Genomic DNA, 112,913 nt, shown 5'->3' on the forward strand with positions numbered 1-112,913 from the left:
GTAAGCATCCGCTGAACCCCATACCTATTTTTTAATTTTGGTCGGGTTGCCACCGGTGTGGCAGTAATTCTTCAATTTGGGTCACTTTGTGTGTCGGTAGCCTTTTCAGCACATCACTTAAATAGGCATACGGATCCAAGCCATTGAGCTTTGCTGACTGGATTAAAGTCATGATATTGGCAGCTCGTTGGCCACTGCGCAGCGAGCCAGCAAACAGCCAGTTCTTGCGTCCTAAGGCCCAAGGTCGCATCTGATTCTCTACCCAATTATTGCAAATCGGTAGATTGCCATCATCCAGATAGCGGCTTAAAGCTGGCCAACGCTTCAGCGTGTAATTGATGGCCTTGGCGGTGGGAGAACTCGATGGCACCGTCAGTTGATGTTGGTTGAGCCATTCATACAGTTGTTGCATCACCGGTTGACTATGCTGTTGTCGGTATTCGCGGCGCTGTTCTGCTGTACCATCGGTCTTTTTTCTGAGTTCTGCTTCTATGGCATACAGTTTCTGAATCAGCACTAATGCCTGTTCAGCGACCTGACTTTTTTTGGTCACATGCAGTTCATGGAATTTACGACGCGCATGCGCCATACAGCCCACCTCAACGACCTGGCCTGATTTAAAGCGTGCTTTATAACCACTGTAATCATCACAAACCAGATGACCCTGCCAGTTTTTCAGGAACGCTTCAGCATGCTGACCTGAACGACTATCCTGAAAGTCATAGATCACGGCTTGAACCGGATTGTACTGTGTGGTGGCATAGGCCCAGACATAACCTTTCTTCGGTTTTTTCTCATCATCACCCATCCGCATGATGGTGACTGGTGTTTCATCTGCATGCAGCACCCGCTGTTGCAGCACCACCTGTTTTAAGGCATTGGCCAGAGGTTCCAGTTCTACACCGCAGCGACCTATCCAGTCAGATAAAGTGGATCTGGACAGATCAATGCCAGCCCGCTGATAGATCAGGCGCTGACGGTACAGCGGTAAATGATCGGCATACTTCGATACCAGCACATGGCTGAGCAGTTCAGGACTGGCAATACCTTTATCAATCACATAGGCGGGCATCGCTTGCTGAGTCAGGGTATCACACTGATCACAGACCCATTTGCCACGGACATGCTGTTCCTTGTAGAACTGTGCCGGTCTGAAATGCAGTTTTTCACTGATATCTTCGCCGATACGACGTAACTGGCAGCCACAACTGCATTGGGTTGATGCAGGTTCATGCTCAATACGGATGGTGTGTAGATGATCTGGCAGCAGTCGACGTTTAGGTTTGTTGACTGTGGCTTTCTGTGTCGCTGCATCGGTTTTATCTGCATTTAATCGTTCTAATTCCAGATCAACGGCTGCGATATCTTCTTCGACCGCTTCGTCCCATAGATGGATTTGTTTTGCGGTGAGATGTTCGTTTTTACTGCCGAATTTATGCTTTTTAAACAGCGCCAGTTCATGCTCGTATTTTTGATTGAGAATAGAAAGATGCTGAACTTTGGCATCCAATTGCTGGTTTGATTTTTCTAATTCTTGATTTGATTGTGCCAGAGACTGATGCTGCATTGCCAACTGCTGGGTAAATTCCAGCAGTTGTTCATGGGTCAGTTGGCTTAAGTCAGGCAGCGTATTCATGATCGCAGTATGCCTGAGGTCATGACGCAGAGGAAATAGAACGTTTGGAGAATAGCAGAATAACCGAGCTTGGTTTAGAGCATTGTGACCACTTGCTGTCGTCCAATGCGCTGCCAGGGCAAACCCTGGATTAATGCCTGTAACTGTTCCGGGTTGAGGGCCACGGTTTCACCTTGGTGAACTTGAGCCCAGTGGAATTTTCCCTGTTCCAGCCGCCTGGCACACAGCCAGATGCCCAGTCCATCATGTACCAGCACTTTCATACGATGGCCACGTTTATTACAGAACAGGTAAGCACAATGCGGTTTAATGTAGCCAAAGGCTCTCACCACCTGAGCCATGACAGTATCCATCCCTGCTCGCATATCCAGAGGTTGGGTAGAAAGCCAGATTTCATCAATGCGGATCATGTTGCCAGTGCCTTGAGTAATTCTGCTAAAGCAGATATTTCTGATACTTGCCATTTCAAGCCAATTTCTGCTTTTGAGTGGGGTAAAGTAATTTGAACCTTTAACATGTCAGTAGGAGTAGGATCTAATGGTGCAGAGCAAGATAAGGCAATAAATGCAGGTTTATTCGGTAGTGGTGAGCGATCACTCCCTGGCTTAGCATCAATTAAGCGAATCCATTTGGATACAAGATTTGTATTCAATCCATGTTGCAAAGCGACCGAAGCAATTGAAACGTCCGGTGCTTTACAAGCCTGAACGATCTGCTGTTTAAATTCAGCACTGTATGTTCTTCGTTTTTTCGCAAGAGATGCGATGGATGTCTGGTGATTTGTAGTCATAAATTTTAGTCCCCACTTGTTTTTAAGTGGGGACTAAATTAAGGCTTATAGGATGAATTCATAAGGTGTGTTCAGCGGACGCTTACCCTGTGACTAGGCGAAATTTACGTGCAGCAAATGAGAAAAATAGAAAGTTAGATATTAATATCAGTATATGGGGACATTCTTTGGATTTATCAGATCAAGAATACATTAAGGATATTTTTAGTTTAAATGATGATTTTGATCGAAATATAAGAGTGATTGTTTACTATTATGATGATTCGGCAAAGTTCTCTTTGCTCAATAATCTCCTTGCCATTTTAGATAAAGATAAAGTTGAAAAATGGATGAAGAAAAAATGGCTACAGTTTAAGCCTAATCCTCAAATTAATTTTGAAGTTCAACAACAGCAAATTGCTTAAAAACAGCTAAAAACTTGAAAAAAAACACATCAGTATAGAGAATAGAGAATCTGCTGTTTTCTTTACTGGTGCACTATGCTCGAAGATATCAAAATAACCAACCATGAGCTTGTCATTGGTCTTGTGGGCGCGGTGGGTAGTCGCCTTGGGCAACTCAGTGACATTGTGCAAAACCTACTCGAACAGCAATTTAACTACCAAGTCGAAATTATTCGCGTGTCTAAAGACATCCTCGCCGAATTCTATCCGTATACCCAAAATGGCAGCGCCTTTGACCGTATTCATCACTATATGGATAAAGGCAATGAACTGCGCCGTGATTACCAAACCGACTTTTTAGCGCTGCAAATTGTTAAAAAAATCTATCAGCGCCGCCAAATATGGCAACAGCAAAATCCTGAGCAAGATATTCAGCAGCGCCGTGTGGCTTATATTGTGGATTCGTTAAAACACGAGTCAGAGATTCAAGCCTTACGCCAAATTTATGGCAATGGCTTTTTTCAGTTGTCATTATATGAAGCCAAAAGCGCACGTACCCATGCTTTAGTCACCAAATACGGCATGAGTGAAAACAAAGCCAAAATCTTAATTGAACGTGATGAAGGTGAGGCCAATTCGTATGGGCAACATACCAGTGAAGCGTTCCATCTAGCCGACTACTTTTTAAAGTTCGAACATAATCAAAATCAATTACGTGAGTCTTGCTTACGCTTTTTAAAACTGATTTTTAAAAACCCGTATATCACGCCTACTTTTAATGAATTTGCAGCTTATATGTCGTTTAGTGCTAGCTTGCGTTCGGCAGATTTATCGCGTCAAGTGGGGGCAGTAGTGGCCAAAGATGAAACCATTTTAGCCATTGGCTCCAATGATGTACCTAAGTTTAGAGGGGGTACCTATTGGCCCTACTTTAATGAAGAAACGGGCGCGGTCGAAGATGTGCCCAATGGCCGTGACTATATGCGTGGCTATGACGTCAATACCCAAGAAAAGCAGGGTATTATTCAAGATTTGTTAGGCAAAATTGAAAACGTGATTGAACGCGAAATGCCAGATGAGCGCCGTGCTTCAGTCAAAACCGAAATTGAAGCGATTTTAAAACAAAGCAAAATTAAAAATATTTTGGAATATGGTCGCGTGGTACATGCCGAAATGGATGCGCTACTCAGTTGTAGCCGTAGTAATATTTCGACTGTAGGTGCGACTTTATTTGTCACCACTTTTCCATGTCATAACTGCGCTAAACATATTTTGGCAGCAGGGATTGAAAAAGTAGTATTTGTCGAGCCTTATCCGAAAAGTTTAGCACTGCATTTACATCATGAATCAATTACTCAGCGCTGGGAACAACAAGAAAGTGAAATTCATAACAAACTGATTTTTGAACCTTTTGTGGGTGTAGGTGCGCGGAGTTTTATGAACTTATTTTCGCTGTCTTTAGGTGTGGGTGAAAAAGTCAAACGTAAAGATGTCTTTGGTCGCGTACTCGATTGGCAAGCAGAAACAGCAACTTTACGCATGCCAATGCATGTCTTGTCTTATCAAGCCTTAGAAGAAAAAATTATGCAGATGATGCAAAGCAAAAATAAAGCAGATTAAAACTAAAATCCCGCATGTTGCGGGATTTTTTTTAAACTTGAAGTTGTTTTAATTTACGGTCATACACAAACGTACCAAAAGGTAAAATGGCTGCCACTAAACCTGCTACAAACATATTCAATGACCACTTTTCACGTTCACAGACAACCAATAGAACCGCTAAAAAGGCGATCACTAAAATACCGTGCCCCATGCCCACATATTTAACTAAAATAGGATTTCCCCACAGATATTTAAGCGGCATAGCAATAAACAGCAGCAATAAAAAGGATAAACCTTCAATAAAACCAACTAGGCGCAAGGCTTGAATATTCATCTTAAAAAATAGCAAAAACAATACTATATGAGATTTTTAATCTTGCTTTAACTCAAGTTTTAATTAAATTGTAAATGGGTTGTGATGTCTTTGGCAGTCTAGCTCAACTCTGTTGTAGCGTTGGCTTTTAATAACACAATAAAAAAGCAGCCGAAGCTGCTTGTAAACTTAGTGGATGACACCACAGGCAATACGATCACCGCCACCGCCTAAAGGTTTTGGTACATCTGAATAGTTATCACCACCGGCATGAATCATCACTGCACGACCACTGATGTCTGCTAGTTTTAATCGAGGTGCAATTAGACGTACGTTGGCTGTGCCATCTTCTGCCACTTTTAATGCTGGTAAATCGCCTAAGTGACCTGATAAAGGTGTGCCATGGTTGGCAGCGCCATTGCTATTTAAATGGCTACCCGCTGCCAATGCTGCGCCCATTTTGCCATCTTTTTCAGCAGGCGCACATGAGCCATTTTCATGAATGTGAAAGCCACGTTCACCCGCAGGTAAGCCACTTAAATTGGTGCTAATGATTAAACCTGCAACGCTGTCTTGGAACGTGACCGTACCGAGTTTTTGACCCACGCCTTGTGCAGATACGGCATTTACCTCAACAGTTTTTTGTGCTGTAGGGACAATTTTCCCCTGGTCATTGGTGGTGGCACAGCCCACAGTAACGGCTGCGCTCAGAGCTGTAAGAGCTGCAAGTTTATAAAATGACGACATTGTATTTCCTATGGTTGTAATTATAAACAAGAATCATTTAAACAAACTCAAGTGCTTAACTCAATCTAAAGCGGTGACAATCTGTATAAGTTTTACTTGATTTGTGCATCATCCAAATCATGAGCAAGGGTGGCTTTAGGCATTAAGCCTGCATCAACTTCTTTGCTTTCATGCAGCCATTCGCGCCAAATCGCCAATAACACCGCTAAAATTACAGGACCAATAAATAAGCCCACCATGCCAAAGCTGGCCAATCCCCCCAAAACCCCAAACATAATTAAGATAAATGGAATTTGGGTGGCGCCTGAAATCACCAGTGGACGAATCACATTGTCGGCGGTACTCACCACACAAACACCCCATGCCATCACACCAATCGCCTCAATGGTATGACCTTGTGAAAATAACCATAGAGATATAGCACCATAGGCCACAGGCGGACCAAATGGAATCAGGGCAAAGATAAAGGTCACTAGGGTGAGGAGCATTGGATTTGGTACACCAGCAACAAAATAGCTGATACCCGCCAATAATGCCTGTGCAACCGCAGTTAAGCCAACACCATAGACCACTGCGCGTGTTGTTTCAGAAATGGTATCTAGATAATGGTGAACGCGTGGGCCAATGACCATCTCTAACGCACGACTGACTTGGGTTAAAATAGTTTGACCATCGCGGTAAAAGAAAAACAGAGTCAGTACGGCAAAGCAGAGTTTGACCATGTTGCGCGTGACTTCATTTAATACAATCTTGCCGTAATTCAGATGACCCTGTATCCAAAGTGATGCGGATTGAATAATGCTGTTGGGATCTTGATTGATTTCTTGTAAGGTGCGCGTAATTTCTTTACCAATAAAGGGTAAATTAGCAATCACCTCAGGCACAGATAAATGCCCAGAGAAGACTTGCTTTTGTAACTCGTAATACAAGCTACGACCTTCATGCTGGATCATAAAGATCGCAAAAATTACTGGCACACCGACGATTAACACCACCAGCAGAATCATTAAAGTGGCGCTTAAGGTGGCACGTTGACCACAGGCAGCCTTAATACGGCAGTATAAGGGCCAAGTCATATACGCGATAATTGCTGCCCATAACACCGGAACAATAAAGTATTTGAGCACACTAAAGCTCAAAAACAACAAGAAGAAAAACAGTCCAAAGAGCAAGACTTTTTGTATTGTTGGCGCGTACTGATGCACTGATGTCACTGATTGATTAATGGGTCGTTGACCATCTTAACGCAAAAATCGTGCGCAGCAAGTTAAAGCATGTGTCTAATTGGTTTTAATTTAAAACCAATTGCTTGGATCATCAATAATCGCATTCAGCACGGGCTGCCATTGATCTTGCATGGTTAAATAAGTCTTTTGAGATTTATCAAATATATTCAAACCTTGCTGGGCCAATTGTGCATAAGCAACCCGCTCAGAGATCCATGCCAAAGGGGTTTGTCCGACTTTATCAAAAAAGGCCTGCATATCTTTATTGGTGGCACTGTTGGCTTTAACCCGATTGGCCAGTAAATGAATCTGCACTTTGCCTTTACGAATCCGTTTAATATCTTGAATATGCTTTAAAAAGCGTCGCGTACTGTCAATATCAAAAAATGAGGGTTGCAGCGGTGTAATCATGGCATCTGCTTCGGCAATCAATTGTTCAGCATTTGTGCCGGATAAAGCGCCCGGTGCATCAATAATTAAATACTCAATGCCTTTGGGAACTTGGCCAAAGGACTTATCCGCACGCCAGTCGAGGCTTTGAATTTGTGCTGCATCCTGAGGACGTTTTTTAAGCCAATGCAAGGCTGATTTTTGTGGGTCAGCATCAGCGAGTGCCACTTTATAGCCTTTTTGTGCTAGGGCTGTTGCCAAACTAATGGCTGTTATGGTCTTACCACAGCCTCCTTTTTGATTTGCAATTAAAATAGTTTTCATGATCCTGCTGGTTTTATTCTGCTCAGCTCTAGCATAGCATCGTTTTATGTCCAGCATATGACATAGGACAAAAGTATTAACAGCGCTTATATGGCGTAAAACAACCGCTTAAATCAACCTTTTAAACTCTAATCTTTATGTGATAATTCTCATAGATTGATAAGGCGATAGGGTTAAAATCATTGCTGATCAGCATGTTAAAAAACATCTTAATAGCGCTAAATTTGGCTTCAAGGAATAATTAAAATCAGCCACAAAAATGCCGTTTAGATGATGATAAGTGAGCTTAAAAACAGATGAAAAAGCTACAAAAACACAGCAAATGCAATAGCTTTGTTACCGATTTTAAATTGTGATTTAGGCTTAAAGATTTAAGCTAGAAGTACATATAAAACTTAGGATAAGCAGGATGAAAACAGTGTTAATTGCGACGACCTTGGCTGTAGTCAGCATTTTAGGCATTGCGATGACGCATGCTGCCCCTGAATATAATATTGCTAAAGGTCTGCCGCCTGCTTTAGAAAGCCAATCCATTGAAGTGTTACAACCCTTTAAAGGTGATTTTCGTATTTTAGGTTCTAAAGTTTATACCGACGATGCACAAGCCAAATTTTCACCAATTGACTATGCGGTGAGTTGGGGATTGTTTGCTGAACCTGAAATCGCGCGGACCATTAAAGTCAATCAATATGACCGTTATTTAAATTGGAATATGCCACAAGTGCCGGTTCCAGTTGAGCAAGCCATGCAGATGGTATCTAATATGCATATTGTGCCAGCCAACCCAGAAATTGCTCAGCAAATTAAACAGGTTAAGCGTGGTGATCTGGTGCGTTTAAAAGGCGAATTAGTTGAAATTAAAGACCAAGATTTAGTGTGGCGTTCCTCTTTAACTCCAACTGATATTGGCGATGGTGCCTGTGAAGTTTTTCGTGTAAATTCAATTCAGTGGATCGAAAAAGTTCAGGCATGATTAATCGGGGAAAACATGAAAAAAATCACTTTAACGCTGTTAGCGGCAACTTTACTCACCGCCTGTGTGAGCACGCCAAAGCCAACCCAACCACCACAAGGGACCTATCATTATCCAGTGGATACACCGTGTAGCGACAATCTACGCTTAAAAGTAGGTGAGAGTATTACTGTTCAGGTTTATGACAACCCTTCAACGGGCTATAGTTGGAATGTGGTAGGTGCGGAAAAATTTTCAGTACAAAGCGCTTATATTGCCGCAGTGGCCAAGCCTAAGCAGCCCATTATGGTTGGTGCAGGACAAGATAAAACCTTTATCTTTACCGCTAAAGCACAAGGCGATGACCAAATTGCCTTGCATCATGGACATAGCTGGGAAAGCCAATCGGCACCACAATGGTCATGTCAAGTGACCATTGAGTAAAGCTATTGAGTTAAAAATCCTCCTTTTAGGGAGGATTTTTTTATGCTTATTTCGCTGTTAATGCTTGACCCGAAAATTGGATACCTGCCCAGCCATGTTGCATAAATTGGCGGATATTTTGATGATCTGTACCCTCAGGATGGGCTAGCACCGCAGCATAATGTTCAGCAAATAAGCTTAAAGTTTGTGCTTGGTCTAATTGTTGCAACTGCGCAAAGGCAAACACTTTAGCACTGCCTTGATTTTGATCTGCTGCATTGCTTTGGCTACCATTTTTAAATGCAGTTGGGGTATGGGTGTAATGTTGTTCGATATAAGCCAAAACATCGCTAAATTGGGCCTGATTTTGGCTTAAACGTTGCAGTAAATCCTGTGCCATTAGACTTTTATCCTCAAAAAATGTGTTTCGAATATAGCAGGCTTAAGCTTTGTTTTTAATACAGGGTTAAACTGTAGTTTTTAGTTTTTTGTATAACACTATGATGACGTGGTTATTGGTGGCAACTGGTGGAGCAATTGGAGCGATGCTTCGCTATGCATTAGGTTTAATGTTGGTCAAGCCAACTAGCCTATTTCCTTGGTCTACGTGGTGGATCAATTTAGTGGGCTGTGCTTTAGCTGGTATTTTCTTTGCTTTTAGCCAAAAGTATCCAAACTTACAACAAGAAGCACGCTTATTTTTTATGGTCGGGGTATTGGGTGGTTTTACCACCTTTTCAAGTTTTGGTTTAGAAACCTTTCAATTATTAAAACATGGACACTGGATGATTGCCCTAAGTTACGCCTTATCCAGCTTGGTTTTAGGGGTATTGTTGTTAACGCTTATGGTGTATCTGTTGCAGCGTTAAAAATAGGTCTAATGTGGAGATTAGACCTATGCCAGCCATTAATCCGCTTTTTTGCGGCCAAAACGTGCAAAACGTTTATTAAAGCTCGCCACACGTCCTTCATTACTGGTTTGACGTTGTTCACCAGTATAAAAAGGGTGAGAAGCACTGGAAATATCAAGGCTAATATATGGATAAGTCTGACCTTGGTATTCACGAGTTACACTGCTTTGCAAGGTGCTACCAATCACAAAATACACATCAGCGTTGGTGTCATGAAACAAAACTTCATGATATTGGGGATGAATATCAGGACGCATATTGTTTTTCCTAATTTATAGATATGTTATAACATAACATAAAGGGGTAAAAAGTAAACCCAAAGTTGATGAAAACTTTGGGGTGTATACTAAGCTCGGGGCGGCAGCAACTCATCAAATACGTCGTTTAAGTTGTCATTGACCTTGAGGTTGATCAAATTCCAATATTGGCCTGAGATGGTACGATTCACCATTAGAGTATCGGGTGAGGGTTTAAATAAATCCCAGTACTTCAGTGAAGGCTTCACCAATTCCATCGCATCATGATGTGAGCTGTTAGCAGCAAAATCATAATGGGTGGTTAAAGGACGGGTGAAAATCTCAACCCAAGACTCATAGAGCTCGGTTGGAAATTTCCCAGTTTCTGCTAATGAGTTTAAACGTACTAAGTAATCTTCCATGGTCACAAAATCTTGGGCACGTGCAGCATGCACTAGGGCTTTAAAGTTTTCTACCACTTCAGTAGATAAAGTTTTGACCCCACCATAATCGTAAATCAGGACGCTGCCGTCTTCACGAAAAGCAAAGTTACCTGGATGCGGATCACAATGAAAACGTTTTAAATAAAAGATTTCTTGGCCAATGGCACGTAGCAAACGACGGCCGAGTTCATTACGCGTTGCTTGTGACCAAGTACTGGCAGTTTCAATACTATCACCTTGTTCTAAACTTAAAGTTAAAACATGGCGTGAGGAATAGTCAGTGTAGACTTTTGGAATCACGACTTTAGGGTCAAGTTGCTGATGAAAAGTGCGTGCCACTTGCAGGTTTTGTGCTTCAATTTCGTAATTAAGTTCATTATCCAAACTGTCTTGAATTTCTTGAAATAAGCGATCTTGCAGTTTACGTTCAATTTTTAAGACACCCATTAAACGTAGCGCTAAACGTACTTGTTTCAAATCACTTTCACAGGCTTCTTCGACTCCGGGATACTGCACTTTGACCACGACTTGCTCACCATTTTTTAAGATGGCTTTATGGACTTGACCAATCGAGGCTGCTGCAAAAGGAGTTTCATCAAAATGCTGGAACAATTGATCTAAAGGTTGACCGAGCTCTTTTTCCACCTGTGCTTTAATTTGCTTAAAGGGCATTGGCGGTGCTTGACGCTGTAATTTCGCAATGGCTTTAGAAACTTCGGGTGGAAAAATATCTTTATATTGTGAAGCAATTTGCCCCACTTTCATGACAGCACCTTTCATATCCCCTAAGGTTTCAGCAACTTGAACTCCAATGTCTTGGAACATTTTACTGCGTGCGGCATTCTTTTTTTCTTCATCCGCAGTCAAATTGCGTATCGAATTGGAGACAGTTTTTGTCGCGATACTTGCGGTCATGCCTGCAAGTTTTAGAAAACGACGACCAGGCGTACTTGCCGGTTTTGCCATGCGTAAATCCTCGGAAAAAAATCTGCACTATTGAGCTTGATCATAGGCGACAAATGCGCTTGTGCCTACTTTAAATTGTTAAAGGATTGTATAAGGGCGTAGACTCAATCTTATTTTAAAATGAGTCAGCATCATGCAAGTGTATCGCTATTTAACCGGTAAAGATGATGTCAATTTTTGTGCGCGGGTTACGCAGGCTTTAAATGAAGGTTATCAACTCTATGGTTCACCCACTATGACCTTTAATGGTACAGATGTGATTGTGGGACAAGCCATTATTAAGGAAGTTGCTGATGAAACTTTAATGCCACAAGGTTTACAAGATGCAATCCACGCACAAAAAAAAGCGAAGCTTTAAGCTTCGCTTTAGATTTAGCTACTCAGACTTAAACGCTTATTGTTCATATATAAACGCATGAGTAATAAGATACATGCCACGGTTAAACCGACAATTAGACCGATCCATACCCCGGGCGCGCCCATACTGGTAAAACGTGATAAATAAATTCCAACAGGGAAGGCTACAATCCAGTAGGCTACCATAGTGATCCACATCGGGCCTTTGGTGTCTTGCATGCCACGTAAGCAACCTGCGGCACTAATTTGCCATGCATCCATAATTTGATAGGCAATTGCAAACCAGATTAAATACATGGCGACTTCAGCCACCGCTAAATCAGTGGTGTAGATAGAGACAATTTCAGGACGCAACAACCACATAAATAACATCGTCATGAGCGCTAAAGCGGTAGCGGTCAGCAAGCCCAGCTTTTGTACTTTCCGCATGGCAACAAAGTTTTTTTCGCCATAATAGGTTCCGACCCGAATGGTCAATGCCAACGCCAGCGACATGGGAATCATAAACAATTGCGAAGTGACAGAAATGGCAATTTGATGCGCGGCGACAATGGTTTCACCTAAAGGGCTTAAAATAATGGCTGCGGTACTAAAAATACTGACTTCAAAGAAAATCGCTAAACCAATTGGCAGCCCAAGTTTTAAAATACGTTTAATCCAATAGGCATCCATTTTTTCAAAATGACTGAAAATCGAGGTGGCGGTATAAATCTTGGCTTTTTGAATATAAGCCAATAAAGCAAAGAACATCAGCCATTGTAAAATCGCCGTGGCAAAACCGCAGCCGGCACTACCCAGCGCTGGAATGGGGCCAAAGCCATGCATAAAAATAAAATTCAGAGGTACCAATAGCACTAAAGCGATCAAGCTAATTGCGGTGACAGGGCGTGGAAAACCTAAGGCTTCAGAATAACCACGTAAAGCCGCATACATGGTCACCGCAGGCATCCCAAAGCCAATCGCATGTAAGAACAAGCTGGCTTTAGGCAAGAGATTTTCAGGTACACCCAGCACTGGCAGTAAAAATGGCATGAGCTGTAAAACTAAGCCAGCGATAATGCCTAAAATTAATGCCACCCATAAAGATTGCCGCACAATGGTGGCAATTTTCTCAGGTGTTTTGGCGCCGTTGGCTTCTGCCATCAGTGGCGTGGTCGCAATCATAATGCCGCTAAACAGCAACATAATTGGAATCCAAAGACCCACCCCTACCGCAATCGCCGCCAAATCTACTGCGGATAAATGGCCGGCCATAATCGTGTCAATTAAACCAAAACCGGCCTGTGAAAACTGGGTAATTAAGATGGGCAGCATTAAATGCATCAGCTTCTTGAGTTCGAAGCCTGTAGACGTCAATTGTGACACAGTAATACTCATCCTCTAGCGTTGTAGGGTGAGCAGTACACCGACAAATATGACCACGCCACCCAATAAACGTTGCCAATGGATTGGATTTTTTTCGGCACCTAACCAACCAAAATGATCAAATAACATAGAGGTGAGTAACTGCCCAAAAATGACCAAACCTGAAAAAGTCAGAAAACCTAATTTGGGGGCAGTATAGATGCTAACGCTAATTGCATAAACCCCTAATACACCGGCAAACCATGCGTACCATGGCAGGGTGAATATACTGTTTAGTTCAGGTAGCTGTTGCTTTTCTAACACCACTAAGCCCGCCAAAACGATGCTGCCCACACTAAAAGATAAAAATGCCGCCTGTAAAGACGAAGCTAGAATTTGACTGACTTGGGTGTTAATGGCTGTCTGTAAGGTCATGGCAGCGCCAATCGCAAATACTAAGGGCATCAGCATTAATAATGGTGTAGATAAATTCATACACATGATCCATTCTTTTTATTGGCTTTTTTACTGTAACCAAAAACGGTCAGGCTTTTCGTCGGTGTCTTGCTAGAGTCATGTTAAAATACGCAGCATTCTCTTTGTTGTTTTGAGCTTGTGCCTTGGCCAAATTAAATCCGCTTGCTGTGCCCTTATCTTTGTATATTCATATGCCGTGGTGTGTGCGTAAATGTCCATATTGTGATTTTAATTCGCATGCCGTACCGGATGGCAAACTGTCGCTCGAGCTAGAGCAAGAATATTTACATGCTTTAGTAGCTGACTTTAAAACCCAAGTGGATTTTGCCAAAGGGCGTAAAATTCATAGTGTCTTTATTGGGGGCGGCACACCGTCGTTGATTTCAGCGCAAGGCTATACTTGGCTGTTTGCCCAGCTTAAGAGTTTAGTGGCTTTTGAAGAAGATTGTGAAATTACCCTTGAGGCCAATCCCGGCACTGTGGAACATGATCCTTTTAAAGATTATTTAGAGGCAGGGATTAACCGCTTATCACTTGGCGTACAAAGCTTTAATGTTGCACAACTCAAAAAATTGGGTCGTATTCATAGTGATGACGATGCGATTTTAGCAATTCGACACGCCAAAGAAGCAGGCTTTAAGCGGGTAAATGTGGATTTAATGCATGGCTTACCTGAGCAAACCCTAGACCAAGCTTTATTGGATTTAAAGCTTGCGGTTGACAATGGTGCCACCCATATTTCGTGGTATCAATTGACCATTGAACCCAATACGGTATTTTTCCGTACTCAGCCAGTTTTACCCGTAGATGAGGTTTTAGAGGACATTCAGGCAGCAGGTGAGGCCTATTTAAAAGCCAATGGTTTTGTCAACTATGAAGTGTCTGCTTGGCGTAAAGAATTACCCTCTGCGCATAATGTCAATTACTGGCAGTTTGGTGATTACCTAGCGATTGGTGCAGGTGCACACGGTAAAATTACCCAACAAGATGGCGTATATCGTTTCCAAAAAACCCGTTTACCTAAGGACTACTTAGCTAAAGTGCCTGCTGAACATTTGCAATATAAACGTATTGAAGATGCTGACATGCCGTTTGAGTTTATGATGAATGCACTGCGTTTAAATCACGGCGTCGACGCTGCACTTTACCCAGAACGGACAGGCTTAAGCTTAAACACGCTACAACCTGTATTAGATTCGCTACGTCAGCGTCAATTAATGCTCAATGAACCTCATCGTTTAGCATGTAGCGAAAAAGGTCATATCTTTTTAAACTCAGTCTTGGAAGAATTTTTGTAAGCTTGAATGTATATGAATTCATGTGGTGGGCGTCTAGGTCTGTATCTAGAGGGCTTATTCTTACTTTATTGAGAATAGGAAGTTCTAAAAATATACAACACTCACTGTTTCTACTTATACCTAAAGATGGGTAGTACAAGAGTGGTAGATTGGACAGTCTCTCATCAAAAAGCCCAACATGATATTGGGCTTTTTTGTGTTTAAAAAATTGATCAGAGAGCACTATGCTGCGCTGTGACCTTTAATAGTCAAAACTAAAATGCTCAGAGTTGAGTGCGGTCATGGTGCGTGATGGATTGACCATTGCTTCGGCATGGCCTTGGGTACGTGGCAAAAGACGCTCAAAATAAAAATCGGCCACTTTAATTTTGGCTTTATAAAATTCAATCGTTTCTGGACCTTGATTAAGCCCAATCTTCTCTGAGGCAATTGCAGCTTGTTGTGCCCAGAAGTAAGCCATCATCACATAGCCTGAGAACATGAGAAAATCCATTGAACTCGACGACACTACATCACGATCTTTACGTGCTACCAATAAAATACGCAGTGTTAGCGTATTCCACTGCGCACAGAGTTTGGTGAGATCCCAAGCAAAACGGCGCATATATTTGTTACGCGCTTGATTGCTACAGAATTTTAAAATTTCGGCGGTATATTCGCGAATCACTTTACCGCGTGAACTTAAAATCACTTTACGACCAATTAAATCTAGAGCTTGTACGCCGGTGGTTCCTTCATATAAGGTGGCAATGCGTGCATCACGCACAATTTGCTCCATGCCCCATTCTTTGATGTAGCCATGTCCACCAAAGACTTGCATCCCTAAATTGGCAGACTCATAACCAAGCTCAGTTAAAAAGCCTTTTAAAATGGGGGTATAAAAACCCAGTTGATCATCATATTCTTTAAATGCTGCTGAATCGCCACGCTCTAATGCATCTTGCATTTTGTCAGAGATTTGTGCGGCATAATAAATCATGGCTCGCCCGCCTTCAGCGACCGCTTTTTGTGTCAGCAGCATACGGCGCACGTCGGCATGATAAATAATCGGGTCGGCGACTTTATCGGGCTCTTTTTTACCTGACAGCGCGCGCATTGATAGGCGCTCTTTGGCATAGGGCAGCGCACCTTGAAAAGACAGCTCTGCATGCGCAATACCTTGAATTGCGGTGCCAATACGCGCCGTGTTCATAAAGGTAAACATGGCATGTAAGCCTTTGTTAGGTTCACCAATTAAATAGCCTGTGGCATTGTCAAAGTTTAAAACAGCAGTAGCAGAGGCACGAATTCCCATTTTGTGTTCAATCGAACCGCAGGTCACAGCATTACGCTCGCCAATGCTGCTGTCTGGATTGGCTAAAAATTTAGGCACAATAAATAAGGAGATGCCTTTAGTACCTTGTGGTGCATCGGGTAAACGCGCCAACACAATGTGCACGATGTTTTCAGTAAGATCATGTTCACCTGCCGAAATAAAGATTTTAGTACCGCTAATACGATAACTGCCATCTTCACATGGTTCAGCTTTGGTTTTAACTTGGCCTAAATCAGTACCACATTGTGGCTCAGTTAAACACATGGTCCCTGACCATTCACCTGTTACCAACTTTGGCATATAGGTATCTTTTTGGGCCTCGGTTCCGTATTGCATAATGGTATTCATACAACCGATGCTTAAACCGGGATACATTTGAAAGGACCAATTGGCAGTGCCCATCATTTCCGACTTAATTAAATTTAAGGACTGCGGTAAGTTTTGACCGCCATATTGCTCAGGATAAGACAGCCCTTGCCAGCCCCCCTGTACCAATTGATCATAAGCTTCTTTATAGCCTTTAGGTGTGGTTACTTCACCATTGTTAAAATGACAGCCTTCTTCATCACCACTTTGATATAAGGGCGAGAGGATGTTTTCACAAAACTCAGCTGCACCTTCTAAAATCATATCTACAGTTTCAGGATCAGCCGCTGTGCCATTGCTTAGTGTTTGGTAGTGTTTAGGATAGTCAAACACTTCATTCATTAAAAAACGAATATCGCGTAGGGGAGCTTTATATGTTGGCATAGTTGTAATCCCTCATTGTAAACATTGTTGTTGAGTACTTGATTATTCATATTTGCAGGTGAATTACATTGATAAACCTGCCTAGCTTAAGTGTCAGAAAAGCCAATCTAAGCTAGAATTATTTCAGTTGCGTGAAGCTTGATAATGCTTAAATACTGTACTGATTATTTTTAATCTGTTATTAAGATATTAAATTTAATCATAAAAAAAGGTAGAAAAATATTGTGAAGATATGTGTGCTAAGAGAGTGTTAAGAAAAAATAGGTTTAAAATTTTGGCAAAATAATCAATAAAACTGCAACAAAAAGCCAAAAAAGAGCCTTAATAGGCTCTTTTCAAATAGCTTATAAAAAATCTTTTAAATTAGGACGTACGCCGTTCCAGATATAAAAAGATTCAATCGCCTGACCCACCAGCATGCCAAAGCCATCGGTAGAGGGGACACCACGCGCACGCGCTTGATCTAAAAAGCTTGATGCTTTGCCATAGGCCATTTCATAAGCATGTTTAAAAGTAAGTTCTTGAGGTAAGCGCAGTGCATCACCGCTTAAGCTTGCAGAGGTCGCATTTATCATAAAATCAAATTCACCGCTTAAGTGATCTAAGCTAATCGCGCTGAGTTGTGCTTCAGGCACACTATCTTTTAAATCTCGGACTAATTGTTCAGCACGTGCCAACGTACGGTTAGCAACCACAATTTTCTTTGCCCCAGCATGGACTAAAGGATAAATTACACCACGTGTGGCGCCACCGGCACCTAAAATTAAAATAGAACTATCCTGTAAGTCCCAATTCAAGGCTTGAATTGCCGCCACTAAACCTTGGCCGTCGGTGTTGTCACCATGCAATACACCATCTTGCATCCATAAGGTATTGACTGCCTTTGCAATCTTGGCACGTTCGCTTAGCTGATCACAGGCAGCAAAGGCTTGCTCTTTAAAGGGTACGGTCACATTCATGCCACAACCACCTGCCTTAAAGAAACTATGCATACTCTCAGTAAATCCATCTAGCGGGGCAAGACGTTTTTCATAGCTGAGTTGAATACCGACTTTTTTAGCAAAGGCATGATGTAAATCAGGTGAGCGTGATTGTTCGATAGGGTTGCCAATAACCGCGAATTGTTTGGTCATGATTGCAATTCCGTGTGCACAAATTTGCTGCAACTATACGGCAAAAGCATTAAGGGTTACAAATATCGTTCACTACATCAAACAGCCAAATACTGGCTAATACAAATAAAGAAATGCCAGCTAAAGCACTAATACTGATAGAAATACCATCTGAGAGTAAGCTTTCATAAGCAAGGGTAATACCAAAAGAGATGCCCAAAACGGCTAAGAGAAGCACCAACCACAATGATTTGTGGTTGGAAAAGGACGCAAGCATAAGGCTGCCCTTATTGTAAAAATCAAGAATTTCTAGCTTAAAGGTTTTTATGCTTTAAGTCTGTGGCAGGTTGTAATTAAATATGTATAAAAAAGGCTATTCGAAAATAGCCTTTAGTCATTATTTTTTAAGTTCATTGAGCCAATCATGTGGTTTTAAGTAATAGTCGGTCAGGCGTTTTTCTGGCGAACCCTCTTGCCATTCTGGACGATATGACCAACCCGTCAGAGGCGGTAAGCTGACTAAGATAGATTCGATTCGACCACCCGTTTGTAAGCCAAACAAAGTGCCACGGTCGTAGACTAAGTTGTATTCTACATAACGACCACGGCGATATAACTGGAAATCACGTTGTGCTTCGCTATAAGGTTTGGCTTGGTTACGTTGAAAGATGGGCAAAATCGCCTCTAAATAGCCGTTCCCTACCGCTTGCATATAGTTAAAGCAGGTTTCAAAGTCCCATTGGTTTAAGTCATCAAAGAATAAACCGCCCACGCCACGCTGCTCATCACGATGTTTTAAGTAGAAGTAATCATCACACCATTGTTTGTGTTTTGGATAAATTTCCTCACCAAAGGGTGCACACAGGTCATATGCAGTTTGATGCCACGATAAAACGTCTTCATCATTTGGATAAAAAGGCGTTAAGTCAAAACCACCGCCAAACCACCAAATTGGATCTTGTCCTTCAGGTTCTGCCACAAATAAACGTACATTGGCATGTGAAGTGGGTACATGTGGGTTTTTAGGATGAATCACCAAAGACACACCCATGGCTTGCGCTTTTGCACCAGCAATTTGCGGATGACGCTCAGTTGCCGAAGCTGGCAATTTTGAGATGTTGATGTGGGAGAACATCACACCGCCTTTTTCAATCACGCTGCCATTTTGTAAAACCCGAGAGCGACCACCGCCGCCTTCAGGGCGTTGCCAATCATCAATGGCAAATGTTGCATGACCGCCACCTTGCTGTTCTTGTTGTTCGAGTGCTGCACAAATTCGTGCTTGTAAATCTAGGAGAAATTCGCGAACGCGTTGAATATCAGCCGAAGTTGGATGCTGCATAAGTGACGCCTCAATCAAAAATAGGGGACTTAACCATCAAAACATAAAACCTTAATAAAAGTAAGGGATTTTTAAAGCTAAAAATCCCTTTTTTACAACACAGTTGCTTTGGTTTAAAAATCGTCTTTTTGATACATGTGTGACATACGATCGTGTTTGGTTTTTAAATATTGTTCATTAAATGGATTTAAACCTACCGTTAAGGGTACACGACCGACTACATCAATACCCTGTGAAGTTAATGCTTCAATTTTTAAGGGATTATTGGTAATAAGTTTGACTTCTTTGACCTGTAAATGATCGAGCATAATGCTACACATTTCATAGGTACGTGCATCAGCAGGCAAATTCAGCATTAAATTTGCATCAACAGTGTCATGTCCTTGATCTTGCAAGGCGTAAGCACGAATTTTATTGGTTAAACCAATACCACGTCCTTCTTGGCGTAAATACAAAATTACACCTTGACCAGCATCATTAATTAAACGCTGCGTGGCTTGCAATTGTGGACCACAATCACATTTGAGCGAAGCAAAGGCATCACCGGTTAAACATTCTGAATGTACGCGAACCAAGACTGGTCCTTCAGGTGGCAGATCTAAACCTTTAGACAATGCCACATGCTCTTCTCCCGTTTCGGGATCTTGAAAAACGCTAAGCTTAAATTCACCAAAAGCGGTCGGTAATCGAGACGTTGCGACAAATTGAATTGGCACTGCAAAACCCGTCAAAGAAAAAAAATTGGCTAAAGTATAGCTCAATGCTTGGACATTAGTAGAATTGCTACGCTGAATTTATGCAGAAGATTTTCTTTTTTGTATAAAGCACACGATAATAGTTGATAAATAGTGAGATTATTCAGGATAATCTACCTACCCATGCCCGCGAGAAATTTGTTTTAACAGGACATCGCTAAAAATGTGGCTGATTTAAGGTGCTATCATTCGACGATATGTTCGAGTAACCCATTTGACCTAGCTATAAAATTTGCCAGGCTTTAGAAGGCTTTGCCACATATGTTGTATACAGAAATTCCAACTCATCGCCCTGTAACTCCGTTGCTGGATACGATTGATCATCCAGAGCAACTGCGTATGCTCGACCGCAGCCAACTCGAACAAGTGGCGGATGAGTTGCGTCAATACATTTTGTATGCTGCAGGACAAAGTGGTGGCCATTTTGGCGCAAACCTTGGTGTCATTGAGCTTACAGTGGCGTTACATTATAGCTTTAACACCCCACATGACCGTTTGATTTGGGATGTAGGGCATCAAGCTTATCCGCATAAAGCCTTAACGGGTCGTCGTGAACAGCTCACTACCATTCGTGCCAAAGATGGTTTAGCTGCATTTCCTGCACGTGAAGAATCTGAATTCGACACCTTTGGGGTGGGGCATTCTTCAACGGCTATTTCAGCTGGCTTAGGCATGGCATTGGCCAGTCGTTACCAGAATATTCAACGTGATGTGGTGGCCATTATTGGTGATGGTGCCATGACTGCTGGCATGGCTTTTGAGGCCATGAACGATGCTGTAGCGCATAATGCCAATTTAATGGTGGTCTTAAACGACAATGATATGTCGATTTCATGTAGCACTGGTGGTTTTGCGAAGCATTTAGCTGCCATTTGGGCGCGCGGTGAATCGATTAATATTAGCCAAGATGGTCAGGCCTATGTACAGCCGCATCCACAGTGGTCATACAACTCACGCTTACATCAAGCAGCAACCGATGCAGCCGATAATCTTTTTAAAGCGATTGGCTTTGACTATTTTGGCCCATTTGATGGTCATAACGTACAACAATTAAGTCAAGTGTTTGAGGCCTTAAAAAAACGTCAAGGCCCGCGTTTAATTCATATCTACACCAAAAAAGGTAAAGGTTTTGCTCCTGCTGAAGCAGAGCAAATCAAATACCACGCCATCACTAAAATTAATGCCCTTGTTGCGCCAGCGGCTGCACCTAAATACTCAGATGTGTTTGGCCAGTGGTTGATGGATCAAGCTGAACAAGATTCACGTTTATTGGCCATTACCCCAGCCATGTGTGAAGGCTCTGGAATGGTGAAGTTTGCCAAAAAATATCCTGAGCGTTTCTTTGATGTAGCGATTGCTGAACAACATGCAGTGACTTTAGCGGCAGGTATGGCATGTGAAGGGCTAAAACCTGTGGTTGCTATTTATTCAACATTTTTACAACGCGGCTATGACCAATTAGTGCATGATGTTGCTTTGCAAAACTTAGATGTAACCTTCGCGATTGACCGTGCGGGTTTAGTCGGTGAAGATGGCCCAACCCATGCCGGTGCTTATGACTATGCCTATATGCGCACCATTCCAAATATGGTGATTATGGCGCCAAAAGACGAAAATGAATGTCGTCAAATGTTACATAGCGCCTATATGTACCCGGGTCCTGCCGCAGTACGTTACCCACGTGGTAATGGTATAGGCGTGCATATAGACACACAGATGACAGCCATCCCACTGGGTCAGGCTGAAATTGTGGCTGAATTTAATCCAGATTTAGATGAGCAGATTAGCCTCCTTGCATTTGGTAGTCGCGTAGTACCCGCCATTGCTGCAGCAGAGCAACTGGCAACCCAACTTGCTGTTGCTGTACGCGTAGTGAACATGCGTTTTGTGAAACCATTAGATACAAAAATGCTCGATCGCTTAGCTATAGACACGCATTTATTTGCCAGTGTTGAAGAGCATGCGGTGATGGCAGGGGCAGGAAGTAGTGTTAGTGAATACTTTGCTCATGCACAAATTGTTAAACCAATCATTCATTTAGGTTTAGATGATAGCTTCATGCCACAGGCTAGCCATAGCCAAATGTTAGCTGCAGCAGGTCTTGATAGCGCAGGCATCGCTCAGTCTATTAAATCGGCATGGTTAAAGCTTAAACAGCCTGTTTCATCGTAAAAATTAATTTTTTTGCCCAAAAGCCCCGATCTTTGCTAAAATGTCGGGGCTTTTATGCATTATTCTTTATCGTCTTCAATATATTGTAGTAGGGTGTTCAATGGAACCTATGGTGGTGATGGCTGCGCGTGCGGCTCAGTTAGTTGGTCAAGAGCTTTTGAAAGCGCATCAAAATCGTCATAAGCTCGATCTACAAGTCGAAGAAAAAGGCATCGATGGTCCTGTAACGCGTGTAGACCGTTATTTGGAACAATTAACCATTGATACGCTACGTAAGAGCTATAAAAACCACAGCTTTTTAGGTGAAGAATTTGGTTACCAAGAAGGTAAAGGTCACGACGCCGAATGGTGTTGGGTGATCGATCCGCTTGATGGCACATTAAACTTCATTAACGGCGTTCCGCATTTCTGTATTTCTATTGCTGTTCAACACAAAGGCGTAACTCAACACGGTGTTATTTATGACCCTGTAAAAGATGAGTTATTCTCTGCTAGCCGTGGTCGCGGTGCTATGTTGAATCAACGCCGTATTCGCGTTAACGTGAAAGACAACCTAAGCAACACATTCTTATCTGTAGGTCATGCTTACCGTAAAGTTCGTAACGGCGAAGTGGTTTCTTATGCGAAAAACCATTTTGATGCATTACTAAATGTATCAGAAGCAGGTGCACAATTCCGTCGTACAGGTTCAGCTGCGCTGGATTTAGCGTATGTAGCTGCAGGTCGTTTTGATGGTTACTTCGAACTTGGTTTAAAACCTTGGGACATCGCAGCTGGCGAACTGATTGTGAAAGAAGCCGGTGGTACTGTAGTAGATGCACGTGGTGGCTCTGAATCTATGGAAAATGGCCAAGTGCTTGCTTGTTCTATGAAAATGCTTAAGCCACTTATGCAAGCTGTTGTTCCAGCTTGGGGTGATGCTGCAAAATAATAGAATGCTTTGATCGAGCAAAAAGACATTAAAAATATAGCCCTCCATGCAGGGCTATATTTTTACAAAAAAATAACAATTAAAATAATTATTAAAAACATGAACTTATTAAATTTTTTATAAATTTTAGCTAAAGATTGAGCAAATGGCATGACATTTTCATTAACTCTGCTATAATCCGGCAACGCACTTAATTTCTGTTCGTTACCTGAACATTTCTCTTCTAATCATTGTGTATGCGCGTTCGGTCCAAAGAGAGGACGATATCTCGCGCCCCAATCGCTAAAGCGATTCTATTCAGGTTATGCCGTACTACAAGCGTGCGTTATCACATCGTCGTTACTCGGATCGCCGCTGATTCTCATATTTGTCAGCGATTATTGCTGTACCGCTTTTTGTCGATGTCCATCTGACTTTATTTTAATGGAGCACCCAAATTTCGGGTGAAACACTCTATGAGCAAAACTTTTGCTGATTTTCCTTTACATGAATCTTTACAACAAGCGATTCAAGCTTTAGGTTTTACTTCGCCAACTCCAGTACAGGAACAATCGATTCCTGCAGCGTTAGAAGGTAAAGACCTACTTGTATCAAGCCAAACAGGTTCAGGTAAAACTGCAGCGTTTTTACTCCCAACTTTAAACGCACTTGCATCTGAAGATGCATTCGTTCCGTTTAAAGAGCGCATGAAGGCGATTACTCAGCCGACTATTTTGGTGATTTCACCAACACGTGAATTAGCGCAACAAGTAAGCCAAGACGCAATCGCATTTGTACGTCACATGAAAGGTGTTCGTATTGCTGCAATTATGGGTGGTATGCCGTTTGGTAAACAAATCCAACAATTAAAAGGCGCGCAAGTTGTTGTTGCAACGCCGGGTCGTTTAATTGACTTAGTAAATCGTCGTCAAATTAAACTTGATAAAGTTGAATCTTTAATTGTCGACGAAGCTGACCGTATGCTTGACCTAGGCTTCTCTGAAGACTTAGAAGCAATTGGCGAATATGCTGCTAACCGTAAACAAACATTAATGTTCTCTGCAACGTTTGCACCGCGTATTATTACGCTTGCTGAACGTATGATGAATGATCCACAACGTATTTCAATCGAAACGGGTCACTCTACCAACACTGATATTACGCAAACTTTACATTGGACTGATGGTTTTGAGCACAAGAAAAAATTGCTTACCCATTGGTTAAATGCAGAAGACGTTGATCAAGCAGTTGTGTTTGCTTCAACCCAAGAAGATACTGACATGCTTGCTGAAGAGCTTGCAGAAGCAGGTCTTTCAGTTGTAGCACTTCACGGTGCAATGCCACAAACTGTACGTAACCGTCGTTTACGCAGCATCCGTGAAGGTCGTGCGAAGATCTTAGTTGCAACTGACGTTGCAGCACGTGGTCTTGACGTACCAACAATCTCTCACGTAATTAACTTCGGTCTTCCAATGAAGAATGAAGACTATGTACACCGTATTGGCCGTACAGGTCGTGCTGGCCGTACTGGTAAAGCGATTACACTCGCAACTTACCGTGAACGCGGTAAGATTCGTGCTTTAGAAGACTTCCTTGATGCACGTTTAGACGTATCTGAAATCGAAGGTCTTGAGCCATCTCCACCGCCTGCACGCGGTAGCCGTGATGGTGCTGGCCGTGGTGGTCGTCGTGACGGTGGTCGCGGTGGTCGTGGCGGTTTTGGTGGCGGTCGTCGTTTTGAAGGCGAAAGCAACTTTAAACGTCGTGAAGGCGGTGATGATCGTCCACGTCGTAGCTTTGATGACAAACCACGTGGTGAGCGTCCAGCATTTGGTGGCGAAGATCGTCCACGTCGTGAATTCAACAATGATCGTCCACGTCGCGAAGGCGGTTTTGGCGACCGTCCACAACGTTCGTTTGATGACCGTCCAAAACGTGATTTTGGCGACCGTCCACAACGTTCGTTTGATGACCGTCCAAAGCGTGATTTTGGCGACCGTCCACAACGTTCGTTTGATGACCGTCCAAAACGCGATTTTGGCGACCGTCCAGCACCACGTCGTGAAGGTGGTTTCGGTGATCGTCCTCGTTCTAATGATGACAACCGTGGTAACCGTGTAGATTACAAACCAGCTCGCGAAACTGGTTACGGTGATCGTCCTAAACGTACTTTCGGCGGTGAAGATCGTCCACGTCGTGATTTTGGTGATCGTCCACAACGTTCATTTGGTGATGATCGTCCTAAGCGTACTTTCGGTGGCGAAGATCGTCCACGTCGTAGCTTTGATGACAAACCACGTGGCGAGCGCACATTTGGCGAAGACCGTCCACGTCGCAAATTTAACGACTAATTGTTAAATTAGCCTATAAGAAAGACCGATATTGATATCGGTCTTTTTTTATGTCTGATAGATTGAAATTTATTATTCAAAATGTATACTCATTCAAATTTTTATTAAAAAGTGATAATTAGTTGTCTAGCTATCATTTTGCTTATTTTGGATACGGAAAACTATTCATGATGCGTTATATCAGTGGCTTATTGTTATTGTGCAATCTTGTCGTATTTTGTTATGGCTATTTGAATTAATCCAACTTCAGCAGCTGACATTTTTACAACGCAGCGTTCTATATTTCTTGCCCTAAAAATGATCTAATCCTTTATAGTATGCCTGCTGAAAAAATGCAGGAATACGCAGCAGTATGAATAATACAGTATCCCAAGCCCAAGCTTTTATTGAAATAAAGCAGTTAAGCTTTAAGCGTGGGGATCGAATAATTTATGACAACATTAGCTTAAATATCCGCCGCGGTCAGATCACTGCGATTATGGGGCCCTCAGGCACAGGTAAAACCACACTTCTTCGTTTGATTGGTGGACAACTGACACCAGATCAGGGACAAGTTTTGCTTGATGGTCAAGATATAGCCCAAATGTCACGTCAGCAACTGTTTAAGGCGCGGGCGCGTATGGGAATGCTGTTTCAAAGTGGAGCCTTATTTACCGACATGTCGGTTTATGAAAATGTGGCTTTCCCGATTCGTGCCCATACCCAGCTGCCTGAACATTTAATTGCAGAGTTAGTGGCTTTAAAGCTTGAATCGGTGGGTTTGCGTGGTGCAGAACAACTCATGCCTGCCGAGCTTTCAGGTGGGATGAGCCGCCGCGTAGCTTTAGCGCGTGCTATTGCTCTTGATCCAGAACTGATTATGTATGATGAACCTTTTGCCGGCCAAGACCCTATTGTAATGGGTGTGCTGACTCGGCTGATTCGTTCTTTACGTGATGCTTTGGACTTAACCACCATTATTGTGTCGCACGATGTGGCAGAGACCTTATCGATTGCTGATTATATTTATGTGGTGGCTGAAGGTAAGATTCAAGGTGAGGGCACACCTGAACAGCTCAAAGCACATACTTCACCTTTTGTCCGTCAATTCTTAACAGGTTCTGTTGAAGGGCCGGTTGAATATCAATTTAGTCATCAGCCTTATTTAACTGCTGAGGGTCAAACATGAATGCAATTGCCTTATTGGGTCGTCGCGTCATTGAACGTGTACGTGGCATTGGGGTGGCGAGTATCATGTTGCTGCAGATTCTATGCTCAATGCCCACTTGGCTTGGGGTTAAACTTTTTATCTATCAAATGTATAGGGTCGGCTTTTTATCTTTGCTGATTATTGCGGTGTCCGGTCTATTCATTGGTTTGGTTCTGAGCTTACAAGGTTACTCCATTTTAGTTAACGTGGGCTCTGAATCGATGCTTGGCACCATGGTGTCTTTAACACTCTTGCGTGAACTAGCACCTGTAGTCGCAGCACTGTTATTTGCCGGACGTGCAGGTTCAGCTTTAACTGCTGAAATTGGTTTAATGAAAGCCACCGAACAACTGTCAAGTATGGAAATGATTGGGGTAGATCCGCTTAAACGTATTGTTTCACCGCGTCTATGGGCGGGTATTGTTAGTTTACCCATGCTATCGGTCATTTTTGCTGCTATTGGGATTATGGGTGGTAAATTGGTTGGGGTAGATTTCTTAGGGGTTGATGAAGGTTCTTTTTGGAGCGGTATGCAAAGTAGCGTACGTTTTTACGAAGATATTTTTCAGGGCACTTTAATTAAAAGCTTTGTCTTTGCCATTTTGTGTACTTGGATTGCGGTCTATCAGGGTTATGCCTGCGAACCGACCTCTGAGGGAATTGCGACATCCACCACACGAACTGTGGTGTATTCATCTTTATGTGTTTTAGGTTTTGATTTTGTGTTGACTGCGGTCATGTTTGGAGGTGTGTAATGAAATCACGTGCAAGTGAACTGGCCGTTGGTATTTTTGTGATCATATTTGCAATTGCAATGTTCTTTTTGGCCATGAAAGTCAGTGGCTTAACTGGCAATAATTTACGTGATACCTATAGCATGCAAGCTGAATTTGACAACGTCAATGGCTTAAAGCCGCGTGCTAAAGTCACCATGAGTGGGGTCACCATTGGCCGCGTGAGTGATATTACTTTAGATCCAGTCACCCGTTTAGCCACAGTGCATTTTGACTTAGATGGCAGTTTGACTTCATTTAACCAAGAACAACTCAAAACTGTACAGGAAAATGCTTTAGAAGAGCTGCGTTACAGCACAGAATATACTCAAGCGAATCCTCAGCAACAAAAAGCGATGCAAAATCAACTGATGGCCAACATGAAATCCATTACCAGTATTGATGAAGATGCTTACATTATCGTGGCAACCAATGGTCTATTGGGTGAAAAATATCTGAAAGTGGTGCCAGGTGGTGGTTTAAATTATCTACCGCGTGGTGGCAGCATCATTAACACCCAAGGTACCATGGACCTTGAAGATTTGATTAGTAAATTTATTACAGGCGGTAATAAGACGGCTGATACTAGTCAAGTTTCAACTGAAGAACCAGAAGCATCATTTGTTGCAGACTAAGCAAAGGAGACCAATATGAAAACTTTAATGAAACAGACCCTCACAGCAAGTATTTTAGCAAGCATGTTCGCAGGAACCGCATTTGCCGCTCCTAGCCAAACGCCGCCTGAATTTGTCAAACAAGTAGCAGATAACTTGATTAAACGTTTACAAACAGACCGCAGCAAATTACAAAATAACCCAGCTTTAGTAAAAACGATTGTGCGTCAAAACTTGGATCCCTATATTGATTCACAAGCATTTGTGCGTACCGTCATGGGAACTTATGTGCAACAAAGTACACCTGCGCAGCGTGCCAAGTTTGAACAAAATTTCCGTGAAACTTTAATTGAAAACTACGGTTCTGCATTTGCCAAATATAGCAATCAAACCTATAGCATACGTTCATATAAAGCTGTAGCGAACAACAAAAATCCTGTTGTGACCATTGATTTTAATAATAAAGGTGAAAAAATCCCAGTGTCTTTCCAATTGGTCGACAAAGGCAGCCAATGGAAAATTCGTAATATTAACGTTGCAGGCATTGATTTAGGTTTACAGTTCCGTAATCAGTTTGCAGCCAACGTCAAACGTAATGGTAATAATTTAGACAAAGCGATTGCGACTTTTGAACCCAATGCTGACGCAGTTGTGAAAAAATAATGCTACGCCTGCAACATCAAACTTTATGGGTGAGTGGTAAAATTGACTTTACCAATGCCGAAGCCTATTACCAGCAAGGTTTAAAGTTGATTCAACAGCAAAACTTGCCGTTAATTGTCAATTTAGCTGAGTTAGAGCAAGGCAGTACCTTAGCTTTGGCAGTGTTAGTGCGTTGGTTACGCCAAACACCGCAAGCGAAGGGACTGCATTTTCAGGCTGTGCCAGAAAAAATGTTGAAGATTATTCAATCTTGTCATTTAGAGCCCGACTTAAAATTGATTTAAAAAAAGCACCGTAAGGTGCTTTTTTACTATGATTAGGAGGTTAGAGTGGATTGCATCAAATCCATTTTTTCCATCTAAAGTAAATCAATGGCCCAATAAAGAAGGCCACAATAATCAAACTCACCGCAATAAAGCTGGTGGTGCCTTTGGCAAAAGGTAGTACATCCGTATTCATACCGTACACACTGGCTACTAGCATAGGAGGCGCTAACATACTAGGTAAAATTGAGAAGCGACGGATCGTATCGTTCTGTTCGGTGTTAATAAATCCAGAGGTGGTATCCAGTAAGAAACGCACTTTTTGGAATAAAAAGGCATCATGTTCTACCAATGAGCGCACATCTTCACTCAATTCTCGAATATCAGCATCATAGATATGGCTGCCTAACGCGCGTGGACGAGCTAAAAAGGTCAATACACGGCGTAAATCAATTAAACATAGCTGTGCTTTACCCAGCATATCTTCTAGCTGTGCCAAACGGGTAATCATGTCATCTAAATCTAGAATTTGTTCACGGTGGCGGTTATTTAAGACTTCGGTTGAGTATTTTTCTAAATCTTTGTGTACATCTTCTAAAATATCAGCCAATTCATCCAGTTTGGCTTCAAGTAAGCCAAGTAGCACCCAAGTCGGGTCTTTATAATCAATTTCATAATCATTACGCCGCGCGCGGGCGCGAAAGGCACGAAAGGCAACCAGTTTTTCACCACGTAAAGTAAATAAGCGATCTTTATGTAAGATAAAAGCGACCGTTTGTACCGTAGATAAAATACCAGAGTTATCATCTGGCTCACCATCCACTTGATAATTTTTGTTTTTGGTTAAAAAATACGTACTAATATGCAAAATACCATCGTCATCACGGTAAAAGCGTGCGCTAGAAGAAATATCTTCTAAAGATTTTAAGGTGGGTAAGTTTTGCTCATAAGCATCTAAGACCCACTGTTGTTCTTCTTGTGAGGGGGCAATCAGATCTACCCAAACTAGATCGGGGTGTAAATCAAAACCGCCATTGATCGTAGCATCTTCTAAACTACCGCGCTCTGTGGCATAAAAGGCTTCAAGCATTATTCTTTTCCTTTGCGCAGAGTTGTAAACCAATGGGTGTATTTTAGACAAGGATCTAAAGAAAGCACAGCCATGCTGCTGGTTTTTTTACAAAAACTGGCTGAAGTTTATGCGGCAAATATGACAAAAATTTTATAGAGGGCCAAATATGATCAAATCCATTGCTGTTTTTTGTGGTTCTGCTTTGGGGGCAGAGCAAATTTATGTTGAACAAGCACAACAGGTAGGACGTAGTATTGCTGAGCAAGGCAAAACCTTGGTTTATGGGGGTGGGCGTTCGGGTTTAATGGGCGTGGTTGCCGACAGTGCCTTACAAGCTGGTGGAGAGGTGATTGGAGTGATTCCTGAAGCTTTAGTGAATCGTGAACTTGCCCATCCAAATTTAACTGAGTTGCATATCGTGCAAAACATGCATCAACGTAAAACCTTAATGGCGGATTTATCCGATGCTTTTGTTGCTATGCCGGGCGGTGCTGGCACCATGGAGGAAATTTTTGAGCAATGGACATGGGCACAATTGGGGATTCATCAAAAAGCCAATGCCTTTTTAAACGTCAATGGTTTTTATGATGATTTACTTAAATTTATTTATATGACGGCTGATAAGGGTTTTACTCAACATCGTTTTAGTGATGCTTTAATCGTGTCTGATGACATCGAACGGATCTTAAAACAGTTTGACAGTTATACGCCACCTTTACCAAAATGGGGCGTCACTGACCAACAAGAGCTCGTTAAACCTGTATGAAAACCATCACAGTAGCAGCAGCAATTATTGTCAATGATAAACAGCAATTGCTGTTGGTACGTAAGCAAAATACTGCCTGCTTTATGCAAGTGGGCGGTAAACTCGAGCCCAATGAAGCGCCTGAAGTGACTATGTTGCGTGAGATTGCTGAAGAAATTGGTAGTGCAGCTAAAATTGAGCAATTTATTGGCCGCTTTGAAACCCAAACGGCTAATGAACCAGATCATCAATTGGTGTCTTATGTCTACCATGTGACTTTAGCTCAAGCCCCACAGATTGCTGCGGAAATTGCCGAAATGAAGTGGGTCGATTTAGATGACCAAGCCACACAATTGGCACCATTAACCACACAAGTGGTGATGCCGTGGGTCAAACAGCATTTAGCCCTCAGCCGCAGCTAAACACGCGGCACGAATCTGCTGACAACCGAGCAATTTTAATTGCTCAGTTAAAGCGTGAATGGAACTGCCAGTGGTCACTACATCATCCACAATCAGCACCCGTTTAAAGCGGGTGTTAGTGTGAGGGTCGGGGTAAAATTGCTGTTCAATATGGGTCAAGCGTTCTTGGCGGCTTAACCCTTTTTGTGAATGCTCGGCATGGCGTAAAACCGGTTGCCAAATCGGAACTTTGTGTTTTTGACTTAAAGTTTTAGCAATTAGAATACTTTGATTAAAGCCGCGTTCGGCCAGTTTAGACAGCGAAATCGGCATTGGCACAATGGCTTGAATTCCGACATATTTCACTTCTGCTAATATGCCACTGAGCAAGCTTTGATAATGCAATTGCTGCTGATATTTAAACTGCTGAATCATACGATCCATTGGATACTCATAATAACAAGCCGCCCAAATCTGCATTTCTTGGCGTAGGACTTCTTTTTTAAGCCACGGCAAACTGCGCCAGCAATCAAGGCACAGGCTGGCTTTAACACTTGGGCTTAACTCACACAGTTGGCATGTTGGCATAAAGTTAAACATAGGCGTAACGTGGGGCTTCGGGTAACCAACGCTGTAATAGTGCATCTACATGATCAGGATAATGGCTTAAAATTTGCTGTGCCACATAATGCGCCTGATTGAGTAGATGATCATCACGCTCGAGTTTGGCCACCCGAAAACCCAAATCTCCTGTTTGTTTGGTTCCCAATAACTCACCCGGCCCGCGAATTTCCAAATCCTTTTCGGCAATCACAAAGCCATCATTACTTTCACGTAAAATTCTTAAACGTTCTTGTCCATTTTGTGACAACGGATGTTTATACAATAATGCACAAAAACTTGCCGTTGCGCCACGTCCCACCCGACCGCGTAATTGATGCAATTGTGACAAACCTAAACGTTCAGCATTTTCAATCACCATAATGGATGCATTGGGCACGTTCACACCCACTTCAATCACTGTGGTGGCAATTAAAAGCTGTAGCTGATTGTCTTTAAATTGTTGCATCACGCTTTGCTTTTCATCGGCTTTCATTTTGCCGTGTACTAAGCCAACTTTCAGCTCAGGATAACGCTGCTGAATCTCAAAAAATGTCGCTTCAGCCGCTTGCGCATCTAAGGTTTCGGATTGCTCCACCAAAGTACATACCCAATAGGCTTGCTTGCCCTGCATACAGTTTGTGGCAATACGATCTAAGACTTCGTGTCGGCGCTCTAAGGGCACAGCCACGGTTTGAATCGGAGTACGTCCCGGTGGCAATTCATCAATAATAGAGGTATCTAAATCACCATAAGCGGACATCGCCAATGTGCGTGGAATAGGGGTTGCGGTCATGACCAATTGATGCGGGGTTGTGCCTTGTACGCCTTTATTACGCAGTGCTAAACGTTGATCGACCCCAAAGCGGTGCTGTTCATCAATAATGACTAAACCTAATTTGGCAAACTGCACACTGTCTTGAAAGAGAGCATGCGTACCAATGACTAAATTGGCAGAACCATCTTGTACTGCTTGTTCGGCCGCTTGGCGGGCTTTGCCTTTTTGCTTGCCTGACAACCAAGTTACTTGTATGCCTAAAGGTTCAAACCATGCTTTAAAGTTTAAATAGTGTTGCTCGGCTAAAATTTCAGTCGGTGCCATCAGTGCCACTTGCCAACCTTCTTCTAAAGCATGACAAGCGGCTACAGCTGCCACCAAAGTTTTACCAGCACCTACATCACCTTGCACCAAACGTAGCATCGGTTTATTGAGTTTTAAATCTTGCACAATATCTTTAGACACGCGTTTTTGTGCAGCTGTCATTTCAAACGGCATCGCGGCAAGCAGTTGTTTGGCGAGATTTTGGCTTGGCTTAAAACTTGGCGCTTGAATTTGCTGAATATAAGCACGACGTGTGAGGAGGCTGAGTTGATGCGCGACCAATTCTTCAAAAATCAGGCGTTGTAGGGCAGGGTGGGAACCTTGCGCCAATTGCAGCATATTGGCATCACTCGGTGGTTGATGCAAATAATACAGCGCCTGTTTTAAGTCATAGCCATTGGTGAATTTTGCAGGTAATAATTCAGGTAAATCATCGGCATGTAGTTCTAAGGCTTTCGCGACAAAACTACGAATTTTGGCTTGGGTTAAACCTTCGGTACTCGGATAAATCGCGGTCAGCTGAGTTTTAGGTAAGGGCGTATGTGCTTGCACCAGTTCAATTTCAGGATGATACAGCTCTAAACCACGCGCACCGACACGCACTTCACCAAAAACGCGCAAGCGATTACCGACTTGTGCACGGTCTGTTAAGGCTTTATAGACATGATAAAAACGTAAGGTGACTTTGCCAAAATCATCTTGGAGCAACACCGCCATAGATTTACGTTTGCCTGCTGGGAAATCTACCCCACGCACAATGCCTTCTAATAAATAACTGCGTCCTACAGTTAATTGGTTCATGGCAATGATCGTGCTACGATCTTCATAGTCACGTGGCAAATGAAACAGCAGATCGTCACTGTTAAAAATATGTAATTTTTCAAGTAAAGCCGCTGCGGCGTGACCTACGCCAGGCAATTGATGGATGGCAGTCATGTCCCCTCAAAATAAATTTTAGCTAAAGTGGGTGCTACATCATGCATATTCTGTTTATAGGTTACGGTAAAACATCTGAGCGAGTGGCTCAACAGTTATTTACACAACATCAAATCAGTAGCATAAGTTTATCGCCTAAAGATGATGCTTTTGCTACGCATTATGTCCAAGATGTGCATGCCTTAGATTTGAGTCAGCTTGCGCCGATTGATGTGGCTTATGTGTTGTTAAGTCCGAAACACAGCAGCATTGAAGGCTATCAACATACCTATTTAGATTCGGTTGCACCGATTGTAAAAGCCTTAAAATCGCATCCCATTCAACGGGTGATGGTACTGTCCTCTACGCGGGTTTATGGTGAAAATAGCGGTGAGCGCATTGATGATGAATCTGAGATTAAACCCATTGATGCACAAGGCGCTGTATTGCATGCAATGGAACAGCATTGGCAAGCGGCTTATCCAAATGAATGTGTCATTGTGCGTCCGACAGGAATTTATGGGACATCGGCTGCGCGTATGGTGAAGCTTGCTCAAAACACTTTAAACTATCCGCATATTCATTATAGTAACCGCATTCATATTGATGATTTAGCACGTTTTTTAGCAAATATGCTTCACGTGAAACATCCAAGAAAATCTTATATTGTGAGTAATAATCAACCCTTGCCTTTACATAAAATCATTGAATGGTTTCAGCAGCAATTGGGCTTGCCTGAATTGGTATTAGAAAGTGATCGTTTATCTGGAAAACGTATTTATGCCACCAATTTGCAGCAGATGGGGTTTGAGTTAGAGCATGAAGATTGTTTTTTAGACTATCAGAAATTATTAGAGTTAGCCCCGTAAACGGGGCTGATCGATTTATTTATTGCCTTTCACTTTACGCAATAAACGTCGTTTAGCGGCTTGCTCAGCTGCTAATGCATCTAAAGCTTGTTGTAACTCTGCATCACTAAAGGTGGTGATATGTTGCAACATTTGTAAGGTCGCATCATCAAGGACTAAATTGGCGTATTTAGCCACATCGGTGAGTTTGCTGTCATACATAATTGCGCCGCCTTCTAAGCGAATATAGCCTTGCTTAGTCAGCTCTTTAATAAAACTTTGGAATAAGGCTTTATCAAAAAATTCAGGTGAATTAAATTCATACAGCACCGATAAACGCTGTCCGATTAAATAACTCAACTCTTCGACCTGACGTGCAGAAATGTTGCCTGAGCCACGTTGGGTAATTAAAGCCAAGGTCATGTAATAACGCTCTAAACTTTGCATCACAGGTGCAGCTAAAATCTGTAATTGAGCGCGTTCTTCGCTATTTGGAGCAGGGGCAACTAAATCTTCACCTTGTGCCAGCAATAGATCGGCCGCCACCAAGGCATCAGTGTAGGCGCTAATGGCATCTTTGAGTTCATGACTTTGCCATTTTAAAAATAATTCTGCTTTTAAAAATGGATACAGTAAACGAATCACATTGGCTAAATCATGGCGTTGAATTTGCCCATTATGCTCGACTAAGGCAGCAATCAAAGATGGTAGGGTAAAGGCATGCACAATATTATTACGGAAATAGGTCAATAACACCGCTTGATTATCTTCAATCGCAATAATATCGCCTAATACATGGCGAATCCGTTTAATTAATTTAAGTTTTAAACCATAGGCAATAATTTCTTGTCCAGATAAAGCGGTAATTTGCATACGCGCATCATAAGGTAACTGGGTAAGTAGCTTACGATAGCCGTCTAACTGCTTGATACAAACGGCTTCGTCTAAGGTATGTTTATCTGTAGCCAGTAAGATCAGTGCCAACAATGACACAGGGTTAATCACCACAGCACTATTAATATTTTTTAAGATTTCTTGTGCTGCGTCATTAATAGCTTCTGAAACGGGCTCTGGAATAGGATCGTCATTTTTAGCAATTATTACCTCTTGGGCATGATGTTGTTTTAACATCTCGTCTAAAAACACGGGTTCCCCAAAATTCACATGCACTTTTCCAAAGATGCGTTCTATTTTACGTAAGGTTTGTAAGATACCTTTAATAGATTCTGCCTCTTTGGGCTTACCTTGCATTTCACCTACATAGGTTGAGCCCTCCATGAGGCGCTCATAACCAATATAGGTGGGTACAAAAGCAATGGGTTTGGCCTTGCCACGTAAATGGCCATGTACAGTCATGGCAAGCATGCCAGTTTTAGGCGGCAACAAACGCCCCGTGCGTGAACGTCCACCTTCAATAAAATATTCAAGTGGCGCATTGCGTGACAAAATACTATATAGATATTCTTTGAATACAGAAGTGTATAAACCATTGCCACGGAAGCTACGCCGAATAAAAAACGCGCCACCACCACGTAACAGTTGACCGACAAAAGGCAAATTTAAATTATCGCCTGCAGCAATATGGGGTACGCGTAAACCACGCTTAAAAATCACATAAGACAGCAATAGATAATCGATATGACTACGGTGACACGGGGTATAGACAATTTCATAATCTTTAGCCAGCTCACGCACAGTACTAAAATTATGCACTTCTACACCGTCATAAAGCTGTGTCCAAAGTCGGGTGAGGACTTGTTCTGCAAAACGTACGGTTGGATAAGAATAATCAGAAATAATCTCAGATAAATAACCTACCGCACGCTGCTCGGCATCCAATAAGCTAATTTTACTGCGCGTGCTTTCACGTCGAATGGCTTCTTGGATCGCTTCAGATTTAATTAAGCTGTGCATCACATTGCGACGATCAGACAAATCTGGCCCTAACACCACTTTACGCTGCGCATCTAAAAAATTATTTAGATGATTCACAATATAAGTCACAGGCGATAAATTGGGATGCGTCGTATGGGCATACTCAATTAAATCACGTAGTGATTCTGCTGGATGAAACTCTAAAAAGGTTTCACGGCCATGTAAGCCAATATTAAGCAATTGTTTGAAGCGACTTGGTGGGGCCCAGTTGTCGGTAAACAGCAGTTTGAGCCAAGAATCTTCATTTTCTGGTGCGCGTCCCCACAGTACCGTCACAGGAATCAGTTCAATATCTAACGCAGGCTGTTCTTGCAAAAGTTCCACCAAACGCAATAAACGTGGTGGAAAGGCATGTTGCTCAGGGTGTAAGACATCTTCTGGATGATGCTGTAAAAAGATCACGGAGGTTTTTTCATGCAAATCTTGAATATGCAAAGGATTTAATGCGGGCTTCAGTTTTAAGCGCCGTGTTTCAGCATCAACCAATAAAGCATTACTACGCGAATAGTTTTGTAATACATAGCAGGTCAGCTTGTCTGTGCTGGGAGGTGCGGGTTCAGGTGCTTCGCCTAAAACCTGCGGTGTAACCACCAAATCCAGTAATTTACTCGACATCTGACGATAAATTTGACCAAATCCGCGCTTGGGCATAGTTACTCCTTGCTATTGTTATTCGCGCAAAACATCAGCAATTGTAAACAAATAATCGCTGTTTGTTTGAGCAATATAACCAAGTTTGCCAAGATTCGGCAGTAAAAATCAGACTAATTTAAAAAAAACATCAAAAAAGCAGGTATGGCTCAGCTTGAAAAAGCGCGCTAACCCCACAATTCAGTTTATGCTAGAAAATAATTGCTGTCGTTAGATGAGATAGGTTGGCCATGAATGCATTAACCCAAGAATTAGTTGAGCTGTTGAGTTTAGAAAAACTCGAAGAGAATATCTTTCGCGGTCAAAGCCGTAATTTGGTGGGTAAGCGTGTATTTGGTGGTCAGGTCTTAGGACAAGCCTTACGTGCAGCATCCTATACCACAGATCGGCCCGCCCATTCATTGCATGCTTATTTTCTATTTGGTGGTGATGTTAATGCGCCGATTGTTTATCATGTAGATCGTATTCGAGATGGTAAAAGTTTTATTAGCCGTCAAGTGCGCGCCATTCAGCATGGACGTACCATTTTTATGTGCATGGTGTCATTTAGCCACCCTGAAGAAGGTTTAAATTACCAAACCGAAGCACCAGATTATCCACCAGTTGAAACCCTTAAATCAGAACAAGAACTAAAACAAGGTTTTATTCATTTTGTACCAGAAAATGTACGTGCCAGCTTTATGCGTGAACGGCATATCGAAATTCGCCCTGCGGTGGATGTAGGTAATATTTTCCATCCGCAACCTGAAGCACCAGTATATGCCCATTATTTACGTACCCACGATAAAATTGCGGCAGATGTCGACTCGGTGGCCTTACATCAAGCCATTGCTGCGTTCTACTCAGACTTTACCTTAATGACCACGGCCTTACGTCCGCATGGTTTAAGTTATTTATCGCCAAGCTTACAATGTGCCAGTATTGACCATGCCATGTATTTCCATAAGCCATTTCGTGCCGATGAATGGATGCTATACGACATGGATGCGACCGTAAGCAGCAGCTCACGTGGGCTAAATTTTGGACGCATGTGGCAAAATGGGGAGTTGGTGTGTAGTACCACTCAAGAAGGTTTAATTCGCTTACGTGAAATTGAAACCCAATAAGCTCATGACAATAAAATAAGCCGCATAGCGCGGCTTATTTTTAATGGCAATGGGCTAATTCTTTGCCATGACTATGACAGCCTTGGTTACTTTTACCATTTTGGCTATGTGCCATGGCTTGTCCCATAATGCTTATTAATAGTGCAGTAAGCATGATTTTTTTCATGATTTAGTCCTTATTTGTGCCTAAAAAGTGTGCATGGTTGAAATTGATGCGCCATAAATAGGCGAAATAGCTCAATAGATGCTTTATAAATGCTTGGATGCACCTGATATGCACATTACATGCCAAGCTGATTGGTTACAGCACTACATCGTGCATATTAAACACAGCACAGCTTTTAGCTGACAAAAAATAGTCGTAATTCAAAATGCTGCATGGCATAGTGCTGCTAAATTGCAACAATATATAGATTAAATTATGAGCTTAAATACTCAAATTTTAGTGGCAGCAATTTTGGGACTCATCTTTGGATATATTTTAAATTTCTTCCCAGAGACTGCCTTTTTTTCTGCCTCTCTTTATGGCATTGGGATAGCCAGTAGCATTTTTATTGGCTTACTTAAAATGCTATTAATTCCTTTGATCTTTAGTTCGATTGTAGTTGGAGTATCCAATTTACAAGCGGGTGGTCAGTTTGGGCGGGTATGGAAAATTACGGTTTTATGTTGTATCACCACCACCACTTTAGCCTTAGCGCTTGGTCTGGCTTGTGCACATCTATTTGATGTGGGTAAGGGGGTTGATATTGCGATGTTCCAAGATGCCATGCGCCAGCATCAAAGCCCAGATACCTTAACCCCAAGTTCTTTTATTACCAACTTTATTCAAAATACCTTAATCAATCCGTTTAGAGCCTTTAGCGAAGGCAATGTACTAGCAGTAGTGTTATTTGCACTGTTTGTTGGTGTGGCTTTGGTCAAAGGTGGCGAGCGCTTTAAAGGCGTGCGTAGTTTAAGCCAGCAGTTTTTTGACATGATGATGATGATGATTGGCTGGGTTATGAAATTAGCGCCAATTGGCATCTTTGCCTTACTCGCAAAACTTATTGCCACCGAAGATATTAGTGTGCTGACACGTTTGGCTGAATTTGCCTTGGTGGTCACAGGAACAACGATTTTCCATGGGGCGGTGGTATTACCATTATTGCTGTGGATTTTTGGCAAAATGAATCCAATCACCTTTTTTAAAGGCACTAAAACTGCATTGATTACTGCTTTTGCGACCAGCTCAAGCTCGGCCACTATGCCTTTGTCATTAAAATGTGCGCAGGAAAATTTGGGTGTACGTCCGCAGACTGCAGGTTTTGTGATTCCCATTGGTACACAGCTCAATATGGATGGCACGGCATTATATGAAGCAGCCGCAGCTTTATTTATCGCTAATTTAATGGGTTTAGATTTAACACTCGGTCAGCAACTTATTGTTTGTCTAACTGCCATGATTGCATCGTTGGGTGCACCTGGTATTCCAAGTGCTGGTATGGTCACCATGATTATGGTGCTGCAATCGGTGGGTCTACCTGCAGAAGCCATTGCGATTTTATTACCAATTGACCGTTTGCTGGATACGGTTCGAACGGTGGTCAACGTACAAGGCGATATGATGATTAGTGTAGTGGTAGATCAGCATACCAAAACGCCTCAAACAACGACTTAGTGGACAGCCCAGTCAAATAGTACACGGCGTGGCTTATGAGTAAATAGGCTGTGCTGTGATGAAGTTTAGCATTTTTACTCAGCTGTTTTAGCCTGTGTTTAAGGCGATTTTTCTCTCAATAGTAGCGACCCAATAAAAAGCCACAGACTATGCTGTGGCTTTTTTTAAATCTGCTTATTTTTTAAGGGAATCAGATGCGTTATCTGGCTCATCCACAATAAAATCAACATCATCGCCTTCAATAAATTCTTCATCATCCTCAGATGCTTCAGGAATTTGGCTGAGATCAATATTGTTTTGCTGTTCTAAAGTAAAGTTTAGGCGACCTGCCATAACGCTGGCTAACTCTTGTAAACCTTCTTTGTTCAGTGAAGAGAACAATTGAATCGAGAAGTCCAGCTTCATTTTGCGTAGCTGTGCTTTAACTTCTTGTAAAGCTTTTGAAGCTGGGCCACGGTTTAATTTATCCGACTTAGTCAGTAACACATGCACAAATAGGCGACGTGAATAAGCCCATTCCAACATCATTACGTCAAAATGTTGTAATGGATGACGAATATCCATTAACAACACCAAGCCTTGTAAACTTTTACGATGAATCAGGTAATTTTCTAACTCTTTTTGCCACACGATTTTCATTGCTTCAGGTACAGCGGCATAGCCATAACCGGGTAAATCCACCAGACGCTGGTCTGGATTACCTAAGCTAAAAAAGTTAATCATCTGGGTACGACCCGGACGTTTTGAGGCACGCGCCAACTGCTTTTGGTTGGTTAAAGCATTAATTGCACTTGATTTACCTGCATTAGAACGACCTGCAAAAGCCACTTCATAGCCAGTATCTTCCACACATAAATTAAGCTTAGGTGCACTCATTAAAAATTCAGCTTTACGAAGCCAGTTGAGTGAGCGTACAGCATATTCAGTAATTGCAGAATCAACTTTTTTCTCATAAGTAATCTTTTGCTTTGGCGCATTGGCCACTTTACTGTTACGTGATTTTCCTCGGTGCTGATGCATAACCTAACTTCAAACTTAATTTACCAAGGGGTATTATAAAGGAAGTCGCCGAGGCAAGCGAATTAAACATTGAAGATGTCTATTGCCAGTGGATGCTGGGTGTGCTTAGGCAGACTCAGGGCTTGGGCAAAAGTATATTGATTTAAGCTTTGATAAAATTGTAATAAGGCTTGATGCAAAATGCCTTTTAAGCCACAGCGCGGTAGTAAAATACATGGCTCAGGTTTTTGACAGTCTACGATTTGTGCATCACCTTGTAAGGTTTGTACCAATGTGCCTAAGCCTATGTCTAATACTGTAGGGTTTAAACGAATCCCGCCACCTTTGCCACGTGTGGTAATCAACCAATTTTGTTTGGCCATAAAATGTACCACTTTAGTTAAGTGGTTTTCTGAAACATGTAAATTTTGCGCAATTTCAGCGATGGTGTAGGGTGCTTCACGTGCTGGAGCAACATACATCAATACACGTAATGCATAGTCAGTAAATTTGTTGAGCTGCATTGCAAAAAAAACTAGGGCCGGAGCCCTAGTTTAACCACAATACAATTGAAAGCAAAGCGCCGGGCAGTTACAGCATAATCGGTGCTGAAACTTCAACACTATCACCCAACTGATAATGTTCAATTAAGATATTTGCGACTGAAAATTCTGATGCTGACTCTTCTGCTTCAACAGCAAATTGGTAGGTGTTGTGATCTACACGGCTTAACTTAAATTGTTGAGGTTGATGCAATTCTTGACCTGGTACACGTACACGTACTGAAATAAGCGCGTTGAGCGGTGCTGCCAATACTGCTTGCTGATCAGCCGCTGTCACAGTAAAGTGGGTTGGCACTACATTTTGATCTATAGCAGTAATATTAAACTCACGCCAACCTGCCCAACCGCCATTTTGTGCGGCTAGCTGATCATACTTCGCTTTTTCCATGCCGACCATTAAATCTGCTAGCTGCATATAAGCGGCTTTCCATGCAGCAATGAGTTCAGAATCCATAGGCACATTTAACACTTCACTAATTGAGTGCAACAGGTTGTCACCCACAATCGCATATTGTTCAGGTTGGATATCCAAGCTGACGTGTTTGCTGGTAATACGCTCTAAAGCTTTAGCCAATACACTTGGATTTTCAATATTTTCTGCATAGGCCAATACAGCTGCTGCTAAGGCACGTGGCTGACGTCCTGTAGTTTGATGATCTAAGTTAAAAGTGTTCTTTAATTCAGGATGATTATTAAGCATACGCTGATAAAAGTATTGGGTGAGTGCAACACCATTTTCACGTAATACAGGTACAGTGGCTTTTACAAGTTCAATATATTGCGGTGTCATCACTACACTCACTCTAAAACAGATTTAAAAGATGTATTTAAAATATATCTTTATGGTTGGCTTGACAAGAGCTGATATCAATAAAACCATAAAAAAAATATGGGATATTTTTAAATATTCCATATCTTGCAGATAAACCTCAATTTATCCGTTTAATACATTAAAAGCTTGCGCTAAGTCATTGATTAAATCTTGAGCATCCTCTAAACCTACGCAAAAACGCACCAAAATCCCTTTTTCTAAATGTGAGTTGTCTAAACTACGGACATGGGGCAATTGATAGAGCATCACTAAACTGACCGGGCCACCCCAGCTAAAGCCCAGTTTAAATAATTGCAGCGCATCACAAAAACGGCGTATATCGGCTAACTGATAGTGCTCTTTGAAGATAACACTGACCAAACCTGCACTTTCTCCATCTTGGCAAACCTGTTGCCAATACACATGACTCATATTGTCAGGATCGGCAGGATGCAGCACTTGACTTAAGTACGGTTGTTGTTTGAGCCACTTGAGTAGGCTTAAAGCCGTTTGACTTTGTGCCTGATAACGCAATCGCATAGAAGCCAAACTACGTTGAATTTGTGCCACGTCATCGCCTGAGACGCTAATGCCTTGAAGAGCGTGGGTACGATACAGGGCATGATGCAATGCTTGATCACGCGTGACTACAGAACCCATCAAAATATCTGCACCGCCACTTGGATATTTAGTGAGGGCATGCACCGTAATATCGACGCTTAAATGTTCATTACTAAAGTCAAAGGCGTTAAAAGCTAAACCTGCACCCCAAGTATTGTCGAGTGCAATGAGCATCTGATGTGCTTGAGCTTTTTTTACTAAACCAATTAAATCTGGAAATTCTAAGGTTAAAGAACCCGCTGCTTCTAGCCAAATCAGCTTGGCGTTGGCACTTGGATTAAAACTATTAACATCAATCGGGTTATACACTTTGACCTTAATTCCATAGCGTGTTTCTAGATTGCGCAAATGCTCCATATTTGGCCCATAAATATTGTCTGCTACCCAAACTTCATCTCCATGACCTAAAAAACATGAATTGACCAAGTTAATCGCAGATAAACCGCTTGGGCATAACAGATGGTGTGTACCCCCTTCAATTTGAGCAATGTGATCGCCTAAGGTAAAGGTGGTAGGTGTGCCATGCGTGCCATAGCTATAGTCATACTCATCCGTCCAGTGACGATTAAATAGTGCATTGGTGTCTTTAAAAATAATGGTCGATGCACGATAGAGGGGAGGTTGCACAGTTGTAATGTACTGAGGGGCATTTCGTGGTGCATGAATTAGTTGGGTTTGTGGATTTTTCTTCACGTCCGTGCTCAAAATAAACTGTATATGGCACTTAGCTTAAGAGAAAGTCATTGATCCTGCTAGACAAGTCACAGTTTTTATAAAAATCGGATGAAATTTTAAAAGTTGGCGCTATTTTTGCAAAACCTCTGTTAAAGCAATAACAATAGGTTAAACAAAAGCATGAAACCGCAGTTAAAAGTACATTATTTTCAACATATTGCGGGAGAGGGTTTTGGTAGTTGTTACGAATATCTAAAACAAAAGAATGCCAAAATTACCGCAACAGAATTCTTCGCCTTGCCTGTCGACCGACCTTTAGACATTGAGGCCTTGCCCGATATTCATGACGTGGATTTACTCATCATTATGGGCGGTACGATGAGTGTCAATGACGAAGCGAATTATCCATGGTTGACTGTAGAAAAGCGTTGGTTAAGACGTTATTTATCTTTAGGTAAACCAGCCATTGGTTTATGTTTGGGGGGGCAGTTGATTGCCAATGCACTAGGTGCCGCGGTCAGTCGTAATAAACAGCAAGAACTAGGCTGGAGTACTATTCGTAAAATCCAAACCGTACCGAAGGACTGTTTTGAAATTCCAGAGCAGCTACAGGTTTTACAATGGCATAGTGAAACCTTTGAAATTCCTAAGGGGGCTGTGCATTTGGCCGAAAATGAAGCTTGTCGTAACCAAATGTATCAGATTGGTAAGAACGTCTTGGGTTTTCAGTTTCATCCAGAAATTACCCCGGAAGTATTGGAATTATTTCTAGAAAATGCTGAAGAATTGTCCATTTTTTCTGGTCAATATGTCCAAGATGTCAATACGTTGATTAAATCATCAAAAAACAAATTTATTCAAGGAAATCAAATATTAAACCAAGCTATTGACTATGTTTTGAGGAAAAGTGCCTATTGAATGCTGTTTAAACAATCGAATAACAAAATATATGGAAAAAACAAATAAAAGGGCAAAAAGGGATTTGCTTATGCATTAAACAATAGCTATAATAAGCGACCCTTCAATAGGAAGGGGGTTAACTGCGAAGAAAGTAGTTAACTATCGTTACAGTCGTGGCATCGATCACGACCTTAGTGATAATTCACTGCTCTTGACACTTGCCTTAAATTAGTGGGGTGAGATGCGTCAAGAGTGATTCTTTATATATTTGGCTTGGAGTTAACTGGTATGTCTAACCAGAGAATTCGTATCCGTCTTAAGTCTTTTGATCACCGTTTAATTGATCAATCTGCTCAAGAAATCGTAGAAACAGCAAAACGTACTGGCGCACAAGTTTGTGGTCCAATTCCAATGCCTACACGCATTGAACGTTTTAACGTTTTAACATCACCACACGTTAACAAAGATGCGCGTGACCAATACGAGATCCGCACTTACAAACGTTTGATCGACATCGTTCAACCTACAGACAAAACTGTAGACGCGTTGATGAAGTTAGATCTTGCAGCTGGTGTTGATGTTCAGATCGCATTGGGTTAAGGCTTTAGGTTAATTAACGCTCTAAGTTAATTAAGCCGCTTTTTTAGAGGTTTATGCACATGGCTATTGGTTTAGTCGGTCGCAAGTGCGGTATGACGCGTATCTTTACAGATGCTGGCGTTTCTGTACCTGTAACAGTGATTGAGGTTGATCCTAACCGCATCACTCAAATCAAAACGCTTGAAACTGATGGTTATCAAGCGATTCAAATCACTACTGGTGAACGTCGCGAATCTCGCGTAACTAACGCTCAGAAAGGTCACTTCGCTAAAGCGGGTGTTGCTGCTGGTCGTCTAGTTCAAGAATTCCGCGCTACAGAAGCTGATCTTGAAGGTCGTGAAGTTGGTGGTACGCTTACTGTTGAATTGTTCCAAGTAGGTCAAATTGTTGACGTAACTGGTACTTCTAAAGGTAAAGGTTTCCAAGGTGGTGTTAAGCGTTGGAACTTCCGTACGCAAGATGCTACTCACGGTAACTCTGTATCTCACCGTGTTATCGGTTCTACAGGTCAAAACCAGACTCCTGGTCGCGTATTCAAAGGCAAAAAAATGCCTGGTCACTTAGGTGCGGAACGCGTAACTACACAGGGTCTTGAAATCGTTGCTATCGACGTTGAACGTTCAGTTCTTGTTGTAAAAGGCGCGGTTCCTGGTGCTACTGGTGGCGACGTAACTGTTCGTCCTACTATCAAGGCCTGAGGGGAAATAAAGTGAATTTAAATACTGTTTCCGGCTCTGCTGTTGAATTATCTGAAGTTGCTTTCGGTCGTGAATTTAACGAAGCTCTTGTACACCAAGTTGTTACAGCTTACTTAGCTGGTGGTCGTCAAGGTTCGAAAGCTCAGAAATCTCGTGCTGACGTATCTGGCGGTGGTAAAAAGCCATTCCGTCAAAAAGGTACTGGCCGTGCACGTGCTGGTTCTATTCGTAGCCCAATCTGGGTTGGCGGTGGTAAAACTTTTGCTGCTCGTCCACAAGACTGGTCTCAAAAAGTAAACCGTAAAATGTACCGCGGTGCTATGCAATGCATCCTAGCTGAACTTGTTCGTCAAGATCGCTTAGTTTTAGTTGAAGAGTTTGCTGTTGCTGCTCCAAAAACTAAAGAATTGCTTGCAAAACTTAACGACTTAAATGCCACTCGCGCATTAATCGTTACTGATGCTGTTGATGAGAACTTGTATCTAGCTGCTCGTAACATTCCACACGTTGATGTGGTTGATGCGACTGCGATTGATCCTGTTAGCTTGATTGCGTTTGACAAAGTTGTTATGTCTGTAGCTGCTGCTAAGAAAATTGAGGTAGAACTCGGATGAACAACGAACGTTTATATCAAGTCCTTCAAGGACCTGTATTCTCTGAAAAAGCTCAAGTTTTAGGCGAAACTGCTGGTGTTCAAGTTTTTAAAGTTGCGACTGATGCAACTAAACTTGAAATCAAAAAAGCTGTTGAGCAATTATTTGGTGTTCAAGTTGTTAAAGTTAACACAACGATCACTAAAGGTAAGACTAAACGCTTTGGTAAAACTATCGGACGTCGTTCTGATGTTAAAAAAGCATACGTCACCCTGAAAGCTGGCCAAGATGTTGAAATGGCTGACTTGGGCGATGCCGCTGAAAGCGCAGCGGAATAAGGACGAAAACTATGCCTATTCAAAAATGTAAGCCAACGTCTCCAGGACGTCGCTTTGTAGAGAAAGTCGTTCACGACCATCTTCACAAAGGCGCACCATACGCTCCATTAGTAGAAGCTAAAAAGCGTACTGGCGGCCGTAATAACAACGGTCACATCACGACTCGTCACGTTGGTGGCGGTCATAAGCAGCACTACCGTCTAGTTGACTTCAAACGTAACAAAGATGGTATTCCTGCAACTGTAGAGCGTATTGAATACGATCCTAACCGTACTGCACACATTGCACTTGTATTGTATGCTGATGGTGAACGTCGTTACATCATCGCGCCTAAAGGCCTTCGCGCTGGCGATAAAGTACAATCTGGTAACGATGCTCCAATTCGTCCAGGTAACTGCTTACCGCTTCGCAACATGCCTATCGGTTCTACTCTTCACAACATCGAACTTAAAATCGGTAAAGGCGCGCAATTAGCTCGTTCTGCTGGTACTTCAGTTCAATTGTTGGGTCGTGACGGTTCTTACGCTATCGTTCGTCTTCGTTCAGGCGAGATGCGTAAAATTCACGTTGAATGCCGTGCTGTGTTAGGTGAAGTATCTAACTCAGAAAGCAACCTTCGTTCACTAGGTAAAGCTGGTGCATCACGCTGGCGTGGTGTTCGTCCTACCGTTCGTGGTATGGCGATGAACCCAGTTGACCATCCACACGGTGGTGGTGAAGGGCGTAACAAAGGTATTCAACCTGTAAGCCCATGGGGTCAAAAAGCTAAAGGGTACAAGACACGTACCAACAAGCGTACGACTAAGATGATTATTCGCGACCGTCGCGTTAAGTAACAAGTAAAGGAATCTGACAATGCCTCGTTCTCTGAAAAAAGGCCCATTCGTCGATGCGCACTTGTTCGCTAAGGTTGAAGCGGCTATCGCGGCTAATAACCGTAAGCCGATCAAAACTTGGTCGCGTCGTTCGATGATCCTCCCGGATTTTGTTGGTTTAACAATTTCTGTTCATAATGGCCGTAACCATGTTCCAGTAATCGTATCTGAACATATGGTTGGTCATAAACTCGGTGAATTCGCGCCAACTCGTACCTATCGTGGTCACGGTGTTGACAAGAAATCTAAACGCTAAGGTGCTATGATGGAAGTTACTGCTAAATTACGCGGTGCCGCTATCTCGGCACAAAAAGCACGTTTGGTTGCAGACTTGATCCGCGGCAAATCTGTTGCGCATGCTTTAAACATTTTAAACTTCAGCAACAAAAAAGCTGCTGTTTTAGTTAAAAAAGCATTGGAATCTGCGATTGCAAACGCTGAACATAATAACAGTTTAGATGTAGACGATCTTAAAGTTTCTACGATCTACGTTGATGAAGGCATGAGCCTAAAACGTATTATGCCACGTGCTAAAGGCCGTGCAGATCGTATTACTAAGCGTACTTGTCACATCACCGTTAAGGTAGGGGTTTGATATGGGTCAGAAGGTTCATCCAATCGGTATCCGCCTAGGTGTTGTGAAACGTCATAACGCTAACTGGTATGCGAGTCCGAAACAATACGCTGAATACTTGCTTAAAGATTTGCAAGTTCGTGAGTTTTTAAACAAAAAACTTAAGAACGCAATGGTAAGCAACATTCTTATCGAACGTCCTACTGGCGCTGCTAAAATTACTATTAGCACTGCTCGTCCTGGTATCGTTATCGGTAAAAAAGGCGAAGACATTGAGAAATTACAACGCGAATTAACATCTATTATGGGTGTTCCTGCGCAAGTAAGCATCAACGAAATCGATCGTCCAGACTTAGACGCGCGTCTAGTTGCTGAAGGTATCGCTTCTCAATTAGAAAAACGTGTAATGTTCCGTCGTGCTATGAAGCGTGCGGTTCAAAACTCTATGCGTGCTGGTGCTAAAGGTATTAAAGTTGAAGTTTCAGGCCGTTTAGGTGGTGCTGAGATCGCTCGTACAGAATGGTATCGTGAAGGTCGTGTACCTCTACATACACTTCGTGCGGACATCGACTACTCTTCAGTACGTGCTGAGACTACTTACGGTACGATTGGTGTTAAAGTTTGGGTATTCCGCGGTGAGATCCTTGGTGGCATGAAACAAGTCATGAACCCAGCTCCTGCTGAAGAACGTCCAGCTAAACGCGGTCGCGGTCGTGGTGAAGGTCAAGAGCGTCGTGGTCGTCGCAATGATCGTTCTGCTGAAAAAGGAGAATAATCCATGTTGCAACCTAAACGTATGAAATTCCGTAAGGTGCAAAAAGGCCGTAACACTGGTCTTGCGCATCGCGGTAGCTCAGTATCTTTCGGTACTATCGCGCTTAAATCGCTTGAACGTGGTCGTATGACTGCACGTCAAATCGAAGCAGCTCGTCGTACAATCAGCCGTCGTATTAAACGTGGTGGTAAGATCTTTATCCGTGTTTTCCCAGACAAACCGATCACTAATAAACCATTAGAAGTTCGTATGGGTAAAGGTAAAGGTTCTGTGGAATACTGGGTTTGTGAAATCAAACCAGGTAAAGTCTTGTACGAAATTGATGGCGTAAACGAAGAATTAGCGCGTGAAGCATTTATTCTTGCTGCTGCTAAACTTCCGTTCAAAACGACTATCGTTACTAAGACGGTGATGTAATGAAAACTAAAGATCTACGTGAAAAGTCGGTAGAAGAGTTGAAAGCTTTGCTTGATGAGCAACAGCTTAACCAATTCCGTCTTCGTATGGCGAAAGCAACTGGTCAATTGGGTAAATCGCATGAAGTTGCGTTAACTCGTAAAACTATTGCTCGTATTAAGACCCTCCTTACCGAAAAACAGGGGAACGGACAATGAGTGAGCAAACAGTTCGCACGTTAACAGGCAAAGTAGTAAGCGACAAGATGGACAAGTCTATCGTTGTTCTTATCGAACGCCGCGTTCAACACCCGTTGTATGGCAAATCAATCCGCCGTTCAACAAAATTACACGCTCATGATGAAAACAACACAGCTAAAGCTGGTGATGTTGTAACAATCAAAGAATGCCGCCCAATGTCTAAAACTAAGTCTTGGACTTTAGTTGAAGTTATTGAAGCAGCAGCTGAGTAATTAACGTTCTTGCATCATCGGTCAATTTCGAGTACTCTTTGAGCCTTTCGAAATTCTGACCGATGTTGCTCGGTTTTGGAGTAGGGCAATGATTCAAACCGAAAGTATGCTCGACGTAGCAGACAACAGTGGTGCTCGCCGCGTACAATGTATCAAAGTACTTGGTGGTTCACATCGTCGTTATGCTTCTGTTGGCGACATCATTAAAGTTACTGTAAAAGAAGCAATTCCACGCGCTCGTGTTAAAAAAGGCGACGTGATGAATGCTGTAGTTGTACGTACAAAATTCGGCATCCGTCGTGCAGACGGTTCAGTGATTCGTTTCGACGATAACGCTGCTGTTATTTTGAACAACAACAAAGCGCCGATTGCGACTCGTATTTTCGGACCAGTGACTCGTGAACTTCGTACTGAACAGTTCATGAAAATTATTTCATTGGCTCCTGAAGTTCTATAAGAGGCACTCATGGCTAAGATTAAAAAGGGCGATCAAGTAATTGTGATCGCAGGTAAAGAAAAAGGCAAACAGGGTACTGTATTGTCAGTTTCTAATGACCGCGTTCTTGTTGAAGGCTTGAACTTGGTTAAGAAGCATCAAAAGCCGAACCGTGCAACGGGTGCTGAAGGCGCTATCGTTACACAAGAAGCTACGCTTCATATCTCAAACGTGGCAATTTTTAATGCTGCAACCCAAAAGGCTGACCGTGTTGGTTACCAAGTAGTAGAAGGCGTGAAAACTCGCGTATTCAAATCTACTGGTGAATCAGTGGCGGTAGCGAAGTAATAGGTTGAATTAGGCTATGGCCAGACTTAAAACACGTTACAACGACGAACTTAAAGCTCAGTTACAAGAAGTATTGGGCGTTAAGAATGTGATGGAAATTCCACGCATTACAAAAATTACTATCAACATGGGTGTTGGTGCAGCTTCTGCTGATAAAAAACTCCTTGATGGTGCTTTAGCTGATATGCAAGCAATTGCTGGTCAAAAACCAGTGCTTACATTAGCGCGTAAATCAATCGCTGGTTTCAAAATCCGTGATGGTTGGCCGATTGGTTGTAAAGTTACTTTACGCGGCGAACGTATGTACGAATTCTTAGACCGTTTGATCTCTATCGCGATCCCTCGTATCCGTGACTTCCGTGGTTTCTCTGCGAAATCATTCGACGGTCGTGGTAACTACTCAATGGGTCTTAAGGAACAAATCATGTTCCCTGAAATCGATTTTGATAAGATTGATCGTATTCGTGGTATGGACATTACCATTACTACGACTGCTCGCACCGATGACGAAGGCCGTGCGCTTATGCGTGCATTCGGCTTCCCGTTCAAATAAGAGGTCGATATGGCTAAGAAAGGTATGATTAATCGCGAATTGAAACGCGAAGCTACTGTTGCAAAATTTGCTGCAAAACGTGCTGAATTAAAAGCAACGATTGCAAACGTAAATGCATCAGACGAAGAACGTTTCGAAGCGATGATGAAATTACAAGCATTACCACGTAATGCATCTCCAGTACGTCTACGTAACCGTTGTGGTTTGACTGGTCGTCCTCACGGTTACTTCCGTAAGTTCGGTCTAAGCCGTAACAAACTACGTGATACAGTAATGCAAGGTGATGTACCTGGCGTTGTTAAGGCAAGCTGGTAAGGAGCACTATAAATGAGTATGCAAGATACCGTTGCCGACATGTTAACACGTGTTCGTAACGCGCAAATGGCGAAGAAACAAACTGTTTCTATGCCAAACTCTAAGTTAAAAGTTGCGATCGCTAACGTTCTTAAACAAGAAGGTTATATCGCTGAAGTAGCGGTTGCTGATGCCGAAGGTAAAGCAACGCTTACTTTGACTTTAAAATATTTCGAAGGCAAACCAGTTATCGAAACTGTGAAACGCGTAAGCCGTCCTGGTCTACGTCAATATCGCGGTAAAGATGCACTTCCAAGCGTTAAGCAAGGTTTAGGTATTGCAATTGTTTCTACAAGCAAAGGCATCATGACTGATCGCGCTGCACGTGCTGCGGGCATCGGTGGTGAAGTTATTGCTTTTGTTTCTTAATAGGTGATTCCTCATGTCTCGTGTGGCTAAAGCCCCAGTAACTGTACCTAACGGTGTTACAGTTACTCAGAACGGCCGGCAGGTCGAAGTGAAAGGCACTAAAGGTACATTGTCTTTCAACCTGCATGCGCTGGTCGAGCTTAAACAGGAAGACGGTACTCTAGTTATTGCTCCAAAAGCTGAGTCGAAAGACGCTTGGATGCAAGCTGGTACTGCTCGCGCTGTGCTTAACAACCTTGTAAAAGGTGTTAGCGAAGGTTTCGAACGTAAGTTACAGCTTATCGGTGTTGGTTATAAAGCTGCGGTTAAAGGTAACGTTGTTAACCTTAACCTTGGTTTCTCTCACCCGATCGATTACAACCTTCCTGAAGGTGTAACTGCTGAAACTCCTACAGCAACTGAAATCGTACTTAAATCAGCTGACAAAGCTGCTCTAGGTCAAGTTGCTGCAGATATCCGTGGTTACCGTCCACCAGAGCCGTATAAAGGTAAAGGTGTTCGTTATTCTGACGAAGTTGTACTTCGTAAAGAAGCTAAGAAGAAATAAGGCGCGAGGTTCTTATGAACGAAAAGAAACAATCCCGTTTGCGTCGTGCGAAAAGCACACGCTTGCACATCCGTGCGTTGGGTGCGACTCGTTTGTGTGTAAACCGCACTCCGCGTCACATCTATGCTCAAGTTATCTCAGCAGATGGTGGCAAAGTATTAGCGCAAGCTTCTACTTTAGACGCTACTCTACGTGCTGGTACAACTGGTAACGTTGAAGCGGCTCAAAAAGTTGGTGCTTTAATTGCAGAGCGTGCGAAAGCTGCTGGTGTAACTAAAGTTGCATTTGACCGTTCTGGTTTCAAATATCATGGTCGTATCAAAGCCTTGGCTGATGCTGCTCGTGAAAACGGCTTGGAGTTCTAATCATGGCTAAAGTTGAACAAAACGAAGGTCTTGTTGAAAAGCTGGTAGCCGTTGATCGTGTTGCCAAAGTTGTTAAGGGTGGTCGTATCTTCTCTTTCACAGCATTAACTGTTGTGGGTGATGGTAATGGTCGCGTAGGTTTTGGTCGTGGTAAAGCACGTGAAGTTCCAGCTGCTATTTCTAAAGCACTTGAAGCTGCTCGTCGTAACATGATTACTGTTGACCTTGTTGACGGTACTGTTCAACACCCGATCAACGCTCGTCACGGCGCAAGCCGCATTTACATGCAACCTGCTTCTGAAGGTACTGGTGTAATTGCTGGTGGTGCTATGCGTGCAGTTCTAGAAGCTGTGGGTGTACGTAACGTACTGACTAAATGTTATGGTTCTACTAACGCTGCTAACGTAGTAAACGCGACTTTCAATGGTTTGCGTGATATGACTTCTCCTGAGAAAGTTGCTGCGAAACGTGGTTTATCAGTAGAACAAATTCAAGGGTAATCAATCATGAAAACGATTAAAGTTACCCAGACTAAATCTGCATCGCACCGCTTGAAAAATCACAAGCTTAGCCTTCAAGGTTTAGGTCTGCGTCGTATTGGTCATACTGTAGAAGTGCAAGATACGCCTTCTAACCGTGGTATGATCAACCAAGTATACTATATGGTTAGTGTAGAGGAATAAGCCATGACTCTGCGTTTAAATACAATTGCACCTGCAGAAGGTGCTAAACGTGACAACCTTCGTTTAGGCCGTGGTATCGGTTCTGGCGTTGGTAAGACTGGTGGCCGTGGTGTCAAAGGTCAAAACTCACGTAAGAGCGGTGGTACTCGTCCTGGTTTCGAAGGCGGTCAAACAGCACTTTATCGTCGTTTGCCTAAATTCGGCTTCACTAGCCAACAGGCATTGAAAACTGCTGAAGTACGTTTATCTGAGCTTAACAAAGTTGAAGGCGATATCGTTTCTCTTGAAACTTTAAAAGCTGCAAACGTTGTACGTAAAGATATGTTACGTGCTCGTATCGTACTTTCTGGTGAAATTACTCGCGCATTCACTATTCAAGGTGTTGTGTTGACTAAAGGCGCTAAAGCTGCTGTTGAAGCTGCTGGCGGTAAAGTCGAGGAGTAATCTCCAGTGTCTATGACTCCTAGTTCTACAGGTCATGTTAACATGATGAAAGGTCAGCCATTTCACGTGAAATATCGTGAAATTATTCGCCGAATGATGTTTCTCATTGGTGCGCTGCTGGTCTTTCGACTAGGAGCGCATATTCCAGTACCGGGTATCGATAATGCTGCCCTTGAGAATTTATTTAATGCAAACTCAGGCACAATCCTGGGTTTGTTTAATATGTTCTCAGGTGGTGCATTAGAGCGAATGTCTATTCTTGCTCTTGGGATTATGCCTTACATTTCTGCCTCTATTATTGTGCAGTTAATGTCAACGGTGGTTCCATCGCTCGAAGCTTTGAAAAAAGAAGGCGAGCAGGGTAAGCGTAAGATTAACCAATATACACGACAAGGAACGCTGTTCTTAGCCTTAGTGCAGTCGATTGGTATGTGTGCAGGTCTGATTAGTCAAGGGATTACCTTAACGTCAGGACTTGCTTTTTACATTCCAGCCGTCACTTCATTGGTTGCGGGTACAATGTTCTTGATGTGGTTGGGTGAGCAGATCACTGAACGCGGGGTAGGTAATGGTATTTCCATGATTATCTTCGCGGGTATTGTTGCAGGCTTGCCAACATTGGTAATGCAATCTTTCACCTCTATTGACAGCGGACAGTCAAGTTTAATTGGCTTAGCGATCTTCGCTCTGTTATCATTAGCGGTATTGGCAGCAATCGTGTTTATCGAGAAAGCGCAACGTCGTATTCCGGTAAACTATGCTCAAAAACAACAAGGTCGTCGTGTGTTTACCGCGCAACAGACACATTTGCCATTAAAAATTAATATGGCGGGTGTGATTCCGGCAATTTTTGCCAGCTCATTGCTTTTGTTCCCAGCGAGCTTAGGTCAGTGGGTCGGTAGTGCCGATCCTGATGCAGGTTTAATTAAGCGTGGCCTACAAGATTTGGCACTCGTTTTGTCGCCTGGACAACCACTATATTTGGTACTCTTTGGTGCGTTAATTATCTTCTTCTGTTATTTCTATACTGCGCTAGTATTTAGCCCGAAAGAAGTTTCCGAGAATTTAAAGCGTAGTGGAGCTTATGTGCCCGGTATACGCCCAGGTGAGCAAACTGCTCGTTACTTAGATCATATTCTCAATCGTTTGACCTTTATTGGCGCGATCTACATTACAGTGGTGTGTTTGATGCCAATGGTGCTACAAAGCTCATTTGGTATTCCATTTAGCTTAGGGGGCACATCGTTACTGATTGTAGTTGTTGTGGTGATGGACTTTATGGCTCAGCTACAAGCTCATCTCACCTCGCATCAATATGATAATCAAACCCTAATGAGAAAAACGACTGCTCATCCTAAGGGATAAGCGCACTTAGAGGTTTCATCATGAAAGTACAAGCTTCTGTAAAGAAAATTTGTGGTAGCTGTAAAGTTATCCGTCGTAATGGGGTTATTCGCGTAATTTGTAGCGCAGAACCTCGTCATAAGCAGCGTCAAGGTTAATCTAATCAAGACCTGTTGATTTCAGTAGGCTAATTAGGTTATTATCCGCCCCTCAAGATTTTTGTGGGGCGGTTGATTATCTCTACTGCCTTTTTGGAGAAAGTGAATGGCTCGTATTGCCGGTGTAAACATTCCGGATAACAAGCATGCTGTTATCTCCCTTACGTATATCTTTGGTATCGGTCGCCACACTGCTAAGCAAATCTTAGCTGCTGTTGGTATCGAAACAACTACTAAGATTCGTGAGTTGGACGATGCTCAGCTTGATGCGATTCGTGCAGAAGTTGCTAAGGTTCCTACCGAAGGTGACTTACGTCGCGAAATTTCCATGAACATTAAACGTTTAATGGATTTAGGCTGCTACCGTGGTCTTCGTCATCGTCGTAGCTTGCCTGTCCGCGGTCAACGCACAAAAACTAACGCACGTACCCGTAAAGGTCCGCGCAAACCGATTAAAAAGTAAGATTTCTGGAAGCTAAAAGATGGCTAAAGATACTCGCACACGCAAGAAGGTCACTCGTACCGTCTCTGAAGGTGTTGCACACATTCACGCGTCTTTTAATAACACCATTGTAACGATTACCGATCGTCAAGGTAATGCATTGGCTTGGGCCACTTCAGGTGGACAAGGCTTCCGTGGATCACGTAAATCAACTCCGTTCGCTGCTCAGGTAGCTGCTGAAGTTGCTGGTAAAGCAGCTTTAGACTACGGTTTGAAAAACTTGGACGTCCTTGTAAAAGGTCCTGGTCCAGGTCGTGAATCTGCGGTTCGTGCATTAGGCGCAGTGGGTTATAAGATTAACAGCATTACCGATGTGACACCAATTCCTCACAACGGTTGCCGTCCACCTAAAAAACGTCGCGTGTAAGGAGAAACATTCATGGCTCGTTATATTGGTCCAAAATGCAAACTCTCTCGCCGCGAAGGGACAGACCTGCAATTAAAATCTGGCGTTAAACCGTTTGACGTTAAGACTAAAAAACATGCTAAAGCGCCTGGTCAACATGGCGGCGCTCGTGGTAGCAAACAATCTGAGTACTCACTACAATTACGTGAAAAACAAAAAGTACGTCGTATGTACGGTGTTTTAGAACGTCAATTTAGTAACTACTACAAAGAAGCAGCTCGTGTTAAAGGCGCAACTGGTGAGAACTTATTAAAGTTACTTGAAAGCCGTCTTGATAACGTTGTTTATCGTATGGGTTTTGGTTCTACACGTGCAGAAGCTCGTCAGTTAGTATCTCACCGTTCAATCACTTTAAATGGTCGTCGCGTTAACATCGCTTCTATCCAAGTTAAAGCTGGTGACGTGATTGCAGTTCACGAAGGCGCTAAACAACAATTACGTATCAAAAACGCAATTGAATTAGCTGCTCAACGTGGTACAGCTTCATGGATCGAAGTAGATCATTCAAAACTTGAAGGTACATTCAAATCTGCACCTGATCGTTCTGATTTACCTGCTGAAATCAACGAAAGCTTGATTGTAGAATTGTATTCTAAATAATCCTTGAGGTAGCAATAATGACGCGTACTGCAAATGAGTTTCTAACTCCGCAAGCGATCAAGGTCGAAGCGGCAAGCGGGACCTCGGCAAAAGTTATTCTAGAACCCTTAGAGCGTGGCTTTGGTCATACTCTGGGCAATGCTTTACGTCGCATCCTTCTTTCTTCTTTACCTGGCGCAGCTGTGGTTGAAGTAGAGATTGAAGGTGTTGAGCACGAGTACAGTACTTTGGAAGGCTTGCAGCAGGACATCGTCGAGCTCTTGCTGAACCTAAAAGGATTGTCTATTAAGCTGTTCGATCAAAATGAAGCTTATTTAACATTAGAGAAACAAGGTCCTGGCGACGTAACTGCCGCTGATCTTCGTTTACCTCATAATGTTGAAGTGGTTAACCCTGAGCATTTGATCGGCACATTAAGTGCTACTGGCAATCTTAAAATGCGCCTTAAAGTTGCTCAAGGCCGTGGTTATGAGACTTCTGACTCACGCTTCCCTGAAGGCGAAACTCGCCCTGTAGGTCGCTTACAGTTAGATGCTTCTTATAGCCCGATCAAACGTGTGTCTTACACAGTGGAAAACGCTCGTGTAGAACAACGTACTGACCTTGATAAACTGATCATTGATCTTGAAACAAATGGTACTGTTGATCCTGAAGAAGCAATTCGTAAGGCAGCAACGATCTTGCAACAACAAATCGCGATTTTTGTTGACCTGCAAAAAGATCAAGCACCAGTTGCTCAAGAACCTCGCGAGGAAGTTGATCCAATCTTGCTTCGTCCAGTAGATGATCTAGAGCTTACTGTTCGTTCTGCTAACTGTTTGAAAGCAGAAAACATTTACTACATTGGTGATCTTGTTCAGCGCACTGAGGTTGAGTTACTCAAAACTCCTAACCTTGGTAAAAAGTCGCTTACTGAGATCAAAGATGTTCTGGCATCGAAAGGCTTACAGCTCGGCATGCGTTTAGAGAACTGGCCACCGGCTAGCCTCCGCATGGACGATCGCTTTGCCTATCGTAGCCGTTAATTAAGTAGGACTATCACCATGCGTCATCGTAATAGTGGTGTGAAATTAGGCCGTACAAGCAGTCATCGCAAAGCGATGTTCCAAAACATGGCTAATTCTTTGTTCGAGCACGAGTTAATCAAAACTACTGTGCCTAAAGCAAAAGAGTTACGTCGTGTAGCTGAGCCTTTAATCACTTTAGCTAAAAACGATACTGTTGCAAACCGCCGTTTAGCGTTTGCTCGTACTCGTTCAGCAGCAACTGTTGGTAAATTATTTACCGTTCTTGGCCCTCGTTACAAAGAGCGTAACGGCGGTTATCTACGTGTTCTTAAAGCGGGCTTCCGTGCAGGTGATGCTGCACCGATGGCTTACGTTGAACTAGTAGATCGCGAAGTTAAATAATTTCGCAAGAACTGTTCAGTTGTTCTAAAAAAGACCGGTGTTTCACCGGTCTTTTTTATTGTCTTTTTGTAACTAAAACTCTTCTAACAATTATTTTTCTAGATCATAAAATGCTGTTTAAGCTCAGTTAAGGATGAGCAATGCATCCACAAGTCATAGACACCGTTATTATTGGTGCTGGAATTTCCGGTATTGGTCTTGCCGTTCATCTAAAAAAAATAACCCGCAGCAAAAATTTCTAATTTTAGAGGCGCGTCATTGCATTGGTGGTACTTGGGATTTATTTAAATACCCGGGTATTCGCTCTGATTCAGACATGGCGACATTTGGCTTTGCTTTTAAAGCTTGGAATAAAAATACTTTACTGGCTGATGCTGTATCGATCCAAAATTATTTGCAGGAAGTGGTTGAGGAGTATCAACTCAAAGCCCAGATGCAATTTAATACGCGTGTCATGCAGGCACATTATTATTCGGATAAAAAATGCTGGAAATTAAGCCTTCAAGATTCGACAGGTCGCTGCTCTGAAATCTGGGCGCAATTTGTGGTGGGCTGTACGGGCTATTATGACTATCAAAATCCCTATCAACCTTATTTTCAGGGTCAAGAAAATTTTCAAGGACAACTGATTCATCCGCAGCATTGGCCACAGGAGCTCGATTATAAAAATAAAAAAATCGTAGTCATTGGGAGTGGGGCGACAGCAGTGACTTTAGTGCCTGCCTTGGTGAAAGGCGGCGCAGCCCATGTCACTATGCTACAACGCTCACCTAGTTATGTCGTGAGTGTTGCAGCTGAGGATCGTTTATATCAAAGCTTGCGCGCTCAACTGCCAGACAAGTTAGCCTATCAAATTGTTCGCGGTCGTAATATTTTGACTCAGCGTAGTTTATATTATGTTGCGCAGAAGCAGCCTAGATTATTAAAAAAGTTACTGCTTAAGCAAGTTGATCGCCAATTACAAAATAGGCGAGATTTAAGGCACTTTCAGCCGCACTATATGCCATGGCAGCAACGTCTATGTGTAGTGCCTGATGGTGATTTATTTGCAACCTTAAACACTCAGCAAGCCACGATTATCACAGACGAAATTGCTGAATTGAGCCAACATGGTTTAATTTTAAAGTCAGGACAATATTTAGATGCGGATCTCATTGTGAGTGCTACCGGTTTAAATTTACAGGTTTTAGGTGGCTTGCAGTAAGTATGTAGATGATCAGCCAATTGATATAGCTCAGCGTATGCTTTATCACAGTACTTTAATTAATGATGTGCCCAACTTTGCCCTTATTATTGGTTATATCAATGCCTCATGGACCTTGAAAGTAGATTTAGTTGCACAGTATTTATGTCGTCTTTGGCGCTTTATGCAAAAAAATGCCTACAGCCAAGTGCTTGCGAGCAGCGCCGATATACAGATGACTGAGCAGACCATTATGGACGGGCTGAATTCTGGTTATATTCAGCGGGCAAGGCATTTATTGCCTAAGCAGGGTAGTCATGCGCCTTGGTTAACTGAGCATAATTATTTTGCAGATCAAAAGCATTTGCGTAAAGCAAGCTTTGATGATGGCACTTTGTTTTTTAAGCACTGAACATCAGCTTTTAAATCGGTTACACTTAAAAATAGATCGTTACTGTTGGAAAATGCAATGCAAGAAATGAGTTTAGAAGAACGTAAGGTAATTTATCGTGCGCGTCGTGGGTTAAAAGAAATTGATGTATATTTCGATCCTTATGTGAAAAACTATTATTTACAAGCAGATGCTGAAGAAAAAGCCACCTTTGCTGCCTTGGTGGAACAAGAAGATCCGGATTTATTAGACTGGTTTATGGAGGTGTCTGAGCCACCACGTCCAGCAATGCGTGCCTTAATTAATAAGCTTAAACATTACGTTCATGGCTAACAGCTGCTTTCAACTGAAACGTAGTTATTTAGCGTTATGTTTTCAGTTTGTGCTTGCTTCAGTGATCATTGCTGTATTGGCAATGACACTGAGCCTATGGCTATTGGGCGCTGGCATACTGCTCTTGGTCTTGAGTTACTTATATTTTTATAATCAAGATCGCATCCTTCAACTTGACTATTTAGCCGAACAGGATTGGACCTTAAGCAAGCAAAACGACAAGCAGCAGCGTGATCAAATTAAAAAAATCATCGATCATGGGCTATATATTATTATATTTTTTCAACAACATCCGCCTTTAGCCATTTGGTGTGATCAATTGTCTTGGCAAGACTGGAAACGTTTAAAGGTATTGGCTAAGCTGTATTAGTGCGTTTTTTAAATAGCGGACTGCACAGTAAAATTGCAACTAGAATTAAGCTAAAGCCAATTAAACTTAAACCATCGGGCAACTCTTGCCAAAATACATAGCCCCAGATTCCAGCAAAAATAATCGCAATATAATTTACAGAGCCAATTTGTCCGGCAGGTGCTAATTTATAAGCATGTGATAAAAACAGTTGGCTAATATTGGCCAGTAAGCCAGCTGTAATGAGTAAACTTAATTCTAGCCCAGTATAAGGTCGCCATAACCAAAACATAGGTAACATTGAAATAAGTGTGCCAATCAAGCAAAAATAAAACACAATCCGCTCTGGTGGTTCAGTGGCTGTTAAGGCACGCACGGTAACAAAGGCCATAGCGGCCAAGAGGCTTGCACCTAAACCAATGCCTGACATCAGGTTAAATAGTCCACTATCAGGCTTGGCAACGCATAATACACCTACTAAACCTAGGCCTGCGGCAACTAACATACTGGGCGTGATTTTTTCTCTTAAGAATAACCAAGCAATCAGCGGAATAAAAATGGGAGATGAATAGGTAAATACCATGGCATCTGAAAGTTTAAGATGGGCAATGGCATAGAAAAAGCCATACATGGCAGTTAAACCGACCACAGAGCGCCAAGTGTGCATCCATAATTTTTCAGTTTTAAAGAAGCTTAGCCCCTTATTAATTAGCAGGGGTAGAAAAATAAATACACCAATAAAGTTGCGAAAAAACACAATGGTAGCGTTATCTACACTCTGTGATGCATAACGAATACAGACCCCCATCACCGAAAATAAAAATGCAGCTAAAGTCAGACAAGCCAGTGCTTTAATAAGTTGAGAGGAAGCAGGGGTAGGCATCAGGCAAAGATCGCGTAGTGTTTGCTTCAGTTTAACGCAACATGACAGCAGATTTGTATGTTCTTATTCGGCAAGTAGTTGTTCTAGTAATTTAATCTGCTGTTCTTTCAGGCGAATCAATTCATCAGCAGTTAGATGTTGCTGTTGTAAGGCTTCTTCTTGCGCGATGAGTTGTTGCTGAAGATCAAGTTGTTTAGCAATTTCTTCCTGTGCCAAGCTGGCGTCTTCTGGAATAGCCTCACTGAGTAATTCTTCTTCGATTAAAACTTGATTGGGAGTCGCTTGAAATTTAGGTACATCTAGTTTGGGTGTAGATGCAGGATTTACATCTGTCTTAAACAGTTGCGTTTGCTGTGAAGCGTCGTTGAGCGCAGATGGCTCAGTCTTTTGTTTTAAAAAGAGATAACTACTTACCGCAATACTGATTGCGGTAAGTAAAACAATCATCCACCAAAGTAGTGATGAACTTTGACGCTGCATACGATTATTTTTGGCGTGGTTTAAATTGAATCACACCAATTTCATCTGGAAGCTCAGGCATTTGCGGTTCTTCAACCTCAGTTGGGCGATTCTCTGAGTAGTCGCATTCAATACACTCAATCCATTCAGCATCGGCTGTTGTGAGCATCACAATACGGTCTTGGGCTTCACAGCGTGGACATTTAGCACCTGCAATAAAACGACGCTTCATGGTCATGATCCTCACCTTATCCTTAGAAATTGAAGCGTATTTTACGCGCTTTAAACCTTATTCGTCCAACCTTGATGACGTAATAGCGCTTCAATCTTAGGCTCACGGCCACGGAAATTGACAAAGGCATCTAAGGCGCTATCACGACCGCCTACAGCAAGTACGGCTTTACGGAATTCCTGACCGGTTTGGGTATTAAAAATACCTTCTTGTTCAAAACGATCAAAAGCATCACTGGCGAGCACTTCCGCCCACTTATATGAATAGTAGCCTGCAGCATAACCACCCGCAAAAATATGGCTAAAGCTATGTTGGAAACGGTTATAAGATACAGACGGCACTACACTAAATTTGGCTCGGATAGCATCTAAAGTATTTTGGATACCTTGTGCATCCAATGCAGGATTCGTTTGATGAATATTTAAATCGAATAAAGCAAATTCAATTTGACGTAAAGTTTGCATTCCTGATTGGAAGAAGCGCGCATCTAATAGAGATTTGAGTAAATCGGCAGGTAGAGTGTGCTGTGTTTCGATATGCTCACTAAGCAAGTTTAAGCTTTCCTGATCCCATGCCCAAAATTCCATAAACTGACTTGGTAGCTCAACAGCATCCCATGCTACGCCGTGCGTGCCTGCTACAGAGATATTATCTACCTCAGTAAGCATATGATGCAGACCATGGCCAAATTCATGGAATAAGGTGATGACTTCATCATGGGTCAGTAAGGCAGGTTGATTGCCAACCGGTGGGGTGAAGTTACACACCATATAGCAAATTGGTTCTTGTAAGCCTTGTTGGCTTTGCATACGTGAACGGAAACCACTCATCCATGCACCACCACGTTTGCCACTACGTGCATACAGGTCAAAATAGAAGCCACCTAGGACTTGCCCTTGATCTTCAAGCTCAAAATAACGCGCATCAGCATGCCAAACAGGTGCCTGACGTTCAACCACATCAATACCATATAAACGTTTCACAATGCTAAATAAGCCTTGCAAGATTTTTGGTGCTGGGAAATAGGGTTTTAACGCTTCTTGCGATAAATTAAATTGCTGAACTTTGAGTTTTTCTGAATAGAAAGTGGTATCCCAAGGCTGTAAATCTGTAATACCATCTGCTGCCGCAATTGCTTTTAATTCACTCATTTCTTGCGTTGCAGGCTGACGGGCATGCTCGGCTAAATCTTCTAAGAACTTTTGTACAGTCGCCACATCCGGCGCCATTTTGCTGGCAAGTGATAGCTCGGCGTAGTTGTTGAAACCCAGTAAAGCCGCCATTTCTTGACGCAGCTTTAAGATTTCTTGCATGACATCGGTATTATCAAATTCTGTTTGCGCAGATTGATCTGAAGCACGTGTGGTATAGGCCTTATATAGCGTTTCACGTAAAGCACGATCCTCTGCATAGGTCATAATGGCCAGATAAGATGGGAAATCCAGCGTTGCGACAGGTTGCTCAAGCTCACGTTGTTGACCATATTGCTTTAATAATTCAACGCTACTTTCTGGCAAGCCTTTGAGTTCATCATGACATAATGGCTTAAAATAGGCTTGCGTGGCATCTAAAACATGATTAGAAAAGTCAGATGAAAGCTGTGATAAACGTGCTGAAATTTCAGCATAGCGTTTTTTGGCTTGACCCTCTAAAGCCACACCTGAGAGTTTAAAATCGCGTAAGGCCAATTTAATCGCACTTTGTTGTGCTGCACTTAAATTCTGGTATTCAGCGGAGTCGTGCACTTGTTCAAAGGTTTGATATAAAACAGTATGTTGACCCAGCTCAGTGTAATACGCACTTAAGCTTGGTAACAGGCTTTGATAGAGTTCACGGGTTTGAGTATTGTTCATGACAGCATTTAAATGCGATAACACCCCCCATGCTTCACTCATATTGTTTTCGAGCTGATCAAGTTGTTCAAGGATGCTTAAACGCGCAGCTTGACTCTCAGGCACGCTGCTTAAATCTTGTAAGAATTGTTGACCTTGGCTAATGGCAGTTTGGATTTGTTGTTGTAATTGTTCAAGGCTGATTTGGTCGAATTTTGGCACTGGCAAAGTGGCCTGTTGTAATGTCATGTTTAAATTACTCAATTTTGTCTTAGTAGTAGATGTAGGGCTTATGTTCGATAAAATCAAGCCTGATCAACAAAAAGAGCGCCGTGGCGCTCTTTTTTATTTAGTCACTTTGTGACTTAGCATTGGACTTTTTCTTTTTTGCCTTTTTCTTTAACTTATCTTTAGCCTTCGCTTCAGATTTTCCTGCATGTTTTTTAACAGACTTTTTACTGTAGGCACTGGGTTTAGATTTTGACTTTTTCTTTTTAATGGGCTGTTCACCATCTTCGCCTGTATCGCCTTTGCTTGGACGTTCACTAAAGGTTTGTTCAGTGACTTGTGGGCGAGGACGTGGCGTAGCACGCGGTGCAGCTTTACGTGGCGCACGACTACGTACTGGGCGACCTGCATGACTTAATTGCTGTAACAGCTCAAAGTCAATTTTACGCTCTTCTAAATTGACCGCAGCGACTTTAATTTTCACTTCGTCGCCTAAGCTAAAGCTTTGACCATGATTTTGACCAATTAAACTTTGACTCATCTGATCAAATACAAAGAAATCATCACCCAATTGACTGACATGAATCATGCCATCGACATATAAATCTTTTAAGGTGACAAACAAACCAAACTCAGCCACAGCTGTAATATGACCAACAAAATCTTCCCCAACATGCTGCTGCATATAGTGACATTTGAGCCATGTGGTCACAGAACGTGAAGCCTCATCGGCACGACGTTCTGTTGCTGAGAAATGTGTACCCGCTTCATCTAAAGCACCACCTGATAATGGCGATGGTTTATTTTTAAGATGGGCTTTAATGGCACGATGTAGCAGCAAATCTGGGTAACGACGAATTGGCGAAGTAAAGTGCGTATAGGCATCATAAGCCAAACCATAGTGACCCGCGTTATTTGGGCCATAATAAGCTTGCATCATAGAGCGTAATAACACGGCATGAATACTTGGTGCATCAATACGCTCTTTGGTCGCGTCAATTACGGCTTGATAATCAGCTTGGGTCGGTTGTTCTGGGAACGATAAACCGAGTAGTTTGACAAAATCACGCACTTTTTGAATACGTGAGAATTCAGGTGGCTCGTGAATACGGTACAACATTGGCACTTCATTTTTCAGCGCATATTCTGCAGCGGCTACGTTGGCCAATAACATACATTCTTCAATGAGTTTATGTGCTTCATTACGGCTACGTGGCAGAATTTGATTAATGCCACCGAGCTCATCAAAGGTCATATAGGTTTCAACAGTTTCAAATTCCATGGCATGACGTTCAGCACGTAGCACTTTGAGCACTTGATAGAGTTGGAACAGGGTGTTCAGTGACTTACGTACGCTACGGTCTTCGGTAATGGCTGTACTGTCACCATCAAAGTACTGTGCTACTTGGTCATAAGTTAAACGCGCCTTAGAATGCATCACAGATGGATAGAATTCATAACCCGTGACACGACCTGCACGTGATAGTTTTAAATCACACACCATACATAAGCGGTCAACGTTTGGATTTAACGAACATAGACCGTTAGAGAGCGCTTCTGGCAGCATGGGCAAGACAAAGTGCGGGAAATACACTGATGTACCACGCTCGACTGCTTCATCATCTAAAGGTTGACCTGGACGTACATAATGACTGACATCGGCAATCGCGACCACAACACGGTAGCCACCACCTGCGCGTTTTTCGGCATACACTGCATCGTCAAAGTCGCGTGCATCTTCGCCATCAATCGTCACTAAGGCTAAATCACGTAAATCGATGCGACCTTCACGGTCTTTGGCTGTAGGTTCTTTAAAACTTTCGGCTTCTTTAATAACGTCCTCAGGGAATTCGTAAGGTAAGCCAAACTCTAAAATCGTTTGTGGAATAATAATTTCAGTATCGGCTTTATCGGCCATCGACTGCACAATATGCCCAGTGGCAAACTCTTCCTTAGTCGGATACGTATCAATGGCGACGCGAATTGAATCACCTAGATTGACTTTGGCGTGTTCGATCAACTCTTTTTCTAAAGTAATCGGTTGATGGCTATTTGGTGCACTGGGTTGTACAAAGTATTCGCCATCATACATCGACACTTTACCAATGATTTGTTTAACGCGATGTTGCACCACATCGGTCACAAAGCCCCAAGCTTTACCTTTACGGTCAACCGAAGTTTGACGGATTTTGACACGGTCGCCGTTAAACACTTGGCGTAATTCACGTTCAGGTAACAATAAATCATCGTGACCGCTAATATTCGCAGTACCTAAGCCTTTACTATTGATATAGACAGTCGCTTCATGGGTCGGTTGTTCAGCAGCAATCTGGAACTTAAATCCATCCTTCATTAGCTGACCATCGCGTACCATTGCAATTAATCGGTGTTGCAGGGCATCAATACTTTTTTGATCGGCAATTTCAAACTGTTCCACCAGGTCAGCATGCGACTGTGGATTTTTTAATTGAGTAATCGTCTCTAGGATCAGAGTACGACTTGGAATGGGATTATCGTAACGTTCGGCTTCTGCCTTTGCTTCTGGATCGACCCAAGTTTTCATCATATCTTCAGTTTCTTATCAGTGGATGGCTTTAGCATAAGACATCACAGCCTAGACTGCACGTAATTGGCTGCAATAATGTGTTTTCGCTTTGTTTTTTTGTATAAACGGATAGTTTATAAACAGTAAAAGCTAAAAAAAATAAAAGATGGTTAAAAAATGTCTTGTTGGGTGATTTTTTTCACTTTTTTGCATGACAGTGCTTGCATGAAATGCATTTCCTCTATAATATTGCCACCACGTTACGGTGAGATGGGTGAGTGGCTGAAACCACATCCCTGCTAAGGATGCATACGGGCAACTGTATCGAGGGTTCGAATCCCTCTCTCACCGCCAACTTTACTTATGTCGCGCTCATAGCTCAGCTGGATAGAGCACTTGGCTACGAACTAAGGGGTCGGGAGTTCGAATCTCTCTGAGCGCACCAATAAGTAAAGATGAAAAACGTAAGTCTGTTAAGACGACACAAGTTACGCGCTCATAGCTCAGCTGGATAGAGCACTTGGCTACGAACTAAGGGGTCGGGAGTTCGAATCTCTCTGAGCGCACCAACTTGAACAATTAACCGCTTTAGCAGCGGTTTTTTTGTGCCTAAAATTTGACTTTGCTCTAATTTCCTAATTTCCTAATTTCCTAATTTCCTAATTTCCTAATTTCCTAATTTCCTAATTTCCTAATTTCCTAATTTCCTAATTTCCTAATTTCCTAATTTCCTAATTTCCTAATTTCCTAATTTTTAGCGATAAGCCTATGTTTTGGTAGATATTACTATTGTCCTATAACATTGTTTGATTAAACTCAGTTTATGGAGATTTAAAAATGTAGGGGGCAAGGAATGTTTCCACAACAAGCGCAGCTACAGCAGTTGTATAGCGATGGACAGCATCTATATCAACATTTAGATTTAGTCATTTATTTATCTAATAAACCTTGTTTTGTCTGCCAAGACAATTTAGATGGTGTAGTGGATGATTTTTATCAAATCAGCAGTGGCAAAAAGGTGAGTTTTTGTGCGGCTTGTAAGCCTAAATTAGTTAAAATTGCTTAATAAATAGCTAAAAAGTAGCAATTCGGCTGATATCTGTGCAGTTGATTAGGTTTTTGTGAAAAAGGGCTTCACAAGCTTTAAAACTTCTCTATAATACACCTCATCAAGACGTCGCGCTCATAGCTCAGCTGGATAGAGCACTTGGCTACGAACTAAGGGGTCGGGAGTTCGAATCTCTCTGAGCGCACCAATCTTATAAGAATTCTGAAAAACCGCACATTGATGCGGTTTTTTTACGTCTATTGTTTCTATCACGAAGCATCAACAAGCTTGAAATTATGGTGTAAGATTTGCCCATACTTTATTTGCTATTGATATTTCTATGTCGGACACTTCACCTAGTCTCTCGCTGCGTTATTACTTAAATCTAGAAGAATCACAAGATGGTTTTGCCCTTGCCACATTTGGCAAGAAACAAATCACCCGTTTTATTACCCCTTTGGTGAGTATTGCAATTTTAATCTGGGGGTTTTATTTAGGGATTGATGGCGTTGGTCGTTATTACGTGGCGCTGGGCGCATTTTTCCTCGTGTTACAAATGTTAATGCGCTATTGGTTTTTACCTATGATGTTTAAACGTCAATTTGTGAAATATCAATTTGGCAAAAGTGAACAAGGTTTAGATTTATACCAAGATCACGCGCAAATCTTTGCCAATGGGGGTACAAAGACCATTGCTTATAGTGATGTGGTTAATTTTGCGGAAGGTAAATTGACCTATATGCTTGAACTCAAGAGCCGTATGGTGGTGATTGTACCCAAACGTGCTTTTCGTGATGCGAATGAGCAGGCTATTTTTAGTAATACCTTTAGTAAAAAATAAGAGGAACTCATAATGACAACATCAGCTTCTAAAATTGTCTGCGTAGGACGCAGTTATGCAGCGCATGCCCAAGAGTTAGGGAATGCTGTACCTGATCAACCGGTATTATTTTTAAAGCCAGCCAGTAGTTTAAGTAAATTGGCACAGGGTATTACTTGGAATCAGGATTTAGGCAGTTGTCATTATGAATGTGAGCTGTCTTTACGTATTGACCAACCACTGTCACGTGTTACGGATAGCGCACAAGCTTTACACGCCATTGGTGCAGTGACTTTGGGTTTAGATCTAACCTTACGTGACTTACAGGATCGATTAAAAGCCAAAGGTCATCCTTGGGAACGTGCTAAAGCTTTTGATGGTGCTTGTATGCTAGGGGATTGGGTTGATGTAGCCCATATGCCAGCATGGGATCAAATTCACTATACATTAGAAATTAACGATGAACTGCGCCAACATGGTGATACCGGATTACTGATTTTTAGTATTGCTGAGCTACTCAAAGACATCAGCCAAGTCTTTAGCTTAAATCCGGGCGATGTGGTGATGACAGGCACGCCTGCCGGTGTGGCAGCTTTACATAAAGATGATCAGCTTAAAATGACTCTTAAAGGCAAAGATCAAGATTTTGTTTGGACGACTTTTGTTAAATAATTAAATAAACATAAAAAAGGACTGCTTAGCAGTCCTTTTTTATATTAGTCACGCAATAAATGTGCAAACTTATTGTGTAGCTTTAATAATTTTGGCGGAATGGCAAAGTTGCAATAGCCTTGGGTTGGATTCTTTTCAAAATAGTTTTGATGATAATCTTCAGCAGGATAGAACGTTGGTACAGGGCTTAACTCAGTCACAATGTCTAAGCCTTCTGCTTTAAGGCTAGCAATCATCTGTTCAGAGGCTTGTTTTTGCTCATCGCTATAGTAATAAATCACCGAGCGGTACTGTGTACCTACATCTTCGCCTTGACGGTTTAACGTTGTTGGATCATGTGTTGCAAAGAACACATCGAGCAACTGTGCGTAAGTAATTTCAGTTTCGTCAAAATCAACTAATAACACTTCTGCGTGATTGGTTTCACCTGTACAGACTTGTTCATAGCTTGGATTTTCAGTCGTGCCACCAGCATAACCACTTGTTACTTTTTTGACACCTTGTAAGCGTAAAAATACCGCTTCCACGCACCAGAAACAGCCACCGCCAAATAAAGCTTGTTGCATGTTATATAACCCAAATTTTGTTGATTTATAAGCTTTAATATAAGCTTAATTTATATAAGTACAATCTGATCATGTAATCAAATGTACAAAAAGCCTGCAATAGCAGGCTTTTTTTTAGCGAGGTTGCACAGCGCTGCTAAATTGCAACAAGGCATTACCATTTTTGTCTAATAATTTGAGTGTTTTATTATACACCTGATAATGGGTGACTTTATTTAAAGCTTCTACATATTTTTCAGGTACATAGGTCTTATCCATACAGGCCATACGTGTAGTGGCAATTTGAGACAGATTTAAGGTATCACGCCCTGCGCTATAGCTGCCCATTAAGCGGTTACAGCCATCGGCCCCTGAAATACGACCATCAGTACTAAATTGTAAGCTTGGAATGTTGGTGGTGCTTGGCTTGGTGGTCACTTGCATGGCACCAATATGGGTGAGGATCCATGTACCATGTTTCAACTGCAATAGATTACTCTGTGTAATGGTTTCTGAAGGGCCTGTTTGAATTGGTGTGCTCGAACACGCAGTCATGGCCACTGTTGTGCCTAAAATAGCAACCGTGATTAATTTTTTTAACATGTTAGATACTCTTATTGTCGTGAATTACTTGCTTATCTTATGCAAATATAATGACAATGTAAGTAGAAATTACAAAAATTAAGGTTTAACTACACCTTGGCGCAACAGGGCAGAATATTGGGCACTCGTTAACTGTTGGCCATGAGTTTTAGGATTTACATGAGCCAGTTGATACCAGGTGGCTATATCAATATTAGGCTCAATTACTTTTAAATCATGTAAGTAATTGGGCAAATAGCCAGAAACCAGTAAGCGGTAATCGCTAGGTAGCGCTTGTTTGGAGACGGCCTGCACCATATCAAAAACTAAGGTGGTGCAGTTACTGGTCAAGGTGTTATACCACTTTGGGGTATGAGCCAATTGATCCGCTTTATGGAGATATTCTTGGAACAGCGCGCGACGTTCAGCTGCTGCCATCTTAACTGGAAAAAAATACACTTGCTCAGCACGGATATGACTACGGGTATAAATAATATCTTTTTCGTCAGCCGCAACGAGGCTGAGTTCAAATTGTCGAAAAAAGCCACCAATTGCAGAGAAGTCTTCTGTTTTTTCTTTACGGATTTCAATAGAAAAGGTAATGGGAGCAGCATTATAAAAATCGAAGCTGACGAGAGTATGGGCGATTTGAGGCCCCATCCAATAAGAGGTAATAATATTCACGCCTGAGATTTGACTTAAATCAAAGCGACGAGTTTCCCAGCGTTCGATATAACTGCCATCTGGCTGCCAAGCAAAGTTACGTACGTTATGCAAGCTAACTATATCGCCATGTTGTTCATAATGAAGCAAACGTGCAACTTCAGGGTTCCAATCGCGATTTTGCTGTGGTTCGAGCGAGATATACCAGCTTAAGGCCATGATAAACCCCAAGATATACACTAACACATCCTTTTTACGGTTAAAAAAATGGGTGGCATAAACCCCAAGTACGCTTAAAGCAAAAGCCAGCCATATACCAATCAACACGCGTGATAGCAGCACCCCAAAAGGTTGTTGCACCCAAAGCGCGATACATAGCCATAACGATGACACAACCACAAAAACACTAAAACCACTATGTAATAGCCAAGTCATGAAGGTTTTAGTATGTGGCTGGCGCATAGTCTTTAAGACCTTCAAATAAAACCTTATTTTTGATAAGTGGCAAACTCAAAAGCAATGCCAGTTTTGTCATCAATATGTTGTTCTGACGCGACTTTCTTAAACTCAGATGGAATTTGCGGATAATGTGCATCACCTTGTACATCAAGTTGTACATGCGTCAGTTCTAAACGATCGGCAATATCTAAAGTTTGTTTAAAAATTTCACCACCCCCAATAATAAAAATAGAATTGGGTTTTTCTGAAGTTTTTACATCTGCGACAGCTTGCGTTAAAGCCTCTTCAATCGAGTAAGCGACTTTTGTGCCTGAGAATTGCCAGTTTTGATCACGGGTAATCACCCAATTAACACGCTTAGGTAAAGCTCGGCCCATAGATTCTAAAGTCTTACGTCCCATTACCACCACACCACCTTGGGTAATGGCTTTAAAGTGCTGTAAGTCTGCAGAAATATGCCAAGGTAAGTCGTTGCCTTTACCAATGCAATGCTGTTGATCCATGGCAACCACATGCACCACTTCTAAATTTTGAAATGCCATAACAACTCTTTCAATGCGTTTAAAGTTTAATAAAAATAATAGACACCATAGAATAAATCCCTCAACAATTGAGGGATTTATAAGCTAGCGCGTTTAAGTCTTAGACTGCAACAGGCGCTTTAATACCCGGATGCGATTCATAACCCACAATTTCAATATCTTCAAACTTAAACTCAAACAGATCTTTAATTTCAGGATTAAGTTTAAGTTGACACAGACCCATTGGTTCGCGTGTGAGCTGTAATTGTGCTTGTTCAAAATGGTTGGTATATAAATGCGTATCGCCACCTGTCCAAACAAAATCACCTACATCTAAATCACAGACTTGCGCGATCATATGGGTCAGCAGGGCATAGCTAGCAATATTAAACGGCACGCCTAAGAACACATCGGCACTACGTTGATACAGCTGACACGACAATTTGCCATTATGGACAAAGAATTGGAACAAGGTATGACAAGGTGGCAGTGCCACTTGTCCAGCTTCATTAGGATTCCAGCCAGACACAATCAAACGACGCGAATTTGGATTGGTCTTAATTTCATTAATAAGCCATTTGATTTGGTCAAAACCATCTTGATTATAGCTGTTGTCGCTATTTTTAGTGGCACCAAAGTTACGCCATTGATGACCATAGACTGGGCCAAGCTCACCTTCAGGACGGCCAAAACGTGCAGTTTGTTCTGCTGTTGACCATTCATCCCAAATACTCACTTTATTGTCTTTTAAATATTGAACATTGGTGTCGCCTTTTAAAAACCACAACAGTTCAATCACAATAGAACGGAAATGAACTTTTTTAGTGGTCAATAAAGGAAAACCTTTAGCGAGATCAAAGCGCATTTGATGACCAAATACAGAACGTGTTCCTGTGCCTGTACGGTCGCCCTTATCACCACCATTGTCGAGGATATGTTGTAAAAGGTCTAAATATTGACGCATAGAACTCTCGGCTAATGTTTATTCATGCTATTTCAGGGGGAGTTAAAATAGCGATGCAATAAAATAAAAATAGGAATCAGCTAATGATACAGATAAGCCGCCTACATGCAAATGGCTTTCAGCATGTAGGTGGCTTGAGCAGGCTAGATCGCTCAATTCTGAATGCTAATTTGTTTTAACGATTAATTAAGATAAAAAAACGATTAATTGTTTACCTTTTGCTACATACAAAAAATATTCAGTTCATATCTTTAAGTTTTAATTCAATGATTAATAATATTTTTTAAATAAATGTGGAGAGTTTTAGCTGATTTTTTAACCTTTTCTTACATTTTATAATATGAAAAAATGAATAAACATGGTTAACATGCCAGCTCCAAAATTTGTGTAAGCTCAATTTAGCTTAGGAAGGTGTCTGTAGAATGGTTTATGATCAAAGCGTCAACATGAGTGAAGTGCATGCTCCTGTCCAAGCCAATATTGTAATTCGTTCGCAGGCTGGTCAAACTCCCCCAAAGTCAATTGCAAAGCCGGAAAAGAATGTCTATAGCTTTAATGGTCAGCGTATTGATATCAATAAAATGACCAGTTTTTTGAAAGGTATTACCCGTCAAACCAGTACGCAAAAATGTGCACGTAGTGTGCGTTTAGCACTACAAGCGGCAGGTGCACGTTTCCAAAGTCATCCTGTTGCAGCTGCTGATTGGGGTTCGACTTTAACTAAGATTGGTTATCGCAAAATTAACTTGTCTTTTGATCAGCCGCAAAAAGGCGATATTTATATTATCGACCGTACTGCCAAAAACCGTTATGGCCATATTGCAGCTTATTCTGGTTCGGCTTGGGTGTCTGATTTTAAACAACGTAGCCATGCAGTGTATAAAAACCAAAACGTGAAATATGAATATTACCGTTTAGCGTTTTAATCGAAACGTCGGGCGCGATGGCTGTAAATGGACACCACAAACAAGCCAAGCACACTAAAGCCAATGGCTTGTAGCATCAGCGCCCAAAAATGTTGTGTGGGTAATAAAAACATGAGCATCAGCCAATAAACGAGTGGCAAAATAAAAAATAGGGCATCAAAGCCTGCGTTATAGCGTCCTTTTTGTTGAAGCGTTAACTTCAATTGTCTGAATAGATGCAGCAAGGCACCTAAGCCTAAACTCATTAAGCTCAACACAAGGCTCAGTTCAGCCACTTTAGCGCACATATAAATCACCAAACATACCGCGACACAAAGGCCTAGCTTGATCTGTCGATGACATTGATCCGAATACCAAAAATCGAGCATGTTTAATCCTGTGCTTTTAATAAAGAAAAAGGTGAAAACACACAAACTGCTAAAGCCATAAAGCCAATCCCTTGTGCACCTAAAATCAAAATATCGCCGTGTTTAAACTGCATAAAAATGAGGGCCATTAATAAGGCAATCGGAATCCAATGCAAGAGGCGCGCGAGTAAATCCGGTGTTTTGCTCAAGTGTATTTTGCAATAGCGACAAATTAAAAATACTAAGCCTGTGGCTACAAACAATAAAATTGCACTGAAGTCTAATGGGGCTAGCAGATACAATCCGGCAGTCACCAAGGCTAAAACAGCCAATAAAATAAATTTACGCCCAACAGGCACACGCGGATCAAACCAAAACTCAAGCATAACTGGCCTAAAGCAATAAACGGGAGTTTAATGTAGCAAATTGGCATAAAAAAGGTGAAGTCATTGCTTCACCTTTTAATCTTGAAGGGCTACTGGTTAGCTCGTTTTGGCCCCCAATCATAGACGTTGTTCTTATAGGCGTACCACATCATCCAAATTCCCACCAGAATCATAGGTAGGCTCAGGGCTTGGCCTTTACTCATCCAAGCAATAAATAATTGGCTGTTATCAGGTTCACGGAAGAATTCCATGATAAAGCGTGCTAAACCATACCCCATTAAAAATAACGCAGACACTGCCATACGCGGGCGCGGTTTAGAACTAAACCACCACAGTAAAATAAATAAAATTAAGCCTTCAGCCAGTGCTTGATAAAGCTGTGAGGGATGACGCACCAACTGTAAGGGATCTGTAGGGAATACCATACCTAAAGGAAAGTCTGGATTATTTACGGCACGGCCATAGAGTTCGCCACCAATAAAATTACCAATGCGGCCAAACATTAAACCTGTGGGTACACATGGAGCAATAAAGTCCAAGGTTTGAAACCACGACATCTTGTATTTTTTACACCACAGTAACATGGCCAAGACCACACCCAAGAAACCGCCGTGGAAGCTCATGCCACCGGTCCAAACTTGGAATAACCACAGTGGGTCTGCCAAAAACTGCTCAAAGCCGTAAAAAAACACGTAGCCGACACGACCACCGAGCACGACACCCAGTGCACCATAAAAAATTAAATCAGAGACCATATCTGCTGTCCAACCTTGACGTTGTTTAGCACGATAGGTCGCCAGCCCCCAAGCAAATAAGAACGCCAATAAATACATTAGTCCGTACCAATGTACTTGTAATGGCCCAATTGCGATGGCAACTGGGTCAATATTTGGATAGGTCAGCATGTAAATTCCTTGATATTGTTTTCGTTAGATTCTAGCCGAAAGTCTGGAAAAATGTTGTACATTCAATGTGTAAAGATTGGAGAGTATTGAATGTGTATCGTAGCTTTAGCATGGCAGGTGCTTGATGATACCCCCCTATGCCTGATTTCGAATCGTGATGAGTTTTATGCACGGCCAAGCCAAACTCTAAATAGCTGGCCAGATCAGGAGGTGATTGCCGGACGTGATCTACAACAAGGCGGTACTTGGATGGGGGTGAGCAAAACAGGCCGTTGGGCCGTACTGACCAATTTTAGAAATGCACATGATCAAAAAAGTTACCCGACTTCACGTGGGCATTTGGTCAATGATTTTTTAAATTCAGATTTAGCACCTATTCGTTTTGCTCAGCAGCTTGAAACTAAGCAATGTGATTATGCTGGCTTTAACTTGATCTGTGGTGATCAGCATCAGGCGGTGTATATGAGTAACCGTGGTGAAGCACCGCAAATTTTACCAAATGGTGTATATGTGGTCTCTAATGGTCTGATGTATGAACCTTGGGAAAAGACCCGTCATTTGCGTAAACGTTTTACCCAAGAGCTGTTACCGTTGTTACAACAGCAGCAAACAGGGATAGAGTCTGCGGTCTGGGATATTTTAGAAGATCAGCGCCAAGTGTTACCAGAATTACTGCCAGAAACGGGGTTGTCTTTGGAAATGGAAGTATTACTTTCATCCACTTTTATTCAAAGTCCAAACTACGGGACACGCTGTTCTAATTTTTTACGTTTAAAAGATCAGACTTGGCATTGGAGCGAGAAAACTCAACACGGTGACGGTATAGGGCACATCAAGAACATTCAACAAGCCTTAATATAAAAAAAGATCCCTCATGTTGAGGGATCTTTTTTAAGTGACTGACTAAGCTGGTTGTGCTGCAGCTTGAGGCTGTTCTAAGCCTTCACCTGCAATTAAACCACCGTCTTTACGGGTAATAACCACTGTTGCTGAACGTGGGCGTGTACCGCGACCACGACTTAAATTTAACTCAGCAGGGTGATTATTTGGCCACGTGCCGCCCGGATGTTGCACGTTAACAAAGATTGCTTTGTAGTCAGGCGTCATGGTCACACCTGTGATTTCACAGCCGCTTGGACCTGTTAAGAAGCGACGTAGTTTTGAGTCATCCAAAACTGCACCAGCTGGAGTTAATTGCGTATTATCACCTGATTTTGCTTGCGCAATTTGTCCATCCCCAACTTGACCTGGTAGGGCTGCTAGCATCATACAGTTGGTTTCATTGGTATAAGCGCCATCATCGGTTTGAATCCAAAGCACGCCGCGTGGGTCAAACCACATGCCATCTGGGCTTGAAAAGTCATTGGCATCCGTTAAACCTGATAAGTTGACATTGCTCAGTGAGTCAGCTTCAGCACCAAATAAGAAAATATCCCATACAAAGTTTAATGCTGTGGTTGTATCGCCATTTTCGCGTAAACGAATAATGTGACCGTTAATATTGCCGCGTAAAGAAGTTGAGCCACTGTCGTTGTCAAAATAGTTACGTGGGTTAGCAGCATCAGTACCATAGCTATGACCACGGCTACCGTTGTTGGTTAAGGTCACATAAACTTCACCATTTTTTGGATTGACTGCGACCCATTCAGGACGATCCATTTTGGTCGCGCCGACAGCATCACCTGCCAAACGTGAATTCACAAGTACATCGGCTTGGTCAGCAAAACGATATTTGTCATAGTTTGCAATCAGTGGGTTATTGATTGAAAGTTCAATCCACTCACCTGTAGCAGTTTGTGTCGCTTCATTGAAGTCAAATTTTGCGACATATAACTTACCATTATCCATGTATTTGTCACCTGCAGCATAGCCGCCGTTGACATCTTTAGCATCCCATTTTTGGTCTGAAACGAACTTGTAGATATATTCGCCTGTTGAGTCGTCACCCATATAAAATGCAAGGTTTTGACCAGAGATCGCACGGCTCGCACGGCAATCTTCATGTGCAAAACGACCGAGTGCAGTACGTTTTACAGGACGCTCATTGGCTGCAAATGGATCAATTTCTACAATCCAACCAAAAGTATTGGTCGAGTTACGGAAATCTTCTGCTGCCGTTAAATCAATTTCTTTACGTGTTAACCAACGGTCGTATTGGTATTCTTCATCGGCAACACGATTTTCAACGGTATGCCATGCATAGCTGCTTTTCGCTGGAATTTTGTAACGATTTAAAGAAACAATTTCCTGAGCGCTACGCTCGGTGTCTTCACGTGAGAAATATTGGTTAAAGTTCTCTTCTGTGGTGAGGTAGGTGCCCCACGGTGTATAGCCATTACCACAGTTGTTAATGGTACCTAAAGAGAAGTGACCTTCTGGACTTGTCGCGGTTTTAACTAAGTCACTGCCTTTTACCGGACCTGAAAAATCAATTGGTGTTGCAGCAGTGATACGACGGTTAAATGGTGAATTACGATTAATTTCAACAATTTGTGTCGTCGGATTTTTCACAACGTGTACGATCGATACACCATGTGCGTTAATTTCACGTATTGCTTCATCTTCACTACGGATCGCTTTACCTACTGTATTGTTTTCTGAGTGTAGGAAACGTGCGTTATTAATATATTCATGATTCATCACCAATAAACCTTCAGTCGATTCATTGGCATCATAACGGCTATTTTTCATGCCAAAGAAGGTCATGCCATCATGGCATTCACCTGAACGTTTGGTAAATGACGCACCAGATGGCACATTATTGTCATCCCATTCATCTAGGTTTGGCGCAATTGGATCACCCATAGCATACAGTACACGTGCTTCATAGCCTTCAGGTACGCTAAACGCATTTAGGGTGTTTTTATCTACCGCTTTAAAATTTAAGGATGATGGTAGCTTACTTTCATCAAATACAGAATCATCTACAATTGCCGATGAATCATTGTCATCGCTACAGCCTGTTAATGTGGTGGCTAAGGTAATAGCAACAGCACCACCTGCTGTTTTTGTGATGAGTTCACGGCGGCTCATACTTTTATTAAAGAGATCTAAAAATTCAGCGTTCCCCGAAGTGTTGCTGTCATAATCATCATTAAAAGGCATTTGTTCAGACATGTTATTTTCCTAGCGATTTAGTGCGTCGGTATTGGAATGGTTGAGCAACACCTTAAAGTGCTAATATGACAATCCGTTGAACAATGTATTGCAATCTGATGACATAAAAAAAGAGCAGACCAAGCTGCTCTCATTTAAGTTAAGTATTTATTTTTCTAGGAACTTACCTGCCATTAAGCCAAGCTCAAACAGCAGCCACATCGGTACGGCAAGCATAATCATAGACAGGGCGTCGGGCGGTGTGACGAACATGGCCACAAAGAAACATCCCACAATAATAAAGCGCCGATTAGCTGCCAACTGCTCTGTGGTCACCACCCCAATTAAAATCAGTACCAAAGTAATAATGGGAATTTCAAAGGTAAGACCAAAAACTAAAAACAGTTTTAAGCAGAAACTGAGGTAACTATTAATATCGGTCATTGGTGCTACAGTTTCAGGTGCAACACTCATAAAAAAATGTAAGATTGAAGGCAATGCAACAAAGTAAGCAAAAGCAATACCACTATAAAACAGCACAATACTACTGATCAGTAAAGGTAGAGCTAAGCGTTTTTCCTTGGCATACAGTGCAGGTCGTACAAAATCCCACAACTGATAGATGATAAATGGCATGGCCAACATCAATGCGACAAAAAAATTCAGCTTAAAGGGTGCCATAAAAGTTGCCGTCACATCGGTGGCAATCATCGATGAGGTGCTTGGCATTTGAGCACGTAATGGCTCAGACATAAACTGATAGGTTTCGTTGGCAAATGGCAATAAGCAGAAAAATAGCAGCAATAAAAGGCCAACAATTTTAAATAAATGCCGACGTAGCACAATGAGATGCTTGGTGATTGGCATCTCATGGAGTTGTTCAGCATCATCAAGCGGCTGTGAGTGTGTCGTCATACGGCCACCTTATAAACATTGTGTGCTTTTTTATATTGCATGGGTGCAGGCAGCATTGGCTCTTGACAAGGTACATAAGCCACTTGCTTTGATACCTGAGATGCTTGTTCTGGCTCAATCAGGTTAACTTTTTGTTGTTCGATCGTCTGCATTTGCGCTTGCATTTTGGCTTCAAGCTCTTGAATTTTTTGCATCTCTTGCTGCATTTGCTCACGCAATTCAGACAAGCGTAATTCACGATCAATGTCGGTTTGTACATTGCTAATTAAACGTTTAATTTTGGCGTAACTTTTACCGGCAAAGCGTGCAGCTTGTGGTAATTTATCTGGCCCTAGCACCAATAATGCAATGATGCCGAATAGCAGCAACTCCGCCATTCCAATATTGAGCATGACAAGACATCCAGATTAATGTTTATGGGTAGAATTTAAATTTTGAGTGTTGTGTTCTAAAGTGCGTGGTTCGTTCAGCTGAGTAGCTGTAGCCTCATCATCACGAATAGATTTTTTAAAGTCTTTGACTGCACCGCCCACATCTTTACCTAAGTTTTTAAGTTTTGATGTACCAAACAGCAGTAACACGACAATTGCAAAAATAAGGACATGCCAAATTGATAAGCCGGCCATAAGATTTCCCTCGAATTATTCTGTGCTTATCTCAACAGCTCTATATGACAACACGGTGACGTTTATATTGCAGTTTGAAGAAAATCCTGCAAAGTCAGCTTAAATGAGTGTGCTAGCATGAGCCATCGCTTGCTCTGAGCTGTTGTGTGATGGCGTTGATTGTTCCGATTTTTGCATTTTTAATGGGCTATTTGGCTGTAGAACAGCTTAAACCGCTGCGACCTTGGTTAGCCGCAAGTCTAGCGCGGGTGTTGATTCCTATACTGATTATTTACAACATGGTGTTTTATCAACAGGGGAGTATGTGGCTAGTTGGCTTAAGTTTTGTAAGCTCGATCATTTTCTTTCTTTTCTTTTATTTTACGCAAAAAGATAAATTACAGGCGCTGTGTTTAAGTTATTTAAATGGAGCGTGGTTAGGCCTGCCTTTCGCCTTAGCACTTTTTGGTAAAGAAGCCACCAACACCATTGTGGCGCTGTATATTGGCGGCTCGTTGTTTGGCAATATTTGCGCAGTGATGGCAGTCAGTAAAACTCAGCAAAGCCCAGCTTTTATCATGAAAAATGTGCTGCAATCCCCGCCAGTCATTGCCTTAAGCATTGCAGGGATTTTGTCTTTTTGGGATTTAAGCGCTTATCAACATACATTCGTAATTGATTTAGTCTATCAAGCCAATAAATTTTTGGTGACCTTTGCGGGTATGTGTGTGCTTGGTATGTGGCTGAGTAAGGTCAAAATTCAAATCAGTGATTTAGTTTTAAGTCTAGGTTTGATTTTAATACGCATGTTGCTTGCAGCTGTAATCTGTATAGCAGCCTATTTTATGTTACCGATTCCACATGTGGCTTTAACCTATGCGGTCATTTTTATGTTCTTTTGCCTACCGCCAGCGGCCAATATTGTGGCATTAGAAACCCATTATCAGGGTACAGGGCACTCAGCCAAATATATTGCCTCAGGCACGATTGCCAGTGCTTTCATTATTAGTCTTTACGGCATCGTGCTGCATAGTTTGAGTATTTTAGATTAAAGCTGCGCCCGAAGACGCAGCGCATGTCTTAATGGCTTAAAGATGCACGTAACAGTTGCATGGCTTGACCACGATGGCTGATTTTGTTCTTTTCATCTTTGCTCATTTCTGCACTCGAAATCCCCAATTCCGGCAACCAGAACAAGGGGTCATAACCAAAACCATTGTCACCACGCGCTTGTTCTAAAATTTCGCCGTGCCAAATGCCTTGGAAAATTTGCGGTAAAGGATCATCGGCATGTTCAACCAGAGCCAATACGCACACAAACATACCATTAATTGCTTGCCCATCTTGGCGTAATGGTTTTAAGTCGGCTAATAACTTGGCATTGTTGGCGGCATCATCACCGTGCTCACCGGCAAAACGCGCTGAATAAATACCAGGCGCACCGCCTAAAATGGGTACACACAAACCTGAATCATCGGCAATCGCAGGTTTACCTGAAATACGTGCGGCATGACGGGCTTTAATAATGGCATTTTCAACAAAGCTTAAGCCGTCTTCAATGGCATCTGCAATATTGAGTTGACCTTGTGGGATTACATCTACAGGCAAATTTAAATCGCTAAATATTTTTTCAAATTCAGCAATTTTACCTTTATTGTTACTGGCTAAAACCAATGTGCCTTGTGACAGCCATGCTTGATTGGACATGCTAAAACTCATGTTATAAAAATTTGCTTTAGTGTACCTGATTTTATCTAAGCAATAAAAAAGCACCCGAAGGTGCTTTTAGTTTATAAACCCTGAATCCAGCGGTCAGCACGGTCACGTGCTTGGCGGATTTGCTCTTGAGTTAAATTGGCTGCTAAAGCAGTTTTTTTGCCTTCAGATAAGCTAATCACTTTATTATCGAGCATGCCGTCACGGGTAGAGAGTTCATACCATTGATAAGCACCAATAAAGTTACGTTTTTTCTCATCCAGCATGGCAAGGTTAAAGCTGGCACGATTATCGCCACGGCTGGCGGCTTTTTCTAAATATTGACGCCCTAAAGCTTCATTTTTAGAGGTGCCTTTGCCATCAATCAGCATACGTCCGACATTGAGCTGAGCCGCTGTTAAACCCTGATCGGCAGCAAGTTTATACCAAGCAAAAGCTTGCTTTTCATCTTGCTTAACGTCTTTACCGTATTCATATTTGGTGCCTAAATAAAACTGAGCACCAGCTTGCCCTGATTTTGCGGCTTGACTTAAGCTCTGCACATCCATCACTGAATAACGTGCCGCTTGATTGGAAATGGAGTTGCTTGGTGAAACATAATCTGCATTGGCTTGCAGGCTAAACAGTCCCAAAAATAAACCACCAATTAATATTTTTTTCATAGAGCGCTCACCCGATAAATTGCGACTTCACCAAACAAGTTCGGGATATGTTTACTCAGCAAACTACCTTGCTGATCCCCATTTACGGCGAGTCGATTAATGATTCGAATATTATTTTCTTCGCATAATGCTTCAAAATCACGGAAAGTACACAAATGAATGTTGGGCGTGTTGTACCACATATACGGTAGCGCATCAGAAACAGGCATTTTACCTTTTAGTGCCAAGAAAGAACGGGTCTTCCAATGGGCAAAGTTAGGAAAAGTAATAATGGCTTGTTTACCCACACGTACCATATCGCGTAATAACACGTCTGGCGCATCCACTGCTTGTAATGCTTGAGCCATGACCACGTAGTCAAAAGATTGATCCGCGAAACGACTTAAGCCAAGATTTAGATCTTGTTGGATAATATTTAACCCGCGACTAATCGCAATTGCAATCTTTTCTTGGTCAATTTCCAGTCCATAAGCGCGGATATTGTGTTTTTTGCTCATATGTTCGAGCAATTCACCTTCACCACAACCCAAATCTAAAACGCGCGAACCCGGCTTAATCCACTTTTCGGCAAGTTGTTGATCAATACGCATTACACGCTCTCCTTGGTTGCTTGAAGATGTTCCTTGCCACCTAAGAAGGCACGTAACGATTTCACATATAAAGGAATAGGGAACAAGAATGAGTCATGCCCTTGTTCAGCATCAATGTCTAAATAGCTGACAGGTTTATTGTTACTAATTAATGCATCGACGATTTCTTGCGAGCGGGCAGGGGTAAAACGCCAATCCGTAGTGAAAGACACCAATAAGAACTGACATTTGGTTTGTGCCATGGCTTTGACTAAAGACTGCTCATATTCACGCGCAGGATCAAAGTAATCCAAAGCTTTCGTCATAATTAAATAGGTATTGGCATCAAAGTTACGGCTAAATTGCTCGCCTTGATAACGTAAATAGCTTTCGACTTGGAACTCAACATCAAAACCATACATAAATTTGCCAGACTTTAAGTCACGACCAAATTTTTGCTTCATGGCTTCTTCAGATAGATAAGTAATATGACCCACCATACGCGCTAAAATTAAGCCACGTTTTGGATAGCTATCATTCTCGAGATAACGACCATCATGAAAATCTGGATCGGATAAAATCGACTGACGCGCCACTTCGTTAAAGGCAATATTTTGTGCGGAAAGTTTAGGTGCGCTGGCAATAATCACGCATTTTTGCATACGCTCAGGATAATCGACTGTCCATTGCAGCGCTTGCATACCACCTAATGAACCACCAATTAAGGCGTACCATTTACTAATCCCTAAACGGTCTGACAACATGGCTTGGGTTTTGACCCAGTCACGTACCGTAACCAATGGGAAATCTGGACCATAAGGACGATTGTCATTTTCAGGGTTTGGCGAAGTTGGGCCAGTAGAACCATGACAACCGCCAATGTTGTTTAATGCCACAACAAAAAATTTATTGGTATCAATGGCTTTGTTTGGGCCAATACATGCATCCCACCAGCCCGGCTTTTTGTCATCTTCATGATGATAACCCGCAGCATGATGATGACCAGACAAAGCATGGCAGATCAAAATTGCATTGGAGTGATCGGCATTTAAAGTACCGTAAGTTTCAACCATTAAATCAAAACGTGGTAACACTCGACCACATTCGAGCTCTAACGGCTCTTCAAAGGAAAACTTTTGTGGGGTAACAATACCCACGGAGTCAGCTGGGAAAGACACGGGAATAATTCGCCTTAAATCTTTAGAGTAAACGCAGAAAAGGATACCACTGGGGTATCCTTGCATAAAGGGCTTTATTGTTGTGCGTTAAACTGCAGCAGCAACCACTTGCTCTGTGCTTAACACGCCTTGTTCAATTAAGCGGTTGGTGCAGGCAATAATTGCTTCAATTGAAGAAGTGACAATATTGTCATGTACACCCGCACCAAATGCCGATTTACCTGTACCTTGTACTTGTAGCTCAATCAACGCTAAGGCTTTCGCATGCGCACCGGCACTAATGCTACGCTCTTCGTAGTTTAAGACGTCAATTGGTAATTGAAGTGCATTTAAGATAGCCGAAATTGGACCATTGCCTTCACCACGAAGTTTTTGCACTTTACCATGCACCTCTACATCAAGCTCAATGACTTGCTTACCATTTTCATCAGATAACTTGTAGTTTTTGGTCGAGTAATGCGCATCTTTAGTTGCCACATAGGTCTTTTTAAACAAGTCCCAAATTTGTTGTGCGCTGACTTCAATGCCTTCGTCATCGGCAACTTGTTGCACCACTTGTGAGAATTCAATTTGTAAACGACGTGGCAAAGTCACGTTGTAATTTGATTCTAACAAGTAAGCAATACCACCTTTACCAGACTGTGAATTGACACGAATCACCGCGTCATAGTCACGCCCTAAATCTTTAGGGTCGATTGGTAAATATGGCATATCCCAAATTTCCTGATCTTTTTGGAACTCAAAGCCTTTTTTAATCGCATCTTGGTGTGAACCAGAGAAGGCTGTGAAGACCAAATCACCAGCATATGGGTGACGTGGGTGTACAGGTAAACCAGTACATTCTTCAACGGTGGCAATGATTTCATTAATATTTGAGAAATCAAGATTTGGTGCCACACCTTGGGTATACATGTTTAGCGCAATCGCTGCAACATCAACGTTACCAGTACGCTCACCGTTACCAAAGACACAACCTTCGACACGGTCAGCACCTGCCATAATCGCAAGCTCAGAAGCCGCAATACCACAGCCACGGTCGTTATGGCAGTGAACCGAAATGATCACGCCATCACGACGCTGTAAATTACGGTGCATCCATTCGACTTGGTCGGCATAAACGTTAGGCCCAGACACTTCCACAGTAGCTGGTAAGTTTAAAATGACTTTATTGTCAGGACTGGCTTCCCAGATTTCAGTTACAGCATCGCAGACGTCTTTAGCCACTTCTAATTCAGTGGCTGAGAAACATTCTGGTGAATATTGGAAAACAAACTCAGTTTCAGGTTGTTTAGCGGCATATTCTTTGACTTTCGTTGCAGCATTAATCGCAAGTTGCTTGGCACCCGCAATATCTACATTCAAAACTTTTTCACGGAAAGTCGGTGAGTTTGAATTATAAATATGTACGATGGCACGTTTGGCACCTTGCAATGATTCAAAAGTACGTTGAATTAAATGGTCACGAGCTTGGACTAAAACTTCAATATAAACGTCATCTGGAATATGACCTTCTTCAATTAATTTACGCGTGAAGTCAAAGTCAATTTGAGAAGCGGATGGAAAACCAATTTCAATATGTTTAAAGCCGATTTTTACCAACATCTGGAACATTTTGAATTTTTTCTCAATATCCATTGGCTCAAAAATCGCTTGGTTACCGTCACGTAGGTCGGTACTCATCCAAATTGGCGCTTTTGTAATTTCGTTATTTGGCCATTGACGGTCAGGTAGATCAACACGTTGATACATGCGACGGTATTTTTTACTTGGATCAGCCAACATCATGAGATAACTCCTTGTGTAAAAATCATTACACTGCTTAAAGTGCATTGACCATTACTATATAGATTGTGTCTATTAATCTGTTTTACAAGGTGGAGGTTTGAAGCGATTTCGTAAAAAATCTGAATAAATTTTACGACTTAACTTTACCTTTTTTTCTACCTTATAAATCTATAACTTAAAGTTTAATCCAGTTAAACCGAAAAGTTTTTGCTTTTTCTATGGATTTTAGTCGTATGGTAAAAAAGCTTTTCTGATAATAGTTAAATTTTGGTAAAAATTTTCATAGATCAAAATATTATCTGCGTTGATTTTCTTGATATGGCAATTTAGGCTAATTTTTATTAAACATTTTGCCATAACAGCGAACATTTTTGTCAATCTTTAAGTTGCATGATATGTCTGAATAGATGGCTAACTTAAACAGGGATTAAATCTCAGCCCATTTACGCATGAGGTTATGATAAAGATTGGTCAATTTCATGACCTCAGCATGTTGATCACCCAGTTCTAGACGTAGGCTTTGAATACTTTGATCCAAGTTAAACAGCATGTGGCGGTTTGCATCATCACGAATCATACTTTGTAGCCAAAAAAATGACGCTGTACGGCAACCTTGGGTCACTGGTGTAACTTCATGCAAACTGCTTGCTGGATACAAAATTAAATCACCCGCAGGGAGTTTGACCTCATGGTAGCCATAGCTGTCCTCAATCACCAAGTCACCCCCTTCATATTCATCTGGCTCACTTAAAAACAGCGTGCAAGATAAATCGGTGCGTAAGCGTTGTTGGCTGCCGCGAATACGGCGAATGGCATTATCAACATGAAAACCGAAGCTTTCATTGTTTTCATAGCGATTAAATAAGGGCGGAATAATATCCAGCGGCAGGGCAGCCGATAAAAATAAGGTATGCTGTCCAAGTGCTTCTAAAATAACCGTACTTAACTGCTGGGTGAGGGGATGATCTTCTGGAAGTTGTTGGTTGTGCTTAACAGTCGCTGACAAAGTGCCTGCAGTAACCTTGCCATTGACCCATGCAACTTTGTCCATTTCTTGACGGATAAATTGAACTTGTTGTTTGGTTAAAACGTTTGGAATATGGTGTAGCACAGTATTGTTCCACGCAGCATTGAATGTTTATGAATTACAAATCACATCGCTTCATAAAAGAGGCGATGTGATGGATCACATATTAATATTTAAAGTTTAATGATAATACTGCGTTACGACCTTCAGCTTCAGTGCTGTAATGTGGTGAGCTGAGTTTGGTGAAGTAACGTTTGTCCGATAAGTTGTTAAGATTTAACTGTAAATCGACATTTTGATTTACATTGTAGCGTGCCATGGCATCAAAACGTGTATAGGCTGGTGCCCAGCGGTAGTTGGTGTTATCGGCATAGACTTTGTCCATATAAGTTGCACCTGCACCTAGCGTGAACTGTGAAGTGAAGTCATAGGTAGTCCAAAGCGTTGCACTGTGTTTAGGAGTTGTTGGCGTTTGATTGCCGTTTACAGAACCAGTCGGTGAACCTGATACATAGCCGCCATCAATAATTTCCGCATCCAAATAGGTATAGCCCGCAGATACAGCCCAAGCATCAGTAATATTGCCATTGATACCAAGTTCCACACCATCAACACGTGTTTCACCAATGTTACGGCTAATACTTTCATCATCGCTTACACGGGTATTGGTTTTCTCTGTACGGAAGATTGCCGCTGTGAGGTTGGCACGACGATCAAATAGATCCCATTTGGTCCCCAGTTCCATAGTACGCACTTCTTCAGGCTTTAAGTTTTGTGCTGCAACAGAAATACTTTCTGAACCATCACCAAAATCACTGACTGGATTTGAGGCCGTCGCAAAGCTTGTGTAGATCGCAGCTTGTTCAACCGGCTTATAGGTTAAACCAATTTGATAGTTAATAAAGTCATCTTTATTGCTGACTTTGACTGGAGTAGACGACCCACGTTCAGTCACAGTACCGCGGGTGTCAAACTCATCCCAACGCACGCCTAAATCCAGTAACCATTGGGGGGTAATTTCAATATTATCCAGTAAGTAAACAGAGCTTGAATCGGTGTTGATATAGGTTGTTGCACGATTAGCTGTAATAATGTCGTTAAAGGCATCATGTGAATTTGGTGTATATAAGGAGATACACCAACCATTGGATGCAGCACTTAAGCCCAATTTACAAGCATTGGTGTCGATAGCTGAACCACTTGCTGAGCTGATGCTATAGTTACCTTTATCTGTTTCTTGTTTGCTGTATTCAGCACCCATATTGAAATTATGGCTGAATGTACCAGTCTTGAATTTACCTGTTAGTGCCAGTTGGTCGGTAAAGGTCGTGGTGTCAGTAATGCGTGAGTTAGCACGACGCCATACTTGACCATTCGCCACATTACCTTTTGAATCATCAGGCTGTGTCCAGATGTAATCATTTTTAGAACGGCTATATACCGCAGTATTGCTCAGCATGAACTGATCGTTGAGATCATGTTCAAGTTTTAAGCTACCAATATGGTTCTCTTGTTTTTGGAAATCACGCGCTAACCAACCGTAGTAAATCCCTTGTGGCACTGCTACAGGTTTACCATAGGTGCCATTTTTACCTGTAATTGGATTTTTAGTGTAATTAAAGGGCACACCAGAATCCGGCGTATCATCGGATTTCAAGTAGTAATAACTTAAAGTTGTACGTGTTGGGCTACCCAAACCAAGACTTATGCTTGGCGCAATACCTGCACGCTTATATTCGGCACCATTAGCTTGACCGGCTTTTTCATTTTGATGACCGAGTACAGCCACACGTGCTGCAATGCCATTGCCAAAATCTTTATTGGCATCCAATGTGACACGGGCATAGGCATCTGTACCACCAGCTACGGAACCTTCTAAATGATCGCCAGCTTTGGCAACTTTAGAGACCATGTTGATGCTACCACCTGTGGTGCCTGCACCGCCCAGTGCTGAAGCAGAACCTTTGGTGACTTCCACTTGCTCAACGGCAAACATGTCACGGTTTTGTGAGGTGGCACTGCGCACGCCATCGACATACATAGAGCTTTCAGAATTATAACCACGAATAAATGGACGGTCACCATTTGGATTGCCGCCTTCACCCGCACCTAATGTAATACCAGGTACAGTACGTAGCGCATCAGCAAGGGCAGTGATTTGCGTATCTTGCATGAGCTGTTTTGAGATCACTGCAACAGATTTAGGGGTGTCGAGTAGGGGAGCGACAAATTTAGAATTTTTAGATTGATCCACTTTGAAGCTTGCTTGAGATTCAGCCTCCGCTTGAGTGTGAATTGTATCTAGGGCGAGGTCTTCTGCCATGGTTGCGCTGGCCATAACAGAAAGCAGCGCCGATGAAACAATTTTCTTACGGTTTTTGATAAAGGCCATGTGTTACTCAGCAAAAGCAAATATTATGTTTGCGAATAATAATAATTCTTGTTATTTCTCACAGTAATCTAAAATTGGAAATGCCGATTCTCATATTAAGATAAAATGGCAAGTTAAATGTAATAATGTAACAAAATATAAATAAGTCTTTGTATTTAATAAAAATAGAAAAACCCTGCATGAGCAGGGTTTTTGATTGGGATTTTTAATCTAGTTGCTTTGTTGCTCAAAATTTTGTGATTTTGTAAACCTTAGAACTTAAATGTTGTACTTAATTGTACGCGACGACCTTCTTGAGTATTACTGTAACGGTTATAGTAGCTTGAACCTACTTTCTCATAATCGTTAAAGTCTTTATCTAAGACGTTGTACAGTGCTACACCAATGTCCCAATGGTCATTAACATTAAAATTAGAACCAATATGTAGTAGGGTATAGGCTTTATAGTCCCCTAAAGCATCATAGACCGCTTGGTTAGCTGCCGTGAGATTCTCATAGTTTGAGGTAAAACGTGCACGTTCACTACGGTATTCGCCACGCGCCCAAAGGTTAGCAAAGTCAGCCACCTGCCACTTTAACGATGCATTGGCAATATGTTCAGGTGTATCGTTTAATACTGGATTATTCAGTGCTTTATCTTTAATTTCGGTTTGTGTCCAAGTGTAATTAAGTCCTAACTTCCAATTTTCAGCAAAGTTCCAGTTGAGACCTGTTTCAACACCATAAACTTCAGCCTCCTCAGCATTAATTGGACGTGTTACATTCCATGAGTCAGCCTGACCATTATTTGGGTTGTAATCCATGATCCAAGGTGTGCCAATTGAGGCCATGAAGTCCTCACACTCTTGTTTATTGGTATTGGTATTACAACGTAAAGTCGCGTTACCTGTCATAATTTTGTCTTCAATTTGGCTAAAGAACGCTGTGACATTAAAGTCAAAATTATGGTTAGTGGTAAAGTAAGTACCGAGCTCTAAGTTTTTACTGGTTTCAGGTTTTAAGTCCGGATTACCAAAAGATGGTGAACGACCTTGGCTACCCACATTGACCACACCGTCAGTTAAACGTTCTAAACGAGGTGCTTTATAACCTTCGCTATAACCGCCTTTAAACGTCCAGTTATCGTTGGCATTCCAAACTAAATAAGCGCGAGGTGTCCAGAACTCTCCAAAGGTATCATGATCGTCATAACGTAAGCCTAGGGTAAGCGCTAAGTTATCATTAATTGCCCAAGTATCTTCTGCAAATAAGCCAAGTTGTTCAAAGCTCACTTCTTTTTTGACACGTAAACCGTCACGAATACTGGCATCCCACCATTGACCACCAATCGTGAGGTTGTGACCTGCAAGTGCTTGCGTGGTAAATTTCGTATCGAAGATGGTATCTTCACTTTCTAACAGACGTGGCGTAATCGCATCAGACATGCCTTGGGCACGTGCAGGAATAAGACGACCTAAAGTTTCAGTCTCGGTATTAATCAAACTTGATTCAAGTGTCCCTAAGCTATTGCGCCAAGTATGCGCCAAAATCATTTTTTCACGATTATATTCTTGTGCAGCTGCGTAGCCACCATTGGCACCTAGTGTACCCAACTGGCCTTTGCTGTTGTCGTACCATTGCTCTGTTTGTTCATATTCAACAGATAAATCATGGTCAACGTTAGGGGTATACGTTAAGCGAGCACCTAAAGTTTCTAGGTCAGACTTGGTAGGGTTCTGGCCTTGACTTAACTCGGTATTGCTATTTTCATCATCGCTACGTTTGACATCAGATTGTTGACGCTCTGCTTTGCGGGCACGTAATTGTAAGCCCAAGCGATCTTGAATCAGTGGGCCAGTAATATAGCCATCTACAGCATATTGATTACCAAAATCGGAGTAATTGGGTTGAATTGTGCCTTCTAAGCCAATTGAACCTGTCCATTCTGGTGAAACTTTTTTCGTAATAATGTTGACTACACCACCAATAGCATCTGAACCGTAAAGGGTAGACGCTGGACCACGAATCACTTCAATACGTTCAATGGCTGAAATAGGAGGAATAAAACTGTTATTAGACTCACCAAAACCATTTGGGGTGATGTCACCTGTACTATTTTGGCGACGTCCATCAATTAAAACTAAGGTATATTCTGCATCCATACCACGAATACGAATATTTAAGCCGCCTGTTTTCCCCGCTGAAGGGCTAATATCTACCCCTTCGACATCGACCAATGCATCTGCAATAGATGTAATACGCTTGTCTTCTAATTGTTTAGCAGTAATGACTGTAATCGAAGCTGGAGCGTCTTTAATTTTTTGTTCATACCCCGCAGCAGAGACCACAATGGTTTCGAGTTGTTGTGTTGTGGGCTGTACCGTATTGGCTACTACTGGTGTTGCTATAATCCCAAGAATCGCGAATGTAAGAGGGCGAAGATTGAAATGACGCATAGCTGAATTTCCGTATCTATTGAGTGCGTTCTAGAGCAGTTGCTCAAAATTAACCAAGATATTAGTGATAATATTTATCATTTGCAATCAAAATAGTACAAAAAATAAGGGTTCATCGCAGCAAAATGGCCTTGAAAATTAAGAATCCGCCTCAATTAAATAGAAAAATTGCCCCTGAAAAAATGCGGTTTTGTATATATTGAAATGTTGGCATATAATGTGGCACATTTTTTTTTAAACCCTTTCACTAAAATATCGAGGAAGCCATGCAAGTAACTTCTGAAGCGGTTTCGGGCGTTGCCCGTCGTTTAAATGTATCTGTACCGACGAGCCGTATTAACGAGCAGTTTGAAGCTCGCTTGAAACGCACTGCCAAAACTGTAAAGATCAACGGCTTCCGTCAAGGTAAAGTGCCTGTAAACGTTGTACGTCGTGAATATGGCGCGGGTATCTACCAAGAAGTTGTGAACGACATCATTCGTGAAACAGTTTTCGAAGCAATCCAACAAGAAAAAATCAATGCTGTTGGTATGCCAAACATTGAAAAAACTGAGATGAAAGACGACGCGCTTGTATACGAAGCGACTGTTGAAGTTTATCCAGAAGTTGACGTTAAGTTTGAAGGTTTAGAAGTTGAGCGTAAAGCTGCAACTGTAAACGACAAAGACGTTGATCAAATGATCGAAAACCTACAAAAGCAACGCGCAGGTTGGGCTGACACGAAAGGCATGGCGAAAAAAGACATGCAAGTGACTTTCGACTTTGAAGGTTCAATTGATGGCGAGAAGTTCGAAGGCGGTTCTGCTGAAGACTTTAAACTTGTATTAGGTTCAGGTCGTATGATCCCTGGCTTCGAAGATGGCATCATCGGTATGAAGAAAGGCGAAGAGAAAGTAATCGAAGTTACTTTCCCAGAAGATTACCAAGCTGCTAACCTTGCAGGTAAAGCTGCACAGTTCAAAATCACTGTGAAACAAGTTGAAAAACAAAAACTTCCAGAAATCGATGCTGAATTCTTAAAAGTATTTGGCGTTTCTGAAGAGGAAGGCGTTGAAAAACTTAAAGCTGACGTACGTAAAAACATGGAACGCGAAGTGACTAACGGTCTTCGTAACCAAGTAAAAGGCGCAACTTTTGATGCACTTGTAGCTGCGAACGAAATCGAAGTTCCAGAAGCAATGTTAACGCAAGAAATTGACCGTCAACGTCAACAAATGATCCAACAGTTTACTCAGCAGTTTGGTGCTCAAGGTGCGAAAGCATTTGATTCAAGCATGCTTCCTGATGAATTGTTCAAAGAGCAAGCTGAAAAAGCGGTTAAACTTGGCGTATTAGTGAGCAAAGTATTAGCGGACTCTAAATTAGAAGTTGATGCTGCTCGTGTAGATGCTTATATCGCTGACATGGCATCTTCTTACGAAGATCCAAACGAAGTGATCGAATACTTCAACAATGACAAACAACAACGTGCGCAAATCGAAGCTGTTGTTTTAGAAGACCAAGTTGTAGATTTCATTTTAGCTGCTGCTAAAGTAACTGAAACAACTGTAAGCTACGAAGACTTATTGAAAGAGCAACAAGCTCGTCAACAAGGCTAAGTTTTAAGCTTGTAAAAAAGGCGCTCATAGCGCCTTTTTTTTTGCAATTTGTGGTTTTGTCATCTTCACAAAACTTATGCAAAAAACAGTAATGATTTATTTGTGAATCTTTTGCAATTTAATGAATTATCCCTCATATTGTGACTATGAGTGCAGTAACAAAAAATTTTAGGAATAATTAAACTTATGTACGTTCCAACTATTGATAACGCCTTAGTCCCAATGGTGGTAGAACAGTCATCGCGTGGTGAACGTTCTTTTGATATTTATTCACGTTTATTGCGTGAGCGGGTTATTTTCTTAACAGGACAAGTAGAAGACAACATGGCCAACTTAATTGTGGCGCAAATGTTGTTTTTAGAAGCTGAAAACCCAGATAAAGATATTCATTTGTATATCAACTCTCCGGGTGGTTCAGTGACAGCTGGTATGGCAATTTACGATACCATGCAGTTTATTAAACCTGACGTTGTGACTTATTGTATGGGTCAAGCAGCCTCAATGGGCGCATTTTTACTTAATGCTGGTGCGAAAGGTAAACGTTACTGCTTAGAAAACGCGCGTGTCATGATTCACCAACCTTTGGGTGGTTTCCGTGGTCAAGCTTCGGATATCGAAATCCATGCACGCGAAATTTTATTTATTAAAGAACGCCTAAACCGTTTAATGGCTGAACACAGTGGTCAAGATTACGAGAAAGTAGCGCGTGATACTGATCGTGATAACTTTATGACTGCTCAGCAAGCGAAAGAATACGGCTTAGTGGACGAAGTGTTAAGCAAACGTCCATAAGTTCTTCCCTTTTAGATATTGGAGTGAATATGTCCGAACATCCTCAAGGACAAAAGCATTGTTCATTTTGCGGTAAAACGCAGTCTGAAGTCGGGAAACTGATTGCAGGCGAGGACGCGTACATCTGTAATGAATGTGTGGACGTATGCTTAGACCTCGTACAAACCAGCCAACAAGTTGACGCTGGTGATTGGGCAAGCAAACCATTACCAAAACCACATGAAATTCGCGCTGCGCTTGATCAATATGTGATTGGTCAAGATGTTGCCAAGAAAACCTTGTCGGTTGCGGTATATAACCACTACAAACGCTTAAAAGTGACCCATAACGGTCAGAAAAAAGATGATGCAGTGGAAATCGCAAAAAGTAACATTCTGCTTGTAGGTCCTACAGGTTCGGGTAAAACTTTATTGGCGCAAACCCTTGCACGTTTACTGGATGTGCCGTTTGCGATGGCGGATGCCACTACATTAACCGAAGCAGGTTATGTGGGTGAAGACGTTGAAAACATCGTGCAAAAGCTATTACAAAAAGCTGATTACGATGTCGAAAAAGCCCAAAAAGGCATTATCTATATCGACGAAATCGACAAGATCACTCGTAAATCAGAAAATCCATCGATTACGCGTGATGTGTCTGGCGAAGGCGTGCAACAAGCATTGTTAAAAATGATTGAAGGTACGGTTGCCTCAATTCCACCACAAGGTGGTCGTAAACATCCACAGCAAGAGTTTATTCAGGTCGATACCTCAAATATCTTATTTATTTGCGGTGGTGCCTTCTCTGGTCTTGAAAAAATTGTGCAACAACGTCAGGAAAAAGGTGGCATTGGTTTTACTGCAGAAGTGCGTAAAAAGGATGAAACCAAAAAACTTTCTGACTTGTTCCGTCAAGTTGAAGCAACCGACTTGGTTAAATTTGGCTTAATTCCAGAATTTATCGGTCGTTTGCCTGTTATTGCAACCTTAGAAGAGCTAGATGAAGATGCATTATTGCAAATTCTGACAGAGCCTAAAAATGCATTAACCCGTCAATATAAATATTTATTTGAGATGGAAGATGTAGACTTAGTTTTTGAAGAGTCAGCTTTGCGTGCGGTAGCCAAAAAAGCCTTAGACCGTAATACGGGTGCACGTGGTTTACGTTCAATTTTAGAAAATGTACTCCTTGAAACCATGTATGACTTACCGAGTCAAACTGATGTAGGCACAGTTGTCGTAAATGCTGCAGTGATTAACGAGGGCAGTAAGCCTGAGTTTAAAGCTGAGCGCCAAGCCACAACTGAAACTGCTGATGAAGCAAAAACGGACTTAAAATTAGTCAATAAAACCGCCTAATTTTAAAGTTTAAAAAAACGTGCCAATGGGCACGTTTTTTTATTTAGGCTGGTTCATCAATTTTTCTAGAGCTTTGTTTTGCATGACATCTCGACTATTATTTTTGACCTTATCTTCAACTGAAAATTCAACATTTTCGCTGCGAGCATTAACATTATATTTGTATAAAAAAGCGTTGCTTTCATCAATGGCGCGTACATCAACAAAAGGTGTGGTGTAGTTTTTTAAAGTTAAGGTGAGAGTAGTATTGGGTTTAATGACTTGATTTTCGGAAAGTAAATTGTCTTGCCATGTTCCACTATTACTTGCACTGACATAAATTGCCTGAAGATTTAACAAGGTCTGGTTATGAATTCGCAGCATTAAATCTGCGGCAAGCGTGGGTAGGGTATACAACAATGTACAGAGTAAAATGATAATTTTAGACATCTTACTGCGCCTTTTGATCCGATCCATGAGTAATCTATTTTATGGTTAAAAAAAATCCAATTCTATTTTTATCAGATAAAAGGCACAGTGCTTAACTAGCCAGACTTTTATTTTGAATTGGGAATAATTTTAGGGAGAGATGAATTTATAATGCGATCTTGCGCTTTAAAATAAACTCGGTCTGTTTGTGCATTTACTCGATAGCGATAGTAAAAATCTCCTTGTGCATCAATAGCGCGAATATCAAAGTAGGGGCTATCGTAATCGGTGAGAGTGAGGCTGAGCTGTCCATCATGTTCTAAAAATTCATTTTCATCGAGTAAATCCTCTTCCCAAGTTTGATCTTGTACATTACTAACATAAATATAATGCAAATCTTGCTGGGTTTGGTTGTGAATTTCCAAAATGTATTCTTTTGCCCACACACAACAGCTTATCGGTAATATAAGCAAAGCAATGATTAATTTTGCCATGGTTGAAGCGCCTCAATCCTTAAAGCGTTAGGATGAGTGTATGACGAAATCTCAACATGGATGGTTATATTTAAGTAAAAAAAAGCGCCTCTTTAGGCGCTTTTTTTACAGTCAATTATTGCGCAGCAGCATCAACCACTGGAATCTTACCAATTTTTGCTTGCCAGATTTTTGGTGCAGTGGCATGTACAGAAGTACCATTTACGTCAACTGCCACAGAAACAGGCATGTCTTTCACTACAAACTTGTAGATTGCTTCCATACCAAGATCAGCAAAGGCAACCACTTCCGCTTCACGGATTGCTTTCGATACTAAGTATGCCGCACCACCTACAGCCATGAGGTAAGTCGCTTTATTGTCTTTGATCGCTTCAACCGCAGCAGGACCACGATCCGCTTTACCGATCATACCGAACATGCCGGTTGCTTCTAAGACTTGACGGGTGAACTTATCCATACGTGTTGCAGTCGTTGGACCTGCAGGACCTACAACTTCGTCGCCTACAGGATCAACAGGACCTACGTAGTAGATGAACTTGCCTTTCAGATCAACTGGCAGTTCTTCACCATTGTTGAGCATGTCAACCATACGTTTGTGTGCAGCGTCACGACCTGTATAGATTGTACCGTTAAGCAGTAATGTATCACCTGGTTTCCAAGCGTTCATTTCTTCTTGGGTGATGTTGTCTAAGTCAACACGCTTAGATGTTGAAGAATCCCAAGTTACTTCTGGGTAGTCTTCAAGTTTAGGCGCGATGATGTTGGCAACACCAGTACCATCAAGCGTGAAGTGTGCATGACGTGTTGCAGCACAGTTTGGAATCATACCCACTGGTTTGCCCGCAGCGTGACATGGATAATCTTTGATTTTGATGTCTAGAACTGTGGTTAAACCACCAAGACCTTGCGCACCAATACCCAGTGCGTTTACTTTTTCGAAGAGTTCGATACGAAGTTCTTCAAGTTTAGACTGTGGACCACGACGAAGAAGTTCGTCCATGTTGATCTCTTCCATGAGTGCTTCTTTGGCAAGCATCATGGCTTTTTCAGCAGTACCACCGATCCCGATACCGAGCATACCTGGTGGACACCAGCCTGCACCCATGGTTGGTACAGTTTTGAGTACCCAATCTACTATTGAGTCAGATGGGTTTAGCATCGCAAGTTTAGATTTGTTTTCTGAACCGCCACCTTTTGCTGCAACAGTGATATCTACTTTGTTACCTGGAACAAGTTTGTGGTAGATCACAGCAGGGGTATTATCTTTGGTATTTTTACGACCAAAAGCAGGATCAGCAAGAACAGATGCACGAAGAACGTTTGAGTTTTCTAAGTAACCTTGGCGTACACCTTCGTTAATCGCATCGTCTAGGCTCATGGTTAAATCAAATTTAACATCCATACCCACTTCAACGAATACGTTGACGATACCAGTATCTTGGCAGATTGGGCGGTGGCCTTCTGCACACATACGAGAGTTAATTAAGATTTGTGCAATTGCATCTTTAGCAGCTTTGTTTTCTTCACGGTCATACGCACGGCTCATCGCTTGGATGAAGTCTTGTGGATGGTAGTAAGAAATAAACTGAAGCGCATCTTTAACCGATGTGATCAAGTCATCTTGCTTGATAATAGTTGTCATATCAAATATCTCTTGAGCGGGCTGTTAGCTAGCGGGCTAAATTATAAGACAAAAAATTGCTGCTGTGGGTGTTTTGGGCGAAAGTTTAATAGCTAGCCCTATAGAGATGAAATTACAAAAAAAATGTCATATTAAGTTCAAAAAAATGTCATAAAAATATAAAGTAAAATCTGAAATTTATAGTAAGTATTTGAATTATATTAACTTAGATTAAATTTGGGTTTGTGTTTCATTGTCATATAACTGTCATAAAACTTTTGGATAATGGCAGCCATTCAAGTTAAGGTGTTTCTTTCATGACAGTTACAAGTATTCTTATGGTTGTTGGTTTTAGTGTTTATATCGCAGCAACGTGGATGTACGGTCAAAAAGAAGATCAAGCTTAAGCTTTATCTTCTTTTTTTAATTTGATAATAATAAAAATCGTCACAATCTTTTCTGTTTAGTTCTCGTTTTCTGTCTCTATTTCGCGTTATGCTGCTATTGAACACCTCATTTTTAAAGGTGATGCTATGCGTAAAATAATCTCTATTTTTATCTTCATATTGTGGCTTAACCCAAGCTATGCCGAGCAAACTCAAGACCAAACCAAAGAACAAGCAGTAGCGCCAAAACCTACGATAAAAGAGCAACCGCATCCAACGCCTATTCATCCTTGTGCACCGCTTGAGCAGTGTATGCCACCGAGTTACTAATTTAACGATGAAGTACACGCTACGATAGATAATTGTTGTTTTGATTAAGTTATTTGCTAATAATCTGAGATTTTATGACTTGATGAAATAAAACGATGACGACATTTAAAAAAGTACAATTTATTCCTTGGTTACCAGAATTTGAATTGGGGAATGGCTATGATATTTTAAAGCAAGATCAAGCTGCATCTGCACTGTGTGAAGGTTATGAAAATTTAATTGAGAGAGTAGAGTGGCGTGCTGATTTACCTGCGAAACTTACGATTGATTATGACTATGTAAGTAGTATTGAAGAACTAGAAGATTTTTTTAGTGCTGAAATCTCTGCTCAAGCCAATGTTTATGGTGTTTCTGTAGGTGCAGAAGCCTCTGTGGCGAAAAAGGTATCTGTAAAAAAGAATACCGTAAGTGCGATTGTAAAAATTCATAAGGTTTGGCCGCAACCTGAACGTTTAAAAGGCGAAAAATTTAACTCAGAAACCCTGTTAGATCCTAATTTCACTGAAAGCTATGGCGATTACTACATTCATGGTCATAACTACTCAGCGACAGCTTATTTTATTTATACCATTGAGCATGAAGATAAAGATTCAGCTTTAGAAGCTGCTATAGGCTTAAATTTAGAAAGCAAATTTTCAGGGGCAGGTGGTAGCTTAAATATAGAAGCAAAAACCAGTGAAAAGGAAAGTAAGCAAAAAGTTAAAGTAAATATTATTTGTGAGGGAGTTGGCGATTTAAAAGATTTTGATTTAACAGATCCAACAAAAAATATTAGTGGTTTTTTATCTAGCCTAAGCCCACTATACGCACAAGCTGAACTTAAACATTACAGCATGTTAAATCCAAAAGTTGCGATGCCTGAGATTGATCTACACCTTGTCGATGAAATTCGCGATCTCAACATTAAGCTGAGTGCATTAAAGGCAACCATTATTAATTTGTTACAATTGAGTATAGCGAAGTCTGAAAAAGATCAACTGAAATTAATTAATAAGGTGATTAGCAATACGCAACGGGAGTTAAATAACAATATTAATTTAATCTTACGTCGAACAATTTCATTGGAAATTTATAACGATAAGCTCAATAGCCAACTCGAACTTGTTGCACCGATTCGTGCCGCCTTGATTAGTGCACATGAAGATGAATTAAAAAATGTAATTGAACAAAAAGCCCAGCAGCTTGCACAAAAACAATTAGAAGATAAGCAAAAAGCTGAGTTAGAGCAGAAAAAAGCAGTATTGGCAAAAATTCTGGCTTTAAAGGAGAGTCTACCTACAGGTAAAGAGGCTTGGAAAGAAGTAGGTAAAGGTGAAAGTTGTCGTATTATTTATGGTGCAGAAGCGATTCGCTTAGCCAGAGATGCTGGTATTACAACAGATGTATTAGTAGAAAATAAAAAGTCGAGCAGTTCTTTTGCGTCTTATACTCAAGATAATTTTGAATTTCGTTTAAAAGATATGTTTGATGAATACATTCTTTTGGGCTTCGAATTGAAATCAAACTGGACAGATGGTACTGGTGGATCTTGGAAAAATAGTGGTGATGAAAAAATCATTGGTCGGAATACCAAAGGTAAAATCTCAATTTCTAGTTTACTGAGCCGAGGTTTTGATTGGTCGATTACTTGGTACTATATTCCAAGCTACGAATGTAAAAAATTGAACTAAACTAAAAAAAACCATCCTATACGAATATAGGATGGTTGCGCGGAGAACAGGGTAAAGCCGAAGCTTTGATTAAACCGCAGCTAAAGCATCAACTGTGGCAGCGGCTTGTTGTTCGGCTTGAATGGCAGTTAGTGCAATGGTAAACACAATATCATCGACCAAGGCACCACGCGATAAATCATTTACTGGTTTATTTAAACCTTGCAGCATTGGACCAACACTCACCACATTGGCAGAGCGTTGTACTGCTTTATAGGTGGTATTACCAGTGTTTAAGTCTGGGAAAATAAACACATTAGCACGACCCGCAACATCTGAATTTGGTGCTTTAGAACGACCTACGCTTTCAACAGAAGCTGCGTCATATTGTAATGGGCCATCAATAAGTAAATCAGGACGACGCTCTTTGGCAATACGGGTCGCTTCTGCCACTTTCTCTACATCGGCCCCTGCGCCTGAAGTACCTGTAGAATAGGAAATCATGGCAATACGCGGGTCAATACCAAAGGCTTTGGCTGAATCTGCTGATTGAATTGCGATTTCTGCCAATTGTTCGGCATTTGGATCTGGATTAATTGCACAGTCGCCATAGACATACACTTCATCTGGCAGCAGCATAAAGAACACGGATGATACCAATGAATAATCAGGTGCTGTTTTAATCAGTTGAAAGGCAGGGCGAACCGTATTAGCAGTGGTATGTACCGCGCCTGAAACTAAACCATCCACATGATTGAGCGCGAGCATCATGGTGCCCAGTACCACAGTATCTTGTAGTTGCTCATCAGCCTGCAAAGCATCGAGTTTGCCTTTACGTAAGCTCACCATTGGCTCGACATAGTCTGCACGAATTGTATCTGGGTCGATAATTTCTAAACCGACAGGCAATTCAACACCGCGGGCTTTGGCCACTTCAGCAACAGCTTCAGGTTTAGCCAGTAATACACATTGGGCAATGCCACGTGCTTGACAAATAGCAGCGGCTTCGATGGTACGTGGCTCATCGCCTTCAGGCAGCACAATACGTTTTTTGGCATGAATGGATTTTTGCACCAATTCATGACGGAAAGCCGATGGAGACAAACGCGGTTTTTGCGTATTACTGACTAACTGGTTAATCCATTCTGGATCTAAATGACTGCCGACAAAATGTGTCACTTGCTCGGCACGACTCGTATCATCTTGTGGAATTTCATTACAGAAACTACGGATTTTTTGTACAGTTTCAAAGGCAGTTAAATCTGTGTGCAAAATAGCTAAGTCTGATTTATGGCTTTGGCAGAAGTTTAAGATCGCGGTGCTTGGTGCTTGTTGTTCTGTTAAGACTACGCCTGCTAAAGGTGTACCGTTTTGATTGGCCAATTGGGCAGCAAGTAGGGCATCGACACGGTCTGCCGCGCTAATGATCAGCTCACCTGCGACAAATTTTTGTAGCTCATTGCCAATATTGCCGCTAATCAGACTGCTATTTAGCACGCGGCGCTGTACTTCGCCTTGATTGAGCCAAGTGGCTTGAATATGCTGGGCTAAATCAGAAATACGCGGCACGCTTAAAGTGTTGCTAAAAGGCACCAAACCAATAATCGGTAGCGTTTTGTTGCCAATATGCGCGTGACTGCGTTGTAGGGCTTGGGCAAAATGAGCAGTTTCAGCCACTAAGCGTAAGCTTGGATCTAAAGTCACAGGAATATGCGCATCATTTAAACCTTTAGTACGCATAAACAGTACGCCAGCGGCACGATCTAAAGCAAAATGACGTAACTGACTTTGTACTTGATCAGCAGTATGTTTGGCATCGTTTAAGTCTGCATTGGAGACAATCACAACTTTGGCATCTAAAGCTTGGGCCAATTGTGCATTGAGCTGACTGGCAAAACTATCACGCCCATTAGGCACAAGACCTTCAGCAATAATGATGTCATGTTTTTTGCTGATTTCACGCTGTAAACGTACCGCATCTTCAAGCAGCTCATCAGTTTGACCTGAGGCTAAACGCGAGGTAAGCGCTGCATAAGAAATCGGTTCTACAGTCTCGCTTTGGCTAATATGACGATAAAGCGCGGTGCTGCTGTCGTTTGAGGCATTGGCATCTTGTGAAAAGGCTTTTAAAAATCCTGCTTTAATGCCTTGGCATTCTAAAGCATAAACAAGACCTAAACAGGCTGAGGTTAAGCCTACGCCTTCTGCGGTTGGAACCAGTAAAATCGTTTTCATCTTTATATCTATCAATTTTAAGTGATGGCCAGATGGAGTAGGGCTTAAGCCACTACTGCATCTTGTTCAATCTTTTTTGTTGTGGTCAACTCAGTAACAACATGCTCAGTTTCTTTGGCAATGCGACCCTCTTCATCGGTTGGTACTACCCAAATTTGTGGGCCTGTACCCGCATCAATACGACCTTCAGTACCACGTTTTAAGTTGTTGTTGGCATCTACGCTTAAGTTAAAACCAAAGTGTGGTAGGTAGCCTAAAGTTTTTTCGCGGATATAAGCTGAGTTTTCACCAATCCCACCCGTAAAGAACAGCCCATCGACGCGTGGTAAACCACAGCTTAAAGCAGCTAAAGATTTAGCGAGGCGGTAGCAGAACACTTCAATGGCTAAAGTGGCATCTTCATTGCCTTGCTCAGAAGCTTCAATCAGTGTACGCATGTCATTGGATAAATTAGACAAACCTAATAAGCCTGATTGGCTATTGAGCATTTTGTCAATTTTATAGATATCCCAACCTAAGTTGGCTTCTAAGAAACGGTGTAAACTTGGGTCTACATCACCACTACGTGTACCCATGACTAAACCTTCAAGTGGGGTTAAGCCCATAGAGGTATCTACTGATTGACCGTTCCAAATTGCACAGGTTGAGCTACCATTGCCTAAATGTGCTGTTAACCAACCACCTTGTTTAAAACTACCTGCCAGTTCTGAACCGCGATCTGATACATAGGCATGGCTGGTACCATGGAAGCCATAACGACGCACGTTATGTTCGGTGTATAAGAATTTAGGAACCGCATAGCGATAGGCATGTGCTGGCATGGTTTGGTGGAAAGCGGTATCAAATACCGCTACTTGTGGTAAATCTGGGAATAAACGTTTGGTCGCTTCAATCCCAACTAAATGCGCAGGATTGTGTAATGGCGCAAGTGGTGTTGCTTGACGAATTTTGTCGATGATGTCATCGGTAATTAGTTCAGCTTGAGTGAGTGTGCCACCGTGAACAATACGGTGACCAATGGCATCTGGTTTATGATTAGCAAGACGCGATAAACCCACTTCTAAGGCTTCTTTATGGTCAGCATTTGGAATTTTGATGTCAACAGGTTCATTCCCTAAAGTCACACCTTTAATACGCGCTTCAGGCGTACCTAAGTTTTCAGCAAGGCCATGAATTCGGAAATTTTGATCTTTAAGCAATAAAGCAAATTTAATGGAAGAAGATCCGCAATTGATAATAAGAATTGAGTTAGGCATGGCGTATTCCTTGACTTGCGATTTTAGTATTAGCTTGTTGTCATCCTCATGATCAAAAATGCTGATTTCTTGATCATGTTGCTAGTTGTATCACGCTTGTTTTTAGACTCATAGATAGACTTTAGGTGATTAGACTTAAGGCTTATCGACGCCATGCTTAATCATAATTAATATTTATTAGTTAAAAGTTTTCATTTTCTCAGGAAATGAAGATACAGCCCTTAGGCGTATTTTGTATGTAAAATAGACAGAATGCGTCATTTTTTTGCTAAATTTTCATTTTTAGCCGCTTCATTACGTCTAATCAAAACATAAGCCAATAGCGTGACCATAAAAAATACCAACATCATCCATGCTAAACCTTGTAAGGTCTCGACAATGGTACGATAAATTTCTAGTACCCATCTTTCTTGCGTCAAACTGATGATGGTGGCTTGTTTTTGATCAACATCGTAATGCATAGGTGTAATATATTTTTCCATATCATAGATACGAATTCCTGAGGATGTACCCACCACAAGACCCGCAAAGAAGGTGTATTTACCCCATGCTGTGTAAATAGGGTCTTGGATAATGCGCGCTAAGATGGATTCAATTGAACTTTTAAAGAGTCGCATGATGCTATAAGACAAACCAAGCGCCAATACAAAGGTCACAATCACTAAACTGTAAAACATGCTGCTGATCCTGTACTTTTTTATGGTTATGCCATGAAAGTGAAGTTATGACTGTTGAACAGAAGTAAAAAAGCCCGCAATTGCGGGCTTTTTCTTAAAGATGGATTACTGACGAATTTGTCCGTCACCAAACACCACCCATTTTTGTGATGTTAAACCTTCAAGACCCACTGGGCCACGGGCATGAATTTTATCGGTTGAAATACCAATTTCAGCACCTAAACCATATTCAAAACCATCGGCAAAACGTGTTGATGCGTTAATCATCACTGAGCTTGAATCAACACGCGCTAAGAATTGACGTGCAAGGCTAAAGTTTTCCGTAATAATTGAATCGGTATGATGTGAGCCATATTGATTAATATGCTCAATCGCTTCATCCATACCTGATACCACTTTTACCGCTAAAATTGGCCCAAGATATTCTTCATACCAATCTTCTTCTGTTGCAGCAATAACGCTGTCACCTAAAATACGACGTGTGATCGGGCAACCGCGGAGTTCAACTTGTTTCTCGGCATAGAGTTCGGCAATCCGTGGCAAGAATTCTTCGGCAACTTTTTCATCGACCAATAAACTTTCCATGGCATTGCATACGCCATAACGATGGGTTTTGGCATTTAAAGCAATCGGCAGGGCTTTTTGTAAATCGGCTTGTGCTTCTACAAATACATGGCAATTACCATCTAAATGTTTGATAACTGGAATACGGGCTTCTTCAGTAATACGTTCGATTAAGCCCTTACCACCACGTGGCACGATCACATCGACATATTCATTCATGGTAATAAGCTGACCGACCGCAGCACGGTCAGTGGTGTTAATCACCTGTACCGCATGTTCAGGTAGACCTGCTGCTTTTAAGCCGTGTTGTACCGCACTGGCAATGGCTTGGTTGGATTCAAGTGCTTCTGAACCACCGCGTAAAATAATGGCGTTACCTGATTTTAACGCTAAAGATGCAGCTTCTAGGGTCACGTTGGGACGTGACTCATAGATCATGCCCACAACACCTAAAGGTACGCGCATTTTACCAAGTTGAATGCCTGAAGGGCGGAAGGCTAAATCGGTAATTTCGCCAATGGGGTCGGTTAAGCTAATGACATCTTTTAAACCCTGCAACATACCGTCAAAGCGTGCGGGGGTAAGTTCTAAACGATCAAGTAGCGCGCTATCTAAGTTATTGTTATGCGCTTTGGTCATATCAATGTGGTTGGCTGCTAAAATTGCGGCTTCATTGTTTTTGAGAGCCGTATAAATTGCAGATAACGCAGCGTTTTTGCTTTGGGTAGACGCACTCGCTAACATGCGTGATGCTTGGCGTGCTTGTTGTCCTACCGTTTGCATATAATGTTCAATAGAATCTTGCATAGCGGTTTGATCAGTTAAAAAATACCCATTGATAGTAGCAGGTCTAGGGATTGAGATTGAAGTATTTCGTGAAAAATTATTGCGATACATTTACTTATAAAAAAAGGAATAGCATAGCTATTCCTTTTAAGATTACACTGCTGCGTTTTTAAAGGTCGTGATGCGATCATGTACTTCACGCCATGTTGTACCTAAATCGAGTTCTGTATCAATACTAAGCTTTGGAATATCACCACGCATACGTTCTAAACGCGCTTGGTTTGGCAGGGCTAAGTGTTCAATCCCTTGTAATGCAAGCAATTGTGCAGCACGGTCATTACAGACTAAGCCCATGTCACAACCGGCTTTGAGTGCCGCTTGAATACGCGCATCAGCACCGCCAGCCACACATGCCGCTTGCATGCTTAAGTCATCTGAGAACAGTACCCCATCAAATTGCAGCTTTTCACGCAAGATACGTTGTAACCAAAATTCTGAAAAACCAGCTGGATTAGCATCGACTTTTGGATAAATTACATGTGCAGGCATTAATGCATCGAGTTGATCTTGTAACTGCACAAAAGTTTGCATATCGTGTGCTTCAATTTCGGCAAAACTACGTTCATCAATCGCGGCAGCGACATGAGAATCGGCTTTGACTGAGCCGTGACCGGGGAAGTGTTTACCTGTGCTGGCCATGCCTGCACGGCGCATTCCGCTTAAAAAGGCTTTGGCAAGGGCAATAATATCTTGTGGATTCTTGGCAAAGGCACGATCACCAATCACATCACTAATGTCGTTAATGTCTAAGACTGGCGCAAAGCTAAAGTCGATACCAACAGCCAAGACTTCAGTCGCCATCAGCCAGCCACACTCTTCACATAAGCTTAAAGCGCGCTCTGGCTCGGTTTGATACAGTTCGCCAAAACGACCCATGGCAGGTAATAAAGTAAAACCACTTTTAAGACGTTGCACGCGACCGCCTTCTTGATCGACGGCAATTAAAATATCAGGACGAATTTGGCGCATATGATCAGTCAAAGCACGTACTTGGGCTGGTGATTCAATATTGCGTCCAAATAAAATCATGCCACCCACTTGTGGGTGTTGTAACAGTTCAATATCTTCTGTATTTAATGTTGTGCCTGCAATATCAAGCATCAAGGCGCCGATCATAGCGATGTCCGTGTTAGAATTTTCAAATAAATAGAACTGCATTGTGCAATGATTTGCTACAGTTTGTCAGCACAGATTATGATAAAACTACACGATAAACACAGATTGAATCTCGTAGCATATGTTGCATTCGTTTGCAGTCATGCCTGATCCAAAAGAAGGAAAACTTTATAAATTATGAAACTTCAAACCATCGCGTGTGCAGTTGCCGTTGCAACTGGTGGATTCTTCTTCACTCATGTGGTCAGTGAAGCGCTTGCAGCCAATGAAACGAGTGTGAGCCAAGCGGCAAACCAAATTCAGCCTACCCAAGAACAAGCTTTAGTGACGCGTCAATTGGCAACATTGGTCGATCGTCAACATTATTTAAACCAGCGCTTAGATGCGGATACGTCTAAGCGTATTTTTGACTTTTATATCGACAGCTTAGATGCCGATCACTCCTTATTTTTAAAAGATGAAGTGGCAGCATATAAGCAAAAATATGCGGCCAATTTAGGCGCTGCTTTGAAAGCAGGTGATTTAAGCGGGCCTTACGAAATTCATGCGCTGTATCGCGAACGTTTAACTGAGTTTTATCAGTTTATGTTGGCAGAACTCAAAAAACCGCAAAACTTAAAACAAAAAGGCGTGTTTATTGATACCGACCGTGAAAAAGCGCCGTTCTTTAACAGCAAAGCTGAGCAACAAGCTTACTGGCGTAAAATGTTGGTCTCTCAGCTGATTAACTTAACTTTAAGCCGTGAAGAAGAACAAGCCAAACAAAAGGCTTTAAAAGAAAATCCAAGTTTAGCCAATGGACAAGATCTGTCTGGCCCTGAAGATTTAAGCCCAGAGCAGACCTTAACCAAGCGTTATACTCGTCAGTTAGAGCGGGTCAGTCGTCTCAAAAGCGATGATGTGTTAGATAAAGCCCTCAATGCCATGACCTTGACTTATGATCCACATAGTAACTATTTCCCACCGCTAGATGCCATTGAGCTAAATCGTCAAACCTCTTTACAGTTAGAGGGGATTGGGGTCTCGATCCGTCCAGATCGTAGTAACGAAGATTACACCAAGATTGAAACCATTGTAGAAGGTGGACCTGCGAGTAAATCAGGTCAGGTCAAATCGGGTGATCGGATTATTGGGGTTGGCCAAGAAGGCGAAAAAATTATTGATGTGATTGGTTGGCCAAGTAAAGAAGTCGTGGGCTTAATTCGTGGTAAACGTGGTACCAAAGTCAATTTACGTTTATTAGGGCCAGGGGCTTCTTTAAGTCAAGCACGTGTGGTGACTTTAACCCGTGATGTGATTCAAGAGGAAGATGCAGGGGTACGTAGTCGTACGGTACAAATTAGCCGTGATGGCAAGCAACATACTTTTGGCGTCATTGAGATTCCATCATTTTACTTAAACTATCGTGCGCGCCGTGCCGGTGATCAATATCGCTCAGTTTCTGAAGATACCAACAATGCTTTAAAGGCACTGGCGGCTCAAAACGTGGCCGGTATTATTATTGACTTACGTAATAACCCCGGTGGTTCACTCGAAGAAGTAGCACGTATGCTAGGGCAAGTGATTAAATCGGGTCCGGTGGTACAAATCCGTGATGGCAATGGCAATGTCAGTGTCTTTGAAGACAATGATGGCGGGCGACAAACCTATGCAGGTCCACTTGCGGTGATGATTAACTTAGCTTCAGCATCGGCCAGTGAAATTTACTCAGCTGCGATTCAAGATTATGAACGTGGTATTGTGATTGGTAGTCCAACCACAGGTAAAGGTACGGCACAAGTCCAACTGGATAGTTTGGCCTATGGTCAAGCCACGCTTACCCAGCGTAAGTTCTACCGTATTACTGGGGGAAGTACCCAAAATAAAGGCGTGATTCCAGACATTAAATTAGTTGATATTTACAATGAAGAGTTTGGTGAACGTAAGGCCAAAAATGCACTTGAGTGGGATACCATTGCCACTGCGCCATTTAAACGTGAAGGGTCGGTGCAGCCTTATGTTGCACAGCTGGCGAAAAGCTCACAAGTACGTGTGAACCTTGATCCACAGTTTAAATATCTAGAGCAGCGTAAAGCTTTGGCCAAAAAAGCTGAAGAGAAAAAACGTGTGGTGCTCGATTTAGATCAACGCCGTGCTGAACTGCTTGATTTAGAGCAAAAAACACTGGCGGCTGAGAATGCTCGCCGTAGTGCTACAGGGCAAAAACCTTATAGCAATTGGGAGAGTTATCAAGCCTCAATTGAAGCTTTAGCAGAAGCACGTGCCAAAATGAAAGTTGCACAGCGTCCAGCTCTGCCTGAAGAAGAGGTCTTTGTAATTGAGTCAGCACATGTACTGTTGGACTATGCTGCATTGCAGAAAAAAACACCTGCTAAAAACTAATCTTTAATTACGTATTCTAAAAAAGTCGAGTTTGCTCGGCTTTTTTTGATTTTAAGCAATAAATTGGAGTAAAAACTCTAATAATGCCTAAAAAAGCGGCAAATCCGTGCCCTCAATAATCGCTTGCTACTTGACCTCAATGCCGAAGTGTTAGATTCTTGACGCACTTATTTGTCTAACAAAAAACTTGTAGTATGCGTCTACATTTGGGGAAGTTTTTCGTGCAGTGTTTTGACTGCAGCCTAGACAAATCAAGCCTATGGAAATAAATGATGGTACATGTCCATTACAACCTAAGTCTGGTGACAGGCTCAGCGATTGTGGCTTTAGTGGTGTGTTATTTTGCCATTTCAATTGAACAGTTGCTTTTTAAAGGCTTACGTAAAGAGCTACAAAAAATTGTTTTGCTCGTGAGCGGTGCAATCTTAGGTGCAGCCATTTGGTGTATGCATTTTATGGGTATGCTTGCCTGTAATTTTCCTGCGCCGTATACGATCGATTATTTATTCACCATCGCTTCATATGTCATTGCATTTTTTGCTTCTACCCTTGCCATTTGGCTGAATACGCGAGAAAAATTATCACTGGTTCGTTTGGTACTCGGCTCATTTTTAATGGGCATCGCCATCACAGGGATGCACTATGTCGGTATGCTTGGGGTGGTGGTCGAAGGGCATAAAGCCTATTACAATTTGCTGTTGGTGCTGCTTTCATTTTTAATTGCTATTAGCGGTACAGGCCTGACCTTTTGGCTGTCATTTAAATACAAGCAAAAAGTACGTCATCAAGCGATCTTTCGTTTTTTAATTGCCTTGATGTTAGCAATTTCTATTATTGGTATGCATTATTCGGGCATGGCAGCGGTGCAATGGTTCCCTGTCAGTCATCGCGTTTTTCAAAGTTTGCTGGCCTCTGAACAGGGCATTTTGCTATTTAGTGTGATCTTTGTGACCAGCTTAATTTTGCTAGCAGCATTCGCTGTGGCGATTATGGATCAGCGGCTTGAAGAACGTAGCCTGCAACTGTTTAAGCTCAATCAGCAATTGGCTAATCAGGCTTTACTAGATAGTTTAACCCAGCTACCAAACCGTTCTTTTTTAAATGAATATGCGAAAAGTCTATTTAGCTATCATCAGTATCATCATCATAAATTAGCTTTTTTATATATTGATTTAGACCAATTTAAAACGGTCAACGATGGCTTTGGGCATCATGTAGGTGATCAATTGCTGGTACAGATGACTGCGCGTATTCATCGTAATTTGTCGGAAAATGAAAAGTTGCTGCGCATTGGCGGCGATGAATTTTTACTGATTATTGAACGCGCCAACATTGAACATACGATTAAACTGGCTGAACACATTCTGCTGGCGATACAAGAGCGATTTTTAATTGCGTGGAAGGAAATCAATGTTTCGGCCAGTATTGGCATCGCGATTTATCCTGAGCATGGGCAAAATTTACAAGATTTATTAATGAATGCCGATGCAGCCATGCTGACCTCTAAGTTTCAAGGCCGTAATACCTATTCAATTTATAATTACAGTCTTGAGCAGCAAGATATTAAGAGTCAAAGTAAACTGATTAACGATTTATATAAAGCAGTGGAAGAACAACAGTTTACCTTGTTTTATCAGCCTAAATTTAATTGTAAAGATCAAAGTATTTGTGGGGTTGAGGCGTTAATTCGTTGGCAGCATCCACATTTAGGCTTGCTTGGCCCGCATATGTTTATCCGCGGCGCTGAACAGACTGGCTTAATTATTCAAATGGGCTATTGGGTGATTGAAGAAGCGCTCAAACAAATCCAAGTTTGGGAGCAACAAGGGCGCAATTACTTCCCCATTGCAGTGAATTTATCTGCAGTGCAATTTGAACATAAAAATCTATTTTCGACCTTAGAACAACTGTTTAGCCAATATCCTGTCAATCCAAAGCATTTGATGTTGGAGGTGACCGAATCGACAGCCATGCATCATATTGAAACCAGTATTCAAAGCTTTAAACGCTTGCGTGCCATGGGCATTCAACTGTCAATTGATGATTTCGGCACGGGGCATTCTAGTTTCTTGTATCTCAAAAACTTACCCGTCAATGAGCTGAAAATCGATCGTGGTTTTATTTTAGATTTAAAAGAAAACTCTAAAGATGAAATGATTGTGGAAAGTATTATTCAGCTGGCGAAAAAATTAGGTTTATTGGTCACGGTAGAAGGTGTTGAACATCAAGAACAGGCTGATATTTTAAGTCGTTTGGGTTGTCAGCAATTACAAGGGTATTTACTGGCGCGTCCTATGCCGATTGAGCAGCTTGAAAGCATGGCATTGCCCACTCTTCGTTCATAAACGCTAAGAATGCATAAAAAAAGAGCACATTATTGACAGCAATTTAAGCTTAAATGCCCTTTTTTTGTTCGCTTTACTTGGCCCCAGACGTGTTGGTCTTAGAACAGATTAGGTTGCCTACCTTACTCATTTAATTTAACCAGATGGTTAAATTTTTGTAATAAGTTAATATATTTCAATTATTTGTTTATTTTCATTTGAAATTTCATTGTTACGATAAAGCCTTTGGCACAGAAATTGAATTGATACCCCCAGAAAAAACAAATATCTATTCATGGGGTTTCATTATGTGGCATAACACGACAGCATCAAAATCACTACTTGCAGCCGCAGTCGCTGCTGCAATGTTTATGACAGGTTGCTCTAAATCAGAAAATAACGCTGCACCTGCAGCTGACAATAAAACACCTGTGCAAGCCAGTAGTAACGACAGCATTAAAGTGGGCATCTTACATTCTTTGTCAGGCACGATGGCAATTTCAGAAACATCGCTGAAAGACACGGCGTTAATGACCATTAATGAAATTAACGCCAATGGTGGGGTGCTGGGCAAAAAGCTTGAACCTGTAATTGTAGATCCAGCCTCAGATTGGCCTTTGTTTGCGGAGCGTGCGCGGCAATTGGTCACTCAAGATAAAGTCGCGGTGATTTTTGGTGCTTGGACATCGGTATCGCGTAAATCGGTGTTGCCGGTGGTTGAAGAGTTAAACGCCTTATTATTTTATCCGGTGCAATACGAAGGCCAAGAGCAGTC

123 protein-coding genes, 4 tRNA genes and 2 pseudogenes (1 of these 129 running past the window's edge) are annotated in these 112,913 nt (G+C 41.9%); 70 read left to right on the plus strand and 59 right to left on the minus strand.

The window, feature by feature from the left end; all coding sequences use genetic code 11:
- Positions 1-31 precede the first annotated feature (31 nt).
- The 3 genes from tnpC to tnpA all read right to left on the minus strand — a co-directional run bounded on the left by tnpC (position 32) and on the right by tnpA (position 2,426).
- Positions 32-1,636, minus strand: coding sequence for an IS66 family transposase (tnpC, locus tag AC5YCD_RS03810; protein WP_496128784.1), 1,605 nt, complete (start codon positions 1,634-1,636; stop codon positions 32-34).
- A gap of 74 nt (positions 1,637-1,710) precedes the next feature.
- Positions 1,711-2,046 carry an IS66 family insertion sequence element accessory protein TnpB gene (gene tnpB / locus AC5YCD_RS03815; RefSeq protein ID WP_164709242.1) on the minus strand — a complete coding sequence of 112 codons (336 nt, stop codon included), beginning with the start codon at positions 2,044-2,046 and terminating at the stop codon, positions 1,711-1,713.
- Positions 2,043-2,426 carry an IS66-like element accessory protein TnpA gene (tnpA, locus tag AC5YCD_RS03820; protein ID WP_218999213.1) on the minus strand — a complete coding sequence of 128 codons (384 nt, stop codon included), beginning with the start codon at positions 2,424-2,426 and terminating at the stop codon, positions 2,043-2,045. The genes tnpB and tnpA overlap by 4 nt, the downstream gene beginning before the upstream one ends.
- Before the next feature lie 89 nt (positions 2,427-2,515).
- Between tnpA and AC5YCD_RS03825 the strand changes: the two genes are divergently transcribed.
- Both AC5YCD_RS03825 and AC5YCD_RS03830 read left to right on the plus strand, forming a co-directional pair.
- On the plus strand, positions 2,516-2,830 hold the full coding sequence (locus tag AC5YCD_RS03825; protein WP_496128785.1) for a hypothetical protein: 315 nt from the start codon (positions 2,516-2,518) through the stop codon (positions 2,828-2,830).
- A gap of 75 nt (positions 2,831-2,905) precedes the next feature.
- Positions 2,906-4,429, plus strand: coding sequence for an anti-phage dCTP deaminase (locus tag AC5YCD_RS03830; RefSeq protein ID WP_496128786.1), 1,524 nt, complete (start codon positions 2,906-2,908; stop codon positions 4,427-4,429).
- A 31-nt stretch (positions 4,430-4,460) separates the two neighbouring features.
- Here the strand turns inward: AC5YCD_RS03830 and AC5YCD_RS03835 are convergent, their stop codons facing one another.
- From AC5YCD_RS03835 to AC5YCD_RS03850, 4 genes are all read right to left on the minus strand, one after another.
- Complete coding sequence (locus AC5YCD_RS03835) at positions 4,461-4,745, minus strand: DUF3817 domain-containing protein (RefSeq protein ID WP_496128787.1); 285 nt, start codon at positions 4,743-4,745, stop codon at positions 4,461-4,463.
- Between the two features lie 168 nt (positions 4,746-4,913).
- A complete protein-coding gene (sodC, locus tag AC5YCD_RS03840; RefSeq protein WP_496128788.1) occupies positions 4,914-5,471 on the minus strand; it encodes a superoxide dismutase [Cu-Zn] SodC in 558 nt (185 codons plus the stop codon).
- Between the two features lie 92 nt (positions 5,472-5,563).
- The gene (locus AC5YCD_RS03845; protein WP_496128789.1) at positions 5,564-6,676 is read right to left on the minus strand and encodes an AI-2E family transporter; all 1,113 of its coding nucleotides are present in this window, start codon (positions 6,674-6,676) and stop codon (positions 5,564-5,566) included.
- A gap of 90 nt (positions 6,677-6,766) precedes the next feature.
- On the minus strand, positions 6,767-7,411 hold the full coding sequence (locus AC5YCD_RS03850) for a ParA family protein (protein WP_496128790.1): 645 nt from the start codon (positions 7,409-7,411) through the stop codon (positions 6,767-6,769).
- Between the two features lie 466 nt (positions 7,412-7,877).
- On the opposite strand from AC5YCD_RS03850, the gene AC5YCD_RS03855 reads away from it, so the two are divergent.
- A complete protein-coding gene (locus AC5YCD_RS03855) occupies positions 7,878-8,384 on the plus strand; it encodes a hypothetical protein (RefSeq protein ID WP_496128990.1) in 507 nt (168 codons plus the stop codon).
- 15 nt (positions 8,385-8,399) lie between these two features.
- Positions 8,400-8,807, plus strand: a complete 408-nt coding sequence (locus AC5YCD_RS03860) for a protease inhibitor I42 family protein (protein WP_496128791.1) — start codon at positions 8,400-8,402, stop codon at positions 8,805-8,807.
- A 46-nt stretch (positions 8,808-8,853) separates the two neighbouring features.
- On the opposite strand, the gene AC5YCD_RS03865 is transcribed toward AC5YCD_RS03860, so the two are convergent.
- The gene (locus AC5YCD_RS03865; RefSeq protein ID WP_496128792.1) at positions 8,854-9,186 is read right to left on the minus strand and encodes a HopJ type III effector protein; all 333 of its coding nucleotides are present in this window, start codon (positions 9,184-9,186) and stop codon (positions 8,854-8,856) included.
- Between the two features lie 103 nt (positions 9,187-9,289).
- Here AC5YCD_RS03865 and crcB point away from each other — a divergent pair, with 103 nt between their 5' ends.
- Complete coding sequence (crcB, locus tag AC5YCD_RS03870; protein WP_496128991.1) at positions 9,290-9,655, plus strand: fluoride efflux transporter CrcB; 366 nt, start codon at positions 9,290-9,292, stop codon at positions 9,653-9,655.
- A 38-nt stretch (positions 9,656-9,693) separates the two neighbouring features.
- Here crcB and AC5YCD_RS03875 read toward each other — a convergent pair whose 3' ends face one another.
- The gene (locus tag AC5YCD_RS03875; protein ID WP_496128793.1) at positions 9,694-9,954 is read right to left on the minus strand and encodes a type B 50S ribosomal protein L31; all 261 of its coding nucleotides are present in this window, start codon (positions 9,952-9,954) and stop codon (positions 9,694-9,696) included.
- A gap of 89 nt (positions 9,955-10,043) precedes the next feature.
- Complete coding sequence (locus AC5YCD_RS03880) at positions 10,044-11,342, minus strand: ABC1 kinase family protein (protein ID WP_496128794.1); 1,299 nt, start codon at positions 11,340-11,342, stop codon at positions 10,044-10,046.
- A gap of 133 nt (positions 11,343-11,475) precedes the next feature.
- On the opposite strand from AC5YCD_RS03880, the gene AC5YCD_RS03885 reads away from it, so the two are divergent.
- Entirely contained in the window at positions 11,476-11,700 is a 225-nt protein-coding gene (locus AC5YCD_RS03885; RefSeq protein WP_496128795.1) for a DUF1737 domain-containing protein, read from the plus strand.
- Positions 11,701-11,714: 14 nt separating this feature from the next.
- Here AC5YCD_RS03885 and AC5YCD_RS03890 read toward each other — a convergent pair whose 3' ends face one another.
- Positions 11,715-13,076: an MATE family efflux transporter gene (locus AC5YCD_RS03890; RefSeq protein WP_496128796.1), complete on the minus strand. Its 1,362-nt coding sequence runs from the start codon at positions 13,074-13,076 to the stop codon at positions 11,715-11,717.
- Positions 13,077-13,079: 3 nt separating this feature from the next.
- Entirely contained in the window at positions 13,080-13,538 is a 459-nt protein-coding gene (locus tag AC5YCD_RS03895; RefSeq protein ID WP_496128797.1) for a DMT family transporter, read from the minus strand.
- 125 nt (positions 13,539-13,663) lie between these two features.
- Here AC5YCD_RS03895 and hemW point away from each other — a divergent pair, with 125 nt between their 5' ends.
- Positions 13,664-14,818, plus strand: a complete 1,155-nt coding sequence (gene hemW / locus AC5YCD_RS03900; RefSeq protein WP_496128798.1) for a radical SAM family heme chaperone HemW — start codon at positions 13,664-13,666, stop codon at positions 14,816-14,818.
- 241 nt (positions 14,819-15,059) lie between these two features.
- On the opposite strand, the gene AC5YCD_RS03905 is transcribed toward hemW, so the two are convergent.
- The 5 genes from AC5YCD_RS03905 to ribA all read right to left on the minus strand — a co-directional run bounded on the left by AC5YCD_RS03905 (position 15,060) and on the right by ribA (position 20,053).
- Entirely contained in the window at positions 15,060-16,883 is a 1,824-nt protein-coding gene (locus tag AC5YCD_RS03905) for an acyl-CoA dehydrogenase C-terminal domain-containing protein (protein WP_496128799.1), read from the minus strand.
- 344 nt (positions 16,884-17,227) lie between these two features.
- Positions 17,228-18,016 (minus strand): shikimate dehydrogenase, encoded by a 789-nt coding sequence (gene aroE / locus AC5YCD_RS03910; RefSeq protein WP_496128800.1) that lies wholly within the window; start codon positions 18,014-18,016, stop codon positions 17,228-17,230.
- A 49-nt stretch (positions 18,017-18,065) separates the two neighbouring features.
- On the minus strand, positions 18,066-18,272 hold the full coding sequence (locus AC5YCD_RS03915) for a hypothetical protein (RefSeq protein ID WP_496128801.1): 207 nt from the start codon (positions 18,270-18,272) through the stop codon (positions 18,066-18,068).
- Between the two features lie 120 nt (positions 18,273-18,392).
- Positions 18,393-19,337 (minus strand): oxygen-dependent coproporphyrinogen oxidase, encoded by a 945-nt coding sequence (hemF, locus tag AC5YCD_RS03920; protein WP_496128802.1) that lies wholly within the window; start codon positions 19,335-19,337, stop codon positions 18,393-18,395.
- A gap of 113 nt (positions 19,338-19,450) precedes the next feature.
- Positions 19,451-20,053 (minus strand): GTP cyclohydrolase II, encoded by a 603-nt coding sequence (ribA, locus tag AC5YCD_RS03925; protein ID WP_496128992.1) that lies wholly within the window; start codon positions 20,051-20,053, stop codon positions 19,451-19,453.
- Between the two features lie 300 nt (positions 20,054-20,353).
- On the opposite strand from ribA, the gene dxs reads away from it, so the two are divergent.
- The 8 genes from dxs to AC5YCD_RS03965 all read left to right on the plus strand — a co-directional run bounded on the left by dxs (position 20,354) and on the right by AC5YCD_RS03965 (position 29,048).
- Positions 20,354-22,264: a 1-deoxy-D-xylulose-5-phosphate synthase gene (gene dxs, locus AC5YCD_RS03930; protein ID WP_496128803.1), complete on the plus strand. Its 1,911-nt coding sequence runs from the start codon at positions 20,354-20,356 to the stop codon at positions 22,262-22,264.
- 100 nt (positions 22,265-22,364) lie between these two features.
- Entirely contained in the window at positions 22,365-23,195 is an 831-nt protein-coding gene (locus tag AC5YCD_RS03935; protein WP_496128804.1) for an inositol monophosphatase family protein, read from the plus strand.
- A 455-nt stretch (positions 23,196-23,650) separates the two neighbouring features.
- Positions 23,651-25,525 carry a DEAD/DEAH box helicase gene (locus AC5YCD_RS03940; protein ID WP_496128805.1) on the plus strand — a complete coding sequence of 625 codons (1,875 nt, stop codon included), beginning with the start codon at positions 23,651-23,653 and terminating at the stop codon, positions 25,523-25,525.
- A gap of 352 nt (positions 25,526-25,877) precedes the next feature.
- Positions 25,878-26,693, plus strand: coding sequence for an ABC transporter ATP-binding protein (locus AC5YCD_RS03945; protein ID WP_496128806.1), 816 nt, complete (start codon positions 25,878-25,880; stop codon positions 26,691-26,693).
- Positions 26,690-27,469, plus strand: coding sequence for a lipid asymmetry maintenance ABC transporter permease subunit MlaE (gene mlaE, locus AC5YCD_RS03950; protein WP_496128807.1), 780 nt, complete (start codon positions 26,690-26,692; stop codon positions 27,467-27,469). Before AC5YCD_RS03945 ends, mlaE begins: the two co-directional genes overlap by 4 nt.
- Positions 27,469-28,122 (plus strand): outer membrane lipid asymmetry maintenance protein MlaD, encoded by a 654-nt coding sequence (gene mlaD / locus AC5YCD_RS03955; RefSeq protein ID WP_496128808.1) that lies wholly within the window; start codon positions 27,469-27,471, stop codon positions 28,120-28,122. Before mlaE ends, mlaD begins: the two co-directional genes overlap by 1 nt.
- 15 nt (positions 28,123-28,137) lie before the next feature.
- Positions 28,138-28,764 carry an MlaC/ttg2D family ABC transporter substrate-binding protein gene (locus AC5YCD_RS03960; protein WP_496128809.1) on the plus strand — a complete coding sequence of 209 codons (627 nt, stop codon included), beginning with the start codon at positions 28,138-28,140 and terminating at the stop codon, positions 28,762-28,764.
- Positions 28,764-29,048 carry an STAS domain-containing protein gene (locus tag AC5YCD_RS03965; RefSeq protein WP_496128810.1) on the plus strand — a complete coding sequence of 95 codons (285 nt, stop codon included), beginning with the start codon at positions 28,764-28,766 and terminating at the stop codon, positions 29,046-29,048. Before AC5YCD_RS03960 ends, AC5YCD_RS03965 begins: the two co-directional genes overlap by 1 nt.
- A 55-nt stretch (positions 29,049-29,103) precedes the next feature.
- Here AC5YCD_RS03965 and AC5YCD_RS03970 read toward each other — a convergent pair whose 3' ends face one another.
- Entirely contained in the window at positions 29,104-30,117 is a 1,014-nt protein-coding gene (locus AC5YCD_RS03970) for a magnesium and cobalt transport protein CorA (protein WP_496128811.1), read from the minus strand.
- A gap of 148 nt (positions 30,118-30,265) precedes the next feature.
- On the opposite strand from AC5YCD_RS03970, the gene AC5YCD_RS03975 reads away from it, so the two are divergent.
- Positions 30,266-30,865, plus strand: coding sequence for an LOG family protein (locus AC5YCD_RS03975; RefSeq protein WP_496128812.1), 600 nt, complete (start codon positions 30,266-30,268; stop codon positions 30,863-30,865).
- Positions 30,862-31,266: an NUDIX hydrolase gene (locus tag AC5YCD_RS03980; RefSeq protein WP_496128813.1), complete on the plus strand. Its 405-nt coding sequence runs from the start codon at positions 30,862-30,864 to the stop codon at positions 31,264-31,266. The genes AC5YCD_RS03975 and AC5YCD_RS03980 overlap by 4 nt, the downstream gene beginning before the upstream one ends.
- Here the strand turns inward: AC5YCD_RS03980 and AC5YCD_RS03985 are convergent.
- Both AC5YCD_RS03985 and recG read right to left on the minus strand, forming a co-directional pair.
- A complete protein-coding gene (locus tag AC5YCD_RS03985) occupies positions 31,246-31,833 on the minus strand; it encodes a ComF family protein (protein ID WP_496128814.1) in 588 nt (195 codons plus the stop codon). The two genes, AC5YCD_RS03980 and AC5YCD_RS03985, sit on opposite strands and share 21 nt — an antisense overlap.
- A gap of 4 nt (positions 31,834-31,837) precedes the next feature.
- A complete protein-coding gene (gene recG, locus AC5YCD_RS03990; RefSeq protein ID WP_496128815.1) occupies positions 31,838-33,883 on the minus strand; it encodes an ATP-dependent DNA helicase RecG in 2,046 nt (681 codons plus the stop codon).
- Positions 33,884-33,924: 41 nt separating this feature from the next.
- Between recG and AC5YCD_RS03995 the strand changes: the two genes are divergently transcribed.
- On the plus strand, positions 33,925-34,731 hold the full coding sequence (locus AC5YCD_RS03995) for an NAD-dependent epimerase/dehydratase family protein (protein ID WP_496128816.1): 807 nt from the start codon (positions 33,925-33,927) through the stop codon (positions 34,729-34,731).
- A gap of 15 nt (positions 34,732-34,746) precedes the next feature.
- Here AC5YCD_RS03995 and plsB read toward each other — a convergent pair whose 3' ends face one another.
- Positions 34,747-37,296: a glycerol-3-phosphate 1-O-acyltransferase PlsB gene (plsB, locus tag AC5YCD_RS04000; RefSeq protein WP_496128817.1), complete on the minus strand. Its 2,550-nt coding sequence runs from the start codon at positions 37,294-37,296 to the stop codon at positions 34,747-34,749.
- Positions 37,297-37,526: 230 nt separating this feature from the next.
- Here plsB and AC5YCD_RS04005 point away from each other — a divergent pair, with 230 nt between their 5' ends.
- Positions 37,527-38,402 (plus strand): acyl-CoA thioesterase, encoded by an 876-nt coding sequence (locus AC5YCD_RS04005; RefSeq protein WP_496128818.1) that lies wholly within the window; start codon positions 37,527-37,529, stop codon positions 38,400-38,402.
- Positions 38,403-38,442: 40 nt separating this feature from the next.
- On the opposite strand, the gene AC5YCD_RS04010 is transcribed toward AC5YCD_RS04005, so the two are convergent.
- Entirely contained in the window at positions 38,443-38,568 is a 126-nt protein-coding gene (locus AC5YCD_RS04010) for a hypothetical protein (RefSeq protein WP_496128819.1), read from the minus strand.
- Between the two features lie 255 nt (positions 38,569-38,823).
- Between AC5YCD_RS04010 and AC5YCD_RS04015 the strand changes: the two genes are divergently transcribed.
- Entirely contained in the window at positions 38,824-40,062 is a 1,239-nt protein-coding gene (locus AC5YCD_RS04015; protein WP_496128820.1) for a dicarboxylate/amino acid:cation symporter, read from the plus strand.
- A 174-nt stretch (positions 40,063-40,236) separates the two neighbouring features.
- Here AC5YCD_RS04015 and yihA read toward each other — a convergent pair whose 3' ends face one another.
- The 4 genes from yihA to AC5YCD_RS04035 form a co-directional block, all read right to left on the minus strand.
- Positions 40,237-41,082, minus strand: coding sequence for a ribosome biogenesis GTP-binding protein YihA/YsxC (gene yihA, locus AC5YCD_RS04020; protein WP_496128821.1), 846 nt, complete (start codon positions 41,080-41,082; stop codon positions 40,237-40,239).
- Positions 41,083-41,144: 62 nt separating this feature from the next.
- Positions 41,145-41,585: an RrF2 family transcriptional regulator gene (locus AC5YCD_RS04025; RefSeq protein ID WP_496128822.1), complete on the minus strand. Its 441-nt coding sequence runs from the start codon at positions 41,583-41,585 to the stop codon at positions 41,145-41,147.
- A 67-nt stretch (positions 41,586-41,652) separates the two neighbouring features.
- Positions 41,653-42,414 carry a globin domain-containing protein gene (locus tag AC5YCD_RS04030; protein WP_496128823.1) on the minus strand — a complete coding sequence of 254 codons (762 nt, stop codon included), beginning with the start codon at positions 42,412-42,414 and terminating at the stop codon, positions 41,653-41,655.
- A gap of 144 nt (positions 42,415-42,558) precedes the next feature.
- A complete protein-coding gene (locus AC5YCD_RS04035) occupies positions 42,559-43,749 on the minus strand; it encodes a PLP-dependent transferase (RefSeq protein WP_496128824.1) in 1,191 nt (396 codons plus the stop codon).
- A gap of 162 nt (positions 43,750-43,911) precedes the next feature.
- On the opposite strand from AC5YCD_RS04035, the gene AC5YCD_RS04040 reads away from it, so the two are divergent.
- The 32 genes and pseudogenes from AC5YCD_RS04040 (at position 43,912) to AC5YCD_RS04195 (ending at position 60,747) form a co-directional block, all read left to right on the plus strand.
- Positions 43,912-44,649, plus strand: a complete 738-nt coding sequence (locus AC5YCD_RS04040; RefSeq protein WP_496128825.1) for a type 1 glutamine amidotransferase — start codon at positions 43,912-43,914, stop codon at positions 44,647-44,649.
- Between the two features lie 270 nt (positions 44,650-44,919).
- A complete protein-coding gene (rpsJ, locus tag AC5YCD_RS04045) occupies positions 44,920-45,231 on the plus strand; it encodes a 30S ribosomal protein S10 (protein ID WP_000070912.1) in 312 nt (103 codons plus the stop codon).
- Between the two features lie 59 nt (positions 45,232-45,290).
- Positions 45,291-45,929 carry a 50S ribosomal protein L3 gene (gene rplC, locus AC5YCD_RS04050; RefSeq protein WP_496128826.1) on the plus strand — a complete coding sequence of 213 codons (639 nt, stop codon included), beginning with the start codon at positions 45,291-45,293 and terminating at the stop codon, positions 45,927-45,929.
- Between the two features lie 11 nt (positions 45,930-45,940).
- Positions 45,941-46,543 carry a 50S ribosomal protein L4 gene (gene rplD / locus AC5YCD_RS04055; RefSeq protein WP_067731189.1) on the plus strand — a complete coding sequence of 201 codons (603 nt, stop codon included), beginning with the start codon at positions 45,941-45,943 and terminating at the stop codon, positions 46,541-46,543.
- A complete protein-coding gene (gene rplW / locus AC5YCD_RS04060) occupies positions 46,540-46,860 on the plus strand; it encodes a 50S ribosomal protein L23 (protein WP_004809809.1) in 321 nt (106 codons plus the stop codon). The genes rplD and rplW overlap by 4 nt, the downstream gene beginning before the upstream one ends.
- An 11-nt stretch (positions 46,861-46,871) precedes the next feature.
- A complete protein-coding gene (gene rplB, locus AC5YCD_RS04065; protein ID WP_122899905.1) occupies positions 46,872-47,696 on the plus strand; it encodes a 50S ribosomal protein L2 in 825 nt (274 codons plus the stop codon).
- A 19-nt stretch (positions 47,697-47,715) separates the two neighbouring features.
- Positions 47,716-47,991, plus strand: coding sequence for a 30S ribosomal protein S19 (rpsS, locus tag AC5YCD_RS04070; RefSeq protein WP_004281508.1), 276 nt, complete (start codon positions 47,716-47,718; stop codon positions 47,989-47,991).
- 9 nt (positions 47,992-48,000) lie between these two features.
- Complete coding sequence (gene rplV, locus AC5YCD_RS04075) at positions 48,001-48,330, plus strand: 50S ribosomal protein L22 (protein WP_001982638.1); 330 nt, start codon at positions 48,001-48,003, stop codon at positions 48,328-48,330.
- 1 nt (position 48,331) lies between these two features.
- Positions 48,332-49,109 (plus strand): annotated as a pseudogene (gene rpsC, locus AC5YCD_RS04080) (30S ribosomal protein S3).
- Positions 49,088-49,501, plus strand: coding sequence for a 50S ribosomal protein L16 (gene rplP / locus AC5YCD_RS04085; protein ID WP_496128827.1), 414 nt, complete (start codon positions 49,088-49,090; stop codon positions 49,499-49,501). The pseudogene rpsC and the gene rplP overlap by 22 nt, the downstream one beginning before the upstream one ends.
- Positions 49,501-49,698: a 50S ribosomal protein L29 gene (gene rpmC, locus AC5YCD_RS04090; RefSeq protein WP_180047003.1), complete on the plus strand. Its 198-nt coding sequence runs from the start codon at positions 49,501-49,503 to the stop codon at positions 49,696-49,698. Before rplP ends, rpmC begins: the two co-directional genes overlap by 1 nt.
- Entirely contained in the window at positions 49,695-49,952 is a 258-nt protein-coding gene (gene rpsQ / locus AC5YCD_RS04095) for a 30S ribosomal protein S17 (RefSeq protein WP_122899910.1), read from the plus strand. The genes rpmC and rpsQ overlap by 4 nt, the downstream gene beginning before the upstream one ends.
- Before the next feature lie 88 nt (positions 49,953-50,040).
- Complete coding sequence (gene rplN, locus AC5YCD_RS04100; protein WP_005012978.1) at positions 50,041-50,409, plus strand: 50S ribosomal protein L14; 369 nt, start codon at positions 50,041-50,043, stop codon at positions 50,407-50,409.
- A 9-nt stretch (positions 50,410-50,418) separates the two neighbouring features.
- Entirely contained in the window at positions 50,419-50,736 is a 318-nt protein-coding gene (rplX, locus tag AC5YCD_RS04105) for a 50S ribosomal protein L24 (RefSeq protein WP_122899912.1), read from the plus strand.
- Between the two features lie 16 nt (positions 50,737-50,752).
- A complete protein-coding gene (gene rplE / locus AC5YCD_RS04110) occupies positions 50,753-51,289 on the plus strand; it encodes a 50S ribosomal protein L5 (protein ID WP_496128828.1) in 537 nt (178 codons plus the stop codon).
- Positions 51,290-51,298: 9 nt separating this feature from the next.
- The gene (gene rpsN / locus AC5YCD_RS04115; RefSeq protein WP_106984040.1) at positions 51,299-51,604 is read left to right on the plus strand and encodes a 30S ribosomal protein S14; all 306 of its coding nucleotides are present in this window, start codon (positions 51,299-51,301) and stop codon (positions 51,602-51,604) included.
- Positions 51,605-51,616: 12 nt separating this feature from the next.
- Positions 51,617-52,012, plus strand: coding sequence for a 30S ribosomal protein S8 (gene rpsH, locus AC5YCD_RS04120; RefSeq protein ID WP_122899918.1), 396 nt, complete (start codon positions 51,617-51,619; stop codon positions 52,010-52,012).
- Between the two features lie 13 nt (positions 52,013-52,025).
- Complete coding sequence (gene rplF / locus AC5YCD_RS04125) at positions 52,026-52,559, plus strand: 50S ribosomal protein L6 (RefSeq protein WP_122899920.1); 534 nt, start codon at positions 52,026-52,028, stop codon at positions 52,557-52,559.
- A gap of 14 nt (positions 52,560-52,573) precedes the next feature.
- Positions 52,574-52,924 (plus strand): 50S ribosomal protein L18, encoded by a 351-nt coding sequence (gene rplR / locus AC5YCD_RS04130; RefSeq protein WP_004281497.1) that lies wholly within the window; start codon positions 52,574-52,576, stop codon positions 52,922-52,924.
- 2 nt (positions 52,925-52,926) lie between these two features.
- Positions 52,927-53,424 (plus strand): 30S ribosomal protein S5, encoded by a 498-nt coding sequence (gene rpsE / locus AC5YCD_RS04135; RefSeq protein WP_496128829.1) that lies wholly within the window; start codon positions 52,927-52,929, stop codon positions 53,422-53,424.
- A gap of 6 nt (positions 53,425-53,430) precedes the next feature.
- A complete protein-coding gene (gene rpmD / locus AC5YCD_RS04140; RefSeq protein ID WP_005094139.1) occupies positions 53,431-53,607 on the plus strand; it encodes a 50S ribosomal protein L30 in 177 nt (58 codons plus the stop codon).
- Positions 53,608-53,610: 3 nt separating this feature from the next.
- Positions 53,611-54,051, plus strand: a complete 441-nt coding sequence (gene rplO / locus AC5YCD_RS04145; protein WP_496128830.1) for a 50S ribosomal protein L15 — start codon at positions 53,611-53,613, stop codon at positions 54,049-54,051.
- A gap of 45 nt (positions 54,052-54,096) precedes the next feature.
- A complete protein-coding gene (gene secY / locus AC5YCD_RS04150) occupies positions 54,097-55,416 on the plus strand; it encodes a preprotein translocase subunit SecY (RefSeq protein WP_171407306.1) in 1,320 nt (439 codons plus the stop codon).
- A gap of 20 nt (positions 55,417-55,436) precedes the next feature.
- Positions 55,437-55,553, plus strand: coding sequence for a 50S ribosomal protein L36 (gene rpmJ / locus AC5YCD_RS04155; protein ID WP_000867907.1), 117 nt, complete (start codon positions 55,437-55,439; stop codon positions 55,551-55,553).
- 106 nt (positions 55,554-55,659) lie between these two features.
- Positions 55,660-56,016: a 30S ribosomal protein S13 gene (rpsM, locus tag AC5YCD_RS04160; protein WP_122899928.1), complete on the plus strand. Its 357-nt coding sequence runs from the start codon at positions 55,660-55,662 to the stop codon at positions 56,014-56,016.
- A 19-nt stretch (positions 56,017-56,035) separates the two neighbouring features.
- The gene (gene rpsK / locus AC5YCD_RS04165) at positions 56,036-56,422 is read left to right on the plus strand and encodes a 30S ribosomal protein S11 (RefSeq protein WP_001040166.1); all 387 of its coding nucleotides are present in this window, start codon (positions 56,036-56,038) and stop codon (positions 56,420-56,422) included.
- Between the two features lie 12 nt (positions 56,423-56,434).
- The gene (gene rpsD, locus AC5YCD_RS04170) at positions 56,435-57,061 is read left to right on the plus strand and encodes a 30S ribosomal protein S4 (protein ID WP_496128831.1); all 627 of its coding nucleotides are present in this window, start codon (positions 56,435-56,437) and stop codon (positions 57,059-57,061) included.
- 17 nt (positions 57,062-57,078) lie between these two features.
- Complete coding sequence (locus AC5YCD_RS04175; protein ID WP_034587449.1) at positions 57,079-58,086, plus strand: DNA-directed RNA polymerase subunit alpha; 1,008 nt, start codon at positions 57,079-57,081, stop codon at positions 58,084-58,086.
- An 18-nt stretch (positions 58,087-58,104) separates the two neighbouring features.
- Positions 58,105-58,470: a 50S ribosomal protein L17 gene (gene rplQ / locus AC5YCD_RS04180; RefSeq protein ID WP_004691290.1), complete on the plus strand. Its 366-nt coding sequence runs from the start codon at positions 58,105-58,107 to the stop codon at positions 58,468-58,470.
- A gap of 140 nt (positions 58,471-58,610) precedes the next feature.
- Positions 58,611-60,065, plus strand: a pseudogene (locus tag AC5YCD_RS04185) (flavin-containing monooxygenase).
- Positions 60,066-60,122: 57 nt separating this feature from the next.
- Positions 60,123-60,377, plus strand: a complete 255-nt coding sequence (locus AC5YCD_RS04190) for an FAD assembly factor SdhE (protein ID WP_496128832.1) — start codon at positions 60,123-60,125, stop codon at positions 60,375-60,377.
- Positions 60,370-60,747 (plus strand): hypothetical protein, encoded by a 378-nt coding sequence (locus tag AC5YCD_RS04195; RefSeq protein ID WP_496128833.1) that lies wholly within the window; start codon positions 60,370-60,372, stop codon positions 60,745-60,747. Before AC5YCD_RS04190 ends, AC5YCD_RS04195 begins: the two co-directional genes overlap by 8 nt.
- Here the strand turns inward: AC5YCD_RS04195 and AC5YCD_RS04200 are convergent.
- The 5 genes from AC5YCD_RS04200 to rnr all read right to left on the minus strand — a co-directional run bounded on the left by AC5YCD_RS04200 (position 60,734) and on the right by rnr (position 66,926).
- Positions 60,734-61,609 (minus strand): DMT family transporter, encoded by an 876-nt coding sequence (locus tag AC5YCD_RS04200; protein WP_496128834.1) that lies wholly within the window; start codon positions 61,607-61,609, stop codon positions 60,734-60,736. The two genes, AC5YCD_RS04195 and AC5YCD_RS04200, sit on opposite strands and share 14 nt — an antisense overlap.
- Positions 61,610-61,672: 63 nt before the next feature.
- Positions 61,673-62,089 (minus strand): hypothetical protein, encoded by a 417-nt coding sequence (locus AC5YCD_RS04205; RefSeq protein ID WP_496128835.1) that lies wholly within the window; start codon positions 62,087-62,089, stop codon positions 61,673-61,675.
- A 4-nt stretch (positions 62,090-62,093) separates the two neighbouring features.
- Entirely contained in the window at positions 62,094-62,300 is a 207-nt protein-coding gene (locus tag AC5YCD_RS04210) for a YheV family putative zinc ribbon protein (protein WP_496128993.1), read from the minus strand.
- A gap of 50 nt (positions 62,301-62,350) precedes the next feature.
- On the minus strand, positions 62,351-64,381 hold the full coding sequence (locus AC5YCD_RS04215; RefSeq protein ID WP_496128836.1) for a M3 family metallopeptidase: 2,031 nt from the start codon (positions 64,379-64,381) through the stop codon (positions 62,351-62,353).
- Positions 64,382-64,481: 100 nt separating this feature from the next.
- On the minus strand, positions 64,482-66,926 hold the full coding sequence (gene rnr, locus AC5YCD_RS04220; RefSeq protein ID WP_496128837.1) for a ribonuclease R: 2,445 nt from the start codon (positions 66,924-66,926) through the stop codon (positions 64,482-64,484).
- 243 nt (positions 66,927-67,169) lie between these two features.
- Between rnr and AC5YCD_RS04225 the strand changes: the two genes are divergently transcribed.
- The 7 genes from AC5YCD_RS04225 to AC5YCD_RS04255 all read left to right on the plus strand — a co-directional run bounded on the left by AC5YCD_RS04225 (position 67,170) and on the right by AC5YCD_RS04255 (position 69,445).
- Positions 67,170-67,259: transfer RNA gene (locus tag AC5YCD_RS04225), tRNA-Ser, on the plus strand.
- Positions 67,260-67,273: 14 nt separating this feature from the next.
- Positions 67,274-67,350, plus strand: a tRNA-Arg gene (locus AC5YCD_RS04230).
- Between the two features lie 47 nt (positions 67,351-67,397).
- Positions 67,398-67,474, plus strand: a tRNA-Arg gene (locus AC5YCD_RS04235).
- A gap of 284 nt (positions 67,475-67,758) precedes the next feature.
- Entirely contained in the window at positions 67,759-67,971 is a 213-nt protein-coding gene (locus AC5YCD_RS04240) for a hypothetical protein (RefSeq protein WP_496128838.1), read from the plus strand.
- 113 nt (positions 67,972-68,084) lie between these two features.
- Positions 68,085-68,161 (plus strand) — tRNA-Arg (locus AC5YCD_RS04245).
- Positions 68,162-68,293: 132 nt separating this feature from the next.
- Positions 68,294-68,794: a YcxB family protein gene (locus tag AC5YCD_RS04250; protein ID WP_496128839.1), complete on the plus strand. Its 501-nt coding sequence runs from the start codon at positions 68,294-68,296 to the stop codon at positions 68,792-68,794.
- Positions 68,795-68,806: 12 nt separating this feature from the next.
- Positions 68,807-69,445 (plus strand): fumarylacetoacetate hydrolase family protein, encoded by a 639-nt coding sequence (locus tag AC5YCD_RS04255; RefSeq protein ID WP_496128840.1) that lies wholly within the window; start codon positions 68,807-68,809, stop codon positions 69,443-69,445.
- Between the two features lie 44 nt (positions 69,446-69,489).
- Here the strand turns inward: AC5YCD_RS04255 and msrA are convergent, their stop codons facing one another.
- From msrA to thyA, 5 genes are all read right to left on the minus strand, one after another.
- Positions 69,490-70,011: a peptide-methionine (S)-S-oxide reductase MsrA gene (gene msrA / locus AC5YCD_RS04260; RefSeq protein WP_496128841.1), complete on the minus strand. Its 522-nt coding sequence runs from the start codon at positions 70,009-70,011 to the stop codon at positions 69,490-69,492.
- A 114-nt stretch (positions 70,012-70,125) separates the two neighbouring features.
- Positions 70,126-70,593, minus strand: coding sequence for an META domain-containing protein (locus AC5YCD_RS04265; protein WP_496128842.1), 468 nt, complete (start codon positions 70,591-70,593; stop codon positions 70,126-70,128).
- 78 nt (positions 70,594-70,671) lie between these two features.
- Complete coding sequence (locus AC5YCD_RS04270) at positions 70,672-71,697, minus strand: Lnb N-terminal periplasmic domain-containing protein (protein ID WP_496128843.1); 1,026 nt, start codon at positions 71,695-71,697, stop codon at positions 70,672-70,674.
- A gap of 26 nt (positions 71,698-71,723) precedes the next feature.
- The gene (locus AC5YCD_RS04275) at positions 71,724-72,236 is read right to left on the minus strand and encodes a dihydrofolate reductase (protein WP_496128844.1); all 513 of its coding nucleotides are present in this window, start codon (positions 72,234-72,236) and stop codon (positions 71,724-71,726) included.
- A gap of 100 nt (positions 72,237-72,336) precedes the next feature.
- Entirely contained in the window at positions 72,337-73,179 is an 843-nt protein-coding gene (thyA, locus tag AC5YCD_RS04280) for a thymidylate synthase (protein WP_496128845.1), read from the minus strand.
- 422 nt (positions 73,180-73,601) lie between these two features.
- On the opposite strand from thyA, the gene AC5YCD_RS04285 reads away from it, so the two are divergent.
- Entirely contained in the window at positions 73,602-74,105 is a 504-nt protein-coding gene (locus AC5YCD_RS04285) for a CHAP domain-containing protein (protein ID WP_496128846.1), read from the plus strand.
- Here AC5YCD_RS04285 and AC5YCD_RS04290 read toward each other — a convergent pair.
- The 3 genes from AC5YCD_RS04290 to lgt all read right to left on the minus strand — a co-directional run bounded on the left by AC5YCD_RS04290 (position 74,102) and on the right by lgt (position 75,743).
- Entirely contained in the window at positions 74,102-74,473 is a 372-nt protein-coding gene (locus AC5YCD_RS04290; protein WP_496128847.1) for a hypothetical protein, read from the minus strand. The genes AC5YCD_RS04285 and AC5YCD_RS04290 overlap by 4 nt on opposite strands.
- A 2-nt stretch (positions 74,474-74,475) precedes the next feature.
- Positions 74,476-74,838, minus strand: coding sequence for a hypothetical protein (locus AC5YCD_RS04295; RefSeq protein WP_496128848.1), 363 nt, complete (start codon positions 74,836-74,838; stop codon positions 74,476-74,478).
- An 89-nt stretch (positions 74,839-74,927) separates the two neighbouring features.
- Positions 74,928-75,743, minus strand: a complete 816-nt coding sequence (gene lgt, locus AC5YCD_RS04300) for a prolipoprotein diacylglyceryl transferase (protein WP_496128849.1) — start codon at positions 75,741-75,743, stop codon at positions 74,928-74,930.
- 90 nt (positions 75,744-75,833) lie between these two features.
- On the opposite strand from lgt, the gene AC5YCD_RS04305 reads away from it, so the two are divergent.
- The gene (locus AC5YCD_RS04305) at positions 75,834-76,604 is read left to right on the plus strand and encodes an NRDE family protein (RefSeq protein WP_496128850.1); all 771 of its coding nucleotides are present in this window, start codon (positions 75,834-75,836) and stop codon (positions 76,602-76,604) included.
- A gap of 42 nt (positions 76,605-76,646) precedes the next feature.
- On the opposite strand, the gene AC5YCD_RS04310 is transcribed toward AC5YCD_RS04305, so the two are convergent.
- The 4 genes from AC5YCD_RS04310 to AC5YCD_RS04325 form a co-directional block, all read right to left on the minus strand.
- A complete protein-coding gene (locus AC5YCD_RS04310) occupies positions 76,647-78,860 on the minus strand; it encodes a PhoX family protein (RefSeq protein ID WP_496128851.1) in 2,214 nt (737 codons plus the stop codon).
- A gap of 147 nt (positions 78,861-79,007) precedes the next feature.
- Entirely contained in the window at positions 79,008-79,754 is a 747-nt protein-coding gene (tatC, locus tag AC5YCD_RS04315; RefSeq protein WP_496128852.1) for a twin-arginine translocase subunit TatC, read from the minus strand.
- Positions 79,751-80,146, minus strand: coding sequence for a Sec-independent protein translocase protein TatB (gene tatB / locus AC5YCD_RS04320; RefSeq protein ID WP_496128853.1), 396 nt, complete (start codon positions 80,144-80,146; stop codon positions 79,751-79,753). The genes tatC and tatB overlap by 4 nt, the downstream gene beginning before the upstream one ends.
- Before the next feature lie 15 nt (positions 80,147-80,161).
- Complete coding sequence (locus AC5YCD_RS04325; protein WP_496128854.1) at positions 80,162-80,380, minus strand: Sec-independent protein translocase subunit TatA; 219 nt, start codon at positions 80,378-80,380, stop codon at positions 80,162-80,164.
- Positions 80,381-80,529: 149 nt separating this feature from the next.
- On the opposite strand from AC5YCD_RS04325, the gene AC5YCD_RS04330 reads away from it, so the two are divergent.
- A complete protein-coding gene (locus AC5YCD_RS04330; RefSeq protein WP_496128855.1) occupies positions 80,530-81,411 on the plus strand; it encodes an AEC family transporter in 882 nt (293 codons plus the stop codon).
- Positions 81,412-81,439: 28 nt separating this feature from the next.
- Here the strand turns inward: AC5YCD_RS04330 and rdgB are convergent, their stop codons facing one another.
- The 8 genes from rdgB to AC5YCD_RS04370 all read right to left on the minus strand — a co-directional run bounded on the left by rdgB (position 81,440) and on the right by AC5YCD_RS04370 (position 92,123).
- Positions 81,440-82,066: an RdgB/HAM1 family non-canonical purine NTP pyrophosphatase gene (gene rdgB, locus AC5YCD_RS04335; RefSeq protein WP_496128856.1), complete on the minus strand. Its 627-nt coding sequence runs from the start codon at positions 82,064-82,066 to the stop codon at positions 81,440-81,442.
- A gap of 83 nt (positions 82,067-82,149) precedes the next feature.
- Positions 82,150-82,737, minus strand: coding sequence for a tetratricopeptide repeat protein (locus tag AC5YCD_RS04340; protein ID WP_496128857.1), 588 nt, complete (start codon positions 82,735-82,737; stop codon positions 82,150-82,152).
- Positions 82,734-83,327, minus strand: a complete 594-nt coding sequence (gene metW / locus AC5YCD_RS04345; RefSeq protein WP_122899985.1) for a methionine biosynthesis protein MetW — start codon at positions 83,325-83,327, stop codon at positions 82,734-82,736. The genes AC5YCD_RS04340 and metW overlap by 4 nt, the downstream gene beginning before the upstream one ends.
- Positions 83,327-84,484, minus strand: coding sequence for a homoserine O-succinyltransferase MetX (gene metX, locus AC5YCD_RS04350; RefSeq protein ID WP_496128858.1), 1,158 nt, complete (start codon positions 84,482-84,484; stop codon positions 83,327-83,329). Before metX ends, metW begins: the two co-directional genes overlap by 1 nt.
- An 87-nt stretch (positions 84,485-84,571) precedes the next feature.
- A complete protein-coding gene (gene leuA, locus AC5YCD_RS04355) occupies positions 84,572-86,269 on the minus strand; it encodes a 2-isopropylmalate synthase (protein WP_496128859.1) in 1,698 nt (565 codons plus the stop codon).
- Positions 86,270-86,696: 427 nt separating this feature from the next.
- Positions 86,697-87,380, minus strand: coding sequence for a Fe2+-dependent dioxygenase (locus tag AC5YCD_RS04360; protein WP_496128860.1), 684 nt, complete (start codon positions 87,378-87,380; stop codon positions 86,697-86,699).
- A gap of 82 nt (positions 87,381-87,462) precedes the next feature.
- Complete coding sequence (locus AC5YCD_RS04365; RefSeq protein WP_496128861.1) at positions 87,463-89,688, minus strand: TonB-dependent receptor; 2,226 nt, start codon at positions 89,686-89,688, stop codon at positions 87,463-87,465.
- A gap of 251 nt (positions 89,689-89,939) precedes the next feature.
- Entirely contained in the window at positions 89,940-92,123 is a 2,184-nt protein-coding gene (locus AC5YCD_RS04370; protein ID WP_496128862.1) for a TonB-dependent receptor domain-containing protein, read from the minus strand.
- Between the two features lie 266 nt (positions 92,124-92,389).
- Between AC5YCD_RS04370 and tig the strand changes: the two genes are divergently transcribed.
- The 3 genes from tig (at position 92,390) to clpX (ending at position 95,850) form a co-directional block, all read left to right on the plus strand.
- Positions 92,390-93,721: a trigger factor gene (gene tig, locus AC5YCD_RS04375; protein ID WP_496128863.1), complete on the plus strand. Its 1,332-nt coding sequence runs from the start codon at positions 92,390-92,392 to the stop codon at positions 93,719-93,721.
- A gap of 186 nt (positions 93,722-93,907) precedes the next feature.
- On the plus strand, positions 93,908-94,513 hold the full coding sequence (clpP, locus tag AC5YCD_RS04380) for an ATP-dependent Clp endopeptidase proteolytic subunit ClpP (RefSeq protein ID WP_122899998.1): 606 nt from the start codon (positions 93,908-93,910) through the stop codon (positions 94,511-94,513).
- Between the two features lie 29 nt (positions 94,514-94,542).
- Positions 94,543-95,850: an ATP-dependent protease ATP-binding subunit ClpX gene (clpX, locus tag AC5YCD_RS04385; protein ID WP_496128864.1), complete on the plus strand. Its 1,308-nt coding sequence runs from the start codon at positions 94,543-94,545 to the stop codon at positions 95,848-95,850.
- Between the two features lie 39 nt (positions 95,851-95,889).
- On the opposite strand, the gene AC5YCD_RS04390 is transcribed toward clpX, so the two are convergent.
- The 3 genes from AC5YCD_RS04390 to AC5YCD_RS04400 all read right to left on the minus strand — a co-directional run bounded on the left by AC5YCD_RS04390 (position 95,890) and on the right by AC5YCD_RS04400 (position 98,394).
- Complete coding sequence (locus tag AC5YCD_RS04390) at positions 95,890-96,279, minus strand: hypothetical protein (RefSeq protein WP_496128865.1); 390 nt, start codon at positions 96,277-96,279, stop codon at positions 95,890-95,892.
- Positions 96,280-96,386: 107 nt separating this feature from the next.
- A complete protein-coding gene (locus AC5YCD_RS04395) occupies positions 96,387-96,752 on the minus strand; it encodes a hypothetical protein (RefSeq protein WP_496128866.1) in 366 nt (121 codons plus the stop codon).
- A gap of 115 nt (positions 96,753-96,867) precedes the next feature.
- Positions 96,868-98,394 carry a fumarate hydratase gene (locus tag AC5YCD_RS04400; RefSeq protein WP_496128867.1) on the minus strand — a complete coding sequence of 509 codons (1,527 nt, stop codon included), beginning with the start codon at positions 98,392-98,394 and terminating at the stop codon, positions 96,868-96,870.
- Positions 98,395-98,906: 512 nt separating this feature from the next.
- On the opposite strand from AC5YCD_RS04400, the gene AC5YCD_RS04405 reads away from it, so the two are divergent.
- Together AC5YCD_RS04405 and AC5YCD_RS04410 are read left to right on the plus strand one after the other, a co-directional pair.
- Positions 98,907-99,089 (plus strand): hypothetical protein, encoded by a 183-nt coding sequence (locus AC5YCD_RS04405; RefSeq protein ID WP_496128868.1) that lies wholly within the window; start codon positions 98,907-98,909, stop codon positions 99,087-99,089.
- 95 nt (positions 99,090-99,184) lie between these two features.
- Positions 99,185-100,759, plus strand: a complete 1,575-nt coding sequence (locus tag AC5YCD_RS04410; RefSeq protein ID WP_496128869.1) for a hypothetical protein — start codon at positions 99,185-99,187, stop codon at positions 100,757-100,759.
- Between the two features lie 69 nt (positions 100,760-100,828).
- On the opposite strand, the gene pta is transcribed toward AC5YCD_RS04410, so the two are convergent.
- The 5 genes from pta to nagZ all read right to left on the minus strand — a co-directional run bounded on the left by pta (position 100,829) and on the right by nagZ (position 107,432).
- Positions 100,829-102,973 (minus strand): phosphate acetyltransferase, encoded by a 2,145-nt coding sequence (gene pta / locus AC5YCD_RS04415; RefSeq protein ID WP_496128870.1) that lies wholly within the window; start codon positions 102,971-102,973, stop codon positions 100,829-100,831.
- Positions 102,974-103,017: 44 nt separating this feature from the next.
- Positions 103,018-104,229 (minus strand): acetate/propionate family kinase, encoded by a 1,212-nt coding sequence (locus AC5YCD_RS04420; RefSeq protein ID WP_496128871.1) that lies wholly within the window; start codon positions 104,227-104,229, stop codon positions 103,018-103,020.
- A 257-nt stretch (positions 104,230-104,486) separates the two neighbouring features.
- Positions 104,487-104,906 carry a hypothetical protein gene (locus tag AC5YCD_RS04425; RefSeq protein WP_496128872.1) on the minus strand — a complete coding sequence of 140 codons (420 nt, stop codon included), beginning with the start codon at positions 104,904-104,906 and terminating at the stop codon, positions 104,487-104,489.
- A 105-nt stretch (positions 104,907-105,011) separates the two neighbouring features.
- On the minus strand, positions 105,012-106,277 hold the full coding sequence (locus tag AC5YCD_RS04430; protein ID WP_496128873.1) for a glutamate-5-semialdehyde dehydrogenase: 1,266 nt from the start codon (positions 106,275-106,277) through the stop codon (positions 105,012-105,014).
- Between the two features lie 132 nt (positions 106,278-106,409).
- Positions 106,410-107,432 (minus strand): beta-N-acetylhexosaminidase, encoded by a 1,023-nt coding sequence (nagZ, locus tag AC5YCD_RS04435; protein WP_496128874.1) that lies wholly within the window; start codon positions 107,430-107,432, stop codon positions 106,410-106,412.
- 177 nt (positions 107,433-107,609) lie between these two features.
- On the opposite strand from nagZ, the gene AC5YCD_RS04440 reads away from it, so the two are divergent.
- The 3 genes from AC5YCD_RS04440 to urtA all read left to right on the plus strand — a co-directional run.
- Positions 107,610-109,814 (plus strand): carboxy terminal-processing peptidase, encoded by a 2,205-nt coding sequence (locus AC5YCD_RS04440; RefSeq protein ID WP_496128875.1) that lies wholly within the window; start codon positions 107,610-107,612, stop codon positions 109,812-109,814.
- Positions 109,815-110,086: 272 nt separating this feature from the next.
- The gene (locus tag AC5YCD_RS04445) at positions 110,087-112,159 is read left to right on the plus strand and encodes a bifunctional diguanylate cyclase/phosphodiesterase (RefSeq protein WP_496128994.1); all 2,073 of its coding nucleotides are present in this window, start codon (positions 110,087-110,089) and stop codon (positions 112,157-112,159) included.
- 344 nt (positions 112,160-112,503) lie between these two features.
- On the plus strand, positions 112,504-112,913 hold the 5' portion of the coding sequence (urtA, locus tag AC5YCD_RS04450; protein ID WP_496128995.1) for an urea ABC transporter substrate-binding protein. It continues 820 nt past the right edge of the window; 410 of the gene's 1,230 nt are visible here — the first part of the coding sequence; the start codon lies at positions 112,504-112,506; its stop codon lies off the right edge, out of view.

The organism is Acinetobacter sp. CY05, assembly GCF_059515805.1.

Excerpts from the sequence above, each read along its gene's own strand:
- tnpC (WP_496128784.1), bottom strand. The coding sequence starts at position 1,636 with ATGAATACGCTGCCTGACTTAAGCCAACTGACCCATGAACAACTGCTG.
- tnpB (WP_164709242.1), bottom strand. The coding sequence starts at position 2,046 with ATGATCCGCATTGATGAAATCTGGCTTTCTACCCAACCTCTGGATATG.
- tnpA (WP_218999213.1), bottom strand. The coding sequence starts at position 2,426 with ATGACTACAAATCACCAGACATCCATCGCATCTCTTGCGAAAAAACGA.
- AC5YCD_RS03830 (WP_496128786.1), top strand. The coding sequence starts at position 2,906 with ATGCTCGAAGATATCAAAATAACCAACCATGAGCTTGTCATTGGTCTT.
- AC5YCD_RS03835 (WP_496128787.1), bottom strand. The coding sequence starts at position 4,745 with ATGAATATTCAAGCCTTGCGCCTAGTTGGTTTTATTGAAGGTTTATCC.
- sodC (WP_496128788.1), bottom strand. The coding sequence starts at position 5,471 with ATGTCGTCATTTTATAAACTTGCAGCTCTTACAGCTCTGAGCGCAGCC.
- AC5YCD_RS03850 (WP_496128790.1), bottom strand. The coding sequence starts at position 7,411 with ATGAAAACTATTTTAATTGCAAATCAAAAAGGAGGCTGTGGTAAGACC.
- AC5YCD_RS03855 (WP_496128990.1), top strand. The coding sequence starts at position 7,878 with ATGACGCATGCTGCCCCTGAATATAATATTGCTAAAGGTCTGCCGCCT.
- AC5YCD_RS03860 (WP_496128791.1), top strand. The coding sequence starts at position 8,400 with ATGAAAAAAATCACTTTAACGCTGTTAGCGGCAACTTTACTCACCGCC.
- AC5YCD_RS03865 (WP_496128792.1), bottom strand. The coding sequence starts at position 9,186 with ATGGCACAGGATTTACTGCAACGTTTAAGCCAAAATCAGGCCCAATTT.
- crcB (WP_496128991.1), top strand. The coding sequence starts at position 9,290 with ATGACGTGGTTATTGGTGGCAACTGGTGGAGCAATTGGAGCGATGCTT.
- AC5YCD_RS03875 (WP_496128793.1), bottom strand. The coding sequence starts at position 9,954 with ATGCGTCCTGATATTCATCCCCAATATCATGAAGTTTTGTTTCATGAC.
- AC5YCD_RS03880 (WP_496128794.1), bottom strand. The coding sequence starts at position 11,342 with ATGGCAAAACCGGCAAGTACGCCTGGTCGTCGTTTTCTAAAACTTGCA.
- AC5YCD_RS03885 (WP_496128795.1), top strand. The coding sequence starts at position 11,476 with ATGCAAGTGTATCGCTATTTAACCGGTAAAGATGATGTCAATTTTTGT.
- AC5YCD_RS03890 (WP_496128796.1), bottom strand. The coding sequence starts at position 13,076 with ATGAGTATTACTGTGTCACAATTGACGTCTACAGGCTTCGAACTCAAG.
- AC5YCD_RS03895 (WP_496128797.1), bottom strand. The coding sequence starts at position 13,538 with ATGAATTTATCTACACCATTATTAATGCTGATGCCCTTAGTATTTGCG.
- AC5YCD_RS03905 (WP_496128799.1), bottom strand. The coding sequence starts at position 16,883 with ATGCCAACATATAAAGCTCCCCTACGCGATATTCGTTTTTTAATGAAT.
- aroE (WP_496128800.1), bottom strand. The coding sequence starts at position 18,016 with ATGACCAAACAATTCGCGGTTATTGGCAACCCTATCGAACAATCACGC.
- AC5YCD_RS03915 (WP_496128801.1), bottom strand. The coding sequence starts at position 18,272 with ATGCTTGCGTCCTTTTCCAACCACAAATCATTGTGGTTGGTGCTTCTC.
- hemF (WP_496128802.1), bottom strand. The coding sequence starts at position 19,337 with ATGCAGCATCCAACTTCGGCTGATATTCAACGCGTTCGCGAATTTCTC.
- dxs (WP_496128803.1), top strand. The coding sequence starts at position 20,354 with ATGTTGTATACAGAAATTCCAACTCATCGCCCTGTAACTCCGTTGCTG.
- AC5YCD_RS03935 (WP_496128804.1), top strand. The coding sequence starts at position 22,365 with ATGGAACCTATGGTGGTGATGGCTGCGCGTGCGGCTCAGTTAGTTGGT.
- AC5YCD_RS03940 (WP_496128805.1), top strand. The coding sequence starts at position 23,651 with ATGAGCAAAACTTTTGCTGATTTTCCTTTACATGAATCTTTACAACAA.
- AC5YCD_RS03945 (WP_496128806.1), top strand. The coding sequence starts at position 25,878 with ATGAATAATACAGTATCCCAAGCCCAAGCTTTTATTGAAATAAAGCAG.
- mlaE (WP_496128807.1), top strand. The coding sequence starts at position 26,690 with ATGAATGCAATTGCCTTATTGGGTCGTCGCGTCATTGAACGTGTACGT.
- mlaD (WP_496128808.1), top strand. The coding sequence starts at position 27,469 with ATGAAATCACGTGCAAGTGAACTGGCCGTTGGTATTTTTGTGATCATA.
- AC5YCD_RS03960 (WP_496128809.1), top strand. The coding sequence starts at position 28,138 with ATGAAAACTTTAATGAAACAGACCCTCACAGCAAGTATTTTAGCAAGC.
- AC5YCD_RS03965 (WP_496128810.1), top strand. The coding sequence starts at position 28,764 with ATGCTACGCCTGCAACATCAAACTTTATGGGTGAGTGGTAAAATTGAC.
- AC5YCD_RS03970 (WP_496128811.1), bottom strand. The coding sequence starts at position 30,117 with ATGCTTGAAGCCTTTTATGCCACAGAGCGCGGTAGTTTAGAAGATGCT.
- AC5YCD_RS03975 (WP_496128812.1), top strand. The coding sequence starts at position 30,266 with ATGATCAAATCCATTGCTGTTTTTTGTGGTTCTGCTTTGGGGGCAGAG.
- AC5YCD_RS03980 (WP_496128813.1), top strand. The coding sequence starts at position 30,862 with ATGAAAACCATCACAGTAGCAGCAGCAATTATTGTCAATGATAAACAG.
- AC5YCD_RS03985 (WP_496128814.1), bottom strand. The coding sequence starts at position 31,833 with ATGCCAACATGCCAACTGTGTGAGTTAAGCCCAAGTGTTAAAGCCAGC.
- recG (WP_496128815.1), bottom strand. The coding sequence starts at position 33,883 with ATGACTGCCATCCATCAATTGCCTGGCGTAGGTCACGCCGCAGCGGCT.
- AC5YCD_RS03995 (WP_496128816.1), top strand. The coding sequence starts at position 33,925 with ATGCATATTCTGTTTATAGGTTACGGTAAAACATCTGAGCGAGTGGCT.
- plsB (WP_496128817.1), bottom strand. The coding sequence starts at position 37,296 with ATGCCCAAGCGCGGATTTGGTCAAATTTATCGTCAGATGTCGAGTAAA.
- AC5YCD_RS04005 (WP_496128818.1), top strand. The coding sequence starts at position 37,527 with ATGAATGCATTAACCCAAGAATTAGTTGAGCTGTTGAGTTTAGAAAAA.
- AC5YCD_RS04010 (WP_496128819.1), bottom strand. The coding sequence starts at position 38,568 with ATGAAAAAAATCATGCTTACTGCACTATTAATAAGCATTATGGGACAA.
- AC5YCD_RS04015 (WP_496128820.1), top strand. The coding sequence starts at position 38,824 with ATGAGCTTAAATACTCAAATTTTAGTGGCAGCAATTTTGGGACTCATC.
- yihA (WP_496128821.1), bottom strand. The coding sequence starts at position 41,082 with ATGCATCAGCACCGAGGAAAATCACGTAACAGTAAAGTGGCCAATGCG.
- AC5YCD_RS04025 (WP_496128822.1), bottom strand. The coding sequence starts at position 41,585 with ATGCAGCTCAACAAATTTACTGACTATGCATTACGTGTATTGATGTAT.
- AC5YCD_RS04030 (WP_496128823.1), bottom strand. The coding sequence starts at position 42,414 with ATGACACCGCAATATATTGAACTTGTAAAAGCCACTGTACCTGTATTA.
- AC5YCD_RS04040 (WP_496128825.1), top strand. The coding sequence starts at position 43,912 with ATGAAACCGCAGTTAAAAGTACATTATTTTCAACATATTGCGGGAGAG.
- rpsJ (WP_000070912.1), top strand. The coding sequence starts at position 44,920 with ATGTCTAACCAGAGAATTCGTATCCGTCTTAAGTCTTTTGATCACCGT.
- rplC (WP_496128826.1), top strand. The coding sequence starts at position 45,291 with ATGGCTATTGGTTTAGTCGGTCGCAAGTGCGGTATGACGCGTATCTTT.
- rplW (WP_004809809.1), top strand. The coding sequence starts at position 46,540 with ATGAACAACGAACGTTTATATCAAGTCCTTCAAGGACCTGTATTCTCT.
- rplB (WP_122899905.1), top strand. The coding sequence starts at position 46,872 with ATGCCTATTCAAAAATGTAAGCCAACGTCTCCAGGACGTCGCTTTGTA.
- rpsS (WP_004281508.1), top strand. The coding sequence starts at position 47,716 with ATGCCTCGTTCTCTGAAAAAAGGCCCATTCGTCGATGCGCACTTGTTC.
- rplV (WP_001982638.1), top strand. The coding sequence starts at position 48,001 with ATGGAAGTTACTGCTAAATTACGCGGTGCCGCTATCTCGGCACAAAAA.
- rplP (WP_496128827.1), top strand. The coding sequence starts at position 49,088 with ATGTTGCAACCTAAACGTATGAAATTCCGTAAGGTGCAAAAAGGCCGT.
- rpmC (WP_180047003.1), top strand. The coding sequence starts at position 49,501 with ATGAAAACTAAAGATCTACGTGAAAAGTCGGTAGAAGAGTTGAAAGCT.
- rpsQ (WP_122899910.1), top strand. The coding sequence starts at position 49,695 with ATGAGTGAGCAAACAGTTCGCACGTTAACAGGCAAAGTAGTAAGCGAC.
- rplN (WP_005012978.1), top strand. The coding sequence starts at position 50,041 with ATGATTCAAACCGAAAGTATGCTCGACGTAGCAGACAACAGTGGTGCT.
- rplX (WP_122899912.1), top strand. The coding sequence starts at position 50,419 with ATGGCTAAGATTAAAAAGGGCGATCAAGTAATTGTGATCGCAGGTAAA.
- rplE (WP_496128828.1), top strand. The coding sequence starts at position 50,753 with ATGGCCAGACTTAAAACACGTTACAACGACGAACTTAAAGCTCAGTTA.
- rpsN (WP_106984040.1), top strand. The coding sequence starts at position 51,299 with ATGGCTAAGAAAGGTATGATTAATCGCGAATTGAAACGCGAAGCTACT.
- rpsH (WP_122899918.1), top strand. The coding sequence starts at position 51,617 with ATGAGTATGCAAGATACCGTTGCCGACATGTTAACACGTGTTCGTAAC.
- rplF (WP_122899920.1), top strand. The coding sequence starts at position 52,026 with ATGTCTCGTGTGGCTAAAGCCCCAGTAACTGTACCTAACGGTGTTACA.
- rplR (WP_004281497.1), top strand. The coding sequence starts at position 52,574 with ATGAACGAAAAGAAACAATCCCGTTTGCGTCGTGCGAAAAGCACACGC.
- rpsE (WP_496128829.1), top strand. The coding sequence starts at position 52,927 with ATGGCTAAAGTTGAACAAAACGAAGGTCTTGTTGAAAAGCTGGTAGCC.
- rpmD (WP_005094139.1), top strand. The coding sequence starts at position 53,431 with ATGAAAACGATTAAAGTTACCCAGACTAAATCTGCATCGCACCGCTTG.
- rplO (WP_496128830.1), top strand. The coding sequence starts at position 53,611 with ATGACTCTGCGTTTAAATACAATTGCACCTGCAGAAGGTGCTAAACGT.
- secY (WP_171407306.1), top strand. The coding sequence starts at position 54,097 with ATGAAAGGTCAGCCATTTCACGTGAAATATCGTGAAATTATTCGCCGA.
- rpmJ (WP_000867907.1), top strand. The coding sequence starts at position 55,437 with ATGAAAGTACAAGCTTCTGTAAAGAAAATTTGTGGTAGCTGTAAAGTT.
- rpsM (WP_122899928.1), top strand. The coding sequence starts at position 55,660 with ATGGCTCGTATTGCCGGTGTAAACATTCCGGATAACAAGCATGCTGTT.
- rpsK (WP_001040166.1), top strand. The coding sequence starts at position 56,036 with ATGGCTAAAGATACTCGCACACGCAAGAAGGTCACTCGTACCGTCTCT.
- rpsD (WP_496128831.1), top strand. The coding sequence starts at position 56,435 with ATGGCTCGTTATATTGGTCCAAAATGCAAACTCTCTCGCCGCGAAGGG.
- AC5YCD_RS04175 (WP_034587449.1), top strand. The coding sequence starts at position 57,079 with ATGACGCGTACTGCAAATGAGTTTCTAACTCCGCAAGCGATCAAGGTC.
- rplQ (WP_004691290.1), top strand. The coding sequence starts at position 58,105 with ATGCGTCATCGTAATAGTGGTGTGAAATTAGGCCGTACAAGCAGTCAT.
- AC5YCD_RS04190 (WP_496128832.1), top strand. The coding sequence starts at position 60,123 with ATGCAAGAAATGAGTTTAGAAGAACGTAAGGTAATTTATCGTGCGCGT.
- AC5YCD_RS04195 (WP_496128833.1), top strand. The coding sequence starts at position 60,370 with ATGGCTAACAGCTGCTTTCAACTGAAACGTAGTTATTTAGCGTTATGT.
- AC5YCD_RS04200 (WP_496128834.1), bottom strand. The coding sequence starts at position 61,609 with ATGCCTACCCCTGCTTCCTCTCAACTTATTAAAGCACTGGCTTGTCTG.
- AC5YCD_RS04205 (WP_496128835.1), bottom strand. The coding sequence starts at position 62,089 with ATGCAGCGTCAAAGTTCATCACTACTTTGGTGGATGATTGTTTTACTT.
- AC5YCD_RS04210 (WP_496128993.1), bottom strand. The coding sequence starts at position 62,300 with ATGAAGCGTCGTTTTATTGCAGGTGCTAAATGTCCACGCTGTGAAGCC.
- AC5YCD_RS04215 (WP_496128836.1), bottom strand. The coding sequence starts at position 64,381 with ATGACATTACAACAGGCCACTTTGCCAGTGCCAAAATTCGACCAAATC.
- rnr (WP_496128837.1), bottom strand. The coding sequence starts at position 66,926 with ATGATGAAAACTTGGGTCGATCCAGAAGCAAAGGCAGAAGCCGAACGT.
- AC5YCD_RS04240 (WP_496128838.1), top strand. The coding sequence starts at position 67,759 with ATGTTTCCACAACAAGCGCAGCTACAGCAGTTGTATAGCGATGGACAG.
- AC5YCD_RS04250 (WP_496128839.1), top strand. The coding sequence starts at position 68,294 with ATGTCGGACACTTCACCTAGTCTCTCGCTGCGTTATTACTTAAATCTA.
- AC5YCD_RS04255 (WP_496128840.1), top strand. The coding sequence starts at position 68,807 with ATGACAACATCAGCTTCTAAAATTGTCTGCGTAGGACGCAGTTATGCA.
- msrA (WP_496128841.1), bottom strand. The coding sequence starts at position 70,011 with ATGCAACAAGCTTTATTTGGCGGTGGCTGTTTCTGGTGCGTGGAAGCG.
- AC5YCD_RS04265 (WP_496128842.1), bottom strand. The coding sequence starts at position 70,593 with ATGTTAAAAAAATTAATCACGGTTGCTATTTTAGGCACAACAGTGGCC.
- AC5YCD_RS04270 (WP_496128843.1), bottom strand. The coding sequence starts at position 71,697 with ATGCGCCAGCCACATACTAAAACCTTCATGACTTGGCTATTACATAGT.
- AC5YCD_RS04275 (WP_496128844.1), bottom strand. The coding sequence starts at position 72,236 with ATGGCATTTCAAAATTTAGAAGTGGTGCATGTGGTTGCCATGGATCAA.
- thyA (WP_496128845.1), bottom strand. The coding sequence starts at position 73,179 with ATGCGTCAATATTTAGACCTTTTACAACATATCCTCGACAATGGTGGT.
- AC5YCD_RS04285 (WP_496128846.1), top strand. The coding sequence starts at position 73,602 with ATGGTTTATGATCAAAGCGTCAACATGAGTGAAGTGCATGCTCCTGTC.
- AC5YCD_RS04290 (WP_496128847.1), bottom strand. The coding sequence starts at position 74,473 with ATGCTCGATTTTTGGTATTCGGATCAATGTCATCGACAGATCAAGCTA.
- AC5YCD_RS04295 (WP_496128848.1), bottom strand. The coding sequence starts at position 74,838 with ATGCTTGAGTTTTGGTTTGATCCGCGTGTGCCTGTTGGGCGTAAATTT.
- lgt (WP_496128849.1), bottom strand. The coding sequence starts at position 75,743 with ATGCTGACCTATCCAAATATTGACCCAGTTGCCATCGCAATTGGGCCA.
- AC5YCD_RS04305 (WP_496128850.1), top strand. The coding sequence starts at position 75,834 with ATGTGTATCGTAGCTTTAGCATGGCAGGTGCTTGATGATACCCCCCTA.
- AC5YCD_RS04310 (WP_496128851.1), bottom strand. The coding sequence starts at position 78,860 with ATGTCTGAACAAATGCCTTTTAATGATGATTATGACAGCAACACTTCG.
- tatC (WP_496128852.1), bottom strand. The coding sequence starts at position 79,754 with ATGACGACACACTCACAGCCGCTTGATGATGCTGAACAACTCCATGAG.
- tatB (WP_496128853.1), bottom strand. The coding sequence starts at position 80,146 with ATGCTCAATATTGGAATGGCGGAGTTGCTGCTATTCGGCATCATTGCA.
- AC5YCD_RS04325 (WP_496128854.1), bottom strand. The coding sequence starts at position 80,380 with ATGGCCGGCTTATCAATTTGGCATGTCCTTATTTTTGCAATTGTCGTG.
- AC5YCD_RS04330 (WP_496128855.1), top strand. The coding sequence starts at position 80,530 with ATGGCGTTGATTGTTCCGATTTTTGCATTTTTAATGGGCTATTTGGCT.
- rdgB (WP_496128856.1), bottom strand. The coding sequence starts at position 82,066 with ATGTCCAATCAAGCATGGCTGTCACAAGGCACATTGGTTTTAGCCAGT.
- AC5YCD_RS04340 (WP_496128857.1), bottom strand. The coding sequence starts at position 82,737 with ATGAAAAAAATATTAATTGGTGGTTTATTTTTGGGACTGTTTAGCCTG.
- metW (WP_122899985.1), bottom strand. The coding sequence starts at position 83,327 with ATGCGTATTGATCAACAACTTGCCGAAAAGTGGATTAAGCCGGGTTCG.
- leuA (WP_496128859.1), bottom strand. The coding sequence starts at position 86,269 with ATGATGTTGGCTGATCCAAGTAAAAAATACCGTCGCATGTATCAACGT.
- AC5YCD_RS04365 (WP_496128861.1), bottom strand. The coding sequence starts at position 89,688 with ATGGCCTTTATCAAAAACCGTAAGAAAATTGTTTCATCGGCGCTGCTT.
- AC5YCD_RS04370 (WP_496128862.1), bottom strand. The coding sequence starts at position 92,123 with ATGCGTCATTTCAATCTTCGCCCTCTTACATTCGCGATTCTTGGGATT.
- tig (WP_496128863.1), top strand. The coding sequence starts at position 92,390 with ATGCAAGTAACTTCTGAAGCGGTTTCGGGCGTTGCCCGTCGTTTAAAT.
- clpP (WP_122899998.1), top strand. The coding sequence starts at position 93,908 with ATGTACGTTCCAACTATTGATAACGCCTTAGTCCCAATGGTGGTAGAA.
- clpX (WP_496128864.1), top strand. The coding sequence starts at position 94,543 with ATGTCCGAACATCCTCAAGGACAAAAGCATTGTTCATTTTGCGGTAAA.
- AC5YCD_RS04390 (WP_496128865.1), bottom strand. The coding sequence starts at position 96,279 with ATGTCTAAAATTATCATTTTACTCTGTACATTGTTGTATACCCTACCC.
- AC5YCD_RS04395 (WP_496128866.1), bottom strand. The coding sequence starts at position 96,752 with ATGGCAAAATTAATCATTGCTTTGCTTATATTACCGATAAGCTGTTGT.
- AC5YCD_RS04400 (WP_496128867.1), bottom strand. The coding sequence starts at position 98,394 with ATGACAACTATTATCAAGCAAGATGACTTGATCACATCGGTTAAAGAT.
- AC5YCD_RS04405 (WP_496128868.1), top strand. The coding sequence starts at position 98,907 with ATGCGTAAAATAATCTCTATTTTTATCTTCATATTGTGGCTTAACCCA.
- AC5YCD_RS04410 (WP_496128869.1), top strand. The coding sequence starts at position 99,185 with ATGACGACATTTAAAAAAGTACAATTTATTCCTTGGTTACCAGAATTT.
- pta (WP_496128870.1), bottom strand. The coding sequence starts at position 102,973 with ATGAAAACGATTTTACTGGTTCCAACCGCAGAAGGCGTAGGCTTAACC.
- AC5YCD_RS04420 (WP_496128871.1), bottom strand. The coding sequence starts at position 104,229 with ATGCCTAACTCAATTCTTATTATCAATTGCGGATCTTCTTCCATTAAA.
- AC5YCD_RS04425 (WP_496128872.1), bottom strand. The coding sequence starts at position 104,906 with ATGTTTTACAGTTTAGTGATTGTGACCTTTGTATTGGCGCTTGGTTTG.
- AC5YCD_RS04430 (WP_496128873.1), bottom strand. The coding sequence starts at position 106,277 with ATGCAAGATTCTATTGAACATTATATGCAAACGGTAGGACAACAAGCA.
- nagZ (WP_496128874.1), bottom strand. The coding sequence starts at position 107,432 with ATGATCGGCGCCTTGATGCTTGATATTGCAGGCACAACATTAAATACA.
- AC5YCD_RS04440 (WP_496128875.1), top strand. The coding sequence starts at position 107,610 with ATGAAACTTCAAACCATCGCGTGTGCAGTTGCCGTTGCAACTGGTGGA.
- AC5YCD_RS04445 (WP_496128994.1), top strand. The coding sequence starts at position 110,087 with ATGGTACATGTCCATTACAACCTAAGTCTGGTGACAGGCTCAGCGATT.